Raw genomic sequence first — 115,343 nt, 5'->3', positions numbered from 1 at the left:
AACATATTTTATTTTTGATAATTTATTTCGAGTTGTGAGGCTCAGACCTGAACTTATGAAGGTTACGTACGATACATTAATTCAACTGAACAAAAGAGAAGAGAATATTGACATGGTTCAGCACTTGGAAAATAAGAAACAAGAATACTTTAGTAAAGAAAACTTACAGTACTAACAGAAAGAATGCCTTCCACAAAATAGAATTGACCATTTTTTATGGAAGAGGAACATATAAAATCCCAGGAAAGTGAAAGCGAGAATTTGTATCGAACATTAAGTTTGTTATTCAAGGATCGAAAACTAGTTGTATTCCCAAAAGAAGAAAAACTTTCACTCGCTATGTTTTACTTTTCAAGAGTAAAGGATATGTTCCCGTCCGAATGGATGGACTACAAAGGGCAGAAATTAACGCATATTGTTTGTCTAGACGCATTATCAATAGCCGGTGCACAAGTTCTTAGTAACTGTGTGCAAGAACCCCGAAAACAAGTTGATCTAATTGCTGCTTCGCGACATATTAAAAGGATAAAGGGAATTAAGTGGTCTATTGACGGGCCATTGAAGTATATAAAAGGATTAAGTGGCTCGAGAACGCTTGCTGCAGAATTGGTAGAGCAAATGCTTGATTAGCCTACTAAGCAAACTAAATCATTACTATACTAGTAGAAGTAAAAAACTACATCATGAAACTGTAAACCATAAGAAGGACACTATAGAAGTGTTTCTCTTATGGTTTTTTCAATATTCTAAGGGGAGCAGGAGGAACCATAGATAGTTAATGGTTAGTAGAGCAGTAATCATTATATAGATGTTTATGATGCTGTTAACATTTAAATGCGGTAACAGCATCGGTTGCTTGTAAATCTTTAATATTTGTGAGGGCAATAAACAATGTGAAATTTTGTCGTATGAAAGAGGAAATATGTTGCAATGTAGGGAATATTTATTATGATACAAAAAAGGTGTGGTGGTCGCAGAATGAAAGGAAGTTGTAAATATGTTATCCGAACAGAATTATATAAAGATACTACACTATTTCGACAAATATTTATGGGATGGTAAGACGACAGAAACAAATTGGAACTATTACGGTCTAGTTTTGGACTGGTATTTTGATAATTCCGTATTATGTATTGATTATTTGGATATAGCTGATTACTTTGATCACAATGGTGGCTTTGGATATATAGATGACAAGTACCTATCGGAACAGTACGGTAATATTCCAACTAGTAAGTACCTGCAAGTCTTAGAGAATATACTGAACGTCCTTAAGCATTCAACAGTAAATAAAGAACAAAGCAACCATATGATTGAAGTAATCACCAAGGTTTTAAAAGGGACAACATAAAAATGCATAATCCCGAGATTGGATATTTAACTATAACGCCAGATGACATTCTTGATTCAGGATCATATTGCAATATTATTCGTGTTAGGGAAGGGGTTCTAAGAAAAGAATTAATATCTATATTTCAAAATGACGAGAAGCTTAAGGAGCGTATGAAGTACGAGTTTGAAAATATGCAGAAGCTTCAGGGGTGTCCGGCAATATTGAGTGTGTCTGATTTTAATCTCGAAACTCACTCATATCTTATGGAACAATGCGAAAAAAATCTTTATAAGCATCTGGAAGACGAAATGGAATTGTCTTTTGATGAGAGACTTAAAATTATAATGGATATTCTTACTGGAATGGCATTTGCACATGAAAACTCCATTATTCATAGAGATCTGCATTTGGGTAATATTTTGAAGATAGGTAACGATTTTGTAATTGCAGATTTCGGATTGAGTAAGGATTTGTCCATTGAGCGGAGCATGAAGTCTTCAGCAACAGAGAAAAATAATCATTTGTTTGTTGATCCCCTTGCTATGTCCGACTTTACGAAGTTAGATCAAAAAAGTGATGTCTATTCCATTGGTAAGATAATTGATTATGTATTTACATATAATGCTTCTGATTCTAATCATATGTTTAAGACCGTTGTTGAGCGTTGTATTTCCCGAAATAAAGATCTTCGATATGACTCAGCCCAATATATCTTTAATGAAGTAAAAAGTATTCTGAACGATCAAAATCAGGCAGAAAACAAACAGAATACGATTAATAAGATTCTGAATAATCATTATGATGCGCAAGTGCATGATTTTATTATTGGCTTGACAGAGGACGATAGAATCAGCAAGTTTATAATCTATCATAGGTTGTCAACGTTCTGGAAACTTGTATTGAGATTTGAAAGTGGTTATCAAGCCAAGATTCTACAGTCTATTTTATATAATTATTCGGAAGCGACAGGCCATGGCGGGTGGGCAAATTACGATATCTTCGCTCAAATTTCCTTTAGCTTATGTTTGTACTTGGAAGACCTGGAGGTAAGAAAGATTGCTAGAAGCATACTCGAAGGATGTGCTGATATAAGATACAGCGCTAAAAATCTGTTAGAGAAGCTAGCAGAATAATTTAAAAGCAATGCAGCTACAGTAGATCAGTATTTAGACTCCTATTTGCTCGAGTCACATCTTTCTGAACAAGATAAATAAATTATGGGAGACTTTTCATGAGAAGACTTGACTATTTTTTTAGGACAAGCCGTGGAAATTATGACAGGTACATGGCTCGTTATGCAAGAAGAATTAACTTTTATATCAACCAAGAAACTTATAGTAAGAACAATATGACTCAGACCGAGCAGTTGCGATTTCAGCAAGAGATATCTGCTCATATGGAGAAAAGCCAAAGGAGAGCATTTAAAGGACCCGTAATCCTTAAAATGGATTTTTTTCCCAACAGGGGGAACCCTCCAAGTATTCATAAATTAGCTAAAAATTATTTAGATTTGTTATGGAGACCAACTGAGGGGTTGAAAAACCCTCGACTACTTCTTGTGGATGATCGGCAAATAAGTATTCTTATTGTGAATTATCACGTACAAAATGTAAACCCTACTCCACACATCGAAATAAAATTGGCACCTATGCGGGATTTTGTTGAAGACATTCGATTGGTTGAGAACATCAGGTCTAAAATCAGCTTTCCTGAAGATGACGACCGCACAAGTTATGATGAGAAAGAAATATTATACGGTGATGCTAAAGATCCAATTGAAGGTTTTGAAACCATCCGTGAGTCGCTTATTGAAACTAATGAATTAAAGGGACTTATCACGGATTCTCTTTTTGAGAGAATGTACAATATGAAAATGCGTGAGTTCCAATCTGCTTTTTTCTTAATGGAAAAAATTAAGCCAACTGATCTGATGCAGTTATATCCAGACACAGAGAATGTTACTGATGATATTTTGGGACATATCTTTGAGCAACATAGAAAGATGATACTAACATACTCACTACCACCCCTTAGGACAGAGGGATTACCAATCAGAGCGGGTGAAACTAAACAATTTAAGGATACAATAAGGGGGATGATACTACAGTTTCGGGAAAAATATCCAGCTTTAGTTCCGTTGTTAATTAATCTGAATCTTACCATTCTCTACGTACCTCCAAGAACCCAAGAGATTGATCTAGATAACTTAGCTCGATACATTGTTCCTTTTATAAACGAGGCGTTGGAGCCACCAAATGGAGTTTGGTTTACTGGTTATCAGCATCCTAATCGATTCCCGAAACATACAATAATTCAATACCAAATAATAAAGATTCCTCGATCAGAGAAAGATCCTGAGAATGGCTCAGTCAGATTAGTCTTTGGCGAGTACCGCCCATACAAGGATTGTTGGAGTGATATTGACGATGTAATTAGTAGGTGGCGTAATGCAGTGTTCTAGTGAGTTATGGTGCGGTTGCTCAATTAGATTAAGACGAATTAAGGATGGTGATATTTCGTGCAGGCTATTGCTTTAGAAGATGAGATCAAAGAGTTGATCATAACAAAACGAGAAGATGATTACTGGGACTTCAAGGAGAAGCACCACTCAAATGATGCAAACTTGCTTCACGATATCATCTGCATGGCGAACAATCGAGCGGACAGGGATGCTTACATCATCTTCGGTATTGCAGACAGAACTTTTGAAGTGGTCGGGGTTGAAAATGGGGAGAACCGTAGAAACCAGCAACAAATGATTGATTTTCTGAAGGCTAAGAAGTTTATCTCCGGCATCCGCCCGCGGGTCGAGATGCGGACAATATGGTTGGCTGGACATGAGGTTGATGTCCTAACCATCAAGAATAGCACTGACACACCATATTATCTGACTGAGGACTTCCCTAATGTGGGGAGACGAGTCCGAGCTAACCATATCTACACTCGGATCGGTGATACCAACACCGATATCGATAAAAGCACTGACATAAACAATATTGAGTACTTATGGAAGAAGCGCTTCTTGTTAACACGTTCTCCATTTGAGCAGATCATGAAACGAATTGAAAACAAAGACGAATGGAAGCAAGATGAAGATACATACTACAATATCATCAATCCGGAATTTACGATTACATTGGAGTATGATGAGAATGTACGGGATACACGAGTGGAGTTCTATGCTTATGCAATGACCAACCCATCAACCTTGTATGGAATGTTGAGCATCAAATATTTTGGTACCCAACTCTACGGTAGACAAGTTGCAATTCTCGACAGTGCTCAGTACAGTACTCCTGTTCCAGAGTGGGGATTTTTCACTTTTTGTGAGTATAAATCTAATCCTGACTATGCTATGAAGTATTTTACCAAGGATAGCCCGCACTTTAAATTGAATACATTCTTATATGATGATAATAGCTTCGAGCAGGGGTATGCACGGCAAAAATTTTTTGAAGTTATCTTGTTATTTGAGGATTTGCTAGAAAAAGATGATTTTCTTGGATATGTGCATCTTCATAAAGATAATTTTCTGGACAAATTGGTAGCACTAGATGACGAGTGGTCTTGGATTGAAACAAATACTCAACGCCAACAGGAACAAGTCGTATTCAGACTGAAAACAGGAAAAATCTTGAATCAGATGCTTAAAGAATTTCGAAAAAGTGATCGTTCAGAACATGATTACACGGTTTAAGGAACAGAGGGAGGATCTTATTTTTGTTGGACTTTAAAGAATTGTAAGAAGATGGAACGGATCTGGAACGTCTAGCCAGAGAAATTTTTGTTCGTGAGGGGTATGAGACTCATTGGACTGGAAAAGGTCCCGATGGTGGTAGGATTTATTGGTCTAAAGTTCAAGGACCCTTAAGGTAATTTTGAACGGACTTGGTTGGTTCAATGTAAACATAATGCTCATCCGGAAAGAGTATTCGAAGAGTCGAGTCAAGCTCCTTAGTAACTGATTGTATGAGTGCAAAAGCCGGAGGTTACTTGCTAATTTGTACTACCGCGTTAACAACAGGACTTATAACGACTTATAGAGAGCTGCAAACTAATTATAATATTGTTATTGATTATTGGGATGAAGTCAAGCTAGAGGACAGGTTATTGAAACTATGCAACTTCTCATTAATCGAGCAATTCTTCCCGAGAAGCTCCAATAAAGTAGGTTGGAAAATTCATAATACATATTACCCTTCGTTTTGGACTGCTCACTATAAACGGGCATTTCTTTATTTATCATCTAGATTAAGTGTACATTTTAGAACGGTAAAATATATAACTAAGATTTATAATTATGTGCAGGATGTTTTTGAATCATTGGATCTGGGTGATAAGGATTTCTATAAACAATATATTGATAATTTCAAACATGGGTATGACAGGTAATTGTAATATTAAGAGATTGGGTTGGCTCTAACCACAATACTAACTTTTGATGGAAACTTTTTTGAGGGAAAGTGTTGTGAAGCGCAATCCCTCGTTATTTTATTGATTGACACCTGAATTGTGATACCAAGTATCCTGTGCAAGAGCGTGATACATTGCTGTTTTCCAATAGTTAAGATGCTGCTGTTCACAGCTTTCAGCGCTATCTAACAAATGACTTCGAACAGCATCAGGTCCAGAGGAATGATAAAGCTTATTTAAACGATGTTTGATGTCAGCAAGCTCTGTAGCAGCTTGAATGCTATAGAGTCGAGCCAATCCTAATGATGCAAAATGGTTTTTAACACGGGCTGCTTTAACAGCATCCCACTGGGAGGGCGCTTTCACATGATATCTTAGTGATATTGGATTCCCTTGTATTACTTCTGCGTAAAGCCAACGGTCATTCTCAACGTCATCGAAATACGGGTGAAGTGGTTCTTCTTCAGGGGACGTTGGTTGCTTGTCCAATTTAATCTTATTGCAATCCGAACAGGCTGGTATTAGATTTATTGGTGATACTACGAGAGATGGGTGCTTTGCCTTTGGTAAGTGATGATCAAGAGTTTGGACAATTCTATGACCGCATAGAGGGCAGATTCCATTCTTGGGTGTCGTAATTAGCTTGTCATAAAAGGCTCTTCCAGGGGCAGACTTTTTTGCCATCCTATCAGTATAGACTTTCTCCATTTCAGTCTTTGAAACACCATTTCCTACAACACTCTTTTCAGGTATAAGATGTAGCATGTTCCTCTTTGCATATCGAATAAAGTTTTTCGAATCTTTGATAATTTCTTGTTCGCAGGACTCCAATTGTTGCTTTAAAGCATGGTTCTTTACTTTACTTATACACGCCTTAAAAACAACTTCAGTTTTGTCCACAGGTAGGGGTAATTTTCTCATTTAGACTGGTTCCCTTCAATCTTTAGTAGCGAGTAACGCTCTAATTATAGCTTTAGCTTCCATACCTAGTTCACCATTAAAGTGCTCTACAATATCTTCGTAATTGTCAAATTCATTTACTGCGTCAAGCAACATCTTGTGAAAACCCGAGTTGGTCACTTCAAGTCCAAAGACTTCCCTTGTTAAAGCACCGATATTTTCACCAAATGTTTCGAGTTGTGGGCGATCAACTGCCATTTGGCTGCCACTCCTCCTTAATATAGAGACACAGCTTTTAGGAACTTCCTGTAGTACTACAGGGGAATGAGTTGCAATCAGAGCAACGCCATTCCTTCGAATCAGTAAGTCAGATAACGCTCTTGTAAAAGCGGACAACAACGGTGGATGTAGGTGACCTTCTGGCTCATCCAACAGCACTAAAGTACGTTCCTCGACTGTTTCAACTAATCTTGTAATTGTTAGAAGAATAATCTTGTGACCAGAACTAAGGTTTTTAAAAAGATGACGAGCTTTAGTTTTAAACTTATATTCTGATGTTATTGCAGCTAAGGCACTAACTTCGGCTGCTTTAAACATTGGGTCGGACTCAAGCATACTTATTGCTCGTATCCAACGAACTTTTTTTGCGCCGATTTTGCATATTTTAGCACTTTCTACAAATTCAGATAATAATTCATCTGTACTTTTAGGAAATGAGCTACGTTTATCATTATTGCTTGGATGTCTGAGTCCAACACAGAAATACCTCATTCCTTTTGCCGCATCTTTTTGTTCAGGGGGAAATTCTGCGCTGTCAAAAGCGCTGAACGTAACGGAAACAAGGTTAGCAAAGAAGTCTTCACGTTTTTCTTCTGAATCTGATTCAAAGTAACCTACTTCAACTAAATTGACATCTTCATCCACAAGGGAATGGATCATATTATTTAGTAAATGTGTTTTCCCAACACCGTTTCTTCCAATTAAGATATGCATATTGGTGGGAGGGTTGGATTCAGGTGTTACTTCAAAGCTGAACTCAACTGGTCCAGAAAGGCTGCTCTTTAATTTTGCAGTGGTATATTTGAATTTGTAATGGGAGAGACTCGAATCACCATTGGCAAGCCTTCTATACTGACCTTTTATTGAAGTTGTTGATACATCTCGTAAAAGTGATTTGTATATTACATTTTCATGTTGAACTTTTTCATATAAATCAGGTAGTAAGGCAATGTCGTTTAGTCCACTCAGTATTTCATGACGAATCTCATCACCTAGTTGATTTAATTTTTCGTAATAAGTTACATCTTGACCAAGAGAAAAAAAACGCTCATCCAAAAATTCAAAAGAATCAGGGATACTCGCTCGACCTTCTGTCAGGCCTATTTCACCAATTTTTACACTACCGATATGGTGTGGTTGACCATCGGCATCAACATAGGCGAGTGAGTACATTGTTTTGTATATAAACCAATCGTTCCAATGGTCAGTAATAAGATATGCTTGATTTGTTGGTTCCTTAGGAAGGCGAAATTTATTCGGAGTTACTTGGAACAGCATAAATTAACCTCCTTGAATCTAACATTATGAATATTCTCCAAACTAATATTTCGTAGACTACTATTTATACCACTGAGATAAATACGATCCATCCAACTTCATTATATATCCACAAAAAAGAGTTTCCTTTTGAAATTAGTCCTAATAAGAATATCGGGAAAACAGGTCGATAGTTGTAGGTTTATTGGATAACTTAATTGAAATGGAATCGATGTGACTAGGCAGATTATATGGTTCGGGAGTAATAATTGAGCATTGAGCTAGATTGAAATGATATTTTTTAACAGGTATAGTTTTCTTTTTAATGTATAATAAGAGGTTTCTAGATTGTAGATAGAAGTGATGGTTACATTGAACATGTGAAAAATAGGATTACGTTTCGGGGTATATAGCGAGTTTTGATCTGGCTAGAAGTGATATAGTTGATGAATATGGAAGAAGGCTGCTTGGAAAAATTTAAGAGCAAGTTTATTTTAATCATTATCTAAATATATGGGGAGTGAAGGATTTGAAAAGGGAAATAAATGGAATTGCAGATAGAATGTTGACTTCGGAAGAGATTAGCAATATACAGGTTATATGTCAAAATCGAAAAAACTTATTTTTGGGAATGATACAAATCGATATGAGAATTGGTGGAGCAGGAATTCATAATATAAATTGTGGAAAAACTGGTCGATATGAAATTAAAGATCGAGATGTATTTCGACCAATTCAATATATTTATGCTTATTTGAAAATGAAACCAGATGATTTTGATTGGGTTACTAGAGAAATAATACATATGAGTGGTCTGCACTTAGAATCTTTAGTGAAGAGATTATTTAGTATTAACAGATTCCCATTAGGCCAAGCGTTAGCTATACCGTTAGCTAAAATAAAACTTGATAGTGAGTTGCATACAAATTTAAAGGCGATGGTTGGACCTTATAATAACGCAAAGCATCATTTAGAACAAAAAAAGGATACGCATTTGTTCGATGTAGAGTCTGCCTTGCTATATTACGTTTCAGTAAGAAAATTATCAATAAAAATAATGCCACTTACACATTTATATACCTCTTCTGAAACTTGGGATTCTATAGATAGCGAGCTAACAGAGTTAGTTTAAATTTGCAAAAAGTGTTTTATTACGATAACATTTTTTGGTGAAGGTCCGATTTCTCAAGAGAATAAAATTGGTATAAAATTAATTGTTAACAGCGGTAGCACGGAACTCTGCGTGGGTTCTATGCTCCCGCTTTTTAAATTGGAATAGATTTTTCTAGGTGGATTGGATTTCATCCCACAAAATGAACAGGTAGAGGGATGAGTGCTCGGGGTACCTTGAAATACGAATATCGTACTTATTGTTCATTGAAAATTAAGTTTTAGACTGAAAAATAAAGTATTAGACCGAGAAATAAAGTTGTAGACTGGTCGCGGGCATTAAGCTCCCTCAGTACGCAGCACGGCCACCGTGACAGAAACATCAAAATTATAAGGATAATAATAGCATATATTTGAAAAAATACTAATGATATCAATTAAATTCATGAGGTGTTCGAATGTCAACGACGTCCTGAAGTATTCATGATTGGTGAGGATTATAAAGTTCGACACAGATGGTTATTATCACCAGGCGCTGATTGGTTAAATCCAGTTAATTGGAATAAGAATTTAATGAAATGTGTCTTCCACAAATCAAATTAGCCAATAGTATACAATCGTAAACAATTAGTTGGCAACAGAATCGATGAGCAGCATTTAGATGTGACAGGCACGATCCACCTGTTTGGCGGAGACCCTGCGGTGATGGCTGCGAGAATACAGCAACGTGTAATGCGAGAAACCGGGGTTCGTGTACGCGTCGGCATAGGGAGCAATAAGGTGCTGAGCAAAATGGCTTGTGATCACTTTGCTAAAAAGAACGAATCAGGAATATTCGAGCTTAAAAAGAACAAGCTTGCCGATACGCTGTGGCCGCTGCACGTAAGCAAGATGTTTATGGTTGGCAGTCGCATGACAAGGCATCTGGAAGTAATGGGCGTTCATACGATCGGAGAACTCGCACATACGCCGCTTGCTGTACTGAGACGCCGCTGGGGAGTAAACGGAGAGGTGCTATGGCGGATAGCTAACGGCATCGACGATTCTCATGTAAGCTTAGCGACACATCATACGCAGAAGGAGATCGGGCATCATATGACGCTTCCACGCGATTACAAAACGCTAGAGGAGATCAAGATCCCACTGCAGGAGCTCACTGAGCTAGTGTGTCAGCGTGCACGTGCGAAAGGAATGATGGGCAAGGTAATTTCTGTTAGCTGCCGAGGTGCTGATTTTGACCGACCAACGGGCTTTCATAGGCAGCGTAAGCTGGATGATCCAACCTATGTCGCTGCAGCGATGTACAAAACAGTGATGGAGCTGTTTCAGCTGCACTGGGATGGGATGCCGGTACGGAGCATTGGGGTGTCGCTTGGAGGGCTGGTAAGTGATCAGGTCGTGCAGCTGGCATGGTTTGATCCGTATGAAGAACAGCTTGCTTTAGAGCGTGTCACAGATCAAATTAAAGCCCGCTATGGTAATACTGCGATTATGAGGGCTTCTTCGGTAACGGCTTCAGGTCAAGCACGCGATCGGGCCGAAAAAATAGGAGGGCATTATAAATGAGTAAAAAGCTGCAAGGAAACGGTCTGTTCGAATCGTCTAGAATGATGCTGCCAGAGCATAAGGAGGCGATCGTTAATTATCAACTAGCGTTGAATAAAAAGCAACGACCTGTTCTGGACGAACAAAGATTTGAGGAGCTTTCTTATCGAATGTTCGAAGCTTTATATAAAAACTTAGAAGTAGCGATAACGGTATTTCATCCTTATATGGATACCGTCATCACAGGCATGATCACAAAAATCGATACCCAATTGAAACGAGTAAAGGTCGTTAGTGAGGGTGGAGACGAGGAGCTATGGATTAGCTTTAGCGATCTGCTGGATATCGATGCTGCCGCTGCATCAAGCTAACGGTTGTGCAGCGCTAAATTATCTGTATCAGCGCTGAATTATCTGTAATGTGAGAGCACAAAAATACCCACAGCCTAAACACTATTTTCAAAGTATCCAAGAAGACTGTGGGTACCCATTTATACATTGGCACAATGGCTAGCTCTCAGAACCAGCATTAATTCCGGAAAGGATAAAAGGAATAGCAGACTTAATAAATTGCTCCGGAGAGCGCTGCTCACTTTGGCGTCTCCATTCTACAGAGGCTCCGTACATCCCCCAGCTTAAAATGGCCGCAGTAATTTTAAGTGTGTCGTCCTCTTCAATATGATTTTGTTTCCTTAGCATTTTATAAAATATAATTTCGAGCTGCTCCCTAATAATACGGGCAATGGTGTCCTCATAGCCTCGATGGCAGCGATTGGACAATGATTTTTGAAAATTCGTTATAGCGTTAAAGAGACTTACGAACGTTTCTTCTGATAGCCGTTATTCTGATAGAGTTCATAATTCAAATTGACTAATAAAACCTCAGATAATACCTTCTCTAGCAAGTCATAAATATCTTCAAAATGATAATAAAAAGTTGCGCGATTAATCATCGCTTCTGACGTAATATCCTTGATCGTAATATCCTTAAATTCCTTCTTCCCAGAAAGCTCGATGAAAGAATCCATGATTAATTTACGAGTCCGCAGTACGCGAGGATCGGTTTTCGTTGGCGTCATTCTATGATCCCTCCTACTTTTTAGACAAATACTTAGATGTGTTGTAAAAGCAACAGATTCAGAGAAATATTGGTGTTTATCAATACTATTATGGCTTAAACTACGATTGTAAAGCAAATCAACGGACGAAAAGAGGAATGGATTATGAGCAACAATCAAATGATGTGTGATCTAGCGACAGGTGTTTGTGGAGTAGCAGAAGAGGAAAAAATGGAGATTGTTGATTTCAATCAACCGAAAAAATCCATTGATGTATATTATGTAACCGATCCGATCTGCTCACATTGCTGGGCAATTGAACCTGTACTGAAAAAGTTTAAGGAGCAGTATGGACATTATTTTAACTTCCATGCCGTTATGGGTGGACTGCTAGAAAAATGGGGCGATGGACCAATTGATCCTGCCAATGGAATCTACAAGCCAGCGGATGTGGCCAGTCACTGGAGGGAAGTAGGACAATATTCTCGTATGCCTATTGACGGCTCACTGATGATCGACAACCCTGTTCAATCATCTTACCCGCCATCCCGCGTGTTTAAGGTTATTCAAAGTAAATATAGTGATGCGTTAGCGTATGAGTTCCTGCGTCGCACAAGAGAACAACTATTCGCATTTAACCAAAATATTTCAGATCAGTCTATATTGATCGATATTGTAAATAAGGTTGGGCTTGATGGTGAGGCGATTGTAAATGAAGCGGAACAACCTATCGGACAACAATTATTGAATGAGGACTTCACTCTAGCAGGACGATTAGGTGTTAAAGGATTCCCTACCATTGTTATGATCAATGAGGAAAACAAAGGTGTAAAAATTGGTGGTGGTCGACCGTTTGAGTATTATGTAGACGGATTAAAGCAGATTCTCGATCTGGAGGAACTGCAGCCGAAACAACAGCCTTCTCTATCAAGCTTACTAGAAAAAGAAAAGCTTTTATTCTCAAAAGAGATTGAAGTGATGTACGATGTTGAACAATCGGAAATTGATGCATTCATCGAAAAGGAGCTTTCTGAGGGGCATTATCAAGTGAAGGAAATTGTCGGAGAGCGCTATGTGACCATAAACAATTAACGATGCTGTGCTGTATGGTGTACTGCTCTAGCTCATAAAGCTAAGCAGCTCCTTTGAGCAGCGAAGGTGAACGAAGAAACTTAACTTGGCAAGCGAATAGCCCATGGATCGATTATTATGTGTACAATTTTCGATGTATTCGAGCTTCCTGTTCCTTGCTAGATATTATTAATAGTGCATTTCATAGTGACAAGGTCACGACAAAAAAACGGCTGCATCTTGCAGCCGTTTTTGCGGCAATAGGCGTACACTTGAAGAAGCAGTTACAGAACGCCTTTCTTCTTGTAGTAGTTGTCGTTATAGACAATGCTCGGATGATTCGGGTTTAATGCTTTTGCCTGTTTGTGGTGTTCGACGGCTTGCTCGATATTTCCCATTCGATCATAGCAGACTGTCAGCTGCAAATGAGGCAGCCATGTCGCTGTAGCAGGATTATGAAAGCTCATATCTGTCATATACTTTGATGTTGAAAGTGCTTGGGTATACCAATAAGTGGCTTCAGGATACCGTTTTTCGTGTAAAAACAAGCTGCCAAGCTGATAGCAAAAATCAGGACGAGGTGGCGTGTATTCAAGCGTCTGCAGTAGGCTACGAATGGCAAGCTCCCTCTGTTTTAATTGGGCATAGCAGTGCGCTTTGCGAGAGCAGGCTGCAATGTTATCCTCGACCCAGCCCTTTTTTCCTTCAAGAAACAGATCGTACCATTGAATGGCTTCTTCGTAACGGGCATGGTCGCGCAGCTCATTTGCAAAGTAAAATTGATCACGTGGCGTAAATTCTTCTCCTTGCTCCAATCGAGCTAAGTAAATATCGAGATTACGATTGGACGCATGACGTTCCTTCCGGTGCGTTACAGCAATGTCTGAGTGGAAGCTGGAGCCGTATACAGATAAATATTCATGTACTGGACCAATCCACTCAAAATTCATGGAGCGTTTAACGAGGCGATTGCGGCGATAGCTGTAGGTAGGTTTGCCATTCTCATCAAAGGCAAGATTGTACTTCATCGTAACGGTATCGTAGTTAAAAGGCTCGCGCTGCTTCAGCTCAAGTAAGCGGGCAAGATCCTCTGGCATCAGTACATCATCCGCATCAAGCCACATGATATAGTCACTGGTTGCTTGCTGAAAGCTGAAATTACGAGCAGCTGCAAAATGATTAATCCATTCAAAGTCATACACTTTTGCACCGAGCGAGGTAGCAATCTCTTTCGTCCGGTCTGTTGAGCCTGTATCCACAATGATGATCTCGTCAATAGCCTCCTTCACGCTATTGAGACAGCGAGCAATCACATCTTCTTCATTTTTCACGATCATACATAAACTAATCGTAATCAACAACATCACCCTTTATCAAAGTCTTGTATAGTCTTGTATAGTCTATTAGTCAACCATAAGAAAAGTGCTAGACACGTGGAATGAATGTGCCTGTATACCCCTATGTTTAGACGCAGCTTACAATGCTAGACGTGTTCATCATGAGCAGGGCTATCCAAATGAATAACCGTTTGCTATAATAAACAATAGATTAACCAATTGAATACGACACTTCGGGAGCTAAGATGAACTTGGCTGAGAGGAGAACTGTTCTGTTCTCGACCGTACCTGATCTGGATAATTCCAGCGTAGGAAATGTGCCATAACATTAACCGGCCACGTTTCTATGCCCGGTTTTTTTGTGCTCTGCAGCAGAGCAGATACATATTCGGGCATCGAAAACGATCAATTAACCTGTATGAACGTTTGAACAGCGGGCAAGCTGTTTCATAGCAGGGTAATGACGTTGCTGCAAGGCATCCTTCCTCTACGCGAAGGGTGTCTTTTTAATACCTATGATGATCAGCGTGTCAAAATGGTCAATCTAAAAAGAAAAAGAAAAAGAGATGGAGAGAAAAGCTATGAAAATTCAAAGCACCAAATGGCTCGTTATGGTTGTGCTGCTAGCGATGCTTACAGCATGCGGTAATACGGGGAATGCAGGAAATGCGGAGAATGCAGCAAAGGGGAATGAAGCAGCCTCAGAGGAAAAGCTGCGCAAGGTACAGCTTATGCTGGATTATACGCCAAATACAAACCATACCGGACTGTATGCAGCTCGTGACCTAGGATACTTTGCAGAGCAGGGCTTAGAGGTGGAAATTATTGCTCCAGCAGATGGTGGAGCAGACGCACATGTTGCAGCGGGAAATGTAGAGTTTGGTGTAAGCTATCAGGAAAATGTGACGCTATCACGCATCGCTGGTTTACCAGTTGTGTCGCTTGCGGCCATTATTCAGCATAACACCTCAGGCTTTGCATCGCCTAAGGATAAAGGCATTGTAACACCGAAGGAATTTGAAGGGATGCGCTATGGCGGATGGGGCTCTCCGATTGAGCAAGCCACAATCGAGTCCTTAATGCTTGCAGCAGATGCTGATTATAGCAAAATGGATATTGTGAATATGGGCAATAGTGATTTCTTTGCAGCGGTTGAGCGAGATATAGATTTTGCTTGGATCTTCTACGCTTGGACAGGGATTGAAGCAGAGCTGCGAGGGGTAGATCTTAATATGATCTATATGAAGGATTATAATGAAAATTTAGATTATTATACGCCAGTGCTTGTAACGGGTGAAGCGATGATTAAGGAAGACCCTGAGCTCGTTCGTAGCTTTGTCGCAGCAGTAGCAAAGGGATATCAGTACAGCATCGAGCACCCAGAGGAGGCGGCAGATGTATTGATTGCAGCAGAACCAGATCTTAATGCAGAGCTTGTTAAAGCAAGTCAGCAATGGCTAAGCCCACGCTATCAGGACGATGCACCACGCTGGGGTGAGCAGAAGCTGTCCGTATGGCAAGGATATGCTGACTGGATGTACAGCAATGGCTTGCTAGAGGGTGAGCTTGAAGCTGAAGCGGCATTTACTAATGAGTTTTTACCAGAATAAGTGAAACACGCCAAAGGCGAATTGTTAATAAGTAAACTAAAAAGAGGAGTGAAGGCTAAGTGGCTAATGCATTATTGAGCATTCAAATGATACCAAAAACGAATAACGGGGAAAGTGTCATACCTTATGTTGATCAAGCAATCGCGATCATTAAGGAATCAGGGGTACCGTATCGTGTAGCTCCGCTGGAAACAACAATGGAAGGCAATCTGGATGAGCTGCTGCGCATCGTTCAACGAATGCATGAAGCGATGACGGAGGCAGGATGTCCAGGAGCATTATCTCAAATCAAAATTTCCTACAACCCACAAGGTGCATCGATGGATAAGCTGCTGGAGAAATACCCGGATGGACAGTAGAAAGCGTCTATGGAGCAGCATATGGCCGCCAGCGCTAATGCTGCTTCTCATATTCATCGTATGGGAGTTTATCGTTCGCTATGAGCTGGTATATAGCTGGTTAATTCCGTCTCCCATAGGCGTAGGTCAAGAGATGATCAACAGCTGGTCAAGACTGATGGAGCATTGGCTGGCTACGATGCAGCTCACGCTGCTAGGCTTTGTTGGCGGTGCGCTAAGCGGTATTGCACTTGCTATGCTATTGCACTTTATTCCGATTATAAGACGTGCCATGTACCCTGTACTCATATTGTCGCAAAATATTCCCGTTATCGTCATTGCGCCAATATTAACGATGCTGCTAGGCTTCGGAATGCTGCCAAAGGTGCTGCTGATCGTGCTTGTTTGCTTTTTCCCAATCTGTATCGCTATGCTGGGCGGGCTTGCGCAGATTGATTATAGTTTGAATAACTATATGCGGATGATCGGGAGCAACAAATGGCAAACCTTCATTCATCTGGAGCTGCCAAGCGCGCTAAGCAATGTATTCAGCGGCTTAAAAATAGCCGCATCTTATAGTGTATTAAGTGCAGTTGTAGCAGAATGGCTGTCTCCTAAGGTTGGACTAGGAGGGTTTATGATCTTGTCTTCTCGTGGCTACATGCCGGAACGCGTATTCGCTACCGTGCTCCTGATCGTGATGACGAGCTTATTATTGTTCTGGCTTGTTACGCTGCTGGAGAGGCTTTGCATACGCTGGCGACCTCGGAAGGAGGCGAGCTAATGCTTGAGCTAAAAGGGGTAAGCAAGTCATTTGTAACAAATGGTGAGCGGCATGAGGTGCTGCGCAACATTAATCTCTCCGTTAAAAATGGAGAGTTTGTATCGATGATTGGTCCATCTGGCAGTGGGAAAACGACATTATTTCAATTAATTGGCGGATTAAATGAGCTGGATACAGGTGAGATCTGGCTTGAAGGCAATAATATTACGGGTGAGCGAGGACATATTGCCTATATGCCTCAGCAAGCGTCTCTGCTGCCATGGTATTCAGTAAAACGCAATATTGCATTAGCTTTGCAAATAGCAGGAGCGGGTAAAAAGGAGACTCAGCAGCAGGCCGAGCAATGGCTCGAGCGTGTAGGACTAGCTGAGTACAGTGATGAGTATCCATATAAGCTGTCAGGCGGTATGAGTCAGCGTGTATCGTTTCTGCGTGCGCTGCTGTCACCGCAAAAGCTAATGCTGCTAGATGAGCCGTTTGGAGCGCTCGATGCGCTAACAAGGCTGCATATGCAGCAATGGCTGCTGTCAATCTGGGAGCAGAACCGTCGCTCCGTGCTGCTTGTTACCCATAGCATAGACGAAGCACTTATGCTGTCCGATCGAATCATCGTACTATCGAGTCATCCTGCTACGGTCGTTCAAGAGGTGTCGGTTCCGTTCGACCGTCCTAGAAGCGGAGAGCTTTGGAGTACGGCTGAATTTAACGAATTAAAGCAGCTTATATATGGGTTGTTGCAGGCCCAAGGTGCAGGCTAAGCCTGCACCTTTTTTAGTCCTACTTTGATCACGATGTTAAACTGTTAGCTTATTCGACATCGAATCTTGAATTCAGCCAGTGACTTCGGTGCTCACGTACCAACTACAAGTGGATGCTTCCGTAGTCGTTTTCTGTGAAAACGTTTAGCTCCGCTCCTCAGTCCCTTGCTTTATCCAACTACATCGTTTTGAAGAAACGCACATCGTAAGCATAAACCTTGGTGCTGAAAGTAGGACTTATTGAAGCATAATTATAACCTTTAAGCTTTACATAATGGCTGTTGATATTTGATGATTACGAATAAATGTTCTATTACAAGTGTAATATCACAACCAAGGGAGTTGCGGTTCCTGTACAGCGATTGATGAAATACAAGAGCAGAAGCATAAAGATGGACTTGTTTGCCCGAATTGCAATAATCATTCTGTCGTGCGTTATGGAAAGTACGCTGCAGACCTCATGTTTGGGTTCGCTTTATTGAATGCATAATTGAGGGCTTTGCTTTTCTCTGAGAAAATGTGCAGAGCAGTTAAACGGTGAAGTCACGCATGTCACCTTGTTTTACTGGCGGCATAAGATTCTCTCTGCTCTAAAACAGATTCCAACCGAAGCATTTCAAGATATTGTTGAGATGGATGAGACTTACTTTCTGTACTCGGAAAAAGGCAAACGAAATATCACCCCCAACGCAAGCCTCGTGAACGTGGCGGCAAAGCTATATATCGTGGTATTAGCCACGATCAAGTTTACATACTGGTTGCTCATGACCGTCAGAAAATTCTTACTCTGGCATACTTGGGCGTGGACGCATTCGGACTACAAAATTGGATGAAGCGATTAGTGGTCATCTATCTGACTCAAACATGCTATGCATTGATTCGTGGAGGGCATTCAGTTCCTATGCGAATTCAAAAAGCTTTGCTCATTAATGTTTCAAGTTTCGACGGTAAACAACGTGCGAAAGGCATGTACCATATCCAAACGTAAAGTACTGCCACAGCCGCTTAAAAAAATGGAATGGATGGACCGCTTTAATAGTGTTGCAACCAAATATTTGCAACATTATTTGGCTTGGTTTCGTTATATAGACACAAGGAATATGAGAATACCTCAAGGAATAAGAAAAATATGTTGGTCAAATCGTGCCTGTTTATTCATGTAAGTTAACTCAGTATAAATTTACAAATATATTATTTGGAGATGAATTGAACTTGTAATTAGGAAGGATGACAATATGAGTAAGAAAAGTTATCTTGTTTTGATAGTAGGCGTTGTACTGGGGTTAATTGTTGGATGTGGTAATGCCAAGCAGGAGTATGTACTACAAGCTCCCTCCAGCCCTGTAATACAAGATAGCGGAATAGAGACATCATCAATTAAAGTTGGTAATATTGAAACAAATGACGGAAAGAACCTAAAAATATCAATGGACGGCGGAACAAAAAACAATTTCGGAGAATTGTCATTTCGTAAAGGTGAGACGTTCAAAATTTCTGTGGTAAGTGAAAATGACGGTGAACTTGAGATTGGTATATTGTCTATAGATACCGAAGAAGTATTCAGCGACATCGTGAAGAGCAGAGAAGATGAGGTCATTATTAAAGTCCCAGAATACGGGAAATACCGCATTTATATCAGCAATAAAGATGAGCAATCTGTCACTTTCGATATGAAGCTTAGCAAAGCCATTGAAGGACCAATAGTTTAGACAGTTGGTGGATTAATGGTCTTAGCGATTAAGCTATCGGGAACGATAGCTTAAAAAACCGCCTTTTCACTAAGGAGGTTTTCTAATCATCAAATATCAACATTAGAATTTAACATAGCCTATATAATAAGGAGGTTTGCAATGAACTACGCAGATACCCATATTCATTTGGAGCAATATCATTATGACCAGATTGAAAAGCTTATGGCAGAAGCAAAAGCAGCGAATGTTAAGTATATTGTGGCTGTATCCATGGATTTACCTTCTTCGCAAGCGACCTATGCACTTGCACAGCGTTATCGCTCAACGATAATGCCTGCTTATGGATTTCACCCTGAACAACCACTGCCTCGCGCAGAAGAGTTAGAGCTGCTAATGCAATGGATAAGAGTACGAGCTGCTTACAAAGAACGTTTTGCTATCGGGGAAGTCGGTCTGCCTTATTATCGTGGACTGGAGCTTTTGGAGCAAGGCGAGCAGCTAGATAAGCAACCATATATCGAGCTGTTAGAACGGTTTATTCTACTGGCCAAGGAGCTTGATCGACCAATCGTGCTGCATGCGGTATATGAGGATGCTGCAGTGGTATGTGATTTGTTGCAGAAGCATCAGATGAAACGAGCGCATTTTCACTGGTTTAAGGGAGATGCAGCAACGATAGATCGTATGATTGAACAAGGCTACTTTATTTCTATCACGCCAGACGTCTGTTACGAGCAGGAAATACAAGCGCTCGTTAAACGCTATCCGCTAGAACTGCTCATGGTCGAAACAGATGGACCGTGGCCATTTGAAGGCGAATTTCATGGGAGAGAGACAGAATCCGCGATGGTGGTTAGAGTCGTTGAAGCGATTGCAGACATCGTTGGAAGAGATGTCGAGGAAGTAGCAGCTCAGCTGTATCATAATAGCAACCAGTTTTATCGTTTTGAATAGGGAAGGGAAACAATACCCCCTCCCTCTAAGACATATAGGTATATGTACCAATGTCAAGGAGCTTGTAAGCTAACGCTTATAGGCTCCTTACTGCTTTTTTAGGCGAATATCAGTGCTCTTGAGGTATTCGCCGTTGCCATTCAGGAACTAGAAGCATAAATAGTAGAGATGCTAGATTTTGAAAAAATACAAGCAAAGGAGAGAAGAGCATGGCCACATTAACAAGGCAGCAATTTTTTGAAACGATTGCACCGATTATTGTGTTTATTCGTCAGCAAGGCTCTCCAATTCTACCATCTGTACGATTAGCACAAAGCTTGCTAGAAACCGGCGGTGCCATTCATGCCTGGAACAACTTAGGAGGGATTAAGGTTGGAAGCGGGCGAGTGACCCCTTATTGGCGAGGAGAAACGGTCACTAAAGGGACATGGGAATACCGCGGGGGACAGGAAGTTCGTGAAAGCTCAGCATTTCGTGCATATCGCACACTGTATCATTACTACAAGGATCAAGATGAATTGTTTCTAGGAAGCCGCTACAGCAGAGTCAGAACGGCTACTACACCATATGAGCAGGCCAATGAAATGCAACGGGCTGGCTATGCAACGGACCCGAACTATGCGTCTAAGATTATGTCGTTGATACGACAATATCAGTTAGAAAAATACGATGCAGTTACACCTTTTGTTATGCCTGAAGTATTTAAAGATGCCCAAATCGTGCCGATTTACGTTGAGAAGCAATTTTTTGGAGCTGCTTATTATGAACGAGGTACCAATTATGTACCAGTACGTAAGCTGGCAGAGCATTTCGGTGCAAGGGTTATATGGAGTAATGGCGAGGTATACGTTAACGGCACACTCTTGGAGACTCGACTCGTTGCGGCGACTAGCTATGTACAAGTGAGAGAGCTCGCAAACCTCATTAACTTGACGTTAGAGTGGGATTCCAATGCTAAAGTTCTATTTGTCCATTAATTATGTCGACTTCAAGAACTGGGAAGAGGAGGAAGGCGAAGAGATGAGTGTGAACTATCGAGTAGAGCATATACCGAGATCAACACCGTATAACCGCAGGCCAGGCACGCGAATGGACGCAAGCACGATAACGATTCATAACACAGGTAATGCATCTAGTACTGCAAGCAATGAACGAGCATGGCTAACGAATAGCCTGAATACGAATACGGCATCGTTTCATATCGTTATTGACGATAAAGAAGCGATTGAGGTAATTCCGTTAGATGAAGTAGCTTGGCATGCTGGAGATGGCAGTCGCAGCTCAAGCGGCAATCGTACCTCGATTGGAATTGAAATATGCGAAAGCGGAAATTATGGGCGCACACTGCAGAATGCTGCTCAGCTCGTAGCCGAAATGCTACTGGAACGTAATTGGGGCACAGATCGACTAAGAAGGCATTATGATTGGAGCGGAAAGAATTGTCCTAGAATTATGAATACAGATGGTAAATGGACCGGCTGGAAAAATTTTGTGGATAGTGTGGCAGCCAAGCTGCAACAGCTAAAAGAAAACAATGATGGAGAAGCTGGCAATGACGATGTACGTTCAGGTGGACAGAATCCAGACAATGAGAATGGAGGCGTTACAATGTCAGTGGAGGATGCGAACAAGATTATACGTTTCTTAAGTGCGGCATATATGGCTTCTCCGAATAGAGAAGCTCGTCAGGAATTTAACAGACTAGCAAATGAGCTGCGTAAAGCAAGCGGTCAAGAGCCTGTTACTGACTAGACCCTCAAAAAAATAGCGAGGCCCTATCGCTAGGGCCTCTATCCAAAAAAATGGGAGAGGAGAAACCGGATGAAGAGCTTATGGGGAAACGTAAGTCCTCTACACGGTTTTCTACGGCATCAAAGATACCGATGAGCATATTGTGGACCGAATGAACATCATTTATACATATTCCCAACAAAATTTTAATTTTAGCTAATATGAAAAGCGAATCTTTCATCGTTAAACGTAGTATGGTACGATACAATTGACGAGCATTGAAGGGGGACAAACTGTGAGAGTAATAGCTGGAAAAGCTAAGGGGAGACCCTTAAAAGCTGTTCCTGGACAAAGCACAAGACCCACTACAGATAAAGTGAAGGAAGCGATATTTAGTATGATTGGCCCCTTTTTCGATGGAGGCTTAGTACTGGATTTGTTTGCTGGCACTGGGGGGTTAGGGATAGAGGCATGGAGCCGTGGTGCGGATAAAGTGATTAGTATTGACAAGGAGAAAATTAGCATCGATATTATTCGCAGTAATGTGCAGGCAGCTGGTGCACAGGCTGATTTTGAAATTTATCGCAATGATTCGGCTAGAGCATTAAAGGTACTTCATAAAAAGCAGCTAGCCTTCGACATCATCTTTTTAGATCCGCCATATCGAATGAATGATATGGATCAATGGCTGCATACTATGCAGGAGCTTAATCTAATAGCGACTCATGCTGTCATTGTAATCGAGCACGATTCCAAAGTACAATATGATGAAGTAATTGGAAATTTGAAGCAACAGCGCCATTCACAATACGGAGAAGCAGCTGTTACGATATATCGACATCAGCCAGAGCAGCTTGAGCATGCAAGCTTGTAGGCAGATCAGGCTTACCGAGTCAGGAGAGAGAATATGATCAATAGTACACACGGCCAGGAACGAATTGCAGTATATCCGGGTAGCTTTGACCCTGTTACATATGGACATCTAGATATCATTCATCGAGCGGCAAGGCAGTATGACCGTATAATTGTTGCTGTGCTTAACAATACAAGTAAAAATCCGATGTTTTCGGTAGAAGAGCGTAAGGAGCTACTGCGCGAGGTAACGAAAGATATGCCTAACGTAGAGATTGACAGCTTCCGTGACTTGCTCGTTAGGTTTATGCGCATGAAAAATGCGAGTGTCATTATCCGTGGCATCCGTTCTGTAACTGACTTTGAATATGAGCTGCAGCTTGCATCCACGAATCAAATGCTGGATGATGGCATCGATACCGTATTTATGATGACCCACCCGAAGTATTCGTATCTCAGCTCCAGCATCGTTAAAGAGATAGCGAACTTTCAAGGTGAAGTTTCCAAGATGGTTCCGCCTGAGGTAGAGCAACGATTACGTGAAAAATGTGGTCCAATGCGACCACTTCGATAAAGCTAGAAACAAATAATTGCCCGTTAAACCGCGCATCTATCGCGTAAACGGGCAATTATTATTTACATAACAACAATCATTACACTTTATGGCTATAACTGCGCCAAAGCAGGTGTGCAGTAAGGATAAGAAGGCCAGTGATTAGACAGAGCAGTATGCTTGCTGGCCATAGGCTTTGCCAATGGAGCATGGAGACTTGCGGAGGTGGCTGCACGAACACAGTCTGTTCTGGCGCTCCGGTAAGCTTAGCAATGATCCAGCTTAATGGCTTCCACAGCATAATTAGCAGCACGAAGCTTAAAGCGGCATGGATAAGTCGGTATCCTACGAACGGAAGAAGTTTGATGTCACGATGACGAAAAGTATAATAGGTTACCTGCAGAATACCGCTAATACCAGTAAAGCCTAGGCAAGCAGCAATTAATGCTAAAGCAACAACCGTATTCGTCTGCTGTGAAGCCCATTCGGCAATTGCAAAGCTGCCGACGTGTTGCTCAAGCAGCATTTGCTCTAGAAAAGGCAGCTGTGGCATAACTGCATTAAACACTGGATGTATAAAGGCTGCGAGCACTGAGGCAAAGATAATAAACCCGCCAACGATAAATAGCTTTTGTACGCTCCCATATACACTATCACCTAGTACCTGACCGAACGTTCTTCCGTCAAGCTCTCGTCCAAACTGCATGGCACTCGCAAAGTAAGACTCCATATGCGAAGAGGAAGGCTTGAGAGCTGTCTTGTCGTGCCGCGAGGACAATCGTGTATGTGCAAGCATAAGCAGAAGTGCTGCAAGCCAAACTGACGCCAGTATAATATATCCGTAAAAAGGCAGCTGAAAGACGCCAGCGCCGATAATGACGATAATAAAGATAGGATTAGGTAGATGGATATAGGCGAGAAGACGTTGAGCTTGCGCCTTCGTCAGTTGACCGTCCTCAAGCAGCTTTATCGTAGGTTCAACGCCAGTTGGGAAACCGCAGCTCATACTCATTAGCAGTGGAATGCCTGCAGCTCTAGGTAGCTGCAGCAGGCGTGTGACAAAAGGTGCGAGCATCGCGTTAATGCCATGCAGCAAGCCAAACGCTAGTACTAATTCATATAGAATAAAAAAGGGTAGAAGTCCTGGAAATACAAGATTCCACCAGATCGTTATGCCAGATAGGGATGCTTGTAGTGCAACGTCTGGGGAGAGCACAACGGATAGCACGAGAAACAGCATCGTGAGTGCGATAAATATGGTTTTGTGCAACACAATCTCTCCTTTGAGCATGAAGTTGGACAACTCAGTCCCTTATTGTTACGCGAAAAATTGCAAAATTAGAACAAGCTAGGAGTGAAAGGAATTGAGGCAGTCATATATAAAGATACGGACTGTGCTCATAACGATTGTCGTTACTACTGTCATTATGATGATTTTACTTTATGCCCCTTCTCCCTTTGTCGTACTGAAGCCAGGTATTGCCGTTCCGGCACAGGGGTATATACAGACACATGAGCATACATCGTTGTTTTATGAGCAGAATTCACAGGAGGCTGAGCAACAGCAAGAAGAAGGTGAGCTGCTGCTGACTGCTGTCCTCCTTGCAACGCCGAATTTATGGGAGATGCTAGGGTCACTTGTATCACCAAAAGATGAAGTTAGACTAAAGACGGATGTAATAGGAAGGTCATCGATGGAAGAGTACGCCGCTAGAGTTACCACCATGATGCGAGGTTCTCATAATCATGCGCTTGAAGCGGCGTATCGCTACTTGAACATTCCTTATTCTATACAGCCACAGAAGCTTATTGTTCAGCAGCCAAGCACTTGCTTAATCGTGTGTGGTTTTTTTGAAGCAGGTGATGAGATTGTTGCTGGAGTGAATGCAATAGGAGAGGAAGTAATTATTCATAGCGTTAGCCAGCTCCATGCTTGGCTTACGAACCAAGAGGCAGGAGAAAAGGTTCATCTGATCGTGAAGCGGGGGGATGAACGGCTGCAGAAAACGATCACTCTTCATGAGGATGATTTGCTCCTAGATAAAGAAAAACTCGTATATGATCGACTACAGGTCGAAAGCTATATTGAGCTTAGGTCAGTAATATCAGATGATCCGGACTACCATCTCGATATTGCGACTGATAATATTGGTGGGCCTTCAGCCGGACTTGTGCTTGCATTAACGATAATCGATCAGCTGACACCTGGAGATCTAACGAAGGGCAAGAAAATTGCTGTTACAGGAACGATTAATGCAGAAGGTGAGGTAGGGAGCATTGGAGGAATCGTTCAGAAAGTATATTCCACCAGCGAGCAAGGTGCACAGATCTTTATTGTTCCGAAAGGAAATGAGGAAGAAGCTCGTCGAACGTTAAAAAAGTTAGATCATACGATGGAAATTCATGGTGTATCTACATTGGAGGAAGCGATGCAGGTGCTTGCTTCACTCCAATAGCATATATATACATGTTCCAATACCAACTAAACTAGCTATACGCGAATGGGTGGTCTGCTATAATCAGATAGCTGGAGCTTCGGTATTTCAGACGAGTACGCTTGCATATAACAGCTTGTCGCAGCGATATCAAGCTGTAAAAATACGGAAGGGTCCTTAAACTGCGCAGGGGTATGAATAATTGGGAGCTTCGCTTGTTTCTTCATGTGCTTCAGTAGCTGTTGACCTTTATCTGTAAAGCCAAGTACCCGCAAATACTGTACGCCCGAAGCCAGCGCATCTCTTGTAAAATGCTGCTTATGGTGCTGAAGCAGAACAGCTAGAAGTGCACGTTGCAGCTTTGTCCGCGTATAGCGCTTAGTTTTAGCAGCATCCAGTAGCTTATGGACAGAGTAATGCGATGTATTCATAGCACAATGTTTAAGACGGTGCTCTAGTCCTTCCTCCATTTCTCGAAATGAGGCAAGCTGTGAATCAGGTGTTACTGCAAGCTGATAATACAGCTGTAATGCAAAGTGCTCCCAGCTCATTGCCTGTTTCTTGCTATGTATGAGCTCGCGCTGTAAGATTGAGAAGGTTGAAGCAGGAATGTAGGAGGAGATATCATCTAGCTGGTTACCCTCCAACAGCAATCTGCGAATAGCAGTAGCGCTTGCAATACGATCGTGATGCGGTGAGTCATCGTTGTACTGGGCTTGCTCACGTGCAATCGTATACGGTGTTATTCTGCTTTGTAGTCGCTGAAGTGCGACAAGATAATGTAAACCTAGTGTGTGATTGGGTTGATCCAGGGCAATAGGATTTTGCGACCAAGCTGGTGTATGCTCAAGCAGCTCAGTTAAAGCACTGCTGAATGCTTTGGGATAGCTTACACCTTGCTTAAGCTGCTCCTGGAGTAAATGCTTTATCTCATCACTTGAGTCTGCAGAGATGAAGCTGGCTGCTGCTTGAAGCGGCTTTAATTGTCCGCTTTCCGTGCCAAAGCATATAGCGTCAACGACACCCGTTGCCTCTAATAGAGCAACAGCGCCATAAGCAAACCATTCTGCTGAGGACGTTGCATAAGCAACAGGCAGCTCTAGCACAAGGTCACAGCCACCGGCAAGTGCCATTTCTGTTCTTGTCCATTTATCAACTAATGCCGGCTCTCCTCGCTGTAAAAAGTGGCCGCTCATGACGGCTACGACAGCGTCTCGGCTCGTTATTTGTTTGGATTGTTGCAAATGATGCAGATGTCCATTATGGAACGGGTTGTATTCTACAATAAGACCGACAGCCTTCATCCAATCTTCCTTTCTATGCTATCGTATTACTCTCACTATAGCATAATGCTAAGAAGTGGAACAAAGGTTATGTTCATCCATAAAACAGTGGTAATATTCTTGACAAAATAGGAGCAGGATAGCTATAATAAACTTTGTCTGTTTGGGGTGATATTATGCAGTTTCGTTTGAAAGATCTATTAGCGAAAGATCAAACAGTGATCGTGAATGAACAACTAGATGTATCTAAGCTTTTTTCTAATCGTCAAGATGTAATTAAGACAGGCCCTCTACATATCAACTTAACACTTACTCCTGTGGGTGAGGAAGTTGAAGTAAAGGGAAATCTTGAAATAGATATGGAATTAGCCTGCTCTCGTTGCCTTGAGCCAACGCATACGCACTCAATCATTCCATTCGCTGAGCAATTCAGACCTGCTTCATCGGAAGAAATTAGCGAAGATGAAGACGAGGAAGAAAATGATGTGGTCTTGATTACTGATGACCGCCTAGATCTAACACCATATGTGGAGGAGTATGTGCAATTATTTATGCCTTTTGCTCCACTATGTAAAGAGGATTGCGAAGGTCTTTGTCCGCAATGCGGCAGTAATCGAAACGAGCAATCATGTCAATGTAGTAATGAAAGAATCGATCCGCGATTAGAAGCGCTGAAAGATTTTTTTAAGGAATAATATTCCTTGAATTTGTGAAGGAGGTGGAAAATATGGCAGTACCTCAACGTAGAACATCCAAGACTCGCCGTGATAAACGTCGTACGCATTTCAAACTTGCAGTTCCAGGCATGGTGAAATGTGAGCAATGTGGAGAGCTTAAACTAGGTCACCACGTTTGCAAAGTTTGTGGATATTACAAAACAAAAGAGATTATTTCTCAATAATAATCATGTTTATGGGGCTGTCCCGAAAGTTAACTAAACTTCGGGGCAGCCCTTTTTTTATGCAAAATATTTCGAATGCCACAGTTTTTCTCCGCTATTTCATTTCATGGGTACATACTCCTTCAGTGAAAATGTTCCAAAAATCCGTCCATAAGCTCCAAAGAATCGCGCTGTCGTGCTGCTGAGTGGAATTGCTATACTTTTATCGAATTTAAACATCCATTCATTAGCGATGAGTACATTTCTTGGAGGTATGAACAATGAGTATGTATATAAACCCACTTCAAATTACGGTTGCTCCTGAGGCGCAGCTTTATCGTACGCTTAACGCTGAAGTGAATCCCGATCCTTATGTTTTGAAATATAATGGACGTTACTATGCCTATACAACCTCCGGTGACGGCGTAACCATGCTCTGCTCTACCGATATGATTCATTGGACGCATTGCGGTTATGCCTACCAGCGTGAAGGTCATGCTGATTACTGGGCACCTGCAGTGTTCTATGATAATGGCTTGTTTTATATGTATGTATCTTCGAGACCAATTGGAGAAGCAGATGTGCATTATGAATACTTACAGGTGGCAGTTGCAGAAACGCCATCTGGGCCATTTCGGTTTGTGAAGCAGTTATTTTCAACCTTCACCATTGATGCTCATGTTGTAAGGGATACAGACGGCAGTTTAGTGATGCTGTACTCTACGAATGAAACGCTCGGCATTGATGACCTTCGACCAGGCACAGTTATTTTAGCAGATCGGATGATAGATCCATTAACACCTGAAGGAAACCCTAAGCTAATCGTAAAGCCTACACTTGATGAAGAGATTTATGAGCACAACCGCTTTGGTGATGGACGAAACTGGCATACGATCGAAGGAGCGTTTTATCTAAGGCACCGTGATATGCATTACATAATGTACAGTGGAAACGCCTTTACGAAGCCTCACTATTACATTGGCTATAGCACAGCTCAGCACCAAGAAGGTGAATCTATAACAAACTTATCCTGGTCTAAGCATCCTGATAACGAAACGTATCAGCCCTTACTGCGACAAAATGAAGCTGTAGAGGGTGTCGGTCATAACAGTGTCGTGAAAGGCCCGAACAATGTAGAGGATTGGGTAATTTACCACGGACGAGACCGCGTGCCGGCGCAAGGTGATACAGAGGGTAGCGGAGATGAGGAGCGTCGCCAAATGCGAATGGATCCGTTGCTTTGGCTTGGTAAGGAGCTGTGGGTGCCAGGCCCGAGCAGCACGATGCGATATGCACCAGAGCAACCAAGCTTTCGCGAGTTATTCGATAATAATTGTGATGACACTTTAACCAGCAGCTGGCATCAAACGGCCGGTCAGTGGCATGTGAAGAATGGAGAGCTGCAGCAGCAAAGTACGCTTGGCAAAAGCATGCTGCTGCTTAAGCAAAGATATGCCACTAGCTTATTTGAAGCTAACGTTCGCTGGGAGCCACATCATATGGGTGGTCTGTACGGTGTAGTCATTACTTACGCAGATGACCAGCATTACGCAGAACTGCTGTTAGATGCAGGAAAGCGTACGATCGGTTTATATGAAGTGATGGGCGGTGTTAAGCTGCCTCCGCAAGCAGTGAGTGTTCAGAAGGATTTTTCCTTCGCTGCCTATCACCAGCTGCTTATCGCCGTTCATGGTAAACACATGACGGTAACATTAGATGGGATAGCTGTGCTAACAGCAAAACTTCAGGCATTGCGGTGTGGTGAATTACCATGCTTCGGCTTGTCAACTAACTATACGTCAGCTTATTTTTCGGGTGTTTCATTAACTGGACATCTTGCATTTGATAGGGGCACAGCAGTTGAGCTCATGCGATATATTCGAGCGAAGGAAGGGCTGTGGCGTATTGAAGGTGATGCTCTGCAAGGAAGATCGTGTGGACAAGGGACGACGATCGAATTATATAATCCATTCGCAGAGGCTTCTAGCAAGCTGCGGCTTGATCTGCTCGGAAAACTTGGACAATGTGAGTTGAGGTTGAAGCTGCAATCAAAAAGTCCATCTCAACACGTAGAGCATACGCCACCTACTGCATCGAATGCAAAAGTAAAAAGTGTTGTGCTCCCTACAGCTGAAGGGAAAAGCCATACTACTCTACATCTTCGGCATCAAGCAGATAGATTGGAAATATGGTATGACCGCCAGCTGCTAGTCAGTGAAGAATGGACGGAGCAGCTGCATAATCTGACGCTCGATTGTAGCCATGATCTCACCATAGAGGCATGGGAGTGGACAGTGTTGTCCTCCTAAAAAATTGTCTATGACATCAAAATATATGACATACTTTTCCTCCGGCTCAAGGCTTAACATTATGAGCAAGCACAACAATTAATGTTAAATCATGAGGGGGAAATGAAGATGAGGAAAAAATGGTCAATGCTAGTTACGCTTATCATCATGGTCACACTTATTGCGGCGGGCTGCTCAGGAGGGAAGAATACGAACAATACGACTAATGATAGCACCTCACAAGGCAATAAATCACAAAGCAGTAACAGCGAGAATACGAAAAAGGGAAAAACAAAGCTATTGTTTTGGTCGCCATTCTCTGGCGCAGATGGTCCGTTTATGAAAAATATTGTTGATAGCTATAACGCTTCGCAGGATCAGTACAGTATGGAGTTTGTTATACAGCCCAATGGTGAGTATTACAAGATGCTAGACGTTGCATTGAACGCTTCTAAGGATAGTCCAGATCTCGTTATTATGCATCTGGATCAAATACCAACGTACCAAAGCAAAGGTCAGCTTCAGGCCATAGATGATCTCGCAGCAAATGCTGGAATTAGTAAGGCAGATTACGTCGAGGCGCCGATTGATTATGCAACGATTGATGGAAAGTGGTATGGCATCCCGCTAGATATTCATCCACTTGTCATGTATTACAACAAAGATCTGTTTGAAAAAGCAGGTATTACCTCTGTACCAACGAACCGTGCAGAATTCGATGCAGCCGTTGAAAAGCTTACTGATCAACAAGCGGGTGTATATGGCTACGTTGTACCAACGTTATGGCCGCAGCAATTTATCTTCCCGACTTTAGTGTGGCAAAATGGTGGAGAGCTATGGGATGGTGATAATGTAGCCTACAATTCACCAGAAGCAGTGGAGATGATCGAATGGATGCGAGGTCTTATTGATAAAGGAGTCTCTCCTTCCAATGTACAACAGGATGGCGAAAATACGCTATTCCTGCAAGGGAAAAATGCGATCCAGTTTAATGGACCATGGATGAAATCACAATTTGATGAAGCGGGACTTAATTTTGGAGTAGCACCCGTTCCGCAAATCGGTAAAGCAAAGCCAGCAGTGTTTGGTGGTTCTCATAACTTTGCAATTCCGCAAGGGGTTACAGATGAAGATATTTTAGCGGGAATTGGTGACTTCTTAAAATATGTATCCTCCAACTCTCTAGACTGGGCGGAATCTGGTCAGGCGCTTGCATCTAAGCCAATGCTTGAAAGCGCTGAGTTTAAGGCATTGCCTCAAAGCGCCATTGCAGAAAGCTTCTCTTATGTACAGTTTGCACCGAATGTGTTGAACTGGCCGACTATTTCTGAGCCGATCTGGGGCGAGCTGAACAATGCACTACTAGGCAATAAGCCAGCACAACAGGCGATGGATGATGCTGCAGCTAAGTCGCAACAGGCGATCGGAAAATAATTAGCTTAATAATGGGAGAGGGACGGAATACGACCGTCCTTCCCTTTTTGTAGGAGGTCATGAGTGTGAAACCAACGCTAAAATCCCGAATTAGCTCCTCGCTGTTTGCATTGCCCTATACATTATGCTTTGCGGCATTTCTGCTATTTCCGATTTGCTACGGCTTCTATATTAGCCTGCATGATTTTGAATTGCTCTCGAAGGAGCATCCTTTCGTCGGTCTAAGCAACTATATCGCTATCTTTACTCCGAACAGTTATGAGAATGCACTGTTTTTTCGCGGGCTATGGGCCACGATTCAGTTTGTTATATTCTCGGTGCCGTTGCTTATTATCGCAGGGCTAGCAATTGCGATGCTGGTCAATGCGTTGCCAAGTAAACTAAGAGGTCTATTCCGTACATTTTATTTCATTCCGTATGCGTTGTCCGCATCGGTTATGGCTGTTATTTGGTTAATGATGTTTGATACGAACGCAGGCTTTCTGAACAGCATGCTTCAAAAGCTAGGGGGCCAATCGATACCGTGGCTAACAGGTACACCGTGGGCGTGGGTCTCGCTAATTATAACAACATTATGGTGGACGATCGGCTTTAATATGATTATTTTTATTAACGCACTGAATCAGGTACCAGAGGATTATTACGAGGCAGCTTCAATAGATGGTGCCAGCTCCTGGAGTAAGTTTATATATATTACATTACCTACAATTCGTCCTGTTATGCTGTTTGTAATGATTACATCGACGATTGCGTCATTCAACATTTATGCTCAGCCGTTTCTGTTAACACGCGGCGGGCCTGGCGATACGACTCGTGTACTTCTAATTAACGTACTTGATCATGCATTTATTCGGAAAGAGGTAGGCTCAGCATCGGCTATGGCAATTATTATGGCTCTGATCATCATTATCATTTCTCTCGTTCAATATCGATTAACCTATGGACGAAAGGAGGGGAACTAGTATGCACAAGCTGCGAAAAGCATTGCTTATTATCGTTGCAATTTTATTGGCAGCAGTCATGTTATTGCCACTTGTTTGGATGATATCTACTTCCCTAAAAAATGATTTTGAAGCACTTGCAGGGCAGATGAATTTTATCCCGAAAAAGCCGACCATAGATAACTATATTCAAGGCCTTAATGGTGAATTAATGAATGTACCGATTATGCGCTGGATTACGAATTCCTTATCAATTGGTATCATCGGTACCGGAATTATATTGCTCATTGATTCCATGGCTGCTTATGCTTTAGCAAGACTAAAGGATATGATGTTTCGTAAAATACTATTTTCGATGTTTATCGCATCCCTAATGATTCCTGGCGTTCTAACCTTTCTTCCTATGTATATGGAGTTTAATGGGCTGGGCTTAATTAATACGTATGCTGCACTGATATTACCGTATACAGCAGGTGCTTTTGGTGTGTTTCTGTTATATCAATTTTTCATATCCTTTCCGAAGGAAATAGAGGAAGCGGCTCGGATCGATGGCGCGAATAAGTGGCAAATTTATTCCAGGGTCGTCCTGCCTTCGTCGGTTTCTATTATGGTTACGCTAGGTATCTTCACGTTTATGGGCATATACAATGACTTTGTGTGGCCGTTATACGCGGCAACCTCACCAGATATGCGTACGATTACTGCCGGTATTGCACTAATGTCGCAAGGCAGCTATACACAGGCTTATGGTAAGCTTATGGCAATGACAACCATAGCTGCGTTGCCTGTGCTCATTATTTTTATGATTGGCCAACGTTTTTTTGTAAAAGCCATTATCCAATCGGCGGTTAAATAGTCGTTAAAAGGGAGCTTGCTTTATGAATCAGAAACGTATATCTCTTTTGGCGGCTCTTGTAGCTGCCATTGTAATCCTTGTCTTACTGTGGATCGTGCTAGGTAGAGATCACGGTAATTCGGCAGATCAGAGGGGAGATGCTATAATGACTACCTATTCTGGACATGGTGGAACGTTCAAAAATCCGATCGTCGATATGGATACACCTGACCCGAGTGTTGTTTACAAGGATGGTTTTTACTATATGACATTTACGCACAATGGTGCTGATATTATGGTGATGAAATCTCGAACAATAGATTTTCGTCACGCAAAGCGTAAAGTTGTTTGGTATCCGCCCTTTGGTACGATGTACTCCGCTAATCTATGGGCACCGGAGCTGCAATATATTCAAGGCAAGTGGTATATTTACTTCGCTGCGGATGATGGGAACAATGAAAATCATCGAATGTATGTGTTAGAGGCAGTGAGTGATGATCCGCTAGGCGAATACGAATTTCGCGGAAAAGTTGATGATGGCAGCGATAAGTGGGCCATTGATGGGTTAGTGATGGAGCATGAAGAGCAGTTATACTTTGTATGGTCAGGGTGGGAAGGTGACGTTAACATTAGTCAGAATACCTACATTGCACCGATGAGTGATCCACTGACGATTAGTGGCCCGCGTGTACTGCTTAGTGAGCCTCTATATGAATGGGAGCGAGCAGGGGGGCCGCCGTATATTCAAGAAGGGCAAGCGATATTGAAGCATAATGGTCGATTATTTATTGCTTATTCGGGAGCGGGTAGCTGGACACCGTTTTACAGTATCGGCTTACTTGCCCTGCAGGAAGGCGGTAATCCACTGGAACCAGAGCATTGGAGTAAGGTAGAGCAGCCTCTTATGAAGATGAACGAAGAAATCGATGTTTTTGGACCTGGTCACAATTCATTTACTACATCCCCTGATGGGACTGAGACATGGATCGTTTATCATGCGACAAGTGGTATCCATGACGGCTGGAATAATCGCAAGGCACGTGCTGAACGTGTAGCTTGGGATGATCAGGGCATGCCTATACTAAACGGTCCGTTAGCCATTGAAACAGCAATTGCTGTCCCTGCTGGAGAAGGTATATATTACGCTAAGCATGCTAAGGTTGCGGACGGAGAGCTTCTGTTTGAGTTAATTCCATCACGACATGCAACTGAGATGCCCATCCTGCTTCATTACCGTAGCGAAGGCTCAGACAGCTCTGCAGTATTATTCGTTAACGAGGAGGAATGGGGCGGTGTAGAGCTAGCAGAAACGGCACATCAAGACATTGGCTATGTATGGGTGATTGTCCCGTTTAATGAAGGCATGAATACAATTAAAGTGCAGCTAGAAGAAGGGGCAGCGTTAGAAGCAATAGAAATTACACGATATGAGGCTGAGAATGCACAAGCTGGTAAGGGAGCATATGCTGAAAGTAATCCTTTCGCTTCAGGCTGGGGCGCGGTACTCGGAGATTCCACAGATGAAGGTGAGCTGCAGTTTTCAAATTTTGTAGTACCAGAAGCAGGGGAATATGAACTACGTATCGCAGCCTCCAATCGTGGAGACGCAGAGCAGCAGCTTCAGATCTCCATCAATGGTAAAAAAGCTAAGGTGATAACGATTGAGCCAGGAGAGCGTCAGCATTTCAACACAATTTTACTATCAGTTAAATTAGATAAAGGTATAAATGAAATCGTTATCAAAAATTTGTCGTCAGCTATCGCGCTTGACTATATAGATATATTAAAATCGTAGATACAACAATTAAGTAATAATACATCGTTTGCAGTCAGTTTGCTGGCGAGGGGGAAGCGTCACAAATGTTAGGATATCGGGTGAGCTATGCTAGGCGATGCTTATTGGTGCTAGCGATAGGTATATTGTTTAGTGCTTTAAGTGGATGTTCCAACGAATCTGAGGTGCAGCCTGTTCCTCAGATTCGTAAGGAGGCAGTACTGCTGGAATACTGGACGCCCTTTAGTGGTGGAGACAATCAATTTATGACGGAGATGGTGGAGCAATTTAATAAGGAACAGGATGACATCTATGTCGTTCAGACGAATTCACGTCTTGATGATTACTATTCACGTCTACGTACTGCGATCTTGTCAAGTAACGCTCCTGATATAGCGATTATTCATACGACAAGTATGCCTCAATTCGTTCAGAATGGATACATAGAGACGGTTACAGATATCGCTGAACAAGTAGGCCTTGATCTTAGCCAGCTTAACTCGAACATTCGTGAGTCTACGGAATATAACGAGCAGTCCTATGCTGTTCCATTAGATACCCATGCCTTGGTCATGTATTATAACAAGCAGCATTTGCGAGAGGCGGGAGTGTTAGACGAAGCAACAGGCAGGCCGTTGATAGAGCCTGGTGAAGAGGGGTTTCAGAAGTTTCTAGAAAAGATTCGTGAAGCTGTGCCATCTGACGTGGCGCCGATGGCTATGCCAAGCACTAGAATTGATTCGGTTTGGCTATGGTGGAGCTTATATAATCAGATGAATGATGGTGGATCATTTTATAATGAGCAAGGAAAAGCATCCTTTAATAACCCGCAAGCTTTAAGAGCGCTGACCTTTATTAATGGCTTGTATGAGCAGGAGCTTATACCTCCGAATATTAATGATTCGTTTAAGGCTTTCTATGATGGCAACGCGGCGGTGCTGTTTTTAGGAATGTGGGGTACCGGTGCATTCGAAAAATCAACAGAGCTTGACTTAGGCGTTGTAACCGTCCCTGTGTTGTATGATCGCCCTGCCCAGTGGGGAGATTCTCATTCCTTGGCCATACCGAAAAAACACAATATGACCGATGAAAAACGTAAAGCTGCCATGATATTCTCGAAATGGATGGTTGAGCATGGTGAACAATGGGCGAAAGCAGGACATGTGCCTAGTATGACACAGGTAGTGGAGAGCGAGACGTTTAATCAGCTAAAGTATCGTAGTGATTATGCAGCGGCTGCCGATTATGTTGTATACTGGCCGCGTCATCAAAAGCAATGGTCCATGATTGAAATACTGATTAAAGAATTTGAAAAAATGATATACGGGAAGCAGACACCGGAGCAAGCGCTACAACAGGCAGAACAGCTCGTTAATGCAGCGATGGAGGAGTAGTGGTCATGATAAACAGGATTGCTAATCCGGTAAAGGCCTTCAAAAATCAAGAGCTCGCTCGTAAATTAATATTGATTAACTGTGTACTTATTCTAGTTCCCTTAGCAGCGATGGGGGTATATACGTTTGCCAGCTTTCAAAAGGCTATGGAGAAAAACGTTGGTACTTATCAATTACAAACGTTAAAGCAAGTGACGCTTAACATTGATACTTATATGAATGAACTTGACCGACTGACATTGATGCCTTATTCCTATAAAGAGGTAATGGATTTTATATCATCGGAGCGTGAATCCGGGCAGCCCTTAACGCTTGAGGAGATAGATAGCTTGAACCGCTTCGTTTCCTCGATTTTTATTAACGGACGATTAGATATTATGGGGGTGTCGTTGTACGGCGAAAAAGGAGCATCCTATGTCGTCCTGCCGGAAAGTCAGTATTTGACTACCTATAAGCTGGATGAAAGTGCAGATTGGCTCAAGCAAGCTCGCAGCCGATTTGGCCAGCCAACCTTTATTACGACGCATGAAATTTTATCGACAAGTGGTACAGCCTATCAAGTATTCTCGATAGCAAGAGAGCTGAGGAGCTTCGATACGGGGCGCACGCTAGGATATATTGTTATTAATATTGATCCTGTCAGTGTACGTAAGCTGCTTCAGCAAACAGACACAAGCGAGCAAGAAGTATTGTATATTATTGACGGTCAAGGGATGCCTGTCATTAGACAGGATGAATCTCAGCCCGTTTTAGAGCTTGGAGCATTGAGCGGACAAGGCGTACTGCATAGCTATGGAGCGAGTAAGGATAAGCAGCTAATCGCTTATGTAACGTCTGAAGTAACAGGCTGGACAACGATTAGTGGTGTTCCAGTGAAGGAGCTCATGAAGGACAGCTTAGTTGTTAGAAATTCGATAGCCCTTGCATTGTTTATATGTATTGGTCTAGCCATTCTTGCGTCTGTCGTTGTTGCTTACCGTATTACACTGCCTCTGCGCAAGTTAAGTCGATTAATGCGTAAGGTGGAGCAAGGGGAGTTGCTTGTGCAATTTCCAGTTCAATCTGGAGATGAGGTAGGTCGCCTAGGTCATTCCTTCAATATGATGGTTTCTAAGCTAAGCGAGTTAGGCTATTTGCTCTATGAAACAGAAATTCGTGAGAAGGATGCACAAATCGCAGCACTTCAATTTCAGATCAATCCACATTTTCTATACAATACACTTGGCTCGATCAGTATGCTCGCGGAGGTAGAAGGCAATCGTGAAATTGTGACGATGTCCAACAATTTAGGCCGGCTCATGCGTTACAGCTTAAGTAATCATAGAGATAAGGTAACACTTCGTGATGAACTGATGCATGTAAACGGCTATATGAGTATTCAAAAAATACGCTATGAAGAACGTATTCAATATATAGAGCACATCGATAACGAAGCCTACGATCTACTAGTGATTCCATTAAGCATTCAACCGTTGGTCGAAAATGCAATTAATCATGGCATTGATAAAGGTGTCGGTAACGGCAGCATTTGTTTAAGAGCAGCTATCCATAGAAACACGTTAACGATCATTGTAGAGGATGATGGAATCGGTATAGATCAAGAGAGTCTTGAGCAGCTGCGTAAGCGATTAAAAACCTCGAAGGAGCTGGGTGGACAGTCAGGTAATGGACTATTAAATGTGCATCGAAGAATCTTGCTCCACTATGGTGAAGGCTATGGCATCACACTGGAGAGCATGCCGTATCAAGGTCTGAAGGTCAATATGACGCTACCGGTTCAACGATTTGTTGAGCCACCGACTATTTAGCTGTTACTAAGCAGAAGAGGGAAGGGAGCGCGGGGATATGCCAACAATGATGATTGTGGATGACGAAGCAATTTTCCGTAGAGGCCTGCGAGCTATGATTGCTGCTTCTGATAAGGAATGGGATATAGTAGCCGATGCGCGTGATGGCTATGAGGCACTTGAACTGCTTGAACAACACAGGCCTGATGTTGTTTTAACAGATATACGTATGCCGAGAATGGACGGATTACAGCTGCAGAGAATTGCCCGCGAACGTTTTCCAGAGCTACAAGTAGTTGTCATTAGCGGCTATGAGGATTTTACCTACGCCCAGCAGTCTATGCGAAGTGGGGCAAGGGATTATTTGATGAAGCCAGTAGAGCGTGAGGAATTGCTCAGAGTACTATCGTCTGTAAAGCAAGATTGGCTTAATAAACATAAAGAACATGATCACGACGTAGTGCCAGAAGGGCAAGAGCTGCGACAGCAGGTAGCTGCACAGCTTGTTGCTGGTATTATGCAAAGCAACGTTCAACAAATGCATCTTGATCTGCTATCACAGATTGGGATCGAGCTGACCGATCCTTATTACAACTGTATGGTTATTAAGCTAGATAAGGATTCTGTTGATAATGATCGTTATCGTACAACTGATCCTTCACTTTTCCAGCTCTATATTCAACAATTTGTGCAAGAGATGATTCAATTCCGTATGAAGGGCTTTAGCTTCGTTTTTTCCGATACGGAGGTGGCAGCACTCGTAAATTTACCTGATGCGGCGGAGGGTGAGAGGCAGTTATTGAAGCTGGCAGAGTCTGTACGTATGCAGATTAAGTCGTTATCTAATTTGACGGTTACAATCGGTGTTGGTCGACCAGTAAAAGGATTTGAGTCGATGCTTACAGCGTTTCGCGAAGCGCAGATGGCACTTATCTACCGTCTTGTCGTAGGTGGTGATAAGGTTTTGGAATATGAGCAATCAGTTAAGCATCAACTCTTCCAGTCGGAGCGCAAAAAATGGTCGTGGGAAGCGCTGGAGCGAGCGATTAATGAGGGCCGCTTACATGGAATCGATGACTTAGTGGATTCCGTCATTATAGAGCTATGTCAGCAGGCACAGACACCTGAGCTTGTGCACCAGCAAATCTGTAAGCTGCTGATCCATTATTATGAACGTTCAGAGGATCTAGGCCTTACAAAGGCTTGGCTCGGTGGACGGGATATTCGTAAGCTGCTTATTGATATTTGCTCTATTAGCTCGCGTGGTGAGCTCATGGAGGTGAGCCGTCAGCTGTTTGGCAGTTTAACTGCGGTGATCGCTGCAGGGAATAGGCAACTGGACAGCGATCCAGTTGCAATTGCTTTACACTATATTGAGCAGCATTATGTTGAGCCTATAACTTTAACGGACATTGCAGAGCATGTGTACTTAAATTCAGCGTATTTTAGTACGTTATTTAAGCAGAAGGTCGGAAAAACGTTTATTGAGTACGTAACGGATTTGCGTATTGAGGATGCGAAAAAGAGACTAGCATCAACAGATGAGAAGATAGCCAGCGTCGCTGACGCAACTGGTTTTTCAAACATCCGACATTTTAACCGTGTATTTAAAAATGAAACGGGCTTAGTGCCGAAGGAATACCGTGAACGGGTACGACAGCGGCGGTATAAACATATTTAACATGCTGTTGACATGAGCATCGTTAGGTATCGCAGTCAACGAACGCTTCAAAACAAAAATGGTAGAGCGGTGATCCCTTTCACTTGCCTGCCATTTTTCTGTTCTACGCAACAATGCTTAGTTGTGAGTCTATCTCTATTATGCTATGCGCTACAGTATGAGTCTGTATCCATTATGCCTATATAAAAAATAAATTGCTATGACGAGCAATATCCTCTATACTAATTTAGTACCAGGTATTAAATTGAGCTACTAAATACACATAAAATTTGTGCATTAACCTAACACTTGAACAGGAGAGTGGTGCCCTCATGGCGAAGTTAAATAAACGCGAGCGGCATCAGCTGCTGATCCAATACATTAAAGAAAATCCATTCGTGACGGATCGAGAGCTGACAAGAGCATTGAAAGTAAGCATACAGACGATTAGATTGGATCGAATGGAGCTTGGTATTCCAGAGCTGCGCGAGCGGATGAAGGAAATGGCCGAGCGTTCCTACGATTCCGTGCGCTCATTGCAAATCGATGAAGTAATCGGAGAAATCGTTGATCTGCAGCTCGATCATAGTGGGATATCTCTTTTCGAGATTCGTGAGGAGCATGTCTTTACACGAACAGGAATCGCACGTGGACATCATTTGTTTGCACAAGCCAATTCGTTGGCGGTCGCAGTCATTGATTGTCCCATCGCTTTAACAGCTAGCAGTGATATTCGATTCTTAAGGCCTGTAAAGCTTGGCGAGAAATGTATCGCAAAGGCATATGTTCGCTCGAAGGATGATAGAAATAAATCGAAAGTCGAGCTCAACACGTACGTAGGCGATGAGCTTGTGTTTCAGGGGAATTTCGTTGTTTATCGTTCCGATGCGGCGAACACCCAAGGAGGAGAATAAAGTTGAAAATTGCAATAGATGCTATGGGTGGTGACTTCGCACCGAAGGAAATGGTTGCTGGTGCGGTCGCTGCTGCTAAGGAAAACGAAGATGTTCAGCTATTGCTTGTCGGCGATGAAGCTCAAATAAAAATGCATTTGACTGAAGCGCAGCCGAGTAATTTGCATATTGTTCACGCAACAGAGGTAATTGAATCGGAGGATGAACCAGTCCGCGCCGTCCGTCGAAAGAAGGACTCCTCGATGGTTGTCGCTGGTAAGCTTGTGAAGGATAAAGAAGCTGATGCTATGTTGTCAGCAGGAAATACAGGAGCTTTGATGGCAACAGGCTTACTAGTAGTTGGCCGTATTCCGGGCATTGAAAGACCAGCACTAGCACCGCTATTACCATCATTGGACGGTGTAGGAATGCTTGCGCTTGATCTTGGTGCGAATATGGATGCGACACCAGAGCAGCTCTATCAATATGCAGTTATGGGAAGCATTTATCGCGAGCGCGCACAAGGCATGAAAGCACCGCGAGTCGGTCTGCTTAATGTAGGGACTGAGGATTCTAAAGGTAATGAAGTGTCTAAGGCTACATATGAGCTATTGAAGCAAAGTGAGCTCAACTTTGTAGGTAATGTGGAGTCAAAGCATATGCTTGAGCGTCCATGTGATGTGCTTGTATGTGATGGCTTTGCTGGAAATATAATGCTTAAATCGTATGAAGGAGCAGCATCTGTTATTTTCAAGCAATTAAAAACCTCATTTACCCAAAGCTTCCTGACGAAGGTTGCTGCAGCCATTATGCTGCCTAAGCTTAAAGGCTTGAAAAAAACATTGGACCCGAACGAATTTGGTGGTGCTTTGCTGCTTGGGGTCAATGGATGTGTAATGAAAATTCACGGTTCTTCAGACGCAAGAGCTGTGCAAGCCGCTGTTAAGCAAGCAAAAACAGCGATAAAGGGTAAGCTTATTGAATCGATTACTGCAGAGATCAACAAGGAGTGATTGGAGCTATGAATTCCAAATCAGTAGGGATATTAGGTGCTGGAAAATATGTGCCTGAGCAGGTGCTAACCAACCAGCAGCTAGAGCAAATGGTAGATACAAATGATGAATGGATTGTAACACGAACAGGAATAAAGGAAAGAAGAATAGCTGCAAGTGATGAAGCGACGTCTGATCTTGCCTATAAAGCTGCGGAGCAAGCGCTGCACAATGCCGGCTTAACAGCTAAGGATATCGATCTTATTATCGTTGCGACGGTTACACCAGACATGTTCTTCCCGTCAACGGCATGCTTGGTTCAGGAAAAGCTAGGTGCTACTTGTCCAGCATTTGATCTGTCAGCTGCATGCTCTGGCTTCATATACAGCCTGGCAACAGCTAACGGCTTCGTACAAAGCGGCTTGTATCGTAAGATACTCGTAATCGGAGCTGAAACATTGTCGCGCATTACAGACTACACCGATCGTAACACTTGCATTTTGTTCGGTGATGGTGCAGGCGCCGTTGTCGTCGGTGAGGTCGAGGAAGGTAGAGGCTTCCAATCGTTTGTTCTTGGTGCAGATGGATCGGGCGGCGAGCTGCTAAAGGTTGCAGGAGGTGGCTCTCGTAAGCCAGCTACGGCAGAAACGATTAGCAATAATGAGCATTCAATCCATATGGCCGGCAATGAAGTGTTCAAATTCGCCGTTCGAATTATGGGCAGTGCTGCTGAAGAGGCGATTGAGAAGGCGGGAATTAGCAAGGCTGATGTTGATCTTCTCGTACCACATCAAGCTAATATCCGCATCATTCAATCTTCCTTACAGCGTCTCGATCTTACAGAAGATAAAGCGCTAATCAACATTGATAAATATGGAAACATGTCAGCAGCTTCGATACCGGTAGCGTTAGCTGAAGCGGTAGAGCAAAACCGAATTGGTGAAGGCGATACATTATGCCTTGTAGGCTTTGGTGGCGGCCTAACCTGGGGATCTACGATCATAAAGTGGTAGGAGACAGGCGCAGTATCGTCCTATATAAGGAGAAACGATGCAACCCTTTTGCAATGAATACCGTAATGTAAAGACAATAATGCATAAGGCTAGGGAGGCAAATCGGTGGGCAAAATTGCTTTTGTATTTCCTGGGCAGGGAGCTCAGACTGTTGGTATGGGTAAAGATATATATGAGCATGACGTTGATGCGCGTGCCATTTTAGAACAAGCGAATGAAGCGCTGGGCTTTTCAATTACAGAGCTAATGTTTAATGGACCTGACACGGAGCTTAAGCAGACTGCTAATACGCAGCCAGCGCTCCTGACTGTGAGTGTCGCCTTTTTGAAGCTGATTGATAAGTCAGGTTTGAAGGCAGATTACGTAGCAGGACATAGTTTGGGTGAATATAGCGCGCTTGTTGCTGCAGGTGTGCTAAGCTTTGAAGATGCGGTTCGAACAGTTCGCGCGCGAGGTCAATTTATGGAGCAGGCCGTTCCTGGAGGTCAAGGGGCAATGGCGGCAGTTCTTGGTGCAGAACGTGAAGCACTAAAACAGCTATGTGCGCAGATTACTTCTGAAGGCAAGCTTGTGGAGCTGGCTAACATGAATTGTCCAGGTCAAATTGTAGTGTCAGGCTCAGTAGAAGGTGTGAATGAAGTGGTCGCACGCGGCAAGGAAATTGGTGCTAAGCGTGTCATTCCACTAGAAGTAAGTGGTCCCTTTCATTCCTCACTTATGGAAAAAGCGGCTATCGCGCTTCGAGAAGAGCTGGAGAAGTTGACGATGCAGGATGCATCAATTCCTGTCATCGCCAATGTAACTGCTGAGCCGGTGAGCGCAGCTGCGCAGATTACATCGTTGCTTGAGCAGCAGGTGTGTGCACCTGTTTTATGGGAAGATAGCGTGAAGAAGCTTATTGAGCTAGGTGTCGACACTTTTGTTGAGATCGGATCTGGCTCTGTATTAACAGGACTGATCAAAAAGATCGATCGTAATGTAACGACGGTTACGATTAATAGCTTGGAGTCATTACAGGCATTCACACAAGCATCGCAAGCGTAAAACTCATTCGTGAGTGTCATAATACGGATTGATGAGGAGGAACGGTATGTTTGCAGGCTTAGAAGGTAAAAAGGCACTTGTAACGGGTGCATCGAGAGGAATCGGCAGAGCAATTGCGATTGCACTCGCAGAAGCAGGAGCAGATGTAGCTATCAACTATTCCGGGAGTGAGCAGGCTGCTGCTGAAACGGCAGAAGCGGTACGCGAGCTTGGACGTAAAGCGATTATTATTAAAGCGAATGTTGGATTAGCAGCTGAATTTGAAGATATGGTGAAACAGGTTGTCGAGCAACTAGGCGCGATTGATATATTGGTCAATAACGCAGGGATTACACGTGACAATCTCATCATGCGCATGAAGGAAGAAGAGTTTGATCAAGTGATCGAAACAAATCTTAAAGGTGTCTTCAACGGAATTAAAGCTGTAACACGTCCAATGATGAAGCAGCGTTCAGGTAAAATTATTAATATCTCATCTGTTGTAGGGGTGCTTGGTAATCCAGGTCAAGCGAACTATGTTGCGGCAAAGGCTGGTGTCATTGGCCTGACTAAAGCGAGTGCGCGTGAGCTTGCTGCCAGAAATATTACGGTTAACTGTGTGGCACCAGGCTTTATTCAAACGGATATGACAGATAAACTGCCAGATGATATGAAGCAATCGTTGGCAGGTCAAATTCCGCTTGCAAAGCTTGGCGAAGCTGCTGACATTGCGAATGCGGTTCGCTTCTTAGCATCAGATGCAGCATCCTATATGACGGGGCAAACTATTCATGTCGATGGCGGCATGTATATGTAGGGCTTGTTGATTTAAACTTTCAATTCAGTAGATTGTAGGATAGCTATTTTTTAATCGTTTTCGTATAATACGTAGAGGAGGTGAATCGGATGTCCGATGTACTAGAACGCGTAACAAGCATTATTGTTGACCGCCTAGGTGTTGATGCAGAAAAGGTAACTTTGGAAGCTTCTTTCAAGGAAGATTTGAACGCTGACTCACTAGATGTAGTTGAGCTTATCATGGAACTCGAAGACGAGTTTAACCTTGAAATTTCTGATGAAGATGCAGAGAAGATCACTACGGTAGGAGAAGTTGTAAATTACATACAATCTCATACCTAAAATGATCGAGTCCCGTTAGCTATAACGGGACTCAATCCTTATTTTGCTCGCAAGTTTTTAAGAATTAATTAACTGATAAGTCATGCATAAGGATTGATAAACAATTCTTTTTCGATATAGATGAAAAGATGAATGATAGTAGGGGTGAGCATGAATGAAGCGTAGAGTTGTTGTAACGGGAATGGGCATATTGACATCGTTAGGCTCAGAGCTCGAGCAGTTCTGGGGGAATTTATTAGAAGGCAAGTCCGGTGTATCCCTAATTGAAGCATTTGATGTTTCGGAATATCCGACACGTATTGCTGCGGAGATTAAAGGCTTTGATCTAACCAATTACGGTATAGATAAGAAAGAAGCGCGTCGTATGGATCGTTTCGTTCAATTCGCTGTTGCGGCAAGCCTAAAGGCTATTGAAGATTCAGGCATTAAGATTGGTGAGCATGTCCCTGCCGAGCGAATTGGTGTTGTTGTTGGCTCTGGCATAGGCGGTTTAGGAACATGGGAAGATCAGCATTCCATCTTGCTTGAAAAAGGACCCAAACGAGTAAGTCCGTTCTTCATTCCAATGATGATTGCGAATATGGCATCTGGACAAGTGTCTATGATCGCTGGCGCTAAAGGACCAAACTCAACAGCTGTAACGGCTTGTGCAACGGGAACACATTCTATCGGTGATTCCTTTAAAATTATTCAGCGTGGCGATGCGGATGTCATGATTGCAGGTGGAGCTGAGGCGACGATTCGTCCTACAGGGATGGCTGGATTCTGCTCCATGAGAGCCATGTCTACACGTAATGATGAGCCTGAGAAGGCAAGTCGTCCGTTTGATGTAGAGCGCGATGGATTCGTAATGGGTGAAGGCTCTGGCGTTCTCATTCTTGAAGAGCTTGAGCATGCTAAAGCACGCGGTGCGAAAATTTATGGAGAAGTGATCGGGTACGGGATGAGTGGAGACGCGCATCACATGACAGAGCCAGATCCAACTGGTGCGGCACGATGCATGGAAAGTGCATTGAAGGATGCAGGCATTGATCGAACAGCGGTTGATTATATTAATGCGCATGGTACAAGTACGCCTGTAGGTGATATATCCGAATCAACAGCGATTAAGCATACGTTTGGTGAGCATGCTTATAAGCTTGCCGTTAGCTCTACGAAGTCGATGACTGGTCATTTGCTTGGTGCAGCAGGCGGAGTAGAAGCTGTAATCCTTGCCCTTACCCTTAAACATGGAGTGATTGCTCCAACGATCAACTTAGACAATCAGGATCCTGAGCTTGATTTGGATTATGTGCCAAACAAACCTCGTAAGGCTGATGTTAAGGTTGCGCTATCAAATTCATTTGGTTTCGGTGGACATAATGCGTCCATCATGATGAAGAAATATGAAGATTGATTTGTTTGATGAGCTGCAGCAAAAGCTGCAGCTCAACTTTACAAGGGTAAAGCTTTTACGGCAGGCTTTTACACATACCTCTTATGTAAATGAGCACAAGCGGGGTTCTGTACAGGACAATGAACGACTAGAGTTTCTAGGAGATGCTGTATTACAGCTGCTTGTCTCAGAGTATCTGTATAAAACGTACCCCAAACGCCCTGAGGGTGAATTGACACGTATGCGAGCATCGGTTGTTTGTGAACCTTCGTTGGCACATTTTGCTGAGCGGCTTGATTTTGGCAGCTATGTATTGCTTGGTCGAGGCGAGGAACAGCTTGGCGGTAGACATCGGCAAGCATTGCTGGCAGATTTGTTCGAATCCTTTGTCGGAGCGCTCTATCTTGACATGGGAATCGAGACGACAAGACATTTTCTTGAGCAGCACATGTTCCCTCATATCGATTCGAATAACTATGGCTTGCTCATGAAGGATGCGAAGTCTAAGCTTCAGGAACGAGCTCAGCACATTGGGCTTGGCGCCATTGAGTATCGAATCGTTGAAGAGCGAGGACCTGCTCATGATCGGGAATTTGTTATTGAGGTCTTGCTTGATCAGACCTGCTATGGCGTGGGAATCGGCCGTTCCAAAAAAGAAGCAGAACAAAGAGCTGCCGCAGAAGCATGGGGAAAGCTAGCGGAACAAGAATCGAAAAATATGCAGCATAAGTAATGGGTCCGAACATACAAAAAGCATTTCGTTGGACGGTTGTCCAAAGGGATGCTTTTTGTATGTCAGCGATCATAGAAATGATATCGGCCTAAAACAATCTGTGGTACAATGTACTGTGAGGTGAAAGCCAGACTATGTTTTTGAAAAGAATTGAATTATCAGGCTTCAAGTCATTCGCAGATAAAACTGAGCTTGAATTTGTTAACGGAATAACAGCTGTTGTTGGACCTAACGGATCTGGAAAAAGTAATATTTCAGACGGTATCCGTTGGGTTCTTGGTGAGCAAAGCGCTAAAAGTCTTCGCGGCGGCAAAATGGAAGATATTATATTTGCCGGTAGTGATGCACGTCGTGCTGTAAATTATGGAGAAGTTTCGTTAACACTGGACAATTCTGACGGTGCACTGCCATTAGAATACAATGAGGTAACGGTAACTAGACGCGTTCATCGAAGCGGTGATAGCGAATATATGATTAATAAGCAAGCATGTCGACTCAAAGATATTACGGAATTATTTATGGATACGGGTATCGGTAAAGAGGCGTACTCGATTATCGGACAAGGTAGAATTGAAGAAATATTAAGTACACGCTCAGAGGACCGGCGCGGAATTTTTGAAGAGGCATCTGGCATCGTCAAGTATAAGTCTCGGAAAAAGGAAGCCAAGCGCAAGCTGGATGATACAGAGCAAAACCTGCTACGTATTCATGACCTTGTGACAGAGCTTGAGGATCAAGTAGAGCCGCTTCGTAAGCAATCAGAGGTCGCTCTTCACTTTAAGACACTAAAAGAACAGTTGAAATCGAAGGAAATCTCTCTTTATGTACATCAAATCGAAATGCTACATAATGCCTGGTCAGAGTCAACGGCCAAGCTAGAAGCGCTTAATCAGGAACAGCTAAAGCTTTCTGCTGTTGTAAGCAAGCATGACGCAGTCCTTGAGAGTGATCGTTTGCAGCTTAGAGAGGTCGAAAAAGAGCTTGATGAGCTTCATCAAGCGATGCTTCAAATTAGCGAGGACGTTGAAAAATGCGAAGGCTATAGCGAAGTCATTAAAGAGAGAATGCGTCATAACGAAGAAACTCGTTTAAGCGTTGAGCAGGCTATTGCAGTGACGGATGAACGAATTATGAGCTTGTCTAAGGAAGAGGTAGCTGTACGAGGCAAAGCAGCAGAGCTCGAAGAGCGTTTGGCAAGCCTTCGAATGACGCTTCAGGCAGAAGAGGAGCGAATGCAAGGTGTAGCGAGCGGAAGTGCACAGGATGCTGAAGAACGCTTAAAGGGCGAGCTTCTCGACATTTTGAGCTCGATGGCTCAGCTTCGTAATGAAATTCGCTATTCCGAGCAGCAGCAGGAAGCACTGCAGCGCCGGATGGAGCGTATTGGCGAGGACGAGGCGAAGTGGCTGCAGCAGCAGCGTACTTTGGAAGCGAAAAAGTTTGAGCTTGAGCAAGTGATTGCCGAGCTAGGGAAAGAGCATGATAAGCTTCGTACTAAGATGCTAGAGGAAGCTGACGAAGCACGTAAGCTCAATCAAGCGATCGAGCAAGCGACGACTCAGCTTAGACGCTATGAGCAGAAGCTTGATAGTGATATGTCACGCCGAGATACGATGAAGGAAATGCAGGATGCAATGGACGGCTTTATGCATGGCGTTAAGGAAATTCTTAAAGCTGCGCGACGTCAGCAATCTGCCATTACTGGTGTACATGGTGCTGTAGCCGAGCTCATTGTCGTGCCAGAGCGTATCGAGACTGCGGTGGAGACTGCGCTTGGTGGGGCACTCCAGCATATTGTTATGGAGGATGAGCGGACAGCCCGTACTGCGATTAGCTATTTGAAGCAGCGTCAGCTTGGTCGAGCGACGTTTTTACCACTCGATGTCATACGAGGACGTCGCTTAGGTGAGATGGACAAGCGTATTATTACGGAGCTGGATGGGTTTGTCGGAGTAGCAGCTGAGCTTGTGCATACAGAGGAGCGTTACAAGGAGATTGTATTTAATCTATTAGGGAACGTACTTCTTGCAGAAAACTTGGAGCAAGCTAACCGTATCGCTGCCCGCTGTCAATACCGCTATCGCGTTGTTACATTGGAAGGTGATGTAGTCAATGCTGGGGGTTCAATGACAGGGGGAAGCTTGCAGAAAAGAGGGGCAAGCTTACTCGGTCGACATCGTCAGATCGAACAGCTGGACGAAGCCATTGCAACTGTTAAGCGTCAAATCGAGCAAGAAAGACTGAAGCTGGTTGACCTGCGTAAGGAAATGAGCATTCGCTCACAAAACTCCGAGCAGGCTCGTGAACGACTTGAGCAGAAGCGCTTGGAAGAGCAGAGCTTAAAAGGAGACTTGCAGCAGCTTCAACAGGAAATGAAGTTTTTAAGTGAGCAGCAAGCATTATCTAATAGCGATAAGCAAGCTCAAGTAAGCGAGCAGCAAGCAGCAACATCTCGAATTGAGGGGGCACAGCGTCAGCTAGCAGAGCTGTCCGAGCAGGAAGCTAAACTCCAACAATCGATCAAGCATGCGGAGCAAACGCGTAAAGTGAACGAATCTCAGAAGGAAGAGCTTCAAGTTCAGCTTACCGATCTTAAAATTACTGTTGCAAAACAAGATCAGGAATTCAGCAATTATGAAGATCAGGCAGCTCGATTGCGTAATGATATAAGCCGTGCGAAAGAGGAGCTAAAAGCCCAACAGCAGCAGCTAACACAGCTTCAGGAGCAAGCTGAAAGCTTGAAACAGGAAGCTGAGGAGCAGGTTGCAAAACTTGCTCAGCTTAAGGAGAGCAAGCAACAATGCAGCGATCGTACCGATTCCTTCCGTTTGCAGCGCGTACAGAAGCTAAGCGGGCTAGAGCAGGGAGAGAACGAGACGAAAGAGCAGCGTCAAGCTTTGAGACAAATCGAAGAGCAGATGCGTCAAACCGAAATTGTGCTCAATCGTCAGGACGTTGAGCTGGATCATACGATTAAAAAGCTTGCTGATGAATATGGCTACAGCTATGAGATGGCGAAGGAGCAGTATCCACCTCCAGAGGAGATTAATGCTGTCCAGCTTGATGTGAGAGAGCTAAAGCGGCAAATCAGCTCGCTTGGCGAAATCAATTTGGGGGCCATTGAGGAATATGAGCGTGTAAAAGAACGCTACGACTTCCTAACAGAGCAAAAGAATGACTTGATGGAAGCGAAGGCAACCCTTTATGAGGTCATTCGCGAGATGGATGATGAAATGTCGAAGCGATTTAAGACGACCTTTGATGAAATCCGCAAGCATTTTATCGTCGTCTTCAGTAAATTGTTCGGCGGAGGACGTGCTGATCTTATACTCGTTGATCCAGCGAACATATTGGAAACAGGTATAGATATTGTTGCACAGCCTCCGGGCAAAAAACTGCAAAATTTACAGCTGCTTTCTGGTGGGGAGCGCGCGCTTACTGCGATTGCCTTGCTGTTTGCGATTCTACAAGTTAAACCAGTACCTTTCTGTGTGCTGGATGAGGTAGAAGCAGCACTCGATGAGGCTAACGTTGCGAGGTTCGCCCAATACTTGAGAGAGTTTTCAGAGCTGACTCAATTTATCGTCGTTACGCATCGTAAAGGCACGATGGAAGAAGCAGATGTGCTATACGGGGTTACGATGGAAGAAGGCGGTGTCTCCAAGCTGGTGTCTGTGAGGTTGGAGGAGGATCATGTATTTGACGGTGTGACCGCGTAGAGGTTGTTTAAAAAGTCCGACTTTGATTTCGATGTAAACAAACCGTTGAAGCGTATTCGGCGTCGAATATTGAACGCTAGCGAAAGCTGTGGTGCTCGCGTATTAAAGGCATACGCTGTGCTCCTCGTTTTCTACTAGTGTTCAATCTTCTTGGAACTGAAAGCCGAACTTTTTAAACTCCATTGGAAGTGGTTGTTTATAAAGTCCGACTATGATTTCGATGCTATGCGTTGGAGAATACTCGACGTCGAATAAATTATGAATTGTTATAAACAAAAAGCAATATAATCGGGGGGTGCCAGAGCTTACATGAGTTTTTTTAAGAAGCTAAAGGAAAGTATTGCTTCAAAAACTGAAGCAGTAACAAATGTATTTAAAGAAGGCTTGGCAAAGACAAGAACGGCTTTAGTTGAAAAAGTTGAAGAGCTCATTACTCGTCGTAAAAAAATCGATGAGGAGTTTTATGAGGAGCTTGAAGAAATTCTAATCGGAGCTGACGTTGGGGTTACTACCGTTATGCAGCTTATTGATGAGCTGCGTGATGAAGTGAAAAAACGTAAAATTGAAGATGCTGCAGAGCTTCAGCCTGTCCTATCCGAGAAGCTGGTTGGGATGCTTAAAGGAGAAGACGATCCTAAGCTTGCTGTAGCTCCTTCGGGAGAAATAACGGTATATCTATTCGTTGGTGTCAACGGGGTAGGTAAAACAACGACGATTGGTAAGCTGGCTCATAAGCTGAAAAGCGAAGGGAAGCAGGTGCTTCTTGCCGCTGGCGATACGTTCCGCGCAGGAGCAATTGAGCAATTGGAAGTATGGGGAGAGCGTGTAGGCGTTGACGTCATTAAGCAATCTCCTGGTTCTGATCCGGCAGCTGTTATCTTCGATGCAGTACATGCGGCAAAGCAGCGCAACGTAGACGTGCTTATTTGCGATACGGCAGGCCGCTTGCAAAATAAAACAAATCTTATGGAAGAGCTGAATAAAATTTTCCGTGTCATTCAAAGGGAAATGCCATCAGCTCCGCATGAGGTGCTCCTAGTACTTGATGCGACAACAGGACAAAATGCGTTAAGCCAAGCGAAGCTGTTTGGCGAAAAGAGCGGCGTTACCGGTCTAGTGCTTACGAAGCTGGATGGTACAGCGAAGGGCGGAATCGTTATAGCGATTCGCAACGAGCTGAATCTCCCTGTGAAGCTAGTAGGACTAGGTGAAAAAATGGGTGATCTTCAGGAGTTTGATTCTGAGCAATTTGTTCATGCGCTGTTTGCAGGTCTTATTCAGAAGGCAGAGGAAGAAGAAGCAGAAGCGGAAAATCAATAATAGCAAGGCCGTGCAACATATAACTAAAAGCCATCCAGAATGTAGAATGAACTGGATGGCTTTATTTGTTTGGCTATGTTAAATTCAAAAATTGATATATGACCATAAGAACCGCCTAGGTGTGAAAGACGGCTTGAGCTATCGTACCTGTTAGTTGAATAAACCAGTGTCCCTTACGGTCGTTAGTGTATCAACGTTCATGAGCAAGAATGTTGATAAGCTTACCAAACGGGTCGCGGACATAGAATCGTCGAACGCCCCAGGGCTCATCAACTGGCCCATATTCTATAGAAAATCCAGCTTCCTTCATGCCTTCTAATGTAGCATCTACATCGTCGACTTCAATCGATAGATCAGGCGTAGGCGTTTCTGAGCCACCCTGTGAGGCGAAACTAATTTGAATGTTCATCTCCTCGTTTAAACCATAAGTTCTGATCCAATCATGATCCATCATTAAATCAAGGCCGAGCACATCCTGGTAGAAGCATTTAGCTGCTGTGATATCCTTCGTATTTATATTGGCGACGATTCGTTTGACCTTCATTTTAAACCTCCCAGACATCTTTGATAACTGTTTGCGTTTTGGATATGCTACACACTTTTCACGCGTTGTATTCCGTCGGACTAAAAGCGATAATTAGCCGATCCTTTTGAATTGGCAAGGAACTAAATGCCCTCCACGAATCAAAGCATAACATTATAGAGTCAAATAAATGACGAAAATATGAAGCCACATATGAGGTCTTCTCGTTCGTTACAAGGGGTGTTAGTAAAGTCATTGAACTTTTGGCGACAAGATTTACAGCGGTATCGTTGTCATTTAACTTCTTCAGTACGTGTTTCTACAGGTAATTTCCCAAATCGCACGACAGAATAATCCTGCAATTTGGGGAAACAAGCCCATCTTTATGTTTCTGTTCTTGAAATTCATCAATCACTCGAACTAGAACTGACACTCATTTGATTCGTGACTGCAAAAAGAAGGATATCTCTCTCTTACCGTTATCGTCCAAGGTATCCGCAAGCCATTTCAGTTCTACGGAATATATCAACAACAAGGTTTAACATAGCCATTTGTTAAAGTATTAAAAGTACATTTAAGGTCGATTCACTATTCTCATTGGAAAAATGCTTCCGGATAAACAAGCTCCCCATTTATTACCCCAAGCTTATTCTCTCTAAGCTCATAAACCATAAAGACATCGTCAGGCACTTCAAATTGTGTTAATTCGAGTCCGTAGTTTCTTGCCGGTTTAAAGCCTAACTTAGAATAATAGGTTGGATGACCGATAAGTAAAATAAAATTGTATCCGAGTGCCTTACTTCTTTTGATACCTTCTTCTATTAATGCCTTACCAATGCCTTGTTTTTGGAAAGCAGGTTTTACAGCGATTGGTGCAAGTACTATAACTGTCTCTACTTCATTTTCATTATGTACAGTGGCCTTACTAAACAGAGCGTAACCTACAGTTTCATCATCGAATTGTCCGACTAATGAAAGCTCAGCTATAAACTTATCCGATTGTCGTATTCTTTCGACTAGTTTAGCCTCGTCTTCGCGATTATTAAAGGCTTCAACGTTTATTTCATAAATACTTTCATAGTCCTTTTTCTCTTCCGTTCTTATGATCATGCTCAATGTCTCCATTCTGATTTGGTTGAGTTTTCTTTAATATTAGCAGAATTATGGAAAAAAGTTCTACTCTACTTACTCTAGCTTAGAGAAAAGTAGAAGCCAGCTGTCTTATAGCTAGCTGGCTATTTCCGTATTGTTCGTATGCTGCTTGATCTTACTTTTATTTTTGTAAGTGTTGCTTAACGAATCGGAACACAAATATCACAATACGAATGCTCATCCATTAAGCCAATATAACGCTCGAGAATCGGCTTTTCATCAATAACATACCCGTTTTGATATATCATAGGCATAATTTCATTCCATGCTCGTTGTATTGCCTCCGGTGTATGCTCTATTGAGTATACGAAATACTTGCCCCCATCAATTACTCTTTCCTTCACATCATCATCGATACTTAATTGTACCTGTTCGTCGATAACAATGCATGCATCGTATCTGCACTCCATTGGAGAGACCTGTTGCGGGTTGTCTAGCGAGATGCCGAGTAGAATCGAAGTAGCATTTAATAATTGCTTTTCTACCGCCCAAGTCTTTAATCGATCCATCACTTTGTAATTATCCGGACCATAGGGGCCAACTCGCCTGAAGTATGCTACACGATAAGTCGGAATGGATTGAACAGAATATTCCATGATATCATTTCCTTTCATTTACAGTTTTTTGGGTGCAAATGAATCGTAGCATGGTATAAAATTTATTGCTAATCTAACTTTTTTTCATTGATTGAACAAGTAATTTTGACTGACAAGGAAAAAGACTTGACACTCCCTAATTGATCAGTTATGATAGTTGAGGTTGGTCGGTGTAAAGGGATTTTACTTTACATAGTATAAAGCCGATGCGGAGGGGATTAGAATGGAACGTATAGAGCCAGATGCCCTTACCAAAACGACACATGTTAATTTGCTGCTTGATTTCTATGAGGAGCTCTTAACGGAAAAGCAACGTATAATACTTAACTTTTACTACCGTGATGATTTTTCACTAGGCGAAATTGCTGCAGAATTTGGCATTAGCCGTCAGGCGGTATATGATAATATAAAGAGAGCTGAACAGGCATTAGCCGCGTATGAACAGAAGCTACGTTTGTTAGCTAGAAATGAGCAAACACTTCGACTTACAGAGCAGCTTAAACATAAGATTGATACGCTTGGCTTGCAGGCTGAGCAGCGCAGCGAGCTTCAACAGTTAATTGAGCAGCTGCGAACGAACGACATTATGGTAGGAATGGAGGCGATAAAGGATGGCAGCATTTGAAAGCTTGTCCAGCAGATTACAAAGTGTATTTAGTAAGCTGAAGGGCAAAGGAAAAGTATCTGAAAATGATGTCAATGATGCGATGCGTGAAGTTCGTCTTGCATTACTTGAAGCGGACGTTAACTTTAAGGTCGTAAAAGACTTTATAGCCAAAGTTAAAGAACAGGCAATTGGCCTCGAAGTATCCAAAAGCTTCACACCAGGCATGGTTATCATTGATATCGTAAACAAAGAATTGACTGCGCTTATGGGAGGAACACAGGCAAAGCTTGCAAAAGCGAACAAGCCTCCGACCGTTATTATGATGGTTGGTCTACAGGGTGCAGGTAAAACAACCTCAACAGGTAAGCTGGCTCGTTTATTGCAAAAGAGCAATCATAAGCCGCTACTTGTTGCCTGTGATATTTATCGTCCGGCAGCGATTAAGCAACTTCAAGTGCTCGGAGAGCAAATTAATGCTCCGGTATTCGCATTAGGTGATCAAGTTTCACCAGTTGAGATCGCGCGTCAAGGCTTACAGCATGCGAAGGATAACGGCAACGATTACGTTATCTTCGATACAGCAGGCCGTCTGCATATTGACGAAGCGTTAATGGGTGAGTTGAAGCAGATCCATGAGATCGTACACCCTGATGAAGTATTGCTCGTTGTCGATGCGATGACTGGACAAGACGCTGTTAACGTCGCTCAAAGCTTCCACGAGCAACTAGAGTTAACAGGTGTTGTTCTTACGAAGCTTGATGGTGATACGCGCGGTGGTGCGGCGTTATCCGTTAAAGCTGTTACAGGGCAACCGATTAAATTTGCTGCAATGGGTGAGAAGATCGATTCATTGGAGCCTTTCCATCCAGAGCGTATGGCTTCTCGTATTCTTGGCATGGGGGATATGCTCTCCTTGATTGAGAAAGCTCAAGCAGGCATCGATGCGGATAAAGCTGCAGAGATGGAACGTAAGATGCGTAATGCTGAGTTTACGTTTGAGGATTTCCTAGAGCAAATGGAGCAGGTTCGCAATCTAGGTCCGCTCGATCAGATTATGGATATGCTGCCTGGAATGGGTAAGATGAAGGGCAATATGAAGGATTTGAAGGTTGATGAGCGTCAGCTGTCTCGCGTTGAAGCGATCGTTAAATCGATGACGAAGGAAGAGAAGCAAAACCCTGATTTGCTAAATCATAGTCGTCGTAAGCGTGTTGCAGCTGGTAGTGGTGTGACCGTCGTTGAAGTAAATCGTCTCATTAAGCAATTTGACGATATGCGTAAAATGATGAAGCAATTCAGCTCGATGATGGGCCCTAACGGACCGAAAGGTATGAAGGGCATGAAGGGGAAGAAGGGCTTGAAGGGCCTGATGGGCAAAAACATGAAGTTCCCTTTTTAAGAGGATGTTTTCTGATCGAGCTTTGATCACGATGTATAGCTTCGTAGCTTACTCGACATCGAATATCGCATTCATCGCTAGCTGCAGTGCTCGCGTACCAAATACGTACGCTCCGCGCTTCGCGTCACTAGCTTCACGTGATCTTCTCGGTGCTGAAGGCTCGAACATATAACTTTGATTTGAAGAAAAAGCTTCGTGCTGAAGGCTCGAACATATAACTTCGATGTTTGAAGTAGAAACATAAACCGTATTTTGTTGAAGGAGGTGAAATATCATGGCAGTACGTATTCGTTTGAAACGTATCGGTGCTCACAAAGCTCCGTTTTACCGCGTTGTTGTATCTGATTCTCGTTCTCCACGTGATGGACGTTTTATCGAGGAAATCGGTACTTATAACCCAGTTGCGCAACCAGCTCAAGTATCCATCAACGAAGAAAAAGCGTTGAAATGGCTACAATCAGGTGCACAAGCATCTGACACAGTTCGCGACTTGCTTTCTAAAGCGGGTGTAATGAAAAAATTCCATGAGCTTAAACAACAGAAGTAATAAGCCTTGAGCTTATTACTGTTGAGAAGCGGAGGGCTTTGTCATGAAGGATTTAATTCTTGTCATTGCGAAGGCTTTAGTGGATCATCCGGAAGATGTACGCGTTCAAGTGAGAGACGATGAGCGTAGTACGGTTTATGAGCTTTCGGTTCATCCATCTGATGTCGGTAAAATTATCGGTAAACAAGGTCGAATTGCGAAGGCAATGCGTACAGTGGTGAACTCGGCTGCTACAAAATCGAATAAGCGCGTAATCGTCGATATTCAATCATAGAATGCGTAGCTAGAGGGTTAGGATGAAAATCCTGCCCTTTTTTGGTATGATACGTAATAAGTTTGCGAGTAAGGGATGATGTAATGAGTATGAACTGGTTTAACGTGGGTGTAATCGTTAACACACATGGTATTCGTGGTGAGTTAAAGGTGTTGTCTAAAACGGATTTTCCAGAGGAACGTTTTGCAAAAGGTAATCGGCTAATGATGTTTAATGACGAGACCGGTCAATCTGAACCTATCGAAATTGAGCGTTCACGTGAACAGAAGGGCCTCTACTATATAAAGCTTAAGGGCATTGACAACATTAACGATGTTGAGAAATATAAAGGCTGGGTCATTCGTATATCAGAGGAAGATCAAGGACAGCTAGATGATGGCGAATATTTTTATCATCAAATTATTGGCTGCGAGGTATACACTGAGGAAGAAGAGCTGCTAGGAACGGTCAAAGAAATCCTTTCGCCAGGAGCAAACGATGTATGGGTCATCGAGCCATCTGCACCAGGTGGCAAACAGATTCTACTGCCTGTTATTGATCCTGTCGTTCGTAACGTAGATGTTACAGCCAAAAGGATTACCGTTCATTTGCTTGAAGGGCTGATCTAATATGCGGATAGATGTGCTAACCTTATTTCCGGAAATGTTTACTGGTGTTTTTAACAGCAGTATTTTAGGCAAAGCTCAAGAAAAAGGGATTGTTTCTCTTGAAGCGATTAATTTCAGAGCCTATGCGAACAATAAGCATAATACCGTTGATGATTATCCGTATGGCGGCGGCGGTGGGATGGTTCTAAAGCCTGAGCCTGTATTTGCTGCTGTTGAAGCTCTCCAGGCTGATGCGTCTGAAGCGCCTCGCGTTATTTTGATGTGCCCGCAGGGTGAGCGCTATACACAGCGTAAGGCAGAGGAACTGAGCCAATCAAACCATCTTATATTTATTTGTGGTCATTATGAAGGTTATGATGAACGTATTCGTCAGCATCTCGTTACCGATGAAATCTCTGTTGGTGATTATGTGCTCACTGGTGGTGAGCTGCCGGCTATGACAGTGATTGATAGCATCGTTAGATTACTGCCTGGTGCCCTTGGCAATGAATCTAGTGCGGTGACTGATTCCTATAGTACTGGCCTGCTGGAGTATCCTCATTACACTCGTCCTGCCCAGTTTCGCGATATGAAGGTTCCTGATGAGCTCTTGTCAGGTCATCATGCTAACATTGAGAAATGGAGACGCGAGCAGTCCCTATTACGCACGTTGGAGCGTAGACCTGATTTGCTAGACAACGTAGAGCTGACCGATCGCGAACGCAAGTGGCTGGAGCAATTTAAAGAAACGAAGCTAAAGCAGTAAAATTAGGAATTTAACATTGTAATATATCTTGCTTTATGGTATAGTTTATAATGTTGTTTTCGTATAACGGATGGTCCGCTATAAGTGATGAGAGAATCAGTGGATTAAGGAGCTTATAAGAACATCTACGGTGAAAGGAGTTGAATGTAATGAATATCGTACAAGCAATTGCACAAGAGCAACTTCGTCAAGACGTACCTAATTTCCGTCCTGGTGATACGTTGAAAGTGTATGTAAAAGTTATCGAGGGATCTCGTGAGCGTATTCAGTTATTCGAAGGCGTAGTAATTAAACGTCGCGGTGGCGGAATTAGCGAAACTTTTACAGTACGTAAAATCTCTTACGGTGTTGGCGTGGAAAGAACTTTCCCTCTTCATTCACCAAAGCTTGATAAAATCGAAGTAGCACGTCGTGGTAAAGTTCGCCGCGCGAAACTGTACTACCTTCGTAGCTTGCGTGGTAAAGCCGCAAGAATCAAGGAAATTCGCTAAGATGAAACATCAGGAGGAGCTTGGTTATCAAGCTCCTTTTCGTGTTCCAGGATGATTTTTGACACTAGGAGGATGCAGGAATGGAGCCTAATGATAAATTACCTCAGCTAAACGATGACCAAAGTGAGTCAAATGAAATCTCGAACAAGGATCACGTTCATCCCAATCAAACCGTAGACTCTATCCCAAATCCGAGTGAAAAAGAAGCTCGACAAAAAAAGGCATATCGTGAAATCGTAGAATGGATTAAAGCGATTGCTATTGCCGTTATTTTAGTTCTTGTCGTACGAAACTTCCTGTTCTCTCCATTTATTGTGGATGGTGCGTCAATGGAACCGAATTTTCATACGAAGGAACGTGTTATTGTAAATTTACTTGTCTATAAAATTAGTGAGCCTAGCTATGGCGATGTTATTGTTTTTGATGTTCCTGATGAAGGACGTCGTTTTATTAAACGTATTATTGGTCTGCCTGGTGATACAATAGAAGTACATGGCGATGATGTGTACATAAACGATGAACGTATCGATGAGCCGTATCTTGCTGAGGCGATTGCAGAAAGCCATGCAAGCAATGAAACCTACAACGGGGTTGGTGATTATTTTAGTTTCCCTAACGATAATCATCCCGACAATGTCATTCCAGAAGGACATTACTTCGTAATGGGTGACAATCGAAGCGATAGTAAGGATAGTAGAGCTATTGGTTACGTCTCTGAAGACGACATTATTGGTCGTGCAGATGTCGTAATGTGGCCATTAAATAAATTAAAGTTAATTGAGCATTACAACTAGATGAGGTGAGCAGCACATGGCAATTCAATGGTTTCCTGGTCATATGACCCGTGCGAAACGACAAATACAAGAAAAGCTTAAGCTGATTGATATTGCAATCGAGCTGCTTGATGCACGTGTTCCAATTTCTAGCCGCAATCCAATGATTGATGAGATATTGCTTGGTAAGCCACGACTCATTATATTAAATAAGTCAGATCTAGCTGATCCGCAAATGAATGAACAGTGGAAGCAATATTTTGAGCATGAAGGACATACTTGTGCGATCGTCGATTCCAGTACTGGGACAGGCGTGAACCAAATAGCGTCCCTCACAAAGGAAATACTTAAGGAAAAAATCGATAGACAAATTGCAAAAGGAATGCGTCCAAGACCTGTTCGGAGTCTAATTGTTGGGATACCGAATGTAGGAAAATCAACGTTAATTAATCGCTTGGCGGGCAGAAATGTAGCGATTACCGGTGATAAGCCTGGTGTAACGAAGGGACAGCAATGGATTAAGACGAATCATGAGCTTGAATTGCTTGATACACCAGGGATTTTATGGCCTAAATTTGAAGATCAGATCGTTGGATATCGTCTTGCTATAACAGGAGCCATTCGTGAGCAGATATTGAATATCGATGATATTGGCTATCAAGCCGTAAAGATATTATGTGACCGTTATTGGGACACATTGTCTGAACGTTTTGATCTGGATGAACCGCCTAATGATCTCGAAAACAATATGGAGATTGTACGCATCATGGAAGAGATCGGACGAAAACGTGGCTGCCTAATCAGTGGTGGACAAATCGATCTGGAAAAAACATCGGGCATTATTTTGCGTGAGCTTCGTTCCGGAAAGCTTGGCCGAATTACGCTTGAAGCTCCATTTGACGATATGCCGGTAAGAGAGGTCTAAAATGGAAGAGATAATCGATCAATTAGCCTTTGAGAAGCAGCTATGGCAGCGAGGAATTGAGCTCATAGCGGGCGTAGATGAGGTAGGTCGAGGCTGTTTGTTTGGGGATGTAGTATCTGCAGCAGTTGTCCTTCCGACTGGACTAGTTTTGGAAGGAATTAATGATTCTAAGAAGCTATCCGAGAAAAAACGTGAACAGCTGTATGATCAAATTGTTGAGCATGCCATTGCTTACTCTGTTGCATGTATTCCAGCGCATATCGTGGATATTATGAATATAAAGCAGGCCTCACGTCTTGCGATGAAGCAAGCTGTTGAAGGGCTAACAATCAAGCCAGAATATATGTTAATTGACGCTGAAACGATTGAGCTGCCGATTCCACAGGAGGCGATAGTGAAAGGCGACGCCAAAAGTCAGTCTATCGGTGCTGCCTCCATTCTTGCTAAGGTTACAAGGGATCGTCTATGCAAGCATGAATGGAACGAGCGCTATCCGGAGTATCAGCTTGATAAGCATAAAGGCTATGGTACAAAGCTTCATAATGAATTGATCCTAGAGCACGGGCCTACGCCCATGCATCGTAAGACATTTCTCAGAAAACTGCTCGGTGAGCAGCTTGAGGACAGGTGGAATAGGATGAATGTTCAAGCTAGAGCTAGCGATTAGTAGGGAATACCTGCTAATCGCTAGTTTTTTATATAGAAAATGTCGCCTTTAGTACAAATATGCGCAACAAAATTACGATGAATCTTCACGAATACAGCATGCTCAGCCGATAATAAATAGTAGCAAGAAAAGAGGTGAACGGCTATTGTTGAACGTTAATCGTATGAAAGGCATCCTTGGTGATGCGGTAAGCAATGATGTAAGGACCTTGGAGCTACGTGTAGGTCAAATTGTACGGGGGGTAGTGCTTCAGCAATATCCGAACAATGAAGCTACCGTATCGATCAATGGTGTGCATGTGAGAGCTAAGCTAGAGGTGCCAATTATGGAAGGCCAGGCCTCTTTGCTACAGGTACAACCAGATTCAAGGGGTGGGCAGATCCATCTAAAGCAAGTCGATCCAACAACGATTGGACTGCAGGATCCAATGAAGGACATCCTTAAAGCTTTGAACCTGCCAGATAAACCATGGGCTAATGAGCTTGTTAAAGATTTACGCAAAGAAGGATTTGCTTTAAATAAAGAGACTGCTGCAGCATTTCAGCGTGCAGCACAGCTTGCGCCTGCAGGTGTGAATCAAGAACAATGGATGCAGGCGGCTGCAACGGTATTCAAGCGTGGGCTGCCGATGAGTGCAGCTACCATCTCTGCTATACATCAGCTGCAAAGCGGTACTCCGGCACATGAGCTGTTGGGGCAGCTGCGAGGACTGCTAACTGTGCCAAATAATTCTGCTTCACCAGTGACGAATGCAATCATATCGCAGCTAGCTTCATTACTAGAGGATGGTGCGGAGCTAATACGACAACTACCTTCACAATCTGCAGGTATAGGGCAATCACAGACGAGTGGTACAGGCAATCAAGCAGCTTCACAGCAACAGGGCGGAGTAGGGGTTCAAGCTTCTCAGCAGCAGAGCGTTGTCAGTAATCAAGCAGGAGTTCAACAACTGAGCGGCACAGGTAATCAAGCAGCTTTACAGCAGCTGAGCGGAGCAGGCAGTCAAGCTGCTTCACAACAACAGGGCGTTGTTGGTAATCAAGCGAGTGCACAGCAGGCGAGCGCTATCGGTAATCAAGCAGGAGGGCAACAGGGGAGCGCCGTAGGCACTCAAACGGGACTACAGCAAGGCGCAGGACTGCAAGCAACGTCCGCAGCGGCTCATAGTCAGCAGGCTTCAGCGTCGTGGCAAACTAGCGAGTCTAACGGACTGAACGGGCAAGCCTCCACTACAGCTCAGTCACAGGGGTCAGCAGGTCAACAGCCTGTGGCAGCTAACCAATCAGGCGTGAATGTACCTGGAAATGGTTCGAGCCTATTGCCTCAGCTATTGAAATGGCTAGGAGTGAATTATGAAGCGACGCTAGGCAAGCAGCTAATGCAGCAGCAAGGTACGGTTTCACCACAAATGACACAATCAGCTGAGCAGTCGAGCTTGCAGCAAGTTCACACTAGCACGTCGCAACCTTCTCAGTCGGGTGCTCAAACGGCTACGCAGCCTCCAAATCAACCAGCATCAGCTGCTATGCCGATGGCTGCAACAACGACTCAGCCAGTGGCAAACGCTGCCCAGCTTATGCAGCAAGCAAGTGCAGAGCAAGTGACAAACACTACTACGCAGCAGGCAGGTCAATCGCCAAGTTCAGTCCAAGGGCAAGTCACTGCACAGCTTATGCTTCAGCATGATCAAGCAGGTGGAGCTGCTTCAACACAGCAGCAGTCTACGAGTCAGGTGACTCCGCTTAGTGTGCAGCAAGCTTCAGTTAACAGTGCGCAGCAAGAGCTGAGCCAAGTACAGCAGCAAGCAACGTTGGGGACTCAACAATCGCTACAACAGTCGTCACATGATAATATAAAGTCGGCAATTATTCAATTGCTCGGTCAGCCAGATGTATCAGTTCAGGTCAAGGAGACAGCTCAGCAGCTGCTTCATGCAATTACAGGTCAGCAGCTTATGCTGACGGCAGAACGGAATCACTCATTGTTCTCTCATATTACGATGTACATCCCGATTAAGGATGCGAACAATGGGCAGACAGCAGCCGTTCATATTCAAACACGTAGAGATCGCCGTGGTGAGCTGGACTCCGAAAATTGTCGCATCGTATTCGATCTGCAGATGAAATCGCTTGGTCCGACGTTAGTAGATATGAACATCGTCAATAAAATTGTCAGTCTTAATCTATGGAACGATCATCCGGCAGTGGCACCGATTATCGAATCACTTAAGCCAGAAATTAGCGAGGCATTGTATGACCATGGATACATGCTATCCTCAGTAAGAGCAACACCCGTTCCGATAAAAGAGGATGAGACTGTAAAGCCAGAAGAGGGCAGAGCGGTCATTATCCCACCTGACATCGATCAGTTAAGCTCCACTAGATATAAAGGAGTAGACTTTAAAGTATGAATGAGAAAATGACTAGGCTCAAAAAAGCAGTGGCGATGAAATATGATCCTCTCACTAGCTCTGCCCCTGTCGTTATTGCAAAAGGTCAGGGAGAGCTTGCTGAACGAATATTGGAATCAGCGAAGGAGAATGGTGTTCCGATCCAAGAGGATCAATCGCTAGTAGAGGTATTATCGAAGCTTGATATTGATCAAGAAATACCACCTGAGCTTTTTGCGGTAGTTGCGGAAATATTGAGCTTCGTATATCGAGCCGATCATCGTGCGAAAGTGTGGGATGATGATGAATCGTAAGCAGATCGGGTTGCTTGGAGAAAATTATGCGGCTCAAGTATTGCGGAGGAAGGGACTCACGATCATTGCTCGCAATTGGCGATGTCCAGCAGGAGAGCTGGATCTTGTTGCTAGAGATGGCGACGTGGTCGTATTTGTCGAGGTTCGTACTCGAACGATTTCCACATTACAACAGAACAAAGAGCAACGCTTTGGCTCAGTTCTTGAAGCAGTCACAGTGCATAAGCGCACCCAAGTAAAGCGCATAGCAGAAATATATCTCTATCAGCATCGTTTAGCGGAGCAGTCCGTACGCTTTGATGTTGTATTAGTAGAAAAAGCAGGAGACCAACTAAGCGCTACACATATCGAGCATGCGTTCTAGCTTATGAAAAATTCTAAAGCAAGAAAATAAAACGTGATTCGCTATGCTTGATCAACTATCGGATAATAATAAAAGGCATGTTTTCGAGAAACCGAAAACATGCCTTTTATTGTGATAAGGACTGTTCATTGAATTAATTTAATTGAAAGTTTTGCAATTGTCTTGAAGTGTATTGAAGTTTCACAGTAATATCTGCCTTAAAACAGATCCAGCTTGCGGTATTGAATCGCTTCTGCAATATGAGGAAGCTGGATGCTGTCGTTGCCCTCAATATCGGCGATCGTACGAGCGATCTTAATGATGCGATTGTAGCCGCGCATGCTTAGACCGAGCTTGTTGAAGGCATGCTCCAGAAGTGCAGCGCCTTCCTTAGGGATCGGGGCGTAGACCTTTAAAGCGGAGGATGGAAGCTCACTATTATAGGAATAAGGTTCAGAATGATATCGTTGCTGCTGAATGGCAATAGCTTTAAGAACTTTAGCCTTCAGTTCCTTAGAACTATATGCTAGATCCTGAGTGTTGTGGACAAGTGTCTGTGGACGACCGATATCCAGCTGTATGTCGATGCGATCAAGCAGTGGACCTGAAAGCTTCGAGCGATAGCGCTGAATCATTTGGTGTGTGCATGTGCAGCTAGTTTGTTCTGTTGCAAAGCCGTGATAGCCGCAAGGGCACGGGTTGCAGGAAGCAGCTAGCATGAAGGAGGCAGGGAAAGTAATATGATGCCTTGCACGTGAGATCGTCACAGCTCGCTCCTCTAATGGCTGCCTGAGCAGCTCCAGCACTTGCCGGGAAAATTCAGGGAGCTCATCTAAGAACAGTAGGCCATGATGTGATAGCGTAACCTCGCCAGGCTTAGGGTTGCCGCCTCCTCCAATAAGACCAGCAGTAGAGATCGAATGGTGTGGCGCCCGAAAAGGAGGCTGTCGCTTCAGTGTGCTATCACTTAAAGACAGCTTGCCCGCAACGCTATAAATTTTCATCACTTCAAGCGCTTCAAGCTCTGAGAGCTCTGGTAGTATTGTAGGCAATCGGCGCATCAGCATCGTTTTTCCAACGCCTGGTGGTCCTGATACAATGATATTGTGCCGCCCTGCAGCAGCGATAAGTAATGCTCGCTTCGCTTCCTGTTGTCCGACGATATCGGTTAGATCAAGCATGGATGTTGGCTCATTAGATACCAAGTCAGACTGTGTTTTCAACGATTCGGATGTCTGAAAAGTTAGCTCCTTGAGCTCACTAAGGTGTGTAATGCTGCAAATATCCATTCCTGACAACATTCGTGCCTCATGCTCGTTACCAGCAGGCAGGATCATTTTAATAAAGCCTGACTGCTTTGCATATTGCATCATTGCCAGTACACCATGAATTGGACGTACCGTACCATCCAGGGACAGCTCGCCTATAAGCAGCATCTGAGTTAGCTCAGTTTCCAGCTGGCCGGAGGCTTGCAGTAAGCCTGCCGCAATCGCAAGATCAAGGCTGGTCCCTTCCTTTCGTATTGCAGCGGGTGCAAGATTAATCGTAATCCGCTCCAGTGGGAACTGAAACCCGCTGTTCCGAATAGCCGAACGTACTCGGTCTACGGACTCTCTAACCGCTGAATCGGGCAGACCGACTACGGCAATTTGTGGGATGCCGCTAGATATATCGACTTCAACGGTTATGCCTACACCATCAACACCAACGACGATGGCGCTTTTTACTTCTGTATACAAAAAAACACCTCCATGTATGGAGGTGCTTCCTCACTTCTATGTATTACTCTATTATTGTAGCATAAAGCATATAGTAATAGCATAAAGAAGTCGATAAAATCTTAATAAAACTGCAAGAGATGTCAAATTTAGTAGTAAATCGTGCTATAATCTCAAATTGAGATTAGTATGATAGCAAAAACAGCACACTATTTTTTAAGAAAGAGAGGATAAAAATCTAGAAAGATGTTACAATGTAAGCAGTTTCTTTGAACATATTACTGCAATAAGTCAGTGAAATGGAGGATTTCAACATGAACATCCATGAGTATCAAGGTAAAGCTGTACTAAAACAATACGGCGTCGTGGTACCTGAAGGTAAGGTTGCATTTACAGTTGAGGAAGCAGTGAAGGCTGCAGAAGAGATCGGCTCAGGTGTTGTCGTCGTTAAAGCTCAAATTCATGCTGGTGGCCGAGGTAAAGCTGGTGGCGTCAAGGTAGCTAAAAATCTAGATGAAGTGCGTACATACGCTTCTGAAATTTTAGGTAAAACGCTCGTCACTCATCAAACAGGGCCTGAAGGCAAAGAAGTAAAAAGACTTCTAATTGAACAAGGCTGCGACATTAAGAAAGAGTACTATATTGGTGTAGTGCTTGATCGAGTAACTGGTCGTGTCGTAATTATGGCATCAGAAGAGGGCGGCACAGAAATTGAAGAAGTAGCTGCTCAAACTCCAGAGAAAATCTTCAAAGAAGTCGTTGATCCAGCAATTGGTTTGCAGGCTTATCAAGCACGCAAATTAGCATATGCGATTAACATTCCGAATGAGCTAATTAACAAGGCAGCCAAATTTATCCTTAGTTTGTATAGCGCTTTCGTGGAAAAAGATTGCTCTATTGCCGAAATTAACCCACTTGTTGTTACAGGTGATGGACAAGTTATGGCGCTGGACGCAAAGCTTAACTTTGATTCCAATGCTTTGTTCCGTCATAAGGACATATTAGAGCTGCGTGATCTTGATGAAGAAGATCCGAAGGAAATCGAAGCATCCAAATTCGACCTAAGCTACATCGCGCTTGATGGCAACATTGGCTGTATGGTTAATGGTGCAGGTCTAGCAATGGCGACGATGGATATTATTAAATATTACGGCGGCGAACCGGCTAACTTCCTTGACGTTGGTGGCGGTGCTACAACTGAAAAAGTAACAGAAGCATTTAAGATTATTCTATCTGATGAAAAAGTAAAAGGTATTTTCGTGAACATTTTTGGCGGTATTATGCGTTGTGACGTTATCGCCAACGGTGTAGTTGAGGCTGCTAAGCAAGTAGGCCTAGATCGTCCGCTTGTTGTTCGCCTTGAAGGAACGAATGTTGAGCTCGGAAAGAAAATTCTAAATGAATCCGGCCTAAACATTGTAGCGGCTGATTCCATGGCTGACGGTGCTCAGAAGATTGTCGCACTGGTGCAATAGTTGATTGAGACATAGCTTAAACACGAAAACATTCAGAGGATGTGGGTTAAGTGGCAATTTTAGTAAATCGTGATACAAAAGTAATTACACAAGGAATTACTGGCGCGACGGGATTATTCCATGCCAAGGGCGCCCTTGATTACGGTACGCAAATGGTGGGCGGCGTAACACCAGGTAAAGGCGGTACCAATGTTGAAATTACACTTGAGGATGGCTCCGTTGTTTCCTTGCCTGTATTCAATACAGTGGATCAAGCGGTTCAAGCAACAGGTGCAACAGCTTCAGTTATTTACGTTCCACCAGCATTTGCTGCGGAAGCAATTATTGAAGCGGTTGACGCAGGCATTGAGCTTGTTATTTGTATTACAGAAGGCATTCCTGTGCTTGATATGGTAAAGGTTAAGCGCTATATGGAAGGCAAAAGCTCTATTCTAATTGGACCTAACTGTCCAGGTGTCATTACGCCAGGCGAATGTAAGATTGGTATTATGCCAGGCTACATTCATACACCAGGTCATGTTGGGGTTGTTTCTCGCTCTGGTACATTGACGTATGAAGCGGTTCATCAGCTTACGACACGCGGCATCGGTCAATCAACTGCTGTTGGTATTGGCGGTGACCCGGTTAAAGGCTCTGAGTTCATCGATATTCTGCATCGCTTCAATGAAGATCCTGATACGCATGCAGTTATTATGATCGGTGAAATCGGTGGTACTGCCGAGGAAGAAGCAGCAGAATGGATCAAAGCGAATATGACGAAGCCAGTTGTAGGCTTCATTGGTGGCGCTACTGCACCTCCAGGGAAACGTATGGGTCATGCTGGAGCGATCATCTCAGGCGGAAAAGGAACAGCAGCCGAAAAGATCGCTACATTAGAAGCATGTGGTGTACGCGTTGCTCCAACTCCATCCGAGATGGGATCTACGCTTGTGAGCCTGCTTGAAGAAAAAGGCATGCTTGATAAAGTAAGAACGGTTAAGTAAATGTATAGGGTATGATAGGCAAGAAGCCTTATCTCTGTTAACGGAGATAAGGCTTCTTTTTTATCTATTTGTCTAATTTGTTAGAAAATTTAATCTAATTCTAGAGCAATACTTGCAATTACTAATATAAATAAGGCACAATGAAGAGGTGTTTGCAAGATTTGCTCCTTATGAGGGTGAATCCATGGATAAACTACAGTTAAAGCACTATGTTATTGAGCTTATGAAGCTTGAAGGAATAGGCTGGCACAGTGTAGAACGTATGCTGAAGCACGCTATATTAATGTCTAATCATTGGTCAGAGGAGCAGCTTCAGGAGCTTGGCTTCCAGAAGAAGCATGCTCAGCGTCTCTGTCAATTTCAACTAGACTATGTTCAGCCTAGTATCGATGAATTGCTCGAAAGAGAAGCCAAGCAGCCTTTTCACTCCATCTCAATCTGGGATGATCATTATCCTGAGCGGTTAAAGCATATTGCGCAGCCGCCATGGGTTATATTTGTAAAAGGGCGGTTAGAGCTGCTGAAGCGTGATGCTATTGCGATTGTTGGTACTAGATATCCGACTTCCTATGGCATACGATGTACGAAGCAGTTTAGTGAACAGTTCGCAGAAGCAGGCATCTCCATCATAAGTGGCTTCGCCAACGGTATTGATACGATTGCTCATAAGCACGCTGCCGTGCACCACGCGAGTACAATTGCAGTGCTGCCTAGCGCGATTAATCAATGCTATCCAGCAAACAATTACGCATTATATGAGCAGCTAGCAAGTGAAGGGCTGCTTCTATCTGAGAGCATGTTAAGCTCTCCTATACATCCAGGACAGTTTCATCAACGCAATCGAATAATTGCTGGCTTAAGCTGTGCAACGATCATTATTGAAGGTGAGAAAAAAAGTGGTTCCATGATTACAGCTAGACATGCAATGGATATGGACCGAGAATTATTTGCAGTACCAGGCTCGATTTTTTCTAATAAAAGTGAAGGACCAAACTTTCTTATTGAGAAAGGATATGCTAGAATGCTATTGTCCTCACAGCAGCTGTTTGAAGAGCTACCATGGTTGAACGAGAATGTGAACCGTAATGAAAATTCCTTGAATGAAGAACAGGGCGTTCGACAACAGAATCTTATATTATCTGATGAAGAACAAATGATCTATACATTTATTACAGAACAGCCCCGCTCGATAAACGAAATTCATGAACACACATTAATCCCGTTTGGACATTTGAATGTTCTTCTGCTAAATTTATGTATAAAACAAATCATAGAGCTACAGCCTGGATCGATATATCACGCATTGTAACTTGTTTCAAGAGGAGGCACCTCGAATGGCAGATTCGTTAGTAATAGTAGAATCACCCGCCAAAGCCAAAACGATTGGTAAATATTTAGGTAGCAAATATATTGTGAAAGCGTCCATGGGACATATACGTGATTTACCTAAAAGTCAATTTGGTGTTGATGTGGAAAATAATTTTAGTCCAAAGTATATAACGATCCGCGGGAAAGGGTCGATACTTAAAGAACTAAAGGATGCAAGTAAAAAAGTTAAACGTGTTTATCTAGCGGCCGACCCCGATCGCGAAGGAGAAGCGATTGCATGGCATCTTGCTCATTATCTTGAGGTTGATGGTACAGAGCCGTGTCGCGTCGTATTTAATGAAATTACAAAGCAAGCAGTAAAGGAAGCATTCAAGACACCTAGACAAATAAATATGGATCTTGTAAATGCTCAACAAGCAAGACGTATACTTGACCGCTTCGTCGGTTATAAAATAAGTCCTCTATTATGGAAGAAAGTAAAAAAGGGCTTGTCAGCTGGACGTGTGCAGTCTGTTACCGTGAAGCTCATCATTGATCGTGAAAATGAAATCGATGCGTTCGTACCGGAGGAATATTGGTCCATTACGGCGAAGCTGGAGCATCGCGGTCAATCATTCGATGCAAAGTTCTACGGTTTAAATGGAAAGAAAAAAGAATTAAACAATGAAGCCGAAGTCAATGAAGTATTAAGCTTCATAAAGAATGAAAGCTTTACGGTAGCAGAGGTGAAGGAGAAAGAAAGACTTCGTCATCCCTCTCCACCATTTATTACGAGCTCGCTGCAGCAGGAAGCAGCAAGAAAGCTTGGATTCAGAGCGTCGAAGACGATGTCGGTAGCGCAGCAGCTCTATGAAGGGGTTGAGCTTGGCAAGGAGGGTACAGTCGGTCTAATTACTTATATGAGAACGGACTCGACGCGTATTTCACCTGTAGCACAAGAAGAAGCTCGAACCTATGTGACTGAGAAGTATGGTGCAGACTATATTCCGGCAGAAGCTAGACAATATACGAAGAAGAACAGCGGTGCACAAGACGCGCATGAAGCGATTCGACCAACTTCTATTTATCGCGACCCTGAAACGATGAAGCCCTTCTTATCTCGTGATCAGTTCCGTCTATACAAATTAATTTGGGACCGTTTTGCTTCCAGTCAAATGTCTTCAGCTGTACTGGATACAATGACTGTAGATTTTAAAGTTGGAGAGGCAACCTTCCGCTCTACAGGCTCTAAAATTAAATTTGCCGGCTTCATGAAGGTCTATGTAGAAGGTAATGATGATGGGACTGTTGAGGAATACACCTTCTTACCAGCATTAGAAAAAGATGAGAAGCTATCGCCTGCAGATATTGATCCGAAGCAGCATTTCACTCAGCCGCCACCGCGCTATACAGAAGCAAGGCTAGTTAGAGCACTTGAGGAGCTTGGAATAGGCAGACCAAGTACGTATGCTCCAACGCTAGAGACGGTACAGAAGCGTGGCTATGTTGCGCTTGAAGAGAAAAAGTTTTTCCCTACTGAGCTCGGAGAATTAATTAATCAATTAATGGAAGAGTTTTTCCCGGAAATTCTAAATGTAGAATTCACAGCAAATATGGAAGATAATCTAGACCATGTAGAAGAAGGAACAGAGGACTGGGTTAAAGTATTGAGTGATTTTTACGAAACCTTTGAAAAGCGACTTCAGGTTGCTGAAGAAGAAATGAAGGAAATCGAAATTCAAGACGAAGTGTCTGATGAGCTTTGTGAAAAGTGTGGCAAGCCTCTTGTCTACAAAATGGGGAGATTTGGAAGATTTCTTGCTTGCTCAGGCTTTCCAGATTGCCGGAATACAAAACCGATCGTAAAAGAGATTGGCGTTGTGTGTCCGAAATGTAACAAAGGACATATTGTAGAGCGTCGTAGCAAAAAAGGTAGAATTTTTTATGGCTGCGATACGTATCCTGAATGCGATTATGTGTCATGGGATAAGCCTACGAACAGAAAATGTCCGAATTGTGATCAGACATTAGTAGAAAAACGTAATCGCAACGGCGCAAGATTACAATGTACAGGCTGCGATTTTACGGAAGAAATCGTGGAAGAGCACGAGGATTAATAACAGCTAAAACGACGAATCATCCTCCCTACCTGGGAGGATATTGTCTTTCTATGCGTAAAGTCAGATGAGGAGATGGAAGTCATTGAATAAACAAAAGGTTACCGTCATTGGAGCGGGTTTAGCAGGCAGTGAAGCAGCATGGCAAATCGCAAATCAAGGGGTAGAGGTCGTACTCTACGAAATGAGACCAGTAACAAAAACGCCAGCACATCACACCAATCAATTTGCTGAGCTTGTATGCAGTAATAGCTTAAGAGCAAACGGGCTGACGAATGCGGTCGGCGTACTTAAGGAAGAAATGCGTATTCTTGATTCAATTATTATTAGCAGTGCAGATCAGCATGCGGTTCCAGCTGGCGGTGCACTAGCAGTAGATCGTGAAGGCTTTTCAGCTGAAGTGACTAACCGCCTGCGCAATCATCCGTTAATTGAAGTTAGAAATGAAGAAGTTACTAAAATACCTGAGGATGGCATCGTCGTCATTGCAACGGGTCCACTGACTGCGGAAGCATTATCTAATGAGATTAAAGGCCTACTTGGTGAAGAATATTTTTACTTTTATGATGCAGCAGCACCGATAATCGAAAAAGATTCTATCGATATGAGCAAAGTATACTTAGCTTCACGCTACGATAAAGGCGAAGCCGCTTATTTGAACTGTCCGATGACAGAAGAGGAATTCAATGCATTTTACGATGCATTAATTACTGCAGAGGTGGCGCAGCTAAAAGAATTCGAAAAAGAAATTTACTTCGAGGGCTGTATGCCGATTGAGGTAATGGCTACTCGCGGGAAACAAACGATACTGTTCGGACCTATGAAGCCAGTTGGTCTTGTTAATCCGCACACAGGCAAAATTCCTCACGCTGTGATTCAGTTAAGACAGGATAATGCTGCTGGGACGCTATATAATATGGTAGGCTTCCAAACGCATTTGAAGTGGGGAGAGCAGAAAAGAGTATTTCAGATGATTCCTGGGCTTGAAAACGCAGAGTTTGTTCGCTACGGTGTTATGCACCGCAACACGTTCATTAACTCGCCAAGCCTATTAAAGGCGACTTATCAAACAAAGAAACGTGAGAACTTATTTTTTGCTGGCCAGATGACTGGGGTAGAAGGCTATGTTGAATCTGCAGCATCAGGATTGATCGCAGGCATCAACGCCGCTAAGCTCGCGAAAGGTGAAGAGTTAGTTGAACTACCTCAGGAAACAACACTAGGCAGCATGGCACGTTATATTACAACCGCTGACTTTAAACATTTTCAGCCGATGAACGCAAACTTCGGTCTTTTTCCACCTCTTGAGAATAAAATTCGAAATAAGAAGGAAAAAAATGAAGCTATTGCTAATCGAGCATTGGCGCAAATCGAGAAATTTAAACAGCAACATGTATAATTTGTTATCTCGTTATAGTGTACTTATTGAAGATAACAACTAATTAGGAGGGAAAACGAACGATGGAGATGCAATTTCACGCCACAACAATTTGTGCAGTCAGACATAACGGCAAGGGAGCGATTGCCGGCGATGGACAGGTAACCTTTGGAAACTCAATGGTTATGAAAGGAACAGCAAAAAAGGTTCGGCGCTTATATCGTGGACAGGTTGTCGCTGGATTTGCAGGATCAGTAGCAGACGCCATTACTTTATTTGAAAAATTCGAAGCGAAGCTAGAAGAGCATCATGGTAACCTACAACGGGCTGCTGTTGAGCTGGCTAAGGAGTGGCGCTCCGATCGTGTACTCCGTAAGCTTGAAGCGATGATGATCGTAATGGATAAGTCAGGCATGCTGCTTATATCTGGAAACGGAGAAATTATCGAGCCAGATGATGATGTGATCGCCATTGGTTCTGGAGGAAGCTTTGCGCTTGCAGCTGCACGTGCTTTGAAGCGTCATGCAACAGATCTGGAAGCAAAGGATATGGCAAGAGGTGCGCTAGAAATTGCTGCAGAAATTTGTGTATATACGAACCATAACATTATAGTGGAAGAAATCTGATCTTATCGAAAGTGGGGCGATGTGTATGAATAACAAGGCATTAACACCGCGAGAAATCGTTGCAGAGCTTGATAAATATATTGTAGGTCAAAAAGAAGCAAAACGTTCTGTAGCTGTTGCGCTGCGCAATCGCTATCGTAGAAGTAATCTTGATGAAAGCTTACGTGATGAGATCGTTCCTAAAAATATTCTTATGATCGGTCCAACAGGTGTCGGTAAAACAGAAATTGCTAGACGTCTAGCAAAGCTGGTGAAAGCACCATTCGTTAAGGTTGAAGCAACAAAATTTACGGAAGTCGGCTACGTTGGTCGTGACGTAGAGTCCATGGTTAGAGACCTCGTTGAGACTGCTATTCGGATGGTTAAAGCTGAGAAGGTCGTCTATGTGCAGGACGAAGCTGAAAAGCTTGCAAATGAGCGCATCGTTGATTTGCTAGCACCAGCACAGGCAAAGCAGAAGTCGAATAAAAACCCATTTGAAATGCTGTTTGGCAACATGCAGTCAGAGCAAGATGATGAAAAGGACTCCACCGTAGATCAAGGACTACAAGAGCGAAGAGCTAAGGTCCGTGAAGATTTAGCAGCAGGAAAGCTAGAAAATGAAAAGGTACAAATCGAAGTAGAGGATAACTCGCCATCTATGATGGATATGCTTGCTGGCGGCCAAGGCATGGATAGCATGGGAATGAACATGCAGGACCTGCTGGGGTCATTGATGCCTAAAAAGCCTAGAAAGAGAAGTCTGCCTGTGAAGGAAGCAAGAAAAGTGCTTACTCAGCAGGAAGCGAATAAATTAATTGATATGGATGAAGTTATTACTGAATCCGTTGTACGCGCTGAGCAAAGCGGTATCATATTCATCGATGAGATTGATAAAATCGCTGCCCCTTCTCGCGGCTCAGGACCGGATGTGTCGCGTGAGGGTGTACAGCGAGACATTTTACCAATTGTCGAAGGCTCGACGGTTATAACGAAGTATGGCCCTGTTAAAACCGACTACATACTTTTTGTAGCGGCAGGTGCCTTCCACATTGCTAAGCCGTCTGATCTTATACCTGAGCTTCAAGGGCGCTTTCCAATTCGTGTTGAACTTACATCTCTTTCTGAGGATGACTTTGTAAGTATTTTAACAGAGCCGCAAAATGCACTGACGAAGCAGTATACGGCGTTACTTGAAACAGAAGGTATAACCGTTGAATTTTCTGAGGAAGCGATTAGAGAGCTTGCATCCATTGCTGCTGAGGTCAATCGTAATATGGAAAACATTGGAGCAAGACGTTTGCATACAATTCTCGAGAAGCTGCTTGAGGATCTTTCCTTTGAAGCCCCTGAGCTTACGCTGGAGCATATGACGATTACTCCTGAATACGTAAAAGCTAAACTGGGAGGTATTGCTAAAGATCGAGATCTAAGTCAATATATATTGTAGCAGGAACAGTTTTAGGAGGCACTTCGTAATGAGTCTATTGAGCAAAACAAGAACATTAAATCGACTGTTGCAGCGAGCTGCAGGCAAGCCGGTTAGCTTTAGAGAAATGGCAGAAGTATTAAGCTCCACTATATTAGCAAATGTGTTTGTTATAAGTCGTCGCGGCAAAATATTAGGGTGCGCAGCACTAGATGTCCATGCACATGACTATTTACGTTCTTTACAGACAGAGGAACTGCGTTTCTCGAACGAGATGAACAATATGATGCTACGTATTGATGAAACAAACATAAATTTAACTCCATCCGCGATGCAGTCAGACATCATTAGTAGATTAGGCGTGATGGAAACTATGGCAATAGTACCAATTATGGGTGGTGGTGATCGATTAGGCTCCCTACTCCTCATGCGCCAAACAGAAAGCTTGACTGATGACGATTTAGTGCTGGCAGAGTACGGTAGTACTATAGTCGGAATGGAAATTTTAAGGGAAAGAACAGAAGAGGTTGAGCAAGAGGCGCGAAGCCGAGCGGTAGTATCTGTTGCAATTGGCTCGTTGTCCTATAGTGAACTTGAGGCTGTCGAACATATTTTTGAGGAACTTGAAGGTAAGGAAGGCTTGTTAGTTGCCTCAAAAATCGCTGACCGAGTAGGAATTACACGCTCTGTCATCGTAAATGCTCTTAGAAAGCTGGAAAGCGCAGGGGTAATTGAGACGAGGTCTCTAGGCATGAAAGGCACATACATTAAAATACTTAATCATCAGTTACTTCAAGAGCTTGAGAAGAATAAAGCTTAATAAAAAGGAAAAAATTGTCGTGGTTAAAAAGTCCTAACTCTTGTAGAAGTTAGGGCTTTTTTCTTATTGTGTAATTAGCTGGAATTAAAGAAAATGTAGTTATATGTTTCGACGTATTATTATATTTTTTTAATGTTTCTGTATAAAAATAAAGGATTTTGTGGATTAGTGTTGAATAATTCCTATTAGCAAGTATGAAAGAGAGTGGTGAAACTTAGTGAAACTTGTCAATAACGCTTCTTTTCAGCGTATGGAATCTGCCCTTTTTACTGCTGAAGCTAGGCAACGTGTGATATCCAACAACATAGCAAATGCTGAAACACCTAATTTTAAGCGCTCCGAATTAGTTTTTGAGGACTTAATTGCCCAACAAATGGGTAAATCGAACGAAAAAATCCAAGGTAATCTTACCCATGAAAAGCATATCTCCATTGGTAATGGTAATTTAGGCTTGCCAACTGCTAAGCTTGTTACAGATCAATCGACATCAATGAACAGCACAACGAAGAATAATGTCGATTTAGATGCAGAAATGGCATTACTAGCTAAAAACCAATTAAATTACAACCTATATGTTCAACAGCTGAATCACGAATTTTCGATGATGAGAATCGCAATTACAGGAGCGAAATAGGTTCAGGAGGTAAGAATACATGAAGATTACGAATGGTTTTGATATTAGTGCTTCCGCGTTAACAGCGAATAGAATGCGTATGGATGTTATTTCATCAAATATCGCAAATGCTGAAACGACTAGAGCAGATTTTGTAAATGGGGAATATGTCCCATATAAACGTAAGCTTGTCGTGATGAATTCAAATGAGCAATCATTTTCTCAGCTATTTAATAAGGCGTTAGATGGGAAAGCTGAATCAAATAAATTAAAGGGAGTCAGCGTAGCTAAAATAATGGAAGACTCCTCACCAACGAAGTTGGTATATAATCCATCGCATCCCGATGCGAATGCGGATGGTTATGTACATATGCCTAACGTTGATATCGCGACAGAAATGGTTGATATGATTGCAGCTGTTCGGGCTTATGAATCGAATGTAACAGCACTGAATGCTACCAAATCTATGTTTGTAAAGGCATTGGAGTTGGGGAAATAAAATACGGAGAGGATTGAGTCACTAAATGATCGAGCATGTGTCAACTAAAGCTATCAATGCTCTGAAAACAATTAATGTAAATCAAACTGAAAAATCACCAACAACATCAGAAATAACTAAATCATTTGGAGAATATTTGAATAACGCACTAAATGACGTTTCTGCATTAGAAGCAGACGTTCATAAAAAGAATGATTTATACTTAGCGGGTCAAGTGGATGCTACTGAAGTACTGATTGCAGCAAGTCAATCTCAATTAAGTTTGCAACTAACCTCAGAGATTCGCAATAAAGTTGTGGCAGCGTATCAAGAAATAATGAGAATCCAAATCTAGGATGACTTGTTACCTGCATAGAACGCGGATGAGGTGAAGACGTGAACGAAAGAGTAGCCCAATATGTTAACAAAGTGAAAACCAGTTTTCAGCAAATGAGTAATAAGCAGAAAATATGGTTAAGTGCATCGAGTATTGGACTGATTGTAGCAATCGTATTAATGACAATTATTTTTACAAGAACTGAATATGAGGTTGCTTTCAAAAATTTGGATACGATGGATTCAGCAGCTGTAATTAATCATTTGGATGCTGCGGGAATTCCATATAAGCTAAATGCTACTGGATCAGAAATTTCTATTCCAGCGAAAGATGCTGCCCGAGTTCAGATCGATGTGGGATCTCAGGGTTTAATCCAAAATGGATCGCTAGGCTTCGCTGAAACATTTGGAATAGGGACAAGCTCACTTGGGACGACAGAAAATGAGTTCAACGTGAAAAAACAAAGCGCCATTAATGGTGAGGTTCAGAAGCTGTTAAATAACTTGAATGGCATTGAAAGCTCTAAAGTGCTCATTACAATGCCAGAGGAAAGTGTGTTTTTAACGACTGAGGAACTAAACAAGCCTTCTGCTGCTGTAGTCCTAACCTTTACGAGCGGATATCGACCTTCGCAAAAGGACATCGATGGCTACTATAATTTGATAAAAGCAGCGGTTGGTAATATCGATACACAGGATATTACGATTTCAAGTCAGCAGCTAGGAGAATTGATTTCTTCTGAAGCGAGCGACTTAATCAATGGCGGAACTAACGTTATTGAGACGCAATTTAACATACAACGAAAATATGAGCAAGAGATTAAAAATCAGATTCAACAATATTTAAGTCAAATTTATGGCGTTGATAAAATTGTAGTTAGTATTTCTAGTAGCTTGAACTTCGATAAGAAATCAAGCCAGGAAAGTCTTGTGTTGCCACTAGAAAATAATAACAATAATGGAATTATTATCAGTGAACAGTTAGAATCAAGCTCCAGTACGAATTCACAAGCCTCAAGTGGCGTTGTCGGGACAGGAGAAACTGATATCCCGACCTATCAAACTGGATCAAATGGAGACCAGAGTGAATCCGAAAGTAACTCTACCATTCGAAACTATGATGTAAATCGTATTAATAACATTATTGAATCGCAAGCGTATGTCGTAAAGGATCTTTCGATCAGTGTCGGCTTTGAGGCTTCAGAGCTAGCAAGTGATGCAGATCAAGCTGCGATTACGAATTACTTAGCAAGCTTTGTACGTAGTCAATTGGCTAATTCAGGCCAAGACCTAACAAGTGATGAAAACCTTCAGCAAAAGGTGACGTTAATAGCTCGTAACTTCGATGAAGAAACTGCTGTTGCTCAGGAAGCTGGAATTCCGATGGCTTGGATTATTGGCTTGTCTGCACTAGCTTTAGCAGCGATTATTGCATTAATTGTTGTATTGCTTCGTCGCCGTAAAGCTCAAGCTCTTGAAGATGAGATGGTTGTTGAAGATATTCCTGAACGACCTGCCTATGAAACAATTGATCTTGAAAATCTGCAAAATGATAATCAAGCTCGCAAAAATCTTGAACAACTTGCCAAACGCAAACCTGACGAATTTGTCAACTTGCTTCGTACCTGGCTAGTAGATGAATAGAGGTGCTGTAATGTCTAAACTGGCACAAGGATTATCAGGACGTCAAAAGGCAGCGATCTTACTGATTACGCTTGGACCTGAAGTATCCGCACAAATATTTAAGCATTTACGTGACGATGAGATTGAACAGCTTACGCTTGAAATCGCGAACGTACGTAAAGTCGACAGCAATGATCGTGATTTTATATTACAAGAGTTCCATCAAATATGTATGGCACAAGAGTTTATCTCGCAAGGCGGTATTGCCTATGCGAAAGAAATTCTTGATAAAGCACTTGGTGAAGATAAGGCAAAAGAAGTTTTAACTAGACTTACTGCGACGTTGCAGGTTAGACCTTTCGACTTTGCGCGTAAGGCTGATCCTGCACAGATCCTTAACTTTATTCAGAATGAAAACACACAAACGATAGCCCTTGTTCTATCATATCTGCAGGCTGAGCAAGCAGCGACGATACTGTCCTCCTTGCCTCAGGATAAGCAGGCTGATGTAGCTAAAAGAATTGCGCTCATGGATAGTACTTCTCCAGAGGTCATTACTCAAATTGAGCACATACTGGAGCAAAAACTTTCATCGACCGTTACTCAGGATTACACCAATGCAGGTGGCATCGATTCTATCGTACAAATACTAAATGGTGTTGACCGTGGTACAGAGCGTACAATTCTCGATGCATTAGAAATTCAAGATCCTGAGCTCGCTGAAGATATCAAGAAGCGTATGTTTGTCTTTGAGGATATTGTTAGCATTGATAACCGCTCCATTCAACGTATTATACGTGATGTTGAAAATGCGGATCTTCAGCTTGCGCTTAAGGTGTCAAGTGAAGAGGTTCGTGAAGCGATATTCCGTAATATGTCAAAGCGCATGTCAGAAACATTCCAAGAAGAAATGGAATTTATGGGACCTGTACGCTTGCGTGATGTAGAAGAAGCTCAGACTCGAATCGTTGCAATTATAAGACGACTAGAAGAGTCTGGTGAAATCATCATCGCACGTGGCGGAGGAGATGATATTATTGTCTAATCTAATCAAGTCCTCACATGTTATGACGCTTGAAGAGCTTAAAAAGTTGCGCGTCAACAATCAATATGTTACTCAACAGCCAAATTTTACTGAGAATGCTGAAGAAGTGTCCGAGGTAGAACAGCCGGATGAAGCAACGATTTCGCTTAAAGAGCAAATTATTGCCGATGCGATGGCAGCTGCTGAGGCACGCATAAAGGAAGCTGCAGCTGAATGTGAAAAGATGCTGCAAGATACTGAGCAGCAGATTGATGTGTGGTGGCTAGAGAAACGTAATGAGGATGCTGAGCTGCAAGAAAAGCATAAAAAGGAAGGCTTTGAGGCTGGTTATCAACAAGGGCTTGAAGAGGCTCATGTGAAGGTTGAGCAGGAATGGGAGCATAACTTGTCAGAAGCTGCTTCTATTCTTAAGGAAGCCTATCGAACGCGTGAGCAGATTATTCAAGAAGCAGAGCCGTTTATCGTTGAATTAAGCTGTTCAATCGCAGAAAAAGTAATCGATAAACAGCTTTCCTTAGAGCCTGACATGGTACTAGATATTATTACACGTACACTTTCCCGTAGACGAGAGCAAGGTGAAATCATTCTATGTGTTGCACCATCGTCACTATCGTTCATTCAAGGAGCGCGTGAAGAACTGGATGCAACGATAGATTCACAGGCTGAGCTAGTGATTATACCTGATACAACCGTAAAGGATCATGGCTGTGTCATTCGTTCCAAATTCGGTAGTATTGATGCTCGGATCGATACACAATTATCAGAGATTAAGCGTGAATTGCTCAACATTGCTCATCAAAGTGTAGAGGAAAGAGGTCAAGCCAATGACCAAGCTTAATTTAGAAGTCGACAAATACCGAGAGCATCTGAAAAATGTCGATCCCGTACGTATTAATGGGAAAGTAACACAGGTTATTGGGTTGACTGTCGAGTCGCAAGGACCAGATGCAAGTATTGGTGACCTCTGTTATATCTATCCTACAAAATCTTCGAAGCCGCTTAAGGCAGAGGTTGTAGGCTTTCGTGAAAATAAAGTTATTTTAATGCCGCTAGGAGATCTGCATTCCATCAGCCCAGGCTGTGACGTTGTCGGTACAGGAAAACCATTAACGGTTCAAGTGGGCTCTGAGTTGCTTGGTAAAGTGCTTGATGGACTGGGAAATCCGCTGGATGGCAGCTTTCTCCCAAGCAGAATGCCGAATTATTCAACCCATAACACACCGAATAACCCTCTTGCAAGACCACGAGTCACCAAACCGCTTGGGACAGGTGTACGAGCGATCGATGGATTGCTTACCGTTGGTGAAGGCCAACGTGTTGGTATATTCGCTGGATCTGGAGTAGGGAAAAGTACACTACTAGGGATGATCGCTAGAAATACGACGGCTGATGTTAATGTCATCGCACTGATCGGAGAACGTGGACGTGAGGTGCTTGAATTTATTGAAAAGGATCTAGGACCAGAGGGTCTTGCTAGATCTGTTGTAGTCGTAGCGACTTCAGATCAGCCAGCGCTAATTCGTATGAAGGGTGCAATGATTGCGACTTCTATTGCAGAGTACTTTAGAGACCGCGGATTAAATGTCATGCTCATGATGGATTCTGTAACGCGTTATGCGATGGCGATGCGTGAGGTTGGTCTGGCCATTGGAGAGCCTCCAGCGACAAGAGGTTATACACCTTCGGTGTTTGCTGCATTGCCGAAGCTGCTTGAGAGAGCTGGTACAGGAAAAAAGGGATCAATTACAGCCTTTTACACCGTCCTCGTTGATGGTGATGATATGAATGAGCCAATCGCGGATGCCGTTCGAGGTATATTAGATGGTCATATCGTACTAAGCAGGGCTTTAGCACATAAGGGTCATTATCCAGCGATAGATGTTCTATCGTCTGTCAGTCGTGTAATGAACGAGATCGTCACTGAAGAACAGCTGGATGCTGCAAATGAGCTGAAAAGGTTACTTGCCATATATCGTGATTCAGAGGATCTAATCAATATCGGTGCATATCAGCAAGGATCTAATCAACAAATTGATATGGCGATTCAATATATCGATCTGATTAACTCGTTTACAAAACAGCGAACAAATGAAAAGGTAACGCTGGAGGAAGTTCAGCAGCAGCTAATTGCGAATTTTGCTAGGAGTTGATAATGAATGGCAGCGTTCAAGTATAGCTTCCAAAAGATTGTTGATTTGAAGGAAAGTGAAAAGACTCACGCGGAATGGCTTCTATCTGATGCAATTGGTGAGCTTAATTCGGAGAGAGAGCAGCTTCGATCACTTCAGCAGCAGCAAAGAGAATGGGAACAAAAGCTTGAGCAATCTGTAAAAGAAGCGACCCCTTTAGCTGAAGTACTTGCTATTGACGAATATATTGAATACTTTGCTCAAACGATTAAAAGTAAAATGAAAGATATTGAACGTGCAGAGCGTAAAGTAGAGCAACGTAGAAACGATTTGGCAGATAAGATGAGGGAAGAAAAGGTTTGGCATAAGGCTAAGGAGAATGCCTTTACTAAATTTCGCTATAGCATGCAAATCAAGGAACAGAATGAATTAGACGAGATGGCCTCCATCCGTTTTATGTCACCTACCCCATAAGACCGTGCAAGGGAGTGAATGGATTTGGCAGCCATTGACGAAGAAAAGCAAGAAAGCAGTTTTATAGAAAAAGCTGTATTTATTATTACTCCTATTTTGTTTGTGATTGTTTTGCTCGGACTATTGGTCACTTTTCTCGATGTAGATATACGAAACAAGGCTTTGGAGATCGGTCAAGATATTCCAGTCGTTCGTAATGTATTGCCGGCGCCTAGTACGACGGCTGTAAACTCAGATGATGAAATGAAAAAAGACAAATATAGTGAGCGAATCGTTGAACTAGAAACTCAGCTGGCGACTTTGCAAAACGAGCTGAATGCAGCACAACAGAAAACGATCGAGCAGGAGCAAACCATTGCAACTCTTCAGGAAAAGAGTGAGACAATCAGCGAGGAGCCTGTAACTGAACCAGCTGCGATTACTGATGAGCAGTATACGGCACGAATTCAAGAGCTGGCGAGTATGTTTGCAAAAATGACACCGAGTAAGGCTGCTCCTATTGTGCAAAGTATGACATTGGAGGAAATGGCACTTCTTTTCGGTAACATGCGAGCAGATGATCGCGTGCGTATTATGGAGAAAATGACTCCAAAGACAGCAGCCGATGTTACGATGCTGCTTAAGGACAGTGAAACAGCTAAAGATCTAGAAATTGCAGCTCTGCAATCTAGAGTACAGCTGCTTCAATCGGAAAATGAACAGGAATCTTCAACAAATGAGGTTAGTGATGCAGACCTAGCAGCAACATTTTCTGCGATGGAGCCATCGGCTGCAGCAGATATGCTGTTGAAAATGATGGACGTAAGCTCCAGTAAGGTCCTTCGTATATTGAAGGTTACGGGAAGCACAGCTCGTTCCGCAATCTTAGAAGAAATGACAGCTATTAATGAAACGACAGCTGCATTACTAGTTACAAGATTGATGCAAGACTAATGCAAGACTAATGCGAGGGAGTATCGAAAGGAGGTGACATAATGGACGTAATGAATGTATTGAATCCTGGTACTGTGATTGGAAATGTTGCACAGCTAACCAATACGAATTCTTCCTCAACAAATGCAACATCCTTTCAAAAGCAATTAGTCAGTCTTGTCGAAGGACAGCAAGGAGATGCAGGCCAAACAGCTGAAACAGGTCAAATGGTTGCATCATCTGCATTGCTTTTGGCTGGTAAAGCCGGATCACTGAATGAGGAGCAAGCGTCAGCTGAACAGCTTAATGCTTTGCTTGAGGGCTTGTTAGATCAGCTAGATGAGCTAGAGCAGCTTGGACTAGATAATGAACAGCAATCCGTTGTTGAAGATTTGATTCAGCAAATGGAGGCGTTAATCCAAGTGGTCTCCTTCAATCAAGAAGCTAGCAAGCAAGCTCCTATGCTCAGTGTTGATCAACAGTTAGATAGCGATGCTCAACAAAGTTCATCCAATCAACTAGTTATTAAGCTTCAGGATCAGCTTTTGATGCTTCAACATGCATTGCAAAGCGGTGAAGTTAAGGTATTACCTGGTGTTCAAACTGTAGAAGATATCGTAACTGAACAATTACATATCGTTCAAGCCACAGTAGCTCAGCTGCTTCAGGATGCTAAGCTCAAGCAAGCCGCGGGAACGATTGACAGCAGTAATACGATAGCAGACGATATGGCACAGATTATCAAGTCTGCTACAACAGACCAAGCAACGAATAATAAAGCTGCAGAGTCGCAACAAGATCTAAAGCTTAATCAAGCAGTAGGTCAACAAAATGCTAGTGGAGCTGCGTCAGCTTCCGAGTTTGCTGTGAAAGATAAGTCAGCATCAGATGAACAAGCATCTCATCTACAGCGATTGAATGTAGAAGCAACTTACGCTCAAGCTGCTACACAAGCGAATGATGCCTCAAACTCAGCTACTCAAGCTGTACAAGAGGATACGGCTGTTCAGCCTTCTGCTACGATTGCGCAGCTACGTGCTGACAATGTACGTGAGCTTTTGCCTCATTTCATTCGAACAGGCCCTTCTGTTACTAGTGCTTATGTTCTTGCAGATGAGTTTGCAGATACGATGAGAGGCTTAATTGTGCAAAGATTTAACGTGACCGAGCTAAATGGCTTGACGGAAGCGAGACTATCACTAACACCTGAGCATTTAGGTCATGTTGATGTTAAAATTTCTATGCAGAATGGCGTGCTGACTGCAATGTTCCAAACAGAAACAGCGATGGCGAAGGACGCATTAGAAAATCAAATGCTTCAGCTTCGTGCTTCACTTGCAGCTCAAGGGATAACGGTAGAAAAAATAGAAGTTGCTCAAACTGAATTTGCATCTCAGCTTAGTCAACAGCAAAAGCAACAATCCAATAGTCAAAACGGTAACGATGACAGCTCTAGAAAAGAGCTTGATGAAGCAGCCTTTGAAGAAGAATTACTTATCAATGCAGCTAATCAAGAATTAGGCTTCGGACGAGCAGTTAACGAAACGGTTTAACTAATCCATTAAAGTAAGATGGAGGTGAAAAGATGGCAAGCTCAATACAATCATCTGTTGTGTGGCCTCATTATAATACGTCTAATGTAGTTAAAGCTTCTACTAAAACAAATGAACTTGGTAAGGACCAATTTTTAGGTTTATTAGTTGCTCAGCTTCAGAATCAGGACCCATTATCTCCGATGGATAATACACAGTATATCGCTCAGATGGCACAGTTCTCTTCTGTAGAACAATTAATCAATATGAAAGAAGAGATCTCTCTTCTGCGTTTGAATATCGGAACGGCTTCGAGTTTAATAGGTAAGCACGTGACCTGGAATGAGTATGATAATGCTGGAGAAATTGTTCAGAGAAGCGGATTGGTAGATTCTATTATTTCACAGGATGGTCATCTCTTTGTACAAGTTGGCGGAGAGAAAATCGGTATGGATTTTATTGGACAGATCTCATCTACTCCAATTGAGAATGACAACTCTTCGGATCAAGAAGAAAGCGAGCCAACAGACTCCTCCTCTAGTGAAGAGGTGATGGAGTAATGAATGAGAGCTTTAGAGTTGGTCAGCTCTATCCGATGAAGGTCAATCCTGGCGCTTTTCAACAAGGGCATCACAATGTGCAATCTAATAAAACGGATAAGCCGAGCTTTTCTGAAGCATTAGATCGTGAGATGCTTAAGTTCAGCCACCATGCGGAGATTAGAATGGCTCAGCGAGGAATTAGCCTTCCGCAGGAAAGCTTGAATCAAATTAGTGAAGCGGTTGATTCAGCGGCACAAAAGGGTGCGAAGGATTCGCTGATCGTCTATCGTGATATTGCGATGATCGTTAACGTTCCTACTCGAACAGTTGTCACTGCTTTAGATGGTGGACAGCTGCAAAGCAATGTGTTTACACAAATTGATAGTGCAATTATTTTGAAATAGGCTGGACCGATAAGGGGGCCTACAGCTGCTGACCGACTGATGCAGCTAATAAATACCTAATATTAGGAGGATGAATCATGCTTAGATCGATGTATTCTGGAGTTTCAGGAATGAGAGGCTTCCAAACAAAGCTTGACGTAATTGGTAACAATATTGCAAACGTTAATACGATCGGTTTTAAATCCGGCCGTGTAATGTTTTCGGATATTTTGAGCCAAACCGTTAGTGGTGTAACAGCTCCAGAGGATGGAGTAAGCGGCGGTGTTAATGCGAAGCAAGTAGGTCTTGGTGTTAATATTGCATCTATTGATACGATACATACCGCAGGTAGTGCAATGACAACGAATCGACCAACTGATTTGAGAATCAATGGTGATGGATTCTTCGTGCTGTCAGCAGGCGACGATGCAGAGCAAGTGCTTAGCCGCGCAGGTAACTTTACACTTGATGCTAACCGTCAGCTCGTAAATGGTGATGGACTATTCGTGCTTGATGTTGGTGGTGCACCTATCATTGTAGATGAAGAGGTAACTGCGTTTAGCATCTCACAGGACGGTATGATTGTCGGGGTAACGCCTGACGGCCCTGTTGAAGTTGCACAAATTGGTGTAGCACGTGTCGTTAACCCAGAGGGGCTAGAAAAGCTAGGAGGGAACTTGTACCGCATGACGGTCAATGCGAATCCAGATGGCGAGATTGAGATCGTAGCTCCTAATGATGCAGAGCTTGGTACAGGTGGCATCATCGCTGGTCAGCTTGAAATGTCAAACGTTGACTTAACAAGTGAATTTACAGAAATGATTGTTGCTCAGCGTGGATTCCAGGCGAACTCAAGAATCATTACTACTTCCGATGAAATTCTACAAGAGGTTGTAAATCTTAAGCGATAAGTAATGTAGGTTGAAGGGGGATCCATTGATCCCCCTCTAAGCTAGGAGGCTGCTAATGATTACACTAACGCGCTTAAACGGTCGATCAGTAACCATTAACGCACTTCTCATTGAGTTTGTTGACGAAGCCGCTGATACGGTAATTACGCTAACGACTGGAAACAAAATAGTAGTAAAAGAATCTGCTGCTGAAATTATAGCGCTCAATCAGCAGTTTCTTCAAACAATCGGCCTAATTACTGCGGCCCAAAAGAGTCAAGAATAAAGGAGTCTTTGCCATGAAAAAGATGCTGCCGTGGTTAATAACTATTCTACTTTCAATTACATTAATAGCTGTAGTAGGAATCGTCGTGTATAAGACGATGTTTGATGATTCGAGCTCAGCACTCGCAAGCAACAAACCAGTAGAGGTTGAAGTTCTCAGCGCAGAAAAAAGAGTTGAAGTAACCTCTACATTGACAGATTTCCGTAGAAATTTGAAAGATTCACAATATGTAGTGAGCATAAACTTTGCCTTCCAGCTTGATGATAAAAAGTCTAAGGAAAGCTTTGACAAGATTCTAGACATAGAAGTGAAGCCAATCATCAGTAGAGTGCTCGCTGATATGACTGCTGATGAGCTGAATGGCTCTCAAGGTGAGGATCAGCTAGAGTCACAGCTGCTGAATCTAATCAACCCTATTTTGCCAAAGGGTAAACTAGTGAAAGTTGAAATTACAGATTTTATGATTGCAAAAATTTAGCTTCTAATGAATTCCTCTAAGGAGGTGAGAGACATGGTTGATGTTTTATCTCAGAATGAGATCGACGCATTACTTGCCGCTTTATCATCAGGTGAGATGGATGCAGAAGATTTGAAGAAGGAAGAACCTACAAGAAAAATTAGTGTATATGACTTTAAGCGTGCAGTACGCTTTTCTAAGGATCATATCCGCAGCTTGACTCGAATTCATGAAAATTTTGCTCGTTATTTAACTACTTATTTTTCAGCTCAATTAAGAACCTTTGTACAAATCAATGTCGTTGATGTAGAGCAATTGCCTTATGATGAATTTATACGATCAATTCCAAAGATGACGATATTAAATATCTTTGAAGCTGAGCCTTTAGAAGGGCGTATGGTACTAGAAGTAAATCCTAACGTAGCCTACGCCATGTTAGATCGCCTGCTTGGTGGTCCAGGAACAGCTCCATCGAAGATGAACGCTCTTACTGAGATTGAAACGATTGTCATGGAAAAGGTTTTTGCTAGAGCGTTTGATAATCTACAAGAAGCTTGGAAAACGGTCATTGATATTAAACCGAAGCTTGAAGCATTGGAGACGAATCCACAGTTTATGCAAATCGTGTCTCCCAATGAAACGATAGCGCTAATCTCTTTTAGTACAAAAATTGGGGACACAACAGGGATGATTAATCTTTGTATTCCGCATGTTGTACTAGAACCAATTATGCCAAGACTGTCTGTACATCATTGGTTTGTTTCACAAAAGAAGGAGCGCATACCAGAGGAAGTTGAAATCCTTGAGCATCGTGTGAAGAAGACTAAACTACCAATCATTGCTGAACTTGGAGAGGCAACCATTACGATTCAGGAGTTTTTGGGCTTAGCTCAAGGTGACGTATTAACGCTTAACAAACCAGTTGATGAAGGACTTAAGATAAAAGTAGGAGAAAAGCTGAAATTTATTGGAAGTCCAGGCTCGATAAGGGATCGCATAGCGATTCAAATTGATGAGATTGTAAACGAAGGAGCGGAAGAAGACTATGACGAGTAAAGATTATTTATCTCAGGAGGAAATCGATGCATTGCTTCGTCAATCCTCAGGTGAGCCCGAGCATAGTGACATGACTCCTGCAGAAGCAGAAGAGGTCGTCTTAGAGGATTACCTGTCTACGCTAGAGCAGGATGCTTTAGGTGAGATTGGAAATATTACGTTCGGCAGTGCTGCAACTGCATTGTCAACTTTATTAGGTAGAAAGGTAGATATTACGACTCCTTCCGTATCTATCGTTCGTAAAAGCGAGCTTGGTGACGTATTTCCTAAACCGCATGTTGCGGTAAGTGTTGAATATGTTGATGGCTTTGAAGGCATAAATTCATTAGTCATTCGTACGAAAGACGCACAAGTAATCGCAGATTTAATGCTTGGTGGAGAAGGAGAAGTAACTGACCAAGAGCTGAATGAAATCCATATTTCAGCAGTTCAAGAAGCAATGAACCAAATGATGGGATCTTCTGCTACGTCGATGTCGACGATATTTAACCGACTAGTAAATATATCGCCGCCTGGAATAAATATATTAGATGTAACAAGCGGAGATGGCATTGATCATCTTCCACCAGAAGATATTATGATCAAAATTTCCTTCCATTTAACGATTGGAGATTTAATAGATTCTACAATTATGCAGCTGCTTCCAATTTCTTTTGCGAAGCAAATGGTCGCAACACTGATGGGTACGGATACGGAGCCGATGGATGTTACTCCGGCCCCTGTTCAGGAGACAACTCCACCTGCGCCAGCGCCAATGGCTGCACCGCCAGTAGCGCCAGCAGCTCAAGTAGAGCAGCAGCAGCCAATGGGTAATACATTCCATGCTCCACAACAGGATATGTTTGCTCAGCCAGCGCCAGCGCCTGCGATGAATTATGATCAGCATCAACAAACGAACATGAATCGCAACGTAAATGTTCAACCTGTACAGTTTGCGAATTTTAATCAAGCACCATATACGCAAACCGATGGGACAAATCTTAATTTACTACTCGACATACCATTGAAGGTCACTGTAGAATTAGGTAGGACCCAGAAGCAAATAAAAGATATCCTTGAGCTTTCTCAAGGCTCAATTATTGAGCTGGACAAGCTAGCAGGTGAACCAGTCGATATTCTTGTTAACAACAAGCTCATTGCAAAAGGCGAGGTTGTTGTCATCGACGAGAACTTTGGTGTTCGTGTTACAGATATCGTGAGTCAATGGGACAGAATTCAAAAACTACAATAACGGATTTCTAGGAGGAAGAAAGATGTCTAATCGTATTCTAATTGTTGATGATGCTGCTTTTATGCGAATGATGATTCGTGATATTTTAAGCAAAAATGGTTATGAGGTAGTTGGTGAAGCACCAGACGGTGCTCAAGCTATTGAGAAATTTAAGGAATTGAAGCCAGACCTAATTACGATGGATATTACGATGCCAGAGATGGATGGGATTTCAGCATTGAAGGAAATCCGTAAAATTGATGCAAATGCAAAAGTTATTATGTGCTCTGCGATGGGTCAGCAAGCTATGGTTATTGACGCGATCCAAGCAGGTGCGAAAGATTTCATCGTTAAGCCATTCCAAGCTGATCGAGTAATCGAAGCTATTAAGAAAACACTAGGCTAATGAGTAAGTTTAATATTCGTTCGTATGTGCTAAAAATCGCTAGTAGTAGCTTACTATTCATAACTCTTCCAAACATCGCTGTTGCTGCTTCAAGTAACAGCGAGCAAGGAAGTGGCTTGGCAAGCGATGGGTCTCCAGCGTTTCAACAGACGAACATCGTGTTCGATGTTATTAAGGTATTTGTAGCTTTAGCAATCGTCATTGCGCTTTTAATGATCACTGTAAAGTGGCTGTCTAAAAGAAATCGTGCCTGGGGTAATCAACGTGGCATGCGTTCTCTTGGAGGAGTTAGTCTCGGACAAAATAGCTCAATGCAAGTGATTGAGGTTGCAGATCGAATCTACATCGTAGGTGTGGGTGAATCTGTTACTTTGCTAGACAAAGAAGTAGACCCTGATAAGGTTGCGCAAATCATTGCAGCATTAGAATTAGCAGAGCAAAGCAACATTAGCTTCAGCTCACTCAAGCAATTCGTTGCATCGCGTAAGAAACAGTCTGATTCCACGAATGCTTCGGATGAAATGTGGAATGATCCACGCTCATTCGAAGACTTATTGCAGACTAAGCTTGATAAGCAAGCAGAGCGCAAGCAAGAGCTTGAGTCTTTATTAAAAGATAAAAAATAATGAATGGTTGATGGACAATGAAAAAAAAGTGGATGCTTATCGTACCATTGATAATGATGTTTTTTGTTTTCTTGGTACCATATGCTCACGCTGAACCGCTTCCTGATATCTCCATTAATATTGGTAATGATGATGCTGATGCTTCAGGGACTAGTACACTCTCTATTTTATTGCTAATCACTGTATTAAGCGTTGCCCCTGCAATTTTGGTGTTAATGACGAGCTTTACTCGAATCGTTATTGTCCTTGGCTTTGTGAAAACATCGATGGGAACGAATACGATACCTCCAGCGCAAGTGCTTGTTGGATTGGCAATGTTTTTAACATTCTTTATCATGGCACCGACATTTAATGAGATTAATCAAGTGGCGCTTCAGCCTTACATTCAAGGTGAGTTGACACAAGAGGAAGCCTTTGAAGAAGCTGCAAAGCCTATGAAAAAGTTTATGTTTAATCATACGCGTGAAAAGGATCTCCTGTTGTTCATGAATTATACAGGGGAAGAAAAGCCATCATCGTATGAGGAGATTCCAATTACGACATTGATTCCAGCCTTCGCGATAAGTGAATTGAAGACGGCATTCCAGATGGGCTTTATGATTTTTATCCCATTTTTAATTATTGATATGATTGTTTCGAGTACACTTATGGCGATGGGGATGATGATGCTACCACCGATCATGATCTCGCTGCCTTTCAAAATACTATTGTTTATATTAGTAGATGGCTGGTATCTCATTGTACGTTCATTACTACTAAGCTTTAACCCTTAAAGCTAGATCAGGAGGGGGAAATATTGAGTGCAGATTTTATTATAGGGATAGCTGGACAAGCTGTATTTACTGTATTGAAAGCAGCCGCACCTATGCTCGTTCTTGCACTAGTGACTGGTTTAGTAGTAAGTGTGTTTCAGGCGACAACCCAGATCCAAGAACAGACTTTAGCGTTTGTACCGAAGATCGTTGCAGTATTGTTAGCGGTAGTCATATTCGGACCGTGGATTCTCAATACGGTTGTCGACTTCACGTATACGATATTTAATAATCTGCACCATTATATCGGTTAGGCTGTGAATTCGATGACAGATGTATTTTTAGAGGCAGTCCCTATTTTTTTGTTAATATTTTGTCGAGTAACAGCTTTTTTCGTCGTAACACCGATCTTTAATCACAGAAATGTTCCGGCGATATTTAAGATTGGGCTCGGCTTTTTTATTTCCCTGCTAATCGTAACCGTGCACGGTCCTAGTCAGGCGATGATTATAGATATTCAATATTTCTTGCTTGTCATAAGAGAAGTGCTTATCGGACTTATGATGGGGTTTATTGTGTATCTGTTTTTTGTTACGGTACAAACTGCAGGTGGGATCATAGACATGCAGATCGGTTTCGCAATGGCGAACATCGTTGACCCTGTATCGGGTGTATCGGTACCATTGCTCGGTAATTTTAAGTATATGCTTTTGCTTGTCGTGTTCTTAATGATGAATGGACATCACTTCTTACTTACTGGATTGATGGACAGCTACTTGTATATCCCGATTGAAAATCAATGGTTTTCTAAAATGGGAGATGGAAGCTTAGCCCAATTTTTAACAAACGCGGTCATTTCCAGCATAGTAATCGGAGTTCAAGTCGCGTTGCCGATAATGGTTGCAATGTTCATTACAGATGTTGGGCTTGGCTTCTTAGCAAAGACAGCCCCTCAATTTAATGTGTTTGTTATTGGTTTTCCAGTAAAAATTATGCTTGGTTTATTATTAATTTTCTTGTTAATGCCAGGCATGGCAGTGATCTTCGAGAAAATCTTTACGGTTATGTTTAACTCGCTAGAGCAATTTTTCGGTGTGGTGCAAGGTCCGCCTGCATAAAGAATGGAGGCAAAACAGTGCGTAAATATCGTTTAGTTGTAGATCTACAGCTATTCAATCAAGAAAAAACAGAGAAGGCAACCCCTAAGAAGAAACAGGACTCACGAAAAAAAGGACAGGTTGCCAAATCCCAAGAGCTTCCATCCGCGTTGATTCTTACACTGTGCTTCGCATCCTTTATGATGCTCGGAGATTACTATAAAACACATTTTACGAATTTATTTCATGATTTGTTTGAAAATTGGTTAACGATGGAAGTCACGATTACAAACCTTGGTGATTTCTTTATCAACGTTATACTTCAGGTACTGCTAATTATCGCTCCTATACTTGCGATCGTCATGATCACTGGTGTCATTGGCAATGTTGTGCAGTTTGGATTTCTATTAACGAACGAACCGTTAAAGGTTCAATTAAAAAAACTAAATCCGATCGAAGGCTTTAAGCGTATTTTTTCAATGCGCAGTCTTGTAGAGTTCGCTAAAAGCTTATTAAAGGTTATTATCATTGCTGTAGTTGTCTTTTCGATAATAAGCAATGAATGGGGCACTATTACAGGGTTAGGCCTTCAGCCTATTGAAACTGTAGTATCTTATCTAGCATCTCTCGTTATACGAATGGGTGTAACAACAGGGGCTATATTAATCGTACTGGCATTTTTAGACTTTTTATATCAAAAATATGAGCACGCAAAAAGTATTCGAATGTCAAAGCAAGATATCAAAGATGAGCATAAGAAATCTGAAGGTGACCCGTTAATAAAACGAAAAATCCGGGAAAAGCAATTGCGAATGGCAATATCGCGAATGATGCAGGAGGTCCCTAATGCAGACGTCGTTATTACGAACCCTACACATTTTGCTGTTGCATTGAAATATGATGCTGCAAATATGGAAGCACCGGTCGTTGTCGCGAAAGGGATGGATCATCTTGCTCTGAAAATTAAAGAGGTTGCAAAAGAGCATGATGTAATAACGATGGAAAATAAGCCACTTGCACGTGCTTTATACAGTCAAACAGAAATAGGAGATGCAATTCCTGCTGATCTGTTTCAGGCTGTGGCAGAGGTGCTGGCATATGTATATAAGATTAGAGGTAGGAAGCATGCTAAATAATAATGTAAGGGAGGGAACATCATGAAGTTAAAAGAGCTCATTATAACGTGTGGAATTATCGGGATAATTCTCATGATGATCGTACCGCTCCCAGTTCTATTAATTGACTTTCTTCTAATCGTTAATATTACGATGGCGATCACGATTCTACTTGTAGCTATGAATACAAAGTCAGCTTTGGACTTCTCGATATTCCCAGCGATTCTACTCGTTACAACAATATTCCGACTCGCGCTTAGTATTTCTACCACTAGAAACATACTAACCCATGCAGAAGGCGGAGCTGTCATTGAAACGTTTGGTCAATGGGTAGGCGGAGGCCAGGTTGTTATTGGCTTTATCGTGTTTTTAATTCTCGTGGTCGTTCAATTTATCGTCATTACCAAAGGTTCAGAGCGTGTCGCGGAGGTAGCAGCTCGCTTTACACTTGATGCAATGCCAGGTAAGCAGATGAGTATCGATGCGGACTTGAACTCTGGACTCATTAATGAACAGGAAGCGAAAGAACGTCGTTCCACCATCGAGCGAGAAGCTGACTTTTATGGAGCAATGGATGGTGCGAGTAAGTTTATTAAAGGTGATGCGATTGCCACGATTATCATGATGATTATTAACCTGATCGGCGGTTTCATTATCGGTATGGCTATGATGGGCTTAAGCTTCGGAGAAGCATCAACGACGTTCACAATTCTAACGATCGGTGATGGTCTTGTTGCTCAAATTCCTGCGTTGTTGATCTCAACAGCTTCAGGCTTAATTGTTACTCGTTCAGCATCGGAAGGAAATTTGGCAGAGGATATTACTGGTCAGCTGTTCAAATATCCTAAGCTGCTATATGTAGCAGCAGCAACGATTGCCGTATTAGGCTTAACACCTATTGGAATACTTAGAACATGGCCGTTTGCTATTGGACTTGCGATCGCCGGTTATTTACTTAGTCGTTCACAGCTTAAAAAGGCAGAACAGGATGAATTGCTTGTTGAAGAACAGCAAATCGAAGAGGTTAGAAGTCCAGAAAGCGTCATAAGCTTGCTATCGGTAGACCCAATCGAATTTGAATTTGGCTATGGCTTAATTCCTTTAGCTGATACGCAGCAGGGTGGAGATCTACTAGATCGGATCATTATGATCAGACGACAGTGTGCGCTTGAGCTAGGACTTGTCGTACCTGTTATTAGAATACGAGATAACATTCAGCTTAAGCCGAATGAATACGTCATTAAAATAAAAGGGAACACGGTTGCCAGAGGTGAATTGCTTCTTAATCACTACTTAGCCATGAGCCCGGGTTATGATGATGAATCGATTCACGGCATCGAAACAACTGAGCCGGCATTTGGATTGCCAGCGATATGGATTGATGAGATGACGAAGGAACGAGCGGAGCTGTCTGGTTACACGGTCGTTGATCCACCATCCGTTGTTGCTACACATCTAACGGAAATCGTTAAGCGTCATGCACATGAGCTCATTGGACGTCAAGAAACGAAGGCACTGGTAGAGAATGTGAAGGCGAATTATCCTGCACTTGTAGAAGATTTAATTCCAGGTGTAATGTCCATCGGTGACGTGCAAAAAGTGTTGACGAAGCTTCTCCAAGAAAAAGTTTCGATTCGCGATCTAGTTACGATCTTCGAGACATTGGCAGACTATGGTCAATATTCGAAGGATACCGATATTTTAACGGAATATGTAAGACAGGCTCTATCAAGACAAATTACACAGCAATATGCACCAGGGGGCCAATCCTTGCGAGTTATTACGCTAGGTGCGCAGCTTGAGAAGAAAATCATTGAATCCGTACAGCAAAATGATCAAGGCAGCTATGTATCTCTTGATCCTGTATCATCACAGCAAATTTTTCAACGTCTCACCGAGCAAGTCAATCGTTTGCTGCAATCAGGTCAACAGCCTATTGTACTGACTTCGCCAACCATTCGTATGTATTTGAGACAAATTGTTGCTCGCACGATGCAGGATTTGCCGATTATTTCCTATAGTGAGCTTGAGCCGAATATTGAAGTACAGAGCGTTGGGGTGGTTAATCTGTGAGAGTGAAAAAATATGTCGTAGACGCAATGTCAGATGCAGTTCCGCTCATAAAAAGTGAATTAGGCAAGGATGCAGTCATTCTTGAATCTAGAGAGATTAAAGTCGGCGGTTTTATGGGGATGTTTCGTAAACGTAAGCTGGAGGTCATGGCTGCAGTTGAACCAAATTCAGCAAAGCCTGAAACAAAGCCTAAGCCGAGTAATTCAGCTTTAGATGATATCGATGTTGATCAAGTGATCGAGCAGATCCTGAAGGCTTCCAAAAAAACGAAACCTCAGGACAATGAAAATCCTTCTGCTCCTCCTGCTGCTTTGGCTACGAATAAAAGTAGCAAGGCGATACCCTCAGCAACTGATGGGGCAGCGTCGTTTGCATCACGCTTGTATAATACTGGATCAACCGTAACGAATCCAGTGGACGAGGGCGGCGAGGAAGTAGGCAGCGTGGTTGCTAATCACCTTGAGTCGAAGGTTCCAACACCAAAAGCTACAGCTGCAAAGGAAGCTTCAAACACATCGAATGATATGACACCGACGGAACAATTTATTGTTAATGAGTTAAAAAGCTTGAGATTAGAAATGGTCAGACTATCACAAAAAGACAACGAGGATCGTGAGCCATCAGAAGCTATTATTGCTCTAAAATCGAGATTACAAGAGCAGGAGCTTGATGAGCAATGGATTGATCTGCTGTTCGAGGAGCTTTTGCAGCTAGAAGAGGAAGCTGGTGTTGCGCTAGATACGAATCAAGTGTGGCATCTTACGAAAGAAAAGCTGAAGGAATGGTTATTTCCATATCAGAAATCTACGCTAGCACCTACGAGTCAATTGGTTCAGTTTGTTGGACCAACAGGTGTCGGGAAAACGACGACCATTGCAAAGCTTGCGGCAAATTATTCGATCAAAGAAGGTAAGAAGCTAGGACTCATTACTGCTGATACTTATCGAATTGCTGCTGTAGAGCAGCTTCGGACATATGCCAATATTCTCAATCTACCGCTAGAGGTTGTTTTCTCTCCGCTTGAGCTTGAGCGAGCAATTACAGCACTGGAGCATACGGAGCTAATATTTATGGATACGGCAGGTCGTAACTACAGTAGTGATCTACATGTATCTGAGGTTAACAGTTTACTACCGCGTAATGAACAGAGTGAGTCGGTACTTGTGCTCAGTCTTACAGGTAGGACGGCAGATATGAGAATTATTGCTGAAAAATTCAGTAAATACGGCGTGAGAAAAGTTGTATTTACAAAGCTTGATGAGACGCAGGTGTACGGTTCGATCTTTAATATGGTTATGCAATATGGACTCATGCCGCTATTTATTACAAGTGGTCAAAATGTACCTGACGATATTGCACCATTCGAATTGAACAAGTATATTGAGCTTTTACTAGGAGATCCTCATCATGAATGACCAAGCAGAAGCATTAAGAAAATTAGTAAAGCAGCACTCAGCACAATATAACGAAGAAAAAACAAAATTTATTTCCGTTACTAGCGGTAAAGGCGGTGTTGGGAAATCAAATTTCAGCCTGAACTTTAGCATCGCCTTGCAGCGGTTCGGAAAAAAGGTACTCGTTATCGATGCTGATATTGGAATGGCCAATATCGATGTGCTCATGGGTACAAGCTCTCGATATAATCTGTATCACCTTGTAAAAAATGAAAAGACGATTTGGGATATTATTAGTGTTGGGCCTGAAGGACTTCATTATATTGCTGGAGGCTCAGGTCTGCTAGAGCTTGTGAGACTGTCGGATGATGAGGTTAATCGTTTTGGTACTGAAATTATGAAGCTGCAAGGACATTATGACTATATCATCTTTGATACTGGTGCAGGGCTGTCTAAGGAAACCGCTCAATTTATTACTGCTTCTGACGAGACCATTGTTGTTACGACACCAGAACCAACATCGATTACGGATGCATATGCCCTAATTAAGATGGTGCATTCGATTGATGCATCTGTACAATTTAAGATGGTCGTGAATCGATCTGGTGATCGCTCTGAAGGCGAACGAACAGCTGCAAGCATAGCAAGTGCAACGAAGAGATTCCTGAATGTTGATTTGCCGTCAATTGGCAACATATACGATGACCCTCACGTTTCTAAATCAGTTAAGAAGCAAATGCCGCTGCTTGTTATATTTCCTGAAAGTGATGCAGCAAAGTCAATTATCGCAATTGCGAAGGAATATTTAAATATACCTTCTAATAGCTCTTCAACTGGTATTAAAGGATTTTTACATAAACTGCTGAAGCGTACTAGATAATCCTTAAGATGGAGGCGAGGTTAATGGAGCCATATCGTGTGTTAGTTGTCGATGACTCAGCCTTTATGAGAAAAATCATTACAGATTTAATAGAGAAAGATTCACAGTTTAAAGTAGTAGGTACTGCTCAAAATGGAATAGAAGCTGTGACTAGTGTAGAGACGTCTAATCCAGACGTCATTACGCTTGATCTCGAAATGCCGATGATGAATGGTATTGATGCTATGCAGCATATTTTGAAAAAGCATAAGCTGCCGATCATTATGCTATCTGGCATAAGTGAGGCTAATACGCGCGATACGATAAAGGCGCTGCAATTTGGTGCTTTTGATTTTATTCGTAAGCCTACGATGGTAGGAGCGAATGCGCAGGATATTCATTCAGTCGGCGAGGTTCTGATAGAAAAGTTAAAAATCGCAGTACTAACACGTCGAAAGAAAACTGCGACGACGAACCAATCGACATTGTTCTCAAAAATAGAAAATAAAAAAACAGATTATTCTGCAGAATCTGCGTCAAATCTCCTGAAAGATGATAGAATTATAGGTAAAAAGACTATAAAAAAATCTGCCGAGCCAAAAACTCACCTAGAGCAAAGCACGCCACTCAAACAGACAAACATGCCTGCAAAGTTGGATGAAGTGAAGGTCACAGTACCACCGCCGGCTCCTAAACACGTAGAAGTGGAAAGCGTGAGTAAAGCGAAGAGCAGAAAATCTATCAATAACGGAAGCATTGCTTCTATCATTGCAATTGGAACGTCAACTGGTGGTCCAAAAGCACTGCATGAGGTGATTAGTCATCTACCAGCAGATTTAGCTGCACCTGTAGTCATTGTGCAGCATATGCCACCACGATTCACCAAATCGCTTGCACAGCGATTAAATCATTTTAGTGAGCTAGAGGTTTGCGAGGCTGAGCATGGAATGCAGCTTCAAAATGGAAGAGCATACGTTGCTCCCGGTGGCTACCATATGAAAGTAGAGCGTCAGCAGGATCAATATGTCATTAGCTTAAGCAATGAGCCTCCTCGAAATGGTCACAGACCATCGGTAGATGTACTTTTTGAATCACTACTTGATTTCCAGGAGCTGGAACGTCATATCGTTCTAATGACAGGTATGGGCAGCGATGGCGCACAGGGGATGAAGAAGCTAGCGGATCAAGGCGTTGCATCAACCATTGCAGAAGCTGAAGAAAGCTGTGTGGTATATGGTATGCCGCGTTCAGCAGTTGAACTCGGAGCTGCAAGTAAAGTGCTTCCTCTGTCACATATTGCACCTGAATTAATGAAACTAGTGTTGAAACATTAGCAGTACAAACTTTTAGGAGGTGTCATGTTATGGATATGAATGCTTACTTATCAATGTTTATAGACGAATCAAATGATCACCTGCAGGCTTTGAATGACAATCTGATGAGACTTGAAAGCTCTCCAGAGGATATATCAATTGTGCAGGATATATTCAGATCAGCACATACATTAAAAGGAATGTCCGCAACGATGGGCTTTGAGGATTTGGCGTCGTTGACCCATGAGATGGAAAACGTGCTTGACCTCGTTCGTAATGATAAGCTAAAAATGGACAGCTTTATATTTGATACATTGTTTCAAGGTTTGGATGCACTAGAATCGATGGTTGAGGATGTTGTTCAAGGGGGAACAGGTAAGTCAGATGTTACCCATATCGTTAACAATCTCGCTAATATCGTGAAGGGCGACTACAAAAATAGTTCAACTGAGCCAGCGGCATCAACATCTACTACTGCAGCAGGCCAGGAAAACGGCGGATTGCTAGATCAATATCAATCCTCTGTTTTGAAGCAGTCCATACAAAGTGGTCTTCAAGTTTTCTATATTAAAGTAACCCTTACAGAAAGCTGTGTACTCAAGGCTGCACGTTCTTATATGGTTTTTGATGTGCTTGAGAATACGGGCGAGGTCATAAAGTCAGAGCCTTCCGTTGAGGATTTAGAGCAAGAAAAATTCGACCGATCGTTTACGGTTTTTACTATTAGCTCGGTTAGCCCTGAAGAGTTGACTTCGAAGATTAATAGTATTTCTGAGATTGAGACAGTTGAAGTATTGCCGCTAGATGAGGAATCTCTTGCTACGCTATCTAGTGCTGGTACACAAGCAGCTGCAGCAGTAGAAGCGCCAGCAGCACCTGCTAAAACTGAAAAAGCTGAGGTTAAGTCTGCAGATGAGCAGAAAAAACCAGCTGTCAAAGCGCCTGTTGCTAACCGTACGATTCGCGTTGACATTGATCGACTTGATGCGTTAATGAATTTATTCAGCGAAATGTTGATCGATCGTGTACGCCTAGAGCAGCTTGCAAGTGAGGTTAAACGACAAGATTTAACCGATACGGTAGAGCATATGGCACGTGTAAGCTCAGACCTGCAAAATATTGTATTAAAACTTCGCATGGTACCAGTGGATACTGTGTTTAATCGTTTCCCTCGTATGATTCGAGATCTAGCTAAATCTCTGGATAAGAAAATCGATCTGATCATCACTGGAGCTGATACAGAGCTTGATCGTACAGTTATCGATGAAATCGGAGATCCGCTTGTTCACTTACTTCGGAACTCGGTTGACCACGGTATAGAGACTGTTGCAGAGCGAGTTGCAGCTGGTAAGTCAGAGACTGGTACGGTACATTTACGTGCTTTCCATAGTGGAAACCATGTATTTATCGAGGTTGAAGAAGACGGAAAAGGCATTAATGCTAAAAAAGTACTGGAAAAAGCAATTAGCAAAGGTGTCGTGAAGCCAGAAGATGCTGGAAAACTATCTATTGATGAAATTAACAACCTCATATTCTCAGCAGGCTTTAGTACAGCTGATGTTATCTCAGATATATCTGGACGCGGTGTAGGTCTAGACGTAGTACGTACTAAAATCACATCATTAGGCGGGAACGTTACCGTAACATCTGTAGAAGGAAAGGGAACGAAGTTCTCCGTTCAACTACCGTTAACACTTTCTATCATTTCTGCTATGCTCATTAAGCTTGGAGATGAAAAATATGCTATACCTCTTTCTTCCATTGTTGAGACAGCTATTATTCAGCGCTCCAGCATATTAATGGTTCATGGCAATCCGATGATTAAGTTTAGAAATGCAGTTATTCCACTTATTTCTTTATCTAAGCTATTCGAATCGCCAAGCTATTCCGAGGAGCATGAAGAAGAACACGAAATTATCGTTATACATAAAGGCGATAAGTGGGCAGCCGTCGTTATTGATGAATTTATAGGTCAAAGTGAAATTGTATTGAAAACTCTTGGTAAGTACTTAACTAATATTTCTGGAGTTTCAGGCGCTACGATATTAGGTGATGGACAAGTTGCTCTAATCGTAGATCCAAATGCTTTAATAAAATAAGGAGGGGTTATGATGAGTGAAGAGTTGAAAGTTATCGTTTTTGGTATAGCAAATGAGGAATATGGCATCGAGGTAGATAAGGTTCGAACGATCGAACGTATGATGCCAATTACACGCGTTCCTAAAACGCCTTCCTTTATTAAAGGGGTAATTAATCTTCGAGGCATCGTTGTTCCCGTCATGAATTTAAGTGGACGCTTCAACCTTCCTGAGACAGAAGTAACCGAGCACACACGAATTATCGTCGTCGCAGTCAATGAAATGGAAGTTGGTTTTATTGTAGATTCTGCGAATGATGTAATCGATATTGATTCTGATATTATTGATACACCGCCAGAGATCGTTGGTGGAATTCAGGCAAAATATTTAGATGGCATTGCTAAAATCGGTGAAGATCGTCTGCTTATTATGCTAAATCTTTCTGAGGTACTAAACAAATCAGAAATTGTACAGCTTGAACAGTTAGAGGTGTAAGCCTTGGCCAATTACAATCGTTTTGAAGCTTTCGAGATGGATGTTTTGAAGGAAGTTGGTAACATCGGTGCAGGTAATGCAGCAACGGCAATGTCTACGTTGCTTAATAAGCCAATTGATATGTCAGTGCCAAGTGTACAATTGCTTCCTTTTGAAGAGGTGGCCGAGCGTGTGGGCGGCTCTGAACAAATCGTAATTGCTGTGTTTTTGCGTGTTGAGGGAGATGTTCCAGGCAACATGTTTTTCATTATGCAGGAGCACTATGCACTGCAGTTGATGAAGCAATTGCTGCCTAAAGAGCATTTAGATGATGGCACATATTCTGAGTTGGAACTGTCAACCCTATGTGAGATTGGTAATATCCTTGCTGGTTCATACCTTTCCTCACTTGCAGATTTTACACAGCTGCAATTACTGCCTTCAGTCCCTTCGATTGCTCATGATATGGCAGGAGCAATTCTAAGCTACGGGTTAATGCAGTATGGTGAGATGGGTGACTCCGCACTTCTTATAGAGACTAGCTTTCTAGAGGATTGCAAGTCGTTAGAGGGACACTTCTTTCTTATTCCTGATCCAAACTCATTCGAGATTATATTTCGAGCATTAGGAGTCAGGCTGGGATGATCAGTGAACTTCTAATAAAGGTAGGAATGGCTGATTTGAATACAGCGGCGAATGGTGAGCATCTAAAAACAACAGGTTTAGGCTCTTGTGTTGGATTAACATTGTTTGATCCAACGAAGCATGTTGCTGGAATGGCACATGTTATGCTCCCATCATCTAGCATAGCAAGAGAAGCTCCCATTAATGTCGCTAAATATGCAGATACGGCAATACCTGAACTCATAGAAAGAATGCTGGCACTTGGTGCGAATGTAAGTCGCTTACAAGCGAAAATGGCCGGTGGTTCGCAAATGTTCACTTTACCTGGTCAGACCGATTCCTTGCGAATTGGTCCAAGGAATGTTGAATCCTGTTTAATGATGCTGGAGCAGTATAGCATTCCTTTAATTTCACAGGATACTGGTGGTAATTTTGGTCGAACGATCGAGCTAAGCTCCAAAAGCGGAACGCTTACGATTCGTAGTGTGCAGCATGGGATAAAGGAGATTTAAAATGTATGGAAGCTGGCGTTGGAATTTAGGATTTGGTATCTTTGGTCTTCTTGCAGTCTTTTTTATTGGTCTATCCAATAACCCATGGGCAGTCTCGTTATTGCGAGGGGGATATGCATGTATTGCATTCTTTCTACTAGCCTATCCGTTACGCTACATACTCGGTTTGCTGCTAAGTACAAACGAAGCCCCTGTTATTGACGAAGTTCAGGATGAGGACGAGCAAGCACTCTCCGGTAATACAGTAAACTATGTAACTCCGGATAGTGAGGAGGATCTGAATGCTTTACTGCGGGATCAACTAGCGCCCGGCAGTTCGGAGGAAAAGTTCGAGCCATTAGCTAATAATGAAAAGACGGAGCAATTTAAACCTTTGAACCCAACGAAGCTTGTGTCGACAGATAATATCCAAGCAGAACAGCTGACCAAAGCAGTACGTCATCTAACAGGAGAGTGAGATAATGAAAGATCAAAAAGTTTCTCACCTTACTAATCTTCATTTATGGCAAGCATGGCGTGAGCAGGGAGATATTGATGCTAAAAAAAGCCTGATTGAAAATTACTTGCCTCTTGTTGAATATGTAACAAACCGGATGTCGATTGGATTACCGAAAAATGTAATCAAGGAAGACCTTGCAAGTCATGGTGTCATGGGGCTTATTGATGCAATTGAAAAGTTCGATTATTTACGAGGATTACAGTTTGAAACCTATGCTTCCTGGCGAATTCGTGGTGCTATAATTGACGGTTTAAGACAAGGAGATTGGGTACCACGATCCGTCAGAGAAAAGGCGAAAAGAATTGAAGAAGCTTATCAAGTACTAGAGCAGAAGCATATGAGATCGGTTACAGATGCTGAAGTCTGCGAATTCCTAGAGATTAACGAGAAAGAATTTGCTGCAATGGTACAAGATGTATCCATTTCAGCAGTCTTCTCATTAGAAGAACCATTACGTGAAGAAGAATCTGAGACAAGAATGTCTCTTTTAATAGATCAATCAGCAAAACAGCCTGAATCTACGGTGGACGATGTATTTTTGAAGGCAAGCCTAGAAAAAGGAATTGAGCGGCTTACGGAAAAGGAACGCACGGTCGTTTCATTATTTTACTTCGAGGATCTAAGTTTAAGCGAAATTGCAGAGGTAATGTCACTTTCACCATCGAGAATATCACAACTTCATTCCAAAGCAATTCAACGATTAAAAGGAGTTCTGGAGCAGCACAAAGCCGAACTATTTCGTTAAATGGGAGGGGTGTAGTTATGGACATGAGTAAATATGAATCAAGCGTTAACCTGGAGCTTTCATCCGATAAACTAGTTGCTTTTGTAAGCTTGAAGACCATATATGATGATGAGAAGTATGTTCCAGAGGATTTGGAAAGCTATATTCGTAAGCAGGGCATTGTCCATGGCTTGTTACATGACCATATTCGCTCTATCTGTAAAGAGCCCATTCAATATATGAATCGTAAGATCGAGGTTGCTAAAGGTGAGCCTGCAGGAAAAGGGATTGATGGCAGTGTCGTGTTTGTTGATGTCGAGGATAAGCATCGTGAATCGGATAACTCTGACAACGATGTCATTGACTTTAAACAAGTGACTAAGCTGGATAACGTTAAAAGGGGACAGCTTATTGCTCGCCTTATTCCACCTCAAACTGGCCCTTCCGGCTTAACTGTGACGGGTGAAACAGTGCCGGGTGTAATTGGTAAGCCCGCAAGGTTTAAGGTTGGAAAAAATGTTGTCGTAAATGCAGAGGGGAATTTAATGTACTCTGCCATTGATGGCTTAATCTCTCTGACAGATAAGGATAAAATTAATGTGTTCCCGGTATTCGAGGTTAAGGGTGATGTCGACTATCGAGTTGGGAATATCGATTTTGTCGGAACAGTAGTTATTCGTGGCAACGTGCTAACTGGATTTAAGGTTAATGCAGCAGGTGACATTCGGGTTATTGGCGGTGTTGAAGGTGCTGAGCTTAACTCTGGCGGTTCCATAGAGATTACTGGCGGCATTATGGCTTCTGGTAAAGGCATGGTTACTGCAGCTCAAAATATTAAATGCTCCTTTATCCAGGATGCCAATATTACAGCAGGTGGAGACGTTCATGCATCACAAAGCATATTGCACTCTATCGTAAAAGCGGGTCAAAAGGTTATTTGTGATAGTTCAAAGGGACTAGTTGTAGGCGGAGTTATTCAGGCTAGTGATGGCGTATCGGCAAAAACAATTGGAAATGCGATGTCAACTGCTACTACGATTGAGGTTGGTGTCCATCCTGAGCATCGCAATGAACAATTAAACATACGAGCATCGATTAAGGAGCAAACAGAGCATCTAGATCGTACGGAAAAGGCGCTAGTCATTCTCGATCAACTGGCGGCGACGGGGAAATTAACACCTGACCGGTTGGCGATGAGACAAAAGCTGATTCATACGAAAAATCAAACGACTGTGTTAATCAATGATTTGAAGGACCGCATGTTGGAAATTGAAAAACAACTAGAAGATAGCGAATTAGCTACCGTTTCTATTAAAAATCAAGTTTTTGGCGGTGTAAAAATTGTCATAGGTCGCTATACACGTTATATTAAAGATAGCACCAGCAGCGTTGTATTTAAGTATGAAGATGGTGAAATTGTAATGGTGCCATACTACTAACGGTATCGCTAGGTATCGTGCCAAGGGGGAGTAAGGATGGGTTTATCACCATTGAATCTCCAGCTTTCCGTACCACGTGCTCCTGAGCTGAGTGGTTTACAGCAGCAAGCCATACAGCGTCCAGTGATGGAGCAAACGATGCTTGAAGCATCTGTTGTAAAGGAAGCGGAACACAAGCGATCGCAAGCAACAGCTGTTGATGAAACAGAAAAAGGCATGATAAGAGATCAAGAGAAAGAACAAGGCGGGCAAGACTCACAAAAGAAGCATGCTCGTATTGGCACCCAGCAAGAGAAGGATGAAGAGAAGTCTTCCAATCATCCTTATAAAGGGCATCATCTAGATATTAGACTTTAATTCAAGGCGGGATTTTAATGCAATCATGGCAATATATTGCACTTTTAGGAGCGGTTATTGCAGTCGCAGCTTTGTTGCTTCCAAAAGGAAAAAATGAAAAGCCTGGCGCTAGCTCAAATGCTCAAATGGAGCAGCTTGAGCTAGCGTTTGAGCAATTTATGGATAATATGGAGAATGAGCATAACGATCTAGTAAAAATGATTACAACGTCGTTAAATCAGCTCAAAGAAGAAGACCGCGTTAAAGGTGAAGCGCTTGCTCGTCTGGAACAACGAAACATGATGCTTGAGGAGCAGCTCTCTAAGCTTTCACAGCAGGTCGCTGCAGCGGAGGCTAAGCTCCAGCTACTTCAAGCTAGTCCTAACCTATCCATTAATGCAGGCCATCGCGCTGAAGCTCCTGAGGCTGCTAAGGATGAGTCCGAAGTGGACATTCCTGCAAATAGTATACAAAGCCGTTATACAGAGCTGTTTGAGATGTACAACTCCGGCAAGTCAGTTGAGGCGATTGCTAAAAAGCTAGGTGAAAATAAGGGTGAGATTCAGCTTATTATACAGCTCGCGATGCAGGAGGAGAAGTCTCGCTATGCATAGACGATCACTACTTATCGGAATTGGTATTGGCATTATTATCGGTGTGTTGCTGCTCGAGCTCTTTACAATCGGAGAAAAAAGCCAAGAGCAGCTCAATGCGATTGAACAACAGATTAACGGCGGGGATGCTTCACCAACTCCAACACCTACACCGATTGATGAGGAAACATCTGCTTCTGAGCAAGAAGATGCGCAGGCGCCAGAAGCACCAGCATCAGCAGAAGAACCTCAAGCTCCGACTAACGAACTAGTAGAGCCAGCCGAACCGCCAGTTGAATCTGAAGCGGTTGAGACGCCAGAACCAGCACAAACTCCAGAGCACACAGCTGCAATTTTTCGCGTGCATCCAGGTGACTCAATTACTTCAACAGCTAAGCGATTAGAAAGCAATGGTCTATTCAATGATAGTAGTCAATTTGTTGATTATTTTAGAAACCACAGTGTGGATATTCGCGCTGGTTTTTTTTATATTGAGGAGCAAATGACACTAGATGACCTCAAGAAGCTGTTCACGAGTCAGCCTTTGACAGAAGCTGAGGCCAATGAGCACATCTCAACAAAAGGACTGACGCTCATCCAATAACAGACAAATTGTTTGAGAAGAGTGCTTGCTTCTCGCAATTGCTTATGGTATATTAGATGACGGTGTTAAAAACACACGCTTTTCAATTGATTCACGGGTGCTTGCACACGGTGTAAGTGGTGATTCAAGATGCGAAGAGCGGAGGACACAAATAACCAATATAGGAGGTGCAGATCATGGCGGTTATCTCTATGAAACAGCTTTTAGAAGCTGGGGTTCACTTCGGTCACCAGACTCGTCGTTGGAATCCAAAGATGGATCGTTATATCTTCACAGAAAGAAACGGTATTTACATTATTGACCTACAAAAAACAGTTAAGAAAGTTGACGAAGCGTACAACTTTGTTAAATCTGTAGCTGCAGAAGGCGGCACAGTACTTTTTGTTGGTACAAAAAAACAAGCTCAAGATTCTGTTAAAGAAGAAGCTGAGCGTTGCGGTAACTTCTACATCAACCAACGTTGGTTGGGTGGTACGCTTACTAACTTCCAAACGATTCAAAAACGTATTGACCGTTTGAAGCAGCTTGAAAAATGGGAGCAAGACGGTACATTCGAAGTTCTTCCTAAAAAAGAAGTTATCCTTCTTAAAAAAGAACAAGAGCGTCTTGAGAAGTTCCTAGGCGGAATTAAAAACATGAAAGAACTTCCAAGTGCACTGTTTGTAATCGATCCTCGTAAAGAGCGTATTGCTGTAGCAGAAGCTCGTAAATTGGGTATCCCAATTGTAGGTATCGTAGATACAAACTGCGATCCAGACGAAATTGACTACGTTATTCCTGGTAATGACGATGCAATTCGTGCAGTTAAATTGCTTACTGCTAAAATGGCTGACGCAATTGTTGAAGCTAACCAAGGCGAGCAAACAACTGCTTAATAGCATGAATGGATAAACAACAAAGGGTGGTCAGATGGTGAAAACCTCTCGCTACCCTTTTTTTGAACAAAATTAGACATAGAACATTTAGGAGGTTTTTTACATGGCAGTAAATGCGAGTGCAGTAAAAGAACTACGTGAGAGAACTGGAGCAGGTATGCTTGATTGCAAAAAAGCTCTTGAAGCAACTGGTGGCGATATTGATCAAGCAATCGCTCATCTACGTGAAAAGGGTCTAGCGGCAGCAGCAAACAAAGCTGGCCGTATCGCAACTGAGGGTATCGTTGATTCCTACATCCATAGCAATGGCCGTATCGGCGTATTGGTAGAAGTTAACTGCGAAACTGACTTCGTTGGTAAAACAGACCAATTTAAAGAGTTCGTAAAAGACGTTGCAATGCATATTGCTGCAACTAATCCTAAATACGTTCGTCGTGAAGAGGTTCCTGCTGAGGATATTGAGAAAGAAAAAGAAATTCTAAAAGCACAAGCTCTTAACGAAGGTAAACCTGCTCATATCGTTGATAAAATGGTTGAAGGTCGTATTTCTAAATACTATGAAGAATACTGCCTGCTTGAGCAAGCTTTCATTAAAGATCCAGATAAAACAATTGAAACGCTTGTGAACGAAAAAATTAGCACAATCGGTGAGAATATCTCCATCCGTCGTTTTGCTCGCTTTGAGCTTGGTGAAGGTCTTGAGAAAAAAGTTGAGAACTTCGCTGAAGAGGTTATGGCTCAAGTTAAAGGTTAATCCGAACTCAACTAAGAGGGGCGGGGCTTCTGCCCCGCCTTACTTGTATCATGGAACATAATTGAATACCTCTTATGTTAGAGGTGTAAGATGGAGGTAAATAAGTTGGAACATCCAGTATTTAAACGCATCGTGTTGAAGGTTAGCGGAGAGTCGCTAGCTGGTCAAGAAGGCTATGGTATTGAAGCATCGGTTATTTCTTCAATTGCTAGTCAGGTGAAAGAAGTCATTGCACTAGGTGTAGAAGTGGCAATTGTCGTTGGTGGAGGCAATATTTGGCGTGGAATTGCAGGAACAGAGAAAGGAATCGATCGTGCTACAGCAGACTATATGGGCATGCTTGCTACAGTAATGAACTCGTTGGCATTGCAGGACGCATTAGAGCAGATCGACGTGCCAACTCGTGTTCAAACTTCAATTGCTATGCAGCAAATAGCAGAACCATATATCCGTCGTCGTGCCATTCGCCATCTTGAAAAAGGTCGCGTTGTTATTTTTGCTGCTGGAACAGGTAATCCTTTCTTCTCTACCGATACTACAGCTGCATTGCGTGCTGCTGAAATCGAAGCAGAAGTAATACTAATGGCGAAAAATAAAGTTGATGGTGTATATTCTGCGGATCCTTTCAAGGATGCTTCAGCTGAGAAATTCGAGGAGTTAACATACCTAGACGTCCTCAATAAAAATTTAGGCGTGATGGATTCAACAGCTTCTTCACTTTGCATGGATAACAATATCCCATTGATTGTGTTCTCGATTACAGAAAATGGAAACATTAAACGTGTTGTTCTTGGTGAAAAAATTGGTACAATTGTGAAAGGAAGTGGGAAATAATGCCTCAAGCTATAAAGAAATCTGCAGAAGAACGTATGGAAAAAGCAATTAATGCACTGAAACGTGATTTTTCTTCATTACGTGCCGGCAAAGCAAGTCCATCACTGCTAGATCGAATTCAGGTTGAATATTATGGAACATTGACACCATTGAATCAATTAGCTAACGTTACTACTCCAGATTCTCGCACTTTACTTATTCAACCATGGGATAAATCTTCGCTTGCAGAGATCGAACGTGCTATCTTAAAATCAGATGTAGGCTTAACGCCATCTAATGATGGTGCAATTATCCGTCTATCCGTTCCAATGCTTACAGAGGAACGCCGCGTTGAGCTTGTTAAAACGGCTAAAAAAATTGCTGAAGATGCTAAGGTGGCGATTCGTAACATTCGACGTGATGCGAATGATAGCATAAAAAAATTAGAAAAAGCCGAAATCTCCGAGGATGAATCCAAGCGTCATCAGGACGATATCCAAAAGCTTACGGATAAATATATTACTGAGAGTGATAAAGTATTAGCAACGAAGGAAAAAGAAATATTGGAAGTTTAATGAAGAGCAGCCCCTCCCTAAGGTGGGGTTCTTTCAGTAAATGGCGAATATTCATGGAATTTTGCTGGGAGGGAGCCTATTGTTAAAGCGACTATGGTCTAAAAAAGGGGAAACGGAAGCTCAATCTCCATTACCGATTCAGCTTGATAATATACCAGAACATATAGCAATTATAATGGATGGCAACGGAAGATGGGCAAAGCATAAAGGCCTGCCTAGAATTGCTGGTCATCACACTGGAATGAAAACAGTAAAACGTATTACAGTAGCTGCGAACGATCTTGGGGTGAAGTACTTAACACTCTATGCCTTTTCAACAGAGAACTGGAAGCGACCAAAAGATGAGGTTGAATTCTTAATGAAGCTGCCTCAGCAATTTCTTGAACTAGAAATTGAAGAATTAATGGAAAATAACGTACAAGTTCGAATGATGGGTGATCAGGAGCATCTTCCACCTCATACAAGAAAAGCAGTTGAAGAGGCAATGAATCGGACGGCGGGTAATACAGGTCTTGTACTTAATTTCGCCTTGAATTATGGTGGAAGGCTTGAATTAATTGAAGCTGTGAAAGCAATTGCTGCACAGGCCCAGTCGGGGCAGCTGCAGGTTGATCATATTAATGAGGATTTGTTCTCGACGTATATGCAATCAAAAAATATGCCTGATCCGGATTTGCTTATTAGAACAAGTGGAGAAATACGTTTAAGTAACTTCATGCTCTGGCAGCTAGCGTATAGTGAGTTTTATTTTACTGATGTGTTTTGGCCTGAGTTTTCGGAGGAGCATTTTATGGCGGCAATCCAGGAATATCAGCGGCGCGCACGTCGATTTGGCGGAGTGTAGCGACATCACATAGAGGTGAAGTATTGCAATGAAGCAAAGATTGGTTACTGGAGTCCTGGCGGGTGCTCTCTTCTTAGGATTAATGATCTTGGGTGGACATTATTATGCAGCGCTTATTATCGTTATGGCAATTATTGCAATGTTTGAGTTTTCTCGAATGAACCATCTTAGCTGGAACAATCCATTGCACATTGCAGCATTACTTGGCCTGCTAGCGCTTGTCATTCCCTTTGAATCGTATGGCGTGAGCTGGATCCAGGATACTGCAATTATATGGCTGCTTATGTTTGTGCTACTTGCATTGACCGTGCTTACTAAAAATAAAGTTACGATTAATGAGGCAGCACTTACTTTTTTAGGTACCGTCTATCTAGGAATTGGCTTTGCTGCGATGATTGATGTCCGCTTGATGGAAGAGTATGCCTTATGGTGGAGCTTTATTGCTTTTTGCTCGATTTGGGCGAGTGATATCGGCGCTTATTTTTTCGGGCGTGCTTTTGGAAAACGAAAGCTATGGCCACTTATTAGTCCAAACAAAACCATTGAAGGTGCAATTGGCGGGATAATCAGCTCAATTATTGTAGCGATTCTATTCGCTGTCATTGCTCCTGATTTTATAGAGCTGTGGCGTGCCATTGTGTTAGGACTAGTTGCTGCGATTGCTGGTCAACTAGGAGATTTAATGCAATCAGCTTACAAAAGAGTGCGAGGCATTAAGGATATGAGCAATTTACTTCCAGGACATGGAGGTATCATTGATCGTACGGATAGTTGGATTATCGTGTTTCCAATCCTTGTTCTCACTCAGCTCATTCCGGTGTAGGTGGAGGTAGTCAATTGAAGAAAATCTCATTACTAGGATCAACAGGGTCTATTGGAACACAAACATTAGATATTGTAGATCAGCATCCAGATAAATTTCAGATCGTTGCACTTTCCGCAGGTAATAATATCGAACTGCTTAAGCAACAAATCGATAAATACGCTCCTAGATTAGTGAGTGTAGCTACAAGAGAGCTAAGTGAGCAGCTGAGAGGCTTTATACCGGCTTCTGTTCAAGTAGTCTATGGAGAACAGGGGCTTATTGAGGTTGCTACGGCGCATGAAGCAGAGGTCGTTGTGACGGCGATTATGGGCAGTCGAGGATTACCAGCGACAATAGCTGCTATACAAGCTGGTAAGCACATTGGTCTTGCGAATAAAGAGACACTAGTGACTGCTGGTCATATCGTTATGGCGCTGGCAAAGGAAAAAGGTGTAAAAGTGCTACCTATAGATAGTGAGCATTCCGCCATATTCCAATGCTTAAATGGTGAACGGGTCGAGCAAGCAGAGCGAATCATACTGACTGCCTCGGGCGGATCCTTTAGAGACTATACGAGAGAGCAGCTACATAATGTTACCGTGGAGCAGGCACTGAAGCATCCAAACTGGTCTATGGGAGCTAAAATTACAATCGATTCTGCGACAATGGCCAATAAAGGGCTAGAGGTGATCGAGGCGCATTGGTTATTTGATGTGACCTATGATCAAATTGATGTTGTCATTCATCCAGAGAGCATTATCCATTCATATGTTGAGTTCGTGGATGGTAGTGTCATTGCACAGCTCGGTTTGCCTGACATGCGCGTGCCCATTCAGTATGCATTGACATATCCAGATCGAATAAAGAATACTTCCGAGCGACTAAGTCTGGCTCAAATCGGACAATTGAATTTTCGACCGATGGATTTTGCTCGTTATCCGATGCTTAGGCTGGCATTTGAATGCGGCAAGGCAGGGCTTTCATCCCCTACTGTCTATAATGCGGCTAATGAGGTCGCAGTAGACCGTTTTCTTAAGGGTGAGCTTTCGTTTTTAGGGATTGAGCATGTGGTAGAGTCAGTGCTTTCAAAGCATAATAGCTGCAAGGTAGATACAATTGAAGCTATCGTTGCTGTAGATCAAGAGGCAAGAGCAATTGCATCTGTAATTTAACTGCTTTTAGTTCTCTTGTGTACCATAGTGGAATAATGATAATCTATGTACAGGCCGTAACGATAGGAGGCTAATAGCATATATGCAAATGATTCAAACGGTGTTTTTAACAGTTTTAGTGTTTTTCGTTATCGTAACGATTCATGAATGGGGACATTATTTTTTCGCAAAACGTGCAGGTATTCTTGTTCGAGAATTTGCAATTGGCTTTGGTCCGAAGGTCATTTCATTTAAACGTGGGGAAACTAGATATACATTGCGGCTTATTCCGGCTGGGGGATTTGTACGCATGGCCGGTGAGGACCCAGAGATTGTTGAGGTTCAACCAGGACAAACCGTCGCGGTACGATTAAAAGATGGTGTCGTTCAACGTATATATCTCGATCGTCTGGATGAGCGTAAGGACGTGCTTCGAGGTGAAGTTGTCTCCATTGATTTAGAGCGAAATCTACATATTGATCTCGACGTTGAAGGTGAAGTTGAAAAGTATCAAGTGCACCCTACGGCGCACATTATTGCAAGAAGCACGGAAACACAAATTGCACCGATTGATCGTCAATTCGGGAGTAAAACGGTTGGTCAGCGCGCACTAGCTATATTCGCAGGTCCAATGATGAACTTTATACTAGCTTTTATATTGTTCTTATTGTATGTGCAGATGGCTGGGGTAAGAGAGAATGTACAGATTGGAGCATTACTTCCTGATACGCCTGCTGTAGAAGCCAAGATGCAAGTAGGAGATATTATTACTGCGGTAAATGGTGAGGCAGTTGGGACAGATTACACGCGGATGATTAATATCATTGCAAAGCATCCGAATAAGCCGATTGTTATTGATTTTATCCGTGATGGCAATCCGCAGTCACTAACGATTACTCCTGTTCCTAATGAGCAAGGAGAAGGGAAAATAGGTGTTCAGGCTGCATTCGGAACTCGCGCACCAACCTTAGGCGAAACCTTCACTGGTGGGGTAACACTAATGAAGGAAATGACCGTTCTAATTATGGACGGATTAAAAATGCTCGTTACGCTGCAGGTAGAGCTTGACGATCTAGGCGGCCCTGTGCGTACCGCTGAGATTACGAGTCAAATCGCAAGACAAGGCATCGTTCAGCTAACAAGCTGGACAGCTACACTTAGCTTATACTTAGGGATATTTAATTTACTGCCTGTTCCGGCATTAGATGGCAGTCGATTATTATTCATTGGACTTGAGGCGATTCGTCGCAAACCAATTAGTCCGAATAAGGAAAGCTTTGTACATTTTATCGGCTTTGCTTTGTTAATGCTGCTTATGCTCGTTGTCACCTACAATGATATCGTACGATTAATTCGAGGGGAGT

115 protein-coding genes, 3 pseudogenes and 1 riboswitch (1 of these 119 only partly in view) are annotated in these 115,343 nt (G+C 42.7%); of the genes and pseudogenes, 107 read left to right on the top strand and 11 right to left on the bottom strand.

The genetic code is table 11. The annotated features are described in order from the left end of the window. The first annotated feature begins 216 nt into the window (after positions 1 to 216). The 5 genes from NSQ99_RS12160 (at position 217) to NSQ99_RS12140 (ending at position 5,030) form a co-directional block, all read left to right on the top strand. Complete coding sequence (locus tag NSQ99_RS12160; RefSeq protein ID WP_340836833.1) at positions 217 to 630, top strand: hypothetical protein; 414 nt, start codon at positions 217 to 219, stop codon at positions 628 to 630. Between the two features lie 367 nt (positions 631 to 997). Continuing rightward, a complete protein-coding gene (locus NSQ99_RS12155) occupies positions 998 to 1,351 on the top strand; it encodes a hypothetical protein (RefSeq protein WP_340836831.1) in 354 nt (117 codons plus the stop codon). Between the two features lie 2 nt (positions 1,352 to 1,353). Next, on the top strand, positions 1,354 to 2,466 hold the full coding sequence (locus tag NSQ99_RS12150; protein ID WP_340836830.1) for a protein kinase family protein: 1,113 nt from the start codon (positions 1,354 to 1,356) through the stop codon (positions 2,464 to 2,466). A gap of 98 nt (positions 2,467 to 2,564) precedes the next feature. Then, positions 2,565 to 3,794 carry a hypothetical protein gene (locus NSQ99_RS12145; protein ID WP_340836828.1) on the top strand — a complete coding sequence of 410 codons (1,230 nt, stop codon included), beginning with the start codon at positions 2,565 to 2,567 and terminating at the stop codon, positions 3,792 to 3,794. A gap of 57 nt (positions 3,795 to 3,851) precedes the next feature. Continuing rightward, the gene (locus NSQ99_RS12140) at positions 3,852 to 5,030 is read left to right on the top strand and encodes an ATP-binding protein (RefSeq protein ID WP_340836827.1); all 1,179 of its coding nucleotides are present in this window, start codon (positions 3,852 to 3,854) and stop codon (positions 5,028 to 5,030) included. Between the two features lie 794 nt (positions 5,031 to 5,824). Here the strand turns inward: NSQ99_RS12140 and NSQ99_RS12135 are convergent. Together NSQ99_RS12135 and NSQ99_RS12130 are read right to left on the bottom strand one after the other, a co-directional pair. After that, the gene (locus tag NSQ99_RS12135) at positions 5,825 to 6,646 is read right to left on the bottom strand and encodes an HNH endonuclease (RefSeq protein WP_340836825.1); all 822 of its coding nucleotides are present in this window, start codon (positions 6,644 to 6,646) and stop codon (positions 5,825 to 5,827) included. A gap of 36 nt (positions 6,647 to 6,682) precedes the next feature. Beyond that, complete coding sequence (locus NSQ99_RS12130; protein WP_340836824.1) at positions 6,683 to 8,203, bottom strand: AAA family ATPase; 1,521 nt, start codon at positions 8,201 to 8,203, stop codon at positions 6,683 to 6,685. Between the two features lie 508 nt (positions 8,204 to 8,711). Here NSQ99_RS12130 and NSQ99_RS12125 point away from each other — a divergent pair. The 3 genes from NSQ99_RS12125 (at position 8,712) to NSQ99_RS12115 (ending at position 11,208) form a co-directional block, all read left to right on the top strand. After that, positions 8,712 to 9,314, top strand: a complete 603-nt coding sequence (locus NSQ99_RS12125) for a hypothetical protein (protein ID WP_340836823.1) — start codon at positions 8,712 to 8,714, stop codon at positions 9,312 to 9,314. A gap of 584 nt (positions 9,315 to 9,898) precedes the next feature. Further along, positions 9,899 to 10,858 carry a DNA polymerase IV gene (locus tag NSQ99_RS12120; protein WP_340838787.1) on the top strand — a complete coding sequence of 320 codons (960 nt, stop codon included), beginning with the start codon at positions 9,899 to 9,901 and terminating at the stop codon, positions 10,856 to 10,858. Continuing rightward, positions 10,855 to 11,208 (top strand): YolD-like family protein, encoded by a 354-nt coding sequence (locus NSQ99_RS12115; RefSeq protein ID WP_340836822.1) that lies wholly within the window; start codon positions 10,855 to 10,857, stop codon positions 11,206 to 11,208. Before NSQ99_RS12120 ends, NSQ99_RS12115 begins: the two co-directional genes overlap by 4 nt. Positions 11,209 to 11,346: 138 nt before the next feature. Here NSQ99_RS12115 and NSQ99_RS12110 read toward each other — a convergent pair. Next, a pseudogene (locus NSQ99_RS12110) lies at positions 11,347 to 11,915 on the bottom strand (TetR/AcrR family transcriptional regulator). A 144-nt stretch (positions 11,916 to 12,059) separates the two neighbouring features. Here NSQ99_RS12110 and NSQ99_RS12105 point away from each other — a divergent pair. Then, positions 12,060 to 12,986, top strand: coding sequence for a DsbA family protein (locus tag NSQ99_RS12105; RefSeq protein ID WP_340836820.1), 927 nt, complete (start codon positions 12,060 to 12,062; stop codon positions 12,984 to 12,986). A gap of 263 nt (positions 12,987 to 13,249) precedes the next feature. On the opposite strand, the gene NSQ99_RS12100 is transcribed toward NSQ99_RS12105, so the two are convergent. Further along, positions 13,250 to 14,302 carry a glycosyltransferase gene (locus NSQ99_RS12100; protein WP_340836819.1) on the bottom strand — a complete coding sequence of 351 codons (1,053 nt, stop codon included), beginning with the start codon at positions 14,300 to 14,302 and terminating at the stop codon, positions 13,250 to 13,252. 223 nt (positions 14,303 to 14,525) lie between these two features. Further along, positions 14,526 to 14,635: riboswitch (TPP riboswitch) on the top strand. Positions 14,636 to 14,883: 248 nt separating this feature from the next. Between NSQ99_RS12100 and NSQ99_RS12095 the strand changes: the two genes are divergently transcribed. From NSQ99_RS12095 to coaD, 11 genes and pseudogenes are all read left to right on the top strand, one after another. After that, positions 14,884 to 15,912, top strand: a complete 1,029-nt coding sequence (locus NSQ99_RS12095; RefSeq protein WP_251665544.1) for an ABC transporter substrate-binding protein — start codon at positions 14,884 to 14,886, stop codon at positions 15,910 to 15,912. Between the two features lie 59 nt (positions 15,913 to 15,971). Then, positions 15,972 to 16,271, top strand: coding sequence for an MTH1187 family thiamine-binding protein (locus NSQ99_RS12090; RefSeq protein ID WP_251665543.1), 300 nt, complete (start codon positions 15,972 to 15,974; stop codon positions 16,269 to 16,271). Then, positions 16,261 to 17,034, top strand: a complete 774-nt coding sequence (locus tag NSQ99_RS12085; protein WP_340836816.1) for an ABC transporter permease — start codon at positions 16,261 to 16,263, stop codon at positions 17,032 to 17,034. The genes NSQ99_RS12090 and NSQ99_RS12085 overlap by 11 nt, the downstream gene beginning before the upstream one ends. Further along, complete coding sequence (locus NSQ99_RS12080; protein ID WP_340836815.1) at positions 17,034 to 17,792, top strand: ABC transporter ATP-binding protein; 759 nt, start codon at positions 17,034 to 17,036, stop codon at positions 17,790 to 17,792. Before NSQ99_RS12085 ends, NSQ99_RS12080 begins: the two co-directional genes overlap by 1 nt. Positions 17,793 to 18,150: 358 nt before the next feature. Next, a pseudogene (locus NSQ99_RS12075) lies at positions 18,151 to 18,955 on the top strand (IS1595 family transposase); the annotation flags it as partial. A 72-nt stretch (positions 18,956 to 19,027) separates the two neighbouring features. Then, entirely contained in the window at positions 19,028 to 19,501 is a 474-nt protein-coding gene (locus NSQ99_RS12070; RefSeq protein ID WP_340836814.1) for a hypothetical protein, read from the top strand. Positions 19,502 to 19,642: 141 nt separating this feature from the next. Further along, positions 19,643 to 20,437 carry a TatD family hydrolase gene (locus NSQ99_RS12065; protein ID WP_251665539.1) on the top strand — a complete coding sequence of 265 codons (795 nt, stop codon included), beginning with the start codon at positions 19,643 to 19,645 and terminating at the stop codon, positions 20,435 to 20,437. A gap of 209 nt (positions 20,438 to 20,646) precedes the next feature. After that, positions 20,647 to 21,414: a glucosaminidase domain-containing protein gene (locus NSQ99_RS12060; protein ID WP_251665538.1), complete on the top strand. Its 768-nt coding sequence runs from the start codon at positions 20,647 to 20,649 to the stop codon at positions 21,412 to 21,414. Continuing rightward, positions 21,389 to 22,189: a peptidoglycan recognition protein family protein gene (locus NSQ99_RS12055; protein WP_340836812.1), complete on the top strand. Its 801-nt coding sequence runs from the start codon at positions 21,389 to 21,391 to the stop codon at positions 22,187 to 22,189. Before NSQ99_RS12060 ends, NSQ99_RS12055 begins: the two co-directional genes overlap by 26 nt. A 274-nt stretch (positions 22,190 to 22,463) precedes the next feature. Then, positions 22,464 to 23,042, top strand: a complete 579-nt coding sequence (gene rsmD / locus NSQ99_RS12050) for a 16S rRNA (guanine(966)-N(2))-methyltransferase RsmD (RefSeq protein WP_251665536.1) — start codon at positions 22,464 to 22,466, stop codon at positions 23,040 to 23,042. 33 nt (positions 23,043 to 23,075) lie between these two features. Next, positions 23,076 to 23,594, top strand: a complete 519-nt coding sequence (coaD, locus tag NSQ99_RS12045) for a pantetheine-phosphate adenylyltransferase (protein ID WP_251665535.1) — start codon at positions 23,076 to 23,078, stop codon at positions 23,592 to 23,594. Between the two features lie 79 nt (positions 23,595 to 23,673). On the opposite strand, the gene NSQ99_RS12040 is transcribed toward coaD, so the two are convergent. Continuing rightward, a complete protein-coding gene (locus tag NSQ99_RS12040) occupies positions 23,674 to 24,843 on the bottom strand; it encodes a hypothetical protein (protein WP_340836810.1) in 1,170 nt (389 codons plus the stop codon). A gap of 94 nt (positions 24,844 to 24,937) precedes the next feature. Between NSQ99_RS12040 and NSQ99_RS12035 the strand changes: the two genes are divergently transcribed. After that, the gene (locus NSQ99_RS12035) at positions 24,938 to 26,029 is read left to right on the top strand and encodes a S16 family serine protease (protein ID WP_340836809.1); all 1,092 of its coding nucleotides are present in this window, start codon (positions 24,938 to 24,940) and stop codon (positions 26,027 to 26,029) included. 35 nt (positions 26,030 to 26,064) lie between these two features. Here NSQ99_RS12035 and NSQ99_RS12030 read toward each other — a convergent pair whose 3' ends face one another. After that, complete coding sequence (locus tag NSQ99_RS12030) at positions 26,065 to 27,312, bottom strand: nucleotidyltransferase (protein WP_251665532.1); 1,248 nt, start codon at positions 27,310 to 27,312, stop codon at positions 26,065 to 26,067. 155 nt (positions 27,313 to 27,467) lie between these two features. Here NSQ99_RS12030 and NSQ99_RS12025 point away from each other — a divergent pair, with 155 nt between their 5' ends. The 20 genes from NSQ99_RS12025 to ftsY all read left to right on the top strand — a co-directional run bounded on the left by NSQ99_RS12025 (position 27,468) and on the right by ftsY (position 52,492). Next, complete coding sequence (locus tag NSQ99_RS12025) at positions 27,468 to 27,986, top strand: YceD family protein (protein ID WP_251665531.1); 519 nt, start codon at positions 27,468 to 27,470, stop codon at positions 27,984 to 27,986. A 32-nt stretch (positions 27,987 to 28,018) separates the two neighbouring features. After that, a complete protein-coding gene (gene rpmF / locus NSQ99_RS12020; RefSeq protein WP_015845071.1) occupies positions 28,019 to 28,192 on the top strand; it encodes a 50S ribosomal protein L32 in 174 nt (57 codons plus the stop codon). Between the two features lie 260 nt (positions 28,193 to 28,452). Beyond that, on the top strand, positions 28,453 to 30,480 hold the full coding sequence (locus tag NSQ99_RS12015; RefSeq protein WP_340836800.1) for a glycoside hydrolase family 43 protein: 2,028 nt from the start codon (positions 28,453 to 28,455) through the stop codon (positions 30,478 to 30,480). Positions 30,481 to 30,588: 108 nt separating this feature from the next. After that, the gene (locus NSQ99_RS12010) at positions 30,589 to 31,893 is read left to right on the top strand and encodes an ABC transporter substrate-binding protein (RefSeq protein ID WP_340836798.1); all 1,305 of its coding nucleotides are present in this window, start codon (positions 30,589 to 30,591) and stop codon (positions 31,891 to 31,893) included. Between the two features lie 65 nt (positions 31,894 to 31,958). Then, complete coding sequence (locus tag NSQ99_RS12005; protein WP_251665528.1) at positions 31,959 to 32,855, top strand: carbohydrate ABC transporter permease; 897 nt, start codon at positions 31,959 to 31,961, stop codon at positions 32,853 to 32,855. 1 nt (position 32,856) lies between these two features. Then, on the top strand, positions 32,857 to 33,690 hold the full coding sequence (locus NSQ99_RS12000; protein ID WP_340836797.1) for a carbohydrate ABC transporter permease: 834 nt from the start codon (positions 32,857 to 32,859) through the stop codon (positions 33,688 to 33,690). 22 nt (positions 33,691 to 33,712) lie between these two features. After that, positions 33,713 to 35,464 carry a family 43 glycosylhydrolase gene (locus NSQ99_RS11995; RefSeq protein ID WP_340836795.1) on the top strand — a complete coding sequence of 584 codons (1,752 nt, stop codon included), beginning with the start codon at positions 33,713 to 33,715 and terminating at the stop codon, positions 35,462 to 35,464. A 65-nt stretch (positions 35,465 to 35,529) separates the two neighbouring features. Further along, positions 35,530 to 36,837, top strand: a complete 1,308-nt coding sequence (locus NSQ99_RS11990) for an ABC transporter substrate-binding protein (protein ID WP_251665525.1) — start codon at positions 35,530 to 35,532, stop codon at positions 36,835 to 36,837. A 5-nt stretch (positions 36,838 to 36,842) separates the two neighbouring features. Beyond that, positions 36,843 to 38,645: a cache domain-containing sensor histidine kinase gene (locus tag NSQ99_RS11985; RefSeq protein ID WP_340836793.1), complete on the top strand. Its 1,803-nt coding sequence runs from the start codon at positions 36,843 to 36,845 to the stop codon at positions 38,643 to 38,645. 37 nt (positions 38,646 to 38,682) lie between these two features. Continuing rightward, the gene (locus tag NSQ99_RS11980; RefSeq protein ID WP_340836791.1) at positions 38,683 to 40,305 is read left to right on the top strand and encodes a response regulator; all 1,623 of its coding nucleotides are present in this window, start codon (positions 38,683 to 38,685) and stop codon (positions 40,303 to 40,305) included. 311 nt (positions 40,306 to 40,616) lie between these two features. Next, on the top strand, positions 40,617 to 41,198 hold the full coding sequence (gene fapR, locus NSQ99_RS11975) for a transcription factor FapR (RefSeq protein ID WP_251665522.1): 582 nt from the start codon (positions 40,617 to 40,619) through the stop codon (positions 41,196 to 41,198). 2 nt (positions 41,199 to 41,200) lie between these two features. Then, positions 41,201 to 42,190, top strand: coding sequence for a phosphate acyltransferase PlsX (gene plsX / locus NSQ99_RS11970; protein ID WP_340836790.1), 990 nt, complete (start codon positions 41,201 to 41,203; stop codon positions 42,188 to 42,190). An 8-nt stretch (positions 42,191 to 42,198) separates the two neighbouring features. Then, the gene (locus tag NSQ99_RS11965) at positions 42,199 to 43,182 is read left to right on the top strand and encodes a beta-ketoacyl-ACP synthase III (protein WP_251665520.1); all 984 of its coding nucleotides are present in this window, start codon (positions 42,199 to 42,201) and stop codon (positions 43,180 to 43,182) included. A gap of 105 nt (positions 43,183 to 43,287) precedes the next feature. After that, on the top strand, positions 43,288 to 44,226 hold the full coding sequence (gene fabD, locus NSQ99_RS11960; RefSeq protein WP_340836789.1) for an ACP S-malonyltransferase: 939 nt from the start codon (positions 43,288 to 43,290) through the stop codon (positions 44,224 to 44,226). Positions 44,227 to 44,272: 46 nt separating this feature from the next. Continuing rightward, positions 44,273 to 45,022 (top strand): 3-oxoacyl-[acyl-carrier-protein] reductase, encoded by a 750-nt coding sequence (gene fabG, locus NSQ99_RS11955; RefSeq protein WP_251665518.1) that lies wholly within the window; start codon positions 44,273 to 44,275, stop codon positions 45,020 to 45,022. Positions 45,023 to 45,111: 89 nt separating this feature from the next. Then, positions 45,112 to 45,345: an acyl carrier protein gene (gene acpP / locus NSQ99_RS11950; RefSeq protein ID WP_251665517.1), complete on the top strand. Its 234-nt coding sequence runs from the start codon at positions 45,112 to 45,114 to the stop codon at positions 45,343 to 45,345. A gap of 154 nt (positions 45,346 to 45,499) precedes the next feature. Then, entirely contained in the window at positions 45,500 to 46,741 is a 1,242-nt protein-coding gene (fabF, locus tag NSQ99_RS11945; protein WP_340836787.1) for a beta-ketoacyl-ACP synthase II, read from the top strand. Then, the gene (gene rnc / locus NSQ99_RS11940; RefSeq protein ID WP_340836786.1) at positions 46,731 to 47,453 is read left to right on the top strand and encodes a ribonuclease III; all 723 of its coding nucleotides are present in this window, start codon (positions 46,731 to 46,733) and stop codon (positions 47,451 to 47,453) included. Before fabF ends, rnc begins: the two co-directional genes overlap by 11 nt. Before the next feature lie 134 nt (positions 47,454 to 47,587). Then, positions 47,588 to 51,172, top strand: coding sequence for a chromosome segregation protein SMC (gene smc / locus NSQ99_RS11935; protein ID WP_340836785.1), 3,585 nt, complete (start codon positions 47,588 to 47,590; stop codon positions 51,170 to 51,172). Between the two features lie 309 nt (positions 51,173 to 51,481). Continuing rightward, positions 51,482 to 52,492: a signal recognition particle-docking protein FtsY gene (gene ftsY, locus NSQ99_RS11930; protein ID WP_340836784.1), complete on the top strand. Its 1,011-nt coding sequence runs from the start codon at positions 51,482 to 51,484 to the stop codon at positions 52,490 to 52,492. A gap of 190 nt (positions 52,493 to 52,682) precedes the next feature. Here the strand turns inward: ftsY and NSQ99_RS11925 are convergent, their stop codons facing one another. From NSQ99_RS11925 to NSQ99_RS11910, 4 genes and pseudogenes are all read right to left on the bottom strand, one after another. After that, the gene (locus NSQ99_RS11925) at positions 52,683 to 53,036 is read right to left on the bottom strand and encodes a VOC family protein (RefSeq protein ID WP_340836783.1); all 354 of its coding nucleotides are present in this window, start codon (positions 53,034 to 53,036) and stop codon (positions 52,683 to 52,685) included. Between the two features lie 183 nt (positions 53,037 to 53,219). Beyond that, positions 53,220 to 53,541, bottom strand: a pseudogene (locus tag NSQ99_RS11920) (IS1595 family transposase); the annotation flags it as partial. Between the two features lie 68 nt (positions 53,542 to 53,609). After that, positions 53,610 to 54,125 (bottom strand): GNAT family N-acetyltransferase, encoded by a 516-nt coding sequence (locus NSQ99_RS11915; RefSeq protein ID WP_340836782.1) that lies wholly within the window; start codon positions 54,123 to 54,125, stop codon positions 53,610 to 53,612. A gap of 182 nt (positions 54,126 to 54,307) precedes the next feature. After that, on the bottom strand, positions 54,308 to 54,763 hold the full coding sequence (locus tag NSQ99_RS11910) for an AraC family transcriptional regulator (RefSeq protein WP_340836781.1): 456 nt from the start codon (positions 54,761 to 54,763) through the stop codon (positions 54,308 to 54,310). 223 nt (positions 54,764 to 54,986) lie between these two features. On the opposite strand from NSQ99_RS11910, the gene ylxM reads away from it, so the two are divergent. The 13 genes from ylxM to NSQ99_RS11845 all read left to right on the top strand — a co-directional run bounded on the left by ylxM (position 54,987) and on the right by NSQ99_RS11845 (position 64,866). After that, a complete protein-coding gene (gene ylxM, locus NSQ99_RS11905) occupies positions 54,987 to 55,388 on the top strand; it encodes a YlxM family DNA-binding protein (RefSeq protein WP_340836779.1) in 402 nt (133 codons plus the stop codon). Further along, positions 55,375 to 56,769 (top strand): signal recognition particle protein, encoded by a 1,395-nt coding sequence (gene ffh, locus NSQ99_RS11900; protein WP_251665509.1) that lies wholly within the window; start codon positions 55,375 to 55,377, stop codon positions 56,767 to 56,769. The genes ylxM and ffh overlap by 14 nt, the downstream gene beginning before the upstream one ends. Positions 56,770 to 57,043: 274 nt before the next feature. Further along, positions 57,044 to 57,316: a 30S ribosomal protein S16 gene (rpsP, locus tag NSQ99_RS11895; protein WP_251665508.1), complete on the top strand. Its 273-nt coding sequence runs from the start codon at positions 57,044 to 57,046 to the stop codon at positions 57,314 to 57,316. A gap of 43 nt (positions 57,317 to 57,359) precedes the next feature. Beyond that, on the top strand, positions 57,360 to 57,590 hold the full coding sequence (locus tag NSQ99_RS11890) for a KH domain-containing protein (RefSeq protein ID WP_251665507.1): 231 nt from the start codon (positions 57,360 to 57,362) through the stop codon (positions 57,588 to 57,590). An 89-nt stretch (positions 57,591 to 57,679) separates the two neighbouring features. After that, entirely contained in the window at positions 57,680 to 58,198 is a 519-nt protein-coding gene (rimM, locus tag NSQ99_RS11885; RefSeq protein WP_340836778.1) for a ribosome maturation factor RimM, read from the top strand. A 1-nt stretch (position 58,199) separates the two neighbouring features. Further along, positions 58,200 to 58,943, top strand: a complete 744-nt coding sequence (gene trmD / locus NSQ99_RS11880; RefSeq protein ID WP_340836776.1) for a tRNA (guanosine(37)-N1)-methyltransferase TrmD — start codon at positions 58,200 to 58,202, stop codon at positions 58,941 to 58,943. Between the two features lie 149 nt (positions 58,944 to 59,092). After that, positions 59,093 to 59,434 carry a 50S ribosomal protein L19 gene (gene rplS, locus NSQ99_RS11875; RefSeq protein WP_251665504.1) on the top strand — a complete coding sequence of 114 codons (342 nt, stop codon included), beginning with the start codon at positions 59,093 to 59,095 and terminating at the stop codon, positions 59,432 to 59,434. Between the two features lie 80 nt (positions 59,435 to 59,514). Beyond that, positions 59,515 to 60,228 (top strand): signal peptidase I, encoded by a 714-nt coding sequence (gene lepB, locus NSQ99_RS11870; RefSeq protein WP_251665503.1) that lies wholly within the window; start codon positions 59,515 to 59,517, stop codon positions 60,226 to 60,228. A 16-nt stretch (positions 60,229 to 60,244) separates the two neighbouring features. Beyond that, the gene (gene ylqF, locus NSQ99_RS11865) at positions 60,245 to 61,132 is read left to right on the top strand and encodes a ribosome biogenesis GTPase YlqF (RefSeq protein WP_251665502.1); all 888 of its coding nucleotides are present in this window, start codon (positions 60,245 to 60,247) and stop codon (positions 61,130 to 61,132) included. 1 nt (position 61,133) lies between these two features. Then, on the top strand, positions 61,134 to 61,799 hold the full coding sequence (locus NSQ99_RS11860; RefSeq protein ID WP_340836774.1) for a ribonuclease HII: 666 nt from the start codon (positions 61,134 to 61,136) through the stop codon (positions 61,797 to 61,799). A gap of 145 nt (positions 61,800 to 61,944) precedes the next feature. Then, positions 61,945 to 64,209, top strand: a complete 2,265-nt coding sequence (locus tag NSQ99_RS11855) for a hypothetical protein (RefSeq protein ID WP_340836773.1) — start codon at positions 61,945 to 61,947, stop codon at positions 64,207 to 64,209. Then, positions 64,206 to 64,502 carry an EscU/YscU/HrcU family type III secretion system export apparatus switch protein gene (locus NSQ99_RS11850; protein ID WP_251665499.1) on the top strand — a complete coding sequence of 99 codons (297 nt, stop codon included), beginning with the start codon at positions 64,206 to 64,208 and terminating at the stop codon, positions 64,500 to 64,502. Before NSQ99_RS11855 ends, NSQ99_RS11850 begins: the two co-directional genes overlap by 4 nt. Beyond that, entirely contained in the window at positions 64,486 to 64,866 is a 381-nt protein-coding gene (locus tag NSQ99_RS11845) for a YraN family protein (protein WP_340836770.1), read from the top strand. The genes NSQ99_RS11850 and NSQ99_RS11845 overlap by 17 nt, the downstream gene beginning before the upstream one ends. Positions 64,867 to 65,063: 197 nt before the next feature. Here the strand turns inward: NSQ99_RS11845 and NSQ99_RS11840 are convergent, their stop codons facing one another. Next, positions 65,064 to 66,584, bottom strand: coding sequence for a YifB family Mg chelatase-like AAA ATPase (locus NSQ99_RS11840; protein WP_340836769.1), 1,521 nt, complete (start codon positions 66,582 to 66,584; stop codon positions 65,064 to 65,066). A 293-nt stretch (positions 66,585 to 66,877) separates the two neighbouring features. Here NSQ99_RS11840 and sucC point away from each other — a divergent pair, with 293 nt between their 5' ends. The 53 genes from sucC to rseP all read left to right on the top strand — a co-directional run. Beyond that, the gene (sucC, locus tag NSQ99_RS11835) at positions 66,878 to 68,038 is read left to right on the top strand and encodes an ADP-forming succinate--CoA ligase subunit beta (RefSeq protein ID WP_340836768.1); all 1,161 of its coding nucleotides are present in this window, start codon (positions 66,878 to 66,880) and stop codon (positions 68,036 to 68,038) included. Positions 68,039 to 68,088: 50 nt separating this feature from the next. Next, positions 68,089 to 69,021, top strand: coding sequence for a succinate--CoA ligase subunit alpha (gene sucD, locus NSQ99_RS11830; protein ID WP_340836766.1), 933 nt, complete (start codon positions 68,089 to 68,091; stop codon positions 69,019 to 69,021). A 184-nt stretch (positions 69,022 to 69,205) separates the two neighbouring features. Next, the gene (gene dprA, locus NSQ99_RS11825) at positions 69,206 to 70,330 is read left to right on the top strand and encodes a DNA-processing protein DprA (RefSeq protein WP_340836765.1); all 1,125 of its coding nucleotides are present in this window, start codon (positions 69,206 to 69,208) and stop codon (positions 70,328 to 70,330) included. Positions 70,331 to 70,355: 25 nt separating this feature from the next. Next, positions 70,356 to 72,446, top strand: coding sequence for a type I DNA topoisomerase (topA, locus tag NSQ99_RS11820; RefSeq protein ID WP_251665493.1), 2,091 nt, complete (start codon positions 70,356 to 70,358; stop codon positions 72,444 to 72,446). Between the two features lie 67 nt (positions 72,447 to 72,513). Beyond that, positions 72,514 to 73,845: an FADH(2)-oxidizing methylenetetrahydrofolate--tRNA-(uracil(54)-C(5))-methyltransferase TrmFO gene (trmFO, locus tag NSQ99_RS11815; protein WP_340836763.1), complete on the top strand. Its 1,332-nt coding sequence runs from the start codon at positions 72,514 to 72,516 to the stop codon at positions 73,843 to 73,845. Positions 73,846 to 73,907: 62 nt separating this feature from the next. Further along, positions 73,908 to 74,450, top strand: a complete 543-nt coding sequence (hslV, locus tag NSQ99_RS11810; protein ID WP_340836761.1) for an ATP-dependent protease subunit HslV — start codon at positions 73,908 to 73,910, stop codon at positions 74,448 to 74,450. Positions 74,451 to 74,475: 25 nt separating this feature from the next. Then, positions 74,476 to 75,879 carry an ATP-dependent protease ATPase subunit HslU gene (gene hslU / locus NSQ99_RS11805; RefSeq protein ID WP_340836760.1) on the top strand — a complete coding sequence of 468 codons (1,404 nt, stop codon included), beginning with the start codon at positions 74,476 to 74,478 and terminating at the stop codon, positions 75,877 to 75,879. Positions 75,880 to 75,907: 28 nt separating this feature from the next. Next, positions 75,908 to 76,678, top strand: coding sequence for a GTP-sensing pleiotropic transcriptional regulator CodY (codY, locus tag NSQ99_RS11800; protein ID WP_340836758.1), 771 nt, complete (start codon positions 75,908 to 75,910; stop codon positions 76,676 to 76,678). 217 nt (positions 76,679 to 76,895) lie between these two features. After that, positions 76,896 to 77,312, top strand: coding sequence for a flagellar basal body rod protein FlgB (gene flgB, locus NSQ99_RS11795; RefSeq protein WP_340836757.1), 417 nt, complete (start codon positions 76,896 to 76,898; stop codon positions 77,310 to 77,312). Positions 77,313 to 77,331: 19 nt separating this feature from the next. Beyond that, positions 77,332 to 77,790, top strand: a complete 459-nt coding sequence (flgC, locus tag NSQ99_RS11790) for a flagellar basal body rod protein FlgC (protein WP_340836756.1) — start codon at positions 77,332 to 77,334, stop codon at positions 77,788 to 77,790. A gap of 25 nt (positions 77,791 to 77,815) precedes the next feature. Next, positions 77,816 to 78,124 (top strand): flagellar hook-basal body complex protein FliE, encoded by a 309-nt coding sequence (fliE, locus tag NSQ99_RS11785; protein WP_340836754.1) that lies wholly within the window; start codon positions 77,816 to 77,818, stop codon positions 78,122 to 78,124. Positions 78,125 to 78,165: 41 nt separating this feature from the next. Beyond that, positions 78,166 to 79,749, top strand: a complete 1,584-nt coding sequence (fliF, locus tag NSQ99_RS11780; protein WP_251665485.1) for a flagellar basal-body MS-ring/collar protein FliF — start codon at positions 78,166 to 78,168, stop codon at positions 79,747 to 79,749. A 10-nt stretch (positions 79,750 to 79,759) separates the two neighbouring features. Then, positions 79,760 to 80,773 (top strand): flagellar motor switch protein FliG, encoded by a 1,014-nt coding sequence (gene fliG / locus NSQ99_RS11775; protein WP_251665484.1) that lies wholly within the window; start codon positions 79,760 to 79,762, stop codon positions 80,771 to 80,773. Further along, entirely contained in the window at positions 80,766 to 81,611 is an 846-nt protein-coding gene (locus NSQ99_RS11770) for a FliH/SctL family protein (RefSeq protein ID WP_251665483.1), read from the top strand. The genes fliG and NSQ99_RS11770 overlap by 8 nt, the downstream gene beginning before the upstream one ends. Continuing rightward, the gene (fliI, locus tag NSQ99_RS11765) at positions 81,598 to 82,923 is read left to right on the top strand and encodes a flagellar protein export ATPase FliI (protein WP_251665482.1); all 1,326 of its coding nucleotides are present in this window, start codon (positions 81,598 to 81,600) and stop codon (positions 82,921 to 82,923) included. Before NSQ99_RS11770 ends, fliI begins: the two co-directional genes overlap by 14 nt. A gap of 6 nt (positions 82,924 to 82,929) precedes the next feature. Then, entirely contained in the window at positions 82,930 to 83,376 is a 447-nt protein-coding gene (gene fliJ, locus NSQ99_RS11760) for a flagellar export protein FliJ (protein ID WP_251665481.1), read from the top strand. Positions 83,377 to 83,400: 24 nt separating this feature from the next. After that, entirely contained in the window at positions 83,401 to 84,309 is a 909-nt protein-coding gene (locus tag NSQ99_RS11755) for a MotE family protein (protein WP_340836749.1), read from the top strand. 41 nt (positions 84,310 to 84,350) lie between these two features. Next, entirely contained in the window at positions 84,351 to 85,841 is a 1,491-nt protein-coding gene (locus NSQ99_RS11750) for a flagellar hook-length control protein FliK (protein WP_340836748.1), read from the top strand. Positions 85,842 to 85,873: 32 nt separating this feature from the next. Next, positions 85,874 to 86,380, top strand: coding sequence for a flagellar hook capping FlgD N-terminal domain-containing protein (locus tag NSQ99_RS11745; protein WP_251665478.1), 507 nt, complete (start codon positions 85,874 to 85,876; stop codon positions 86,378 to 86,380). Next, a complete protein-coding gene (locus NSQ99_RS11740) occupies positions 86,380 to 86,766 on the top strand; it encodes a TIGR02530 family flagellar biosynthesis protein (RefSeq protein WP_251665477.1) in 387 nt (128 codons plus the stop codon). The genes NSQ99_RS11745 and NSQ99_RS11740 overlap by 1 nt, the downstream gene beginning before the upstream one ends. 77 nt (positions 86,767 to 86,843) lie before the next feature. Next, positions 86,844 to 87,656, top strand: coding sequence for a flagellar basal body rod protein FlgG (gene flgG, locus NSQ99_RS11735; protein WP_251665476.1), 813 nt, complete (start codon positions 86,844 to 86,846; stop codon positions 87,654 to 87,656). A gap of 55 nt (positions 87,657 to 87,711) precedes the next feature. Next, a complete protein-coding gene (locus NSQ99_RS11730) occupies positions 87,712 to 87,921 on the top strand; it encodes a flagellar FlbD family protein (protein WP_251665475.1) in 210 nt (69 codons plus the stop codon). A gap of 13 nt (positions 87,922 to 87,934) precedes the next feature. Then, positions 87,935 to 88,399, top strand: coding sequence for a flagellar basal body-associated FliL family protein (locus NSQ99_RS11725; RefSeq protein WP_251665474.1), 465 nt, complete (start codon positions 87,935 to 87,937; stop codon positions 88,397 to 88,399). A gap of 33 nt (positions 88,400 to 88,432) precedes the next feature. Then, positions 88,433 to 89,434: a flagellar motor switch protein FliM gene (gene fliM / locus NSQ99_RS11720; RefSeq protein WP_251665473.1), complete on the top strand. Its 1,002-nt coding sequence runs from the start codon at positions 88,433 to 88,435 to the stop codon at positions 89,432 to 89,434. Continuing rightward, a complete protein-coding gene (gene fliY / locus NSQ99_RS11715; protein WP_340836741.1) occupies positions 89,424 to 90,665 on the top strand; it encodes a flagellar motor switch phosphatase FliY in 1,242 nt (413 codons plus the stop codon). Before fliM ends, fliY begins: the two co-directional genes overlap by 11 nt. A gap of 22 nt (positions 90,666 to 90,687) precedes the next feature. Then, complete coding sequence (locus tag NSQ99_RS11710; protein ID WP_251665471.1) at positions 90,688 to 91,050, top strand: response regulator; 363 nt, start codon at positions 90,688 to 90,690, stop codon at positions 91,048 to 91,050. Next, the gene (locus NSQ99_RS11705) at positions 91,050 to 91,676 is read left to right on the top strand and encodes a flagellar biosynthetic protein FliO (RefSeq protein ID WP_251665470.1); all 627 of its coding nucleotides are present in this window, start codon (positions 91,050 to 91,052) and stop codon (positions 91,674 to 91,676) included. The genes NSQ99_RS11710 and NSQ99_RS11705 overlap by 1 nt, the downstream gene beginning before the upstream one ends. A 17-nt stretch (positions 91,677 to 91,693) precedes the next feature. Then, on the top strand, positions 91,694 to 92,449 hold the full coding sequence (fliP, locus tag NSQ99_RS11700) for a flagellar type III secretion system pore protein FliP (RefSeq protein WP_251665469.1): 756 nt from the start codon (positions 91,694 to 91,696) through the stop codon (positions 92,447 to 92,449). 23 nt (positions 92,450 to 92,472) lie between these two features. Then, the gene (gene fliQ / locus NSQ99_RS11695; protein WP_251665468.1) at positions 92,473 to 92,742 is read left to right on the top strand and encodes a flagellar biosynthesis protein FliQ; all 270 of its coding nucleotides are present in this window, start codon (positions 92,473 to 92,475) and stop codon (positions 92,740 to 92,742) included. Positions 92,743 to 92,754: 12 nt separating this feature from the next. Next, a complete protein-coding gene (gene fliR, locus NSQ99_RS11690) occupies positions 92,755 to 93,546 on the top strand; it encodes a flagellar biosynthetic protein FliR (protein ID WP_340836739.1) in 792 nt (263 codons plus the stop codon). Positions 93,547 to 93,563: 17 nt separating this feature from the next. Continuing rightward, positions 93,564 to 94,661 (top strand): flagellar biosynthesis protein FlhB, encoded by a 1,098-nt coding sequence (gene flhB / locus NSQ99_RS11685; RefSeq protein WP_251665466.1) that lies wholly within the window; start codon positions 93,564 to 93,566, stop codon positions 94,659 to 94,661. 21 nt (positions 94,662 to 94,682) lie between these two features. Then, on the top strand, positions 94,683 to 96,713 hold the full coding sequence (gene flhA, locus NSQ99_RS11680; protein WP_251665465.1) for a flagellar biosynthesis protein FlhA: 2,031 nt from the start codon (positions 94,683 to 94,685) through the stop codon (positions 96,711 to 96,713). Beyond that, on the top strand, positions 96,710 to 98,128 hold the full coding sequence (gene flhF, locus NSQ99_RS11675) for a flagellar biosynthesis protein FlhF (RefSeq protein WP_340836738.1): 1,419 nt from the start codon (positions 96,710 to 96,712) through the stop codon (positions 98,126 to 98,128). The genes flhA and flhF overlap by 4 nt, the downstream gene beginning before the upstream one ends. Then, positions 98,121 to 98,987: a MinD/ParA family protein gene (locus tag NSQ99_RS11670; RefSeq protein WP_251665463.1), complete on the top strand. Its 867-nt coding sequence runs from the start codon at positions 98,121 to 98,123 to the stop codon at positions 98,985 to 98,987. The genes flhF and NSQ99_RS11670 overlap by 8 nt, the downstream gene beginning before the upstream one ends. A 23-nt stretch (positions 98,988 to 99,010) precedes the next feature. Continuing rightward, entirely contained in the window at positions 99,011 to 100,300 is a 1,290-nt protein-coding gene (locus NSQ99_RS11665) for a protein-glutamate methylesterase/protein-glutamine glutaminase (protein WP_340836737.1), read from the top strand. 29 nt (positions 100,301 to 100,329) lie between these two features. Beyond that, positions 100,330 to 102,378: a chemotaxis protein CheA gene (locus NSQ99_RS11660; RefSeq protein ID WP_340836736.1), complete on the top strand. Its 2,049-nt coding sequence runs from the start codon at positions 100,330 to 100,332 to the stop codon at positions 102,376 to 102,378. Between the two features lie 12 nt (positions 102,379 to 102,390). Further along, positions 102,391 to 102,852 (top strand): chemotaxis protein CheW, encoded by a 462-nt coding sequence (locus NSQ99_RS11655; RefSeq protein ID WP_251665460.1) that lies wholly within the window; start codon positions 102,391 to 102,393, stop codon positions 102,850 to 102,852. A 36-nt stretch (positions 102,853 to 102,888) separates the two neighbouring features. Next, positions 102,889 to 103,476 (top strand): chemotaxis protein CheC, encoded by a 588-nt coding sequence (locus NSQ99_RS11650; protein ID WP_340838784.1) that lies wholly within the window; start codon positions 102,889 to 102,891, stop codon positions 103,474 to 103,476. Beyond that, positions 103,473 to 103,967: a chemotaxis protein CheD gene (locus NSQ99_RS11645; RefSeq protein ID WP_340836735.1), complete on the top strand. Its 495-nt coding sequence runs from the start codon at positions 103,473 to 103,475 to the stop codon at positions 103,965 to 103,967. Before NSQ99_RS11650 ends, NSQ99_RS11645 begins: the two co-directional genes overlap by 4 nt. Position 103,968: 1 nt before the next feature. Beyond that, a complete protein-coding gene (locus tag NSQ99_RS11640; RefSeq protein ID WP_340836734.1) occupies positions 103,969 to 104,424 on the top strand; it encodes a hypothetical protein in 456 nt (151 codons plus the stop codon). 4 nt (positions 104,425 to 104,428) lie between these two features. Then, a complete protein-coding gene (locus NSQ99_RS11635) occupies positions 104,429 to 105,211 on the top strand; it encodes a FliA/WhiG family RNA polymerase sigma factor (RefSeq protein WP_251665457.1) in 783 nt (260 codons plus the stop codon). 17 nt (positions 105,212 to 105,228) lie between these two features. Continuing rightward, on the top strand, positions 105,229 to 106,629 hold the full coding sequence (locus tag NSQ99_RS11630; protein ID WP_340836732.1) for a DUF342 domain-containing protein: 1,401 nt from the start codon (positions 105,229 to 105,231) through the stop codon (positions 106,627 to 106,629). Positions 106,630 to 106,665: 36 nt separating this feature from the next. Continuing rightward, the gene (locus tag NSQ99_RS11625; RefSeq protein WP_340836728.1) at positions 106,666 to 106,986 is read left to right on the top strand and encodes a hypothetical protein; all 321 of its coding nucleotides are present in this window, start codon (positions 106,666 to 106,668) and stop codon (positions 106,984 to 106,986) included. A 17-nt stretch (positions 106,987 to 107,003) separates the two neighbouring features. Next, entirely contained in the window at positions 107,004 to 107,579 is a 576-nt protein-coding gene (locus NSQ99_RS11620) for a DUF6115 domain-containing protein (RefSeq protein WP_340836727.1), read from the top strand. Then, complete coding sequence (locus NSQ99_RS11615; protein ID WP_340836725.1) at positions 107,572 to 108,162, top strand: hypothetical protein; 591 nt, start codon at positions 107,572 to 107,574, stop codon at positions 108,160 to 108,162. Before NSQ99_RS11620 ends, NSQ99_RS11615 begins: the two co-directional genes overlap by 8 nt. A 176-nt stretch (positions 108,163 to 108,338) precedes the next feature. Next, entirely contained in the window at positions 108,339 to 109,037 is a 699-nt protein-coding gene (gene rpsB / locus NSQ99_RS11610) for a 30S ribosomal protein S2 (RefSeq protein WP_251665452.1), read from the top strand. Between the two features lie 103 nt (positions 109,038 to 109,140). Further along, positions 109,141 to 109,791, top strand: coding sequence for a translation elongation factor Ts (gene tsf / locus NSQ99_RS11605; RefSeq protein WP_251665451.1), 651 nt, complete (start codon positions 109,141 to 109,143; stop codon positions 109,789 to 109,791). Between the two features lie 105 nt (positions 109,792 to 109,896). Continuing rightward, a complete protein-coding gene (gene pyrH, locus NSQ99_RS11600; protein WP_251665450.1) occupies positions 109,897 to 110,625 on the top strand; it encodes a UMP kinase in 729 nt (242 codons plus the stop codon). Next, entirely contained in the window at positions 110,625 to 111,179 is a 555-nt protein-coding gene (frr, locus tag NSQ99_RS11595) for a ribosome recycling factor (RefSeq protein WP_251665449.1), read from the top strand. The genes pyrH and frr overlap by 1 nt, the downstream gene beginning before the upstream one ends. A 79-nt stretch (positions 111,180 to 111,258) precedes the next feature. Further along, positions 111,259 to 112,023 (top strand): isoprenyl transferase, encoded by a 765-nt coding sequence (locus NSQ99_RS11590; RefSeq protein ID WP_251665448.1) that lies wholly within the window; start codon positions 111,259 to 111,261, stop codon positions 112,021 to 112,023. 28 nt (positions 112,024 to 112,051) lie between these two features. After that, positions 112,052 to 112,846 (top strand): phosphatidate cytidylyltransferase, encoded by a 795-nt coding sequence (locus NSQ99_RS11585; RefSeq protein WP_251665447.1) that lies wholly within the window; start codon positions 112,052 to 112,054, stop codon positions 112,844 to 112,846. Between the two features lie 14 nt (positions 112,847 to 112,860). Next, positions 112,861 to 114,000, top strand: coding sequence for a 1-deoxy-D-xylulose-5-phosphate reductoisomerase (locus NSQ99_RS11580; RefSeq protein ID WP_340836724.1), 1,140 nt, complete (start codon positions 112,861 to 112,863; stop codon positions 113,998 to 114,000). Positions 114,001 to 114,082: 82 nt separating this feature from the next. Beyond that, positions 114,083 to 115,343, top strand: partial view of an RIP metalloprotease RseP gene (rseP, locus tag NSQ99_RS11575; protein WP_340836722.1) — the 5' portion only. The gene runs 2 nt beyond the window's last position; 1,261 of the gene's 1,263 nt are visible here — the first part of the coding sequence; it begins with the start codon at positions 114,083 to 114,085; its stop codon straddles the right edge of the window (only 1 of its three bases is visible, at position 115,343).

It is taken from the genome of Paenibacillus sp. FSL W7-1287 (genome assembly GCF_038004245.1).
Taxonomy (GTDB): domain Bacteria; phylum Bacillota; class Bacilli; order Paenibacillales; family Paenibacillaceae; genus Pristimantibacillus; species Pristimantibacillus camelliae.
The sequence above is the reverse complement of the archived record's forward strand: the minus strand, read 5'-3'. Positions and strand labels throughout refer to the sequence as shown.

What these genes read in the sequence shown, in the direction of transcription:
- NSQ99_RS12160 (WP_340836833.1), top strand. Translation starts at nt 217, where the DNA reads ATGGAAGAGGAACATATAAAATCCCAGGAAAGTGAAAGCGAGAATTTG.
- NSQ99_RS12155 (WP_340836831.1), top strand. Translation starts at nt 998, where the DNA reads ATGTTATCCGAACAGAATTATATAAAGATACTACACTATTTCGACAAA.
- NSQ99_RS12150 (WP_340836830.1), top strand. Translation starts at nt 1,354, where the DNA reads ATGCATAATCCCGAGATTGGATATTTAACTATAACGCCAGATGACATT.
- NSQ99_RS12145 (WP_340836828.1), top strand. Translation starts at nt 2,565, where the DNA reads ATGAGAAGACTTGACTATTTTTTTAGGACAAGCCGTGGAAATTATGAC.
- NSQ99_RS12130 (WP_340836824.1), bottom strand. Translation starts at nt 8,203, where the DNA reads ATGCTGTTCCAAGTAACTCCGAATAAATTTCGCCTTCCTAAGGAACCA.
- NSQ99_RS12115 (WP_340836822.1), top strand. Translation starts at nt 10,855, where the DNA reads ATGAGTAAAAAGCTGCAAGGAAACGGTCTGTTCGAATCGTCTAGAATG.
- NSQ99_RS12105 (WP_340836820.1), top strand. Translation starts at nt 12,060, where the DNA reads ATGAGCAACAATCAAATGATGTGTGATCTAGCGACAGGTGTTTGTGGA.
- NSQ99_RS12100 (WP_340836819.1), bottom strand. Translation starts at nt 14,302, where the DNA reads ATGATCGTGAAAAATGAAGAAGATGTGATTGCTCGCTGTCTCAATAGC.
- NSQ99_RS12095 (WP_251665544.1), top strand. Translation starts at nt 14,884, where the DNA reads ATGAAAATTCAAAGCACCAAATGGCTCGTTATGGTTGTGCTGCTAGCG.
- NSQ99_RS12085 (WP_340836816.1), top strand. Translation starts at nt 16,261, where the DNA reads ATGGACAGTAGAAAGCGTCTATGGAGCAGCATATGGCCGCCAGCGCTA.
- NSQ99_RS12080 (WP_340836815.1), top strand. Translation starts at nt 17,034, where the DNA reads ATGCTTGAGCTAAAAGGGGTAAGCAAGTCATTTGTAACAAATGGTGAG.
- NSQ99_RS12070 (WP_340836814.1), top strand. Translation starts at nt 19,028, where the DNA reads ATGAGTAAGAAAAGTTATCTTGTTTTGATAGTAGGCGTTGTACTGGGG.
- NSQ99_RS12065 (WP_251665539.1), top strand. Translation starts at nt 19,643, where the DNA reads ATGAACTACGCAGATACCCATATTCATTTGGAGCAATATCATTATGAC.
- NSQ99_RS12060 (WP_251665538.1), top strand. Translation starts at nt 20,647, where the DNA reads ATGGCCACATTAACAAGGCAGCAATTTTTTGAAACGATTGCACCGATT.
- NSQ99_RS12055 (WP_340836812.1), top strand. Translation starts at nt 21,389, where the DNA reads ATGCTAAAGTTCTATTTGTCCATTAATTATGTCGACTTCAAGAACTGG.
- coaD (WP_251665535.1), top strand. Translation starts at nt 23,076, where the DNA reads ATGATCAATAGTACACACGGCCAGGAACGAATTGCAGTATATCCGGGT.
- NSQ99_RS12030 (WP_251665532.1), bottom strand. Translation starts at nt 27,312, where the DNA reads ATGAAGGCTGTCGGTCTTATTGTAGAATACAACCCGTTCCATAATGGA.
- NSQ99_RS12025 (WP_251665531.1), top strand. Translation starts at nt 27,468, where the DNA reads ATGCAGTTTCGTTTGAAAGATCTATTAGCGAAAGATCAAACAGTGATC.
- rpmF (WP_015845071.1), top strand. Translation starts at nt 28,019, where the DNA reads ATGGCAGTACCTCAACGTAGAACATCCAAGACTCGCCGTGATAAACGT.
- NSQ99_RS12015 (WP_340836800.1), top strand. Translation starts at nt 28,453, where the DNA reads ATGAGTATGTATATAAACCCACTTCAAATTACGGTTGCTCCTGAGGCG.
- NSQ99_RS12010 (WP_340836798.1), top strand. Translation starts at nt 30,589, where the DNA reads ATGAGGAAAAAATGGTCAATGCTAGTTACGCTTATCATCATGGTCACA.
- NSQ99_RS12000 (WP_340836797.1), top strand. Translation starts at nt 32,857, where the DNA reads ATGCACAAGCTGCGAAAAGCATTGCTTATTATCGTTGCAATTTTATTG.
- NSQ99_RS11995 (WP_340836795.1), top strand. Translation starts at nt 33,713, where the DNA reads ATGAATCAGAAACGTATATCTCTTTTGGCGGCTCTTGTAGCTGCCATT.
- NSQ99_RS11990 (WP_251665525.1), top strand. Translation starts at nt 35,530, where the DNA reads ATGTTAGGATATCGGGTGAGCTATGCTAGGCGATGCTTATTGGTGCTA.
- NSQ99_RS11985 (WP_340836793.1), top strand. Translation starts at nt 36,843, where the DNA reads ATGATAAACAGGATTGCTAATCCGGTAAAGGCCTTCAAAAATCAAGAG.
- NSQ99_RS11980 (WP_340836791.1), top strand. Translation starts at nt 38,683, where the DNA reads ATGCCAACAATGATGATTGTGGATGACGAAGCAATTTTCCGTAGAGGC.
- fapR (WP_251665522.1), top strand. Translation starts at nt 40,617, where the DNA reads ATGGCGAAGTTAAATAAACGCGAGCGGCATCAGCTGCTGATCCAATAC.
- NSQ99_RS11965 (WP_251665520.1), top strand. Translation starts at nt 42,199, where the DNA reads ATGAATTCCAAATCAGTAGGGATATTAGGTGCTGGAAAATATGTGCCT.
- fabG (WP_251665518.1), top strand. Translation starts at nt 44,273, where the DNA reads ATGTTTGCAGGCTTAGAAGGTAAAAAGGCACTTGTAACGGGTGCATCG.
- acpP (WP_251665517.1), top strand. Translation starts at nt 45,112, where the DNA reads ATGTCCGATGTACTAGAACGCGTAACAAGCATTATTGTTGACCGCCTA.
- fabF (WP_340836787.1), top strand. Translation starts at nt 45,500, where the DNA reads ATGAAGCGTAGAGTTGTTGTAACGGGAATGGGCATATTGACATCGTTA.
- rnc (WP_340836786.1), top strand. Translation starts at nt 46,731, where the DNA reads ATGAAGATTGATTTGTTTGATGAGCTGCAGCAAAAGCTGCAGCTCAAC.
- smc (WP_340836785.1), top strand. Translation starts at nt 47,588, where the DNA reads ATGTTTTTGAAAAGAATTGAATTATCAGGCTTCAAGTCATTCGCAGAT.
- ftsY (WP_340836784.1), top strand. Translation starts at nt 51,482, where the DNA reads ATGAGTTTTTTTAAGAAGCTAAAGGAAAGTATTGCTTCAAAAACTGAA.
- NSQ99_RS11925 (WP_340836783.1), bottom strand. Translation starts at nt 53,036, where the DNA reads ATGAAGGTCAAACGAATCGTCGCCAATATAAATACGAAGGATATCACA.
- NSQ99_RS11915 (WP_340836782.1), bottom strand. Translation starts at nt 54,125, where the DNA reads ATGATCATAAGAACGGAAGAGAAAAAGGACTATGAAAGTATTTATGAA.
- NSQ99_RS11910 (WP_340836781.1), bottom strand. Translation starts at nt 54,763, where the DNA reads ATGGAATATTCTGTTCAATCCATTCCGACTTATCGTGTAGCATACTTC.
- ylxM (WP_340836779.1), top strand. Translation starts at nt 54,987, where the DNA reads ATGGAACGTATAGAGCCAGATGCCCTTACCAAAACGACACATGTTAAT.
- ffh (WP_251665509.1), top strand. Translation starts at nt 55,375, where the DNA reads ATGGCAGCATTTGAAAGCTTGTCCAGCAGATTACAAAGTGTATTTAGT.
- rpsP (WP_251665508.1), top strand. Translation starts at nt 57,044, where the DNA reads ATGGCAGTACGTATTCGTTTGAAACGTATCGGTGCTCACAAAGCTCCG.
- NSQ99_RS11890 (WP_251665507.1), top strand. Translation starts at nt 57,360, where the DNA reads ATGAAGGATTTAATTCTTGTCATTGCGAAGGCTTTAGTGGATCATCCG.
- rimM (WP_340836778.1), top strand. Translation starts at nt 57,680, where the DNA reads ATGAACTGGTTTAACGTGGGTGTAATCGTTAACACACATGGTATTCGT.
- trmD (WP_340836776.1), top strand. Translation starts at nt 58,200, where the DNA reads ATGCGGATAGATGTGCTAACCTTATTTCCGGAAATGTTTACTGGTGTT.
- rplS (WP_251665504.1), top strand. Translation starts at nt 59,093, where the DNA reads ATGAATATCGTACAAGCAATTGCACAAGAGCAACTTCGTCAAGACGTA.
- lepB (WP_251665503.1), top strand. Translation starts at nt 59,515, where the DNA reads ATGGAGCCTAATGATAAATTACCTCAGCTAAACGATGACCAAAGTGAG.
- ylqF (WP_251665502.1), top strand. Translation starts at nt 60,245, where the DNA reads ATGGCAATTCAATGGTTTCCTGGTCATATGACCCGTGCGAAACGACAA.
- NSQ99_RS11860 (WP_340836774.1), top strand. Translation starts at nt 61,134, where the DNA reads ATGGAAGAGATAATCGATCAATTAGCCTTTGAGAAGCAGCTATGGCAG.
- NSQ99_RS11850 (WP_251665499.1), top strand. Translation starts at nt 64,206, where the DNA reads ATGAATGAGAAAATGACTAGGCTCAAAAAAGCAGTGGCGATGAAATAT.
- NSQ99_RS11845 (WP_340836770.1), top strand. Translation starts at nt 64,486, where the DNA reads ATGATGATGAATCGTAAGCAGATCGGGTTGCTTGGAGAAAATTATGCG.
- sucC (WP_340836768.1), top strand. Translation starts at nt 66,878, where the DNA reads ATGAACATCCATGAGTATCAAGGTAAAGCTGTACTAAAACAATACGGC.
- dprA (WP_340836765.1), top strand. Translation starts at nt 69,206, where the DNA reads ATGGATAAACTACAGTTAAAGCACTATGTTATTGAGCTTATGAAGCTT.
- topA (WP_251665493.1), top strand. Translation starts at nt 70,356, where the DNA reads ATGGCAGATTCGTTAGTAATAGTAGAATCACCCGCCAAAGCCAAAACG.
- trmFO (WP_340836763.1), top strand. Translation starts at nt 72,514, where the DNA reads ATGAGGAGATGGAAGTCATTGAATAAACAAAAGGTTACCGTCATTGGA.
- hslV (WP_340836761.1), top strand. Translation starts at nt 73,908, where the DNA reads ATGGAGATGCAATTTCACGCCACAACAATTTGTGCAGTCAGACATAAC.
- hslU (WP_340836760.1), top strand. Translation starts at nt 74,476, where the DNA reads ATGAATAACAAGGCATTAACACCGCGAGAAATCGTTGCAGAGCTTGAT.
- codY (WP_340836758.1), top strand. Translation starts at nt 75,908, where the DNA reads ATGAGTCTATTGAGCAAAACAAGAACATTAAATCGACTGTTGCAGCGA.
- flgC (WP_340836756.1), top strand. Translation starts at nt 77,332, where the DNA reads ATGAAGATTACGAATGGTTTTGATATTAGTGCTTCCGCGTTAACAGCG.
- fliE (WP_340836754.1), top strand. Translation starts at nt 77,816, where the DNA reads ATGATCGAGCATGTGTCAACTAAAGCTATCAATGCTCTGAAAACAATT.
- fliG (WP_251665484.1), top strand. Translation starts at nt 79,760, where the DNA reads ATGTCTAAACTGGCACAAGGATTATCAGGACGTCAAAAGGCAGCGATC.
- fliI (WP_251665482.1), top strand. Translation starts at nt 81,598, where the DNA reads ATGACCAAGCTTAATTTAGAAGTCGACAAATACCGAGAGCATCTGAAA.
- fliJ (WP_251665481.1), top strand. Translation starts at nt 82,930, where the DNA reads ATGGCAGCGTTCAAGTATAGCTTCCAAAAGATTGTTGATTTGAAGGAA.
- NSQ99_RS11750 (WP_340836748.1), top strand. Translation starts at nt 84,351, where the DNA reads ATGGACGTAATGAATGTATTGAATCCTGGTACTGTGATTGGAAATGTT.
- NSQ99_RS11745 (WP_251665478.1), top strand. Translation starts at nt 85,874, where the DNA reads ATGGCAAGCTCAATACAATCATCTGTTGTGTGGCCTCATTATAATACG.
- NSQ99_RS11740 (WP_251665477.1), top strand. Translation starts at nt 86,380, where the DNA reads ATGAATGAGAGCTTTAGAGTTGGTCAGCTCTATCCGATGAAGGTCAAT.
- flgG (WP_251665476.1), top strand. Translation starts at nt 86,844, where the DNA reads ATGCTTAGATCGATGTATTCTGGAGTTTCAGGAATGAGAGGCTTCCAA.
- NSQ99_RS11730 (WP_251665475.1), top strand. Translation starts at nt 87,712, where the DNA reads ATGATTACACTAACGCGCTTAAACGGTCGATCAGTAACCATTAACGCA.
- NSQ99_RS11725 (WP_251665474.1), top strand. Translation starts at nt 87,935, where the DNA reads ATGAAAAAGATGCTGCCGTGGTTAATAACTATTCTACTTTCAATTACA.
- fliM (WP_251665473.1), top strand. Translation starts at nt 88,433, where the DNA reads ATGGTTGATGTTTTATCTCAGAATGAGATCGACGCATTACTTGCCGCT.
- fliY (WP_340836741.1), top strand. Translation starts at nt 89,424, where the DNA reads ATGACGAGTAAAGATTATTTATCTCAGGAGGAAATCGATGCATTGCTT.
- NSQ99_RS11710 (WP_251665471.1), top strand. Translation starts at nt 90,688, where the DNA reads ATGTCTAATCGTATTCTAATTGTTGATGATGCTGCTTTTATGCGAATG.
- NSQ99_RS11705 (WP_251665470.1), top strand. Translation starts at nt 91,050, where the DNA reads ATGAGTAAGTTTAATATTCGTTCGTATGTGCTAAAAATCGCTAGTAGT.
- fliP (WP_251665469.1), top strand. Translation starts at nt 91,694, where the DNA reads ATGAAAAAAAAGTGGATGCTTATCGTACCATTGATAATGATGTTTTTT.
- fliR (WP_340836739.1), top strand. Translation starts at nt 92,755, where the DNA reads ATGACAGATGTATTTTTAGAGGCAGTCCCTATTTTTTTGTTAATATTT.
- flhA (WP_251665465.1), top strand. Translation starts at nt 94,683, where the DNA reads ATGAAGTTAAAAGAGCTCATTATAACGTGTGGAATTATCGGGATAATT.
- NSQ99_RS11670 (WP_251665463.1), top strand. Translation starts at nt 98,121, where the DNA reads ATGAATGACCAAGCAGAAGCATTAAGAAAATTAGTAAAGCAGCACTCA.
- NSQ99_RS11665 (WP_340836737.1), top strand. Translation starts at nt 99,011, where the DNA reads ATGGAGCCATATCGTGTGTTAGTTGTCGATGACTCAGCCTTTATGAGA.
- NSQ99_RS11660 (WP_340836736.1), top strand. Translation starts at nt 100,330, where the DNA reads ATGGATATGAATGCTTACTTATCAATGTTTATAGACGAATCAAATGAT.
- NSQ99_RS11655 (WP_251665460.1), top strand. Translation starts at nt 102,391, where the DNA reads ATGAGTGAAGAGTTGAAAGTTATCGTTTTTGGTATAGCAAATGAGGAA.
- NSQ99_RS11650 (WP_340838784.1), top strand. Translation starts at nt 102,889, where the DNA reads ATGGATGTTTTGAAGGAAGTTGGTAACATCGGTGCAGGTAATGCAGCA.
- NSQ99_RS11645 (WP_340836735.1), top strand. Translation starts at nt 103,473, where the DNA reads ATGATCAGTGAACTTCTAATAAAGGTAGGAATGGCTGATTTGAATACA.
- NSQ99_RS11640 (WP_340836734.1), top strand. Translation starts at nt 103,969, where the DNA reads ATGTATGGAAGCTGGCGTTGGAATTTAGGATTTGGTATCTTTGGTCTT.
- NSQ99_RS11635 (WP_251665457.1), top strand. Translation starts at nt 104,429, where the DNA reads ATGAAAGATCAAAAAGTTTCTCACCTTACTAATCTTCATTTATGGCAA.
- NSQ99_RS11630 (WP_340836732.1), top strand. Translation starts at nt 105,229, where the DNA reads ATGGACATGAGTAAATATGAATCAAGCGTTAACCTGGAGCTTTCATCC.
- NSQ99_RS11625 (WP_340836728.1), top strand. Translation starts at nt 106,666, where the DNA reads ATGGGTTTATCACCATTGAATCTCCAGCTTTCCGTACCACGTGCTCCT.
- NSQ99_RS11620 (WP_340836727.1), top strand. Translation starts at nt 107,004, where the DNA reads ATGCAATCATGGCAATATATTGCACTTTTAGGAGCGGTTATTGCAGTC.
- NSQ99_RS11615 (WP_340836725.1), top strand. Translation starts at nt 107,572, where the DNA reads ATGCATAGACGATCACTACTTATCGGAATTGGTATTGGCATTATTATC.
- rpsB (WP_251665452.1), top strand. Translation starts at nt 108,339, where the DNA reads ATGGCGGTTATCTCTATGAAACAGCTTTTAGAAGCTGGGGTTCACTTC.
- tsf (WP_251665451.1), top strand. Translation starts at nt 109,141, where the DNA reads ATGGCAGTAAATGCGAGTGCAGTAAAAGAACTACGTGAGAGAACTGGA.
- frr (WP_251665449.1), top strand. Translation starts at nt 110,625, where the DNA reads ATGCCTCAAGCTATAAAGAAATCTGCAGAAGAACGTATGGAAAAAGCA.
- NSQ99_RS11585 (WP_251665447.1), top strand. Translation starts at nt 112,052, where the DNA reads ATGAAGCAAAGATTGGTTACTGGAGTCCTGGCGGGTGCTCTCTTCTTA.